115 protein-coding genes and 3 tRNA genes (1 of these 118 cut by a window edge) are annotated in these 112,528 nt (G+C 64.5%); 79 read left to right on the top strand and 39 right to left on the bottom strand.

The annotated features are described in order from the left end of the window. Together AC1DIO_RS15545 and AC1DIO_RS15550 are read left to right on the top strand one after the other, a co-directional pair. Positions 1–435, top strand: a 435-nt coding sequence (locus AC1DIO_RS15545; protein ID WP_476853655.1) for an amino acid ABC transporter ATP-binding protein, incomplete at its 5' end; no start/stop codon positions are given. A 192-nt stretch (positions 436–627) separates the two neighbouring features. Continuing rightward, positions 628–936 carry a hypothetical protein gene (locus AC1DIO_RS15550; protein ID WP_476853656.1) on the top strand — a complete coding sequence of 103 codons (309 nt, stop codon included), beginning with the start codon at positions 628–630 and terminating at the stop codon, positions 934–936. A gap of 72 nt (positions 937–1,008) precedes the next feature. On the opposite strand, the gene AC1DIO_RS15555 is transcribed toward AC1DIO_RS15550, so the two are convergent. Then, the gene (locus AC1DIO_RS15555) at positions 1,009–2,178 is read right to left on the bottom strand and encodes a glycerophosphodiester phosphodiesterase (protein ID WP_476853657.1); all 1,170 of its coding nucleotides are present in this window, start codon (positions 2,176–2,178) and stop codon (positions 1,009–1,011) included. Positions 2,179–2,398: 220 nt separating this feature from the next. Continuing rightward, complete coding sequence (locus AC1DIO_RS15560) at positions 2,399–2,539, bottom strand: hypothetical protein (protein WP_441505483.1); 141 nt, start codon at positions 2,537–2,539, stop codon at positions 2,399–2,401. 412 nt (positions 2,540–2,951) lie between these two features. Here AC1DIO_RS15560 and AC1DIO_RS15565 point away from each other — a divergent pair, with 412 nt between their 5' ends. The 4 genes from AC1DIO_RS15565 to AC1DIO_RS15580 are packed head-to-tail and all read left to right on the top strand — an operon-like array spanning position 2,952 to position 7,366. Further along, on the top strand, positions 2,952–4,250 hold the full coding sequence (locus AC1DIO_RS15565; protein WP_441505484.1) for an RsmB/NOP family class I SAM-dependent RNA methyltransferase: 1,299 nt from the start codon (positions 2,952–2,954) through the stop codon (positions 4,248–4,250). 50 nt (positions 4,251–4,300) lie between these two features. Then, positions 4,301–5,863, top strand: a complete 1,563-nt coding sequence (gene guaA / locus AC1DIO_RS15570; protein ID WP_476853658.1) for a glutamine-hydrolyzing GMP synthase — start codon at positions 4,301–4,303, stop codon at positions 5,861–5,863. Further along, positions 5,860–6,174: a hypothetical protein gene (locus AC1DIO_RS15575; RefSeq protein WP_476853659.1), complete on the top strand. Its 315-nt coding sequence runs from the start codon at positions 5,860–5,862 to the stop codon at positions 6,172–6,174. The genes guaA and AC1DIO_RS15575 overlap by 4 nt, the downstream gene beginning before the upstream one ends. A gap of 40 nt (positions 6,175–6,214) precedes the next feature. After that, the gene (locus tag AC1DIO_RS15580) at positions 6,215–7,366 is read left to right on the top strand and encodes an MFS transporter (RefSeq protein WP_476853660.1); all 1,152 of its coding nucleotides are present in this window, start codon (positions 6,215–6,217) and stop codon (positions 7,364–7,366) included. Positions 7,367–7,742: 376 nt separating this feature from the next. Here the strand turns inward: AC1DIO_RS15580 and AC1DIO_RS15585 are convergent, their stop codons facing one another. The 4 genes from AC1DIO_RS15585 to AC1DIO_RS15600 all read right to left on the bottom strand — a co-directional run bounded on the left by AC1DIO_RS15585 (position 7,743) and on the right by AC1DIO_RS15600 (position 11,098). Then, positions 7,743–8,993, bottom strand: a complete 1,251-nt coding sequence (locus AC1DIO_RS15585; RefSeq protein ID WP_476853661.1) for an RNA polymerase sigma factor — start codon at positions 8,991–8,993, stop codon at positions 7,743–7,745. Then, positions 8,993–9,346 carry a YciI family protein gene (locus AC1DIO_RS15590; protein ID WP_476769066.1) on the bottom strand — a complete coding sequence of 118 codons (354 nt, stop codon included), beginning with the start codon at positions 9,344–9,346 and terminating at the stop codon, positions 8,993–8,995. The genes AC1DIO_RS15585 and AC1DIO_RS15590 overlap by 1 nt, the downstream gene beginning before the upstream one ends. A 36-nt stretch (positions 9,347–9,382) precedes the next feature. Further along, positions 9,383–9,781: an MAPEG family protein gene (locus AC1DIO_RS15595; protein WP_441491904.1), complete on the bottom strand. Its 399-nt coding sequence runs from the start codon at positions 9,779–9,781 to the stop codon at positions 9,383–9,385. 327 nt (positions 9,782–10,108) lie between these two features. Then, on the bottom strand, positions 10,109–11,098 hold the full coding sequence (locus AC1DIO_RS15600) for a zinc-dependent alcohol dehydrogenase family protein (protein ID WP_476775425.1): 990 nt from the start codon (positions 11,096–11,098) through the stop codon (positions 10,109–10,111). 105 nt (positions 11,099–11,203) lie between these two features. Here AC1DIO_RS15600 and AC1DIO_RS15605 point away from each other — a divergent pair, with 105 nt between their 5' ends. Further along, a complete protein-coding gene (locus AC1DIO_RS15605; protein WP_441491902.1) occupies positions 11,204–12,103 on the top strand; it encodes a LysR family transcriptional regulator in 900 nt (299 codons plus the stop codon). A 102-nt stretch (positions 12,104–12,205) separates the two neighbouring features. Here AC1DIO_RS15605 and AC1DIO_RS15610 read toward each other — a convergent pair whose 3' ends face one another. After that, positions 12,206–13,129: a PLP-dependent cysteine synthase family protein gene (locus AC1DIO_RS15610; RefSeq protein ID WP_476775424.1), complete on the bottom strand. Its 924-nt coding sequence runs from the start codon at positions 13,127–13,129 to the stop codon at positions 12,206–12,208. 1 nt (position 13,130) lies between these two features. Next, a complete protein-coding gene (locus AC1DIO_RS15615; RefSeq protein WP_441491900.1) occupies positions 13,131–13,493 on the bottom strand; it encodes a DUF488 domain-containing protein in 363 nt (120 codons plus the stop codon). 87 nt (positions 13,494–13,580) lie between these two features. Here AC1DIO_RS15615 and AC1DIO_RS15620 point away from each other — a divergent pair, with 87 nt between their 5' ends. Then, on the top strand, positions 13,581–14,063 hold the full coding sequence (locus tag AC1DIO_RS15620) for a MarR family winged helix-turn-helix transcriptional regulator (protein ID WP_441491899.1): 483 nt from the start codon (positions 13,581–13,583) through the stop codon (positions 14,061–14,063). Positions 14,064–14,244: 181 nt separating this feature from the next. Then, entirely contained in the window at positions 14,245–14,877 is a 633-nt protein-coding gene (locus tag AC1DIO_RS15625) for a 2'-5' RNA ligase family protein (RefSeq protein ID WP_441491898.1), read from the top strand. On the opposite strand, the gene AC1DIO_RS15630 is transcribed toward AC1DIO_RS15625, so the two are convergent. Continuing rightward, positions 14,869–15,528 carry a helix-turn-helix transcriptional regulator gene (locus tag AC1DIO_RS15630; RefSeq protein WP_476853662.1) on the bottom strand — a complete coding sequence of 220 codons (660 nt, stop codon included), beginning with the start codon at positions 15,526–15,528 and terminating at the stop codon, positions 14,869–14,871. The genes AC1DIO_RS15625 and AC1DIO_RS15630 overlap by 9 nt on opposite strands. Before the next feature lie 83 nt (positions 15,529–15,611). Here AC1DIO_RS15630 and AC1DIO_RS15635 point away from each other — a divergent pair, with 83 nt between their 5' ends. Genes AC1DIO_RS15635 through AC1DIO_RS15645 form a run of 3 tightly spaced genes read left to right on the top strand, consistent with a single transcriptional unit; the run spans position 15,612 to position 17,035 of the window. Continuing rightward, positions 15,612–16,208: a superoxide dismutase gene (locus AC1DIO_RS15635; RefSeq protein WP_441505488.1), complete on the top strand. Its 597-nt coding sequence runs from the start codon at positions 15,612–15,614 to the stop codon at positions 16,206–16,208. A 7-nt stretch (positions 16,209–16,215) separates the two neighbouring features. Further along, on the top strand, positions 16,216–16,551 hold the full coding sequence (locus AC1DIO_RS15640; RefSeq protein WP_441491895.1) for a tetratricopeptide repeat protein: 336 nt from the start codon (positions 16,216–16,218) through the stop codon (positions 16,549–16,551). Continuing rightward, complete coding sequence (locus AC1DIO_RS15645; RefSeq protein ID WP_441491894.1) at positions 16,544–17,035, top strand: DUF2165 family protein; 492 nt, start codon at positions 16,544–16,546, stop codon at positions 17,033–17,035. The genes AC1DIO_RS15640 and AC1DIO_RS15645 overlap by 8 nt, the downstream gene beginning before the upstream one ends. A gap of 36 nt (positions 17,036–17,071) precedes the next feature. Here AC1DIO_RS15645 and AC1DIO_RS15650 read toward each other — a convergent pair whose 3' ends face one another. Further along, complete coding sequence (locus AC1DIO_RS15650; RefSeq protein WP_441491893.1) at positions 17,072–18,106, bottom strand: aldo/keto reductase; 1,035 nt, start codon at positions 18,104–18,106, stop codon at positions 17,072–17,074. 55 nt (positions 18,107–18,161) lie between these two features. Then, on the bottom strand, positions 18,162–19,343 hold the full coding sequence (locus tag AC1DIO_RS15655; protein WP_441505489.1) for an MFS transporter: 1,182 nt from the start codon (positions 19,341–19,343) through the stop codon (positions 18,162–18,164). A gap of 104 nt (positions 19,344–19,447) precedes the next feature. On the opposite strand from AC1DIO_RS15655, the gene AC1DIO_RS15660 reads away from it, so the two are divergent. The 4 genes from AC1DIO_RS15660 (at position 19,448) to AC1DIO_RS15675 (ending at position 22,807) form a co-directional block, all read left to right on the top strand. Further along, positions 19,448–20,353, top strand: coding sequence for a LysR family transcriptional regulator (locus AC1DIO_RS15660; RefSeq protein ID WP_476853663.1), 906 nt, complete (start codon positions 19,448–19,450; stop codon positions 20,351–20,353). A gap of 48 nt (positions 20,354–20,401) precedes the next feature. Beyond that, entirely contained in the window at positions 20,402–20,752 is a 351-nt protein-coding gene (locus tag AC1DIO_RS15665) for an ArsC family reductase (RefSeq protein WP_441505491.1), read from the top strand. Positions 20,753–20,850: 98 nt separating this feature from the next. Beyond that, entirely contained in the window at positions 20,851–21,975 is a 1,125-nt protein-coding gene (tgt, locus tag AC1DIO_RS15670; protein WP_441505492.1) for a tRNA guanosine(34) transglycosylase Tgt, read from the top strand. 34 nt (positions 21,976–22,009) lie between these two features. Further along, on the top strand, positions 22,010–22,807 hold the full coding sequence (locus AC1DIO_RS15675) for a hypothetical protein (RefSeq protein WP_441505493.1): 798 nt from the start codon (positions 22,010–22,012) through the stop codon (positions 22,805–22,807). Here AC1DIO_RS15675 and AC1DIO_RS15680 read toward each other — a convergent pair. Further along, on the bottom strand, positions 22,712–23,710 hold the full coding sequence (locus AC1DIO_RS15680) for a DMT family transporter (RefSeq protein ID WP_441505494.1): 999 nt from the start codon (positions 23,708–23,710) through the stop codon (positions 22,712–22,714). The genes AC1DIO_RS15675 and AC1DIO_RS15680 overlap by 96 nt on opposite strands. Before the next feature lie 167 nt (positions 23,711–23,877). Here AC1DIO_RS15680 and AC1DIO_RS15685 point away from each other — a divergent pair, with 167 nt between their 5' ends. Next, entirely contained in the window at positions 23,878–24,549 is a 672-nt protein-coding gene (locus tag AC1DIO_RS15685; RefSeq protein ID WP_441505495.1) for a hypothetical protein, read from the top strand. A gap of 18 nt (positions 24,550–24,567) precedes the next feature. Here AC1DIO_RS15685 and eno read toward each other — a convergent pair whose 3' ends face one another. Further along, entirely contained in the window at positions 24,568–25,851 is a 1,284-nt protein-coding gene (eno, locus tag AC1DIO_RS15690; protein WP_069880643.1) for a phosphopyruvate hydratase, read from the bottom strand. A 143-nt stretch (positions 25,852–25,994) separates the two neighbouring features. On the opposite strand from eno, the gene queF reads away from it, so the two are divergent. After that, positions 25,995–26,450 (top strand): preQ(1) synthase, encoded by a 456-nt coding sequence (gene queF / locus AC1DIO_RS15695; protein ID WP_441505496.1) that lies wholly within the window; start codon positions 25,995–25,997, stop codon positions 26,448–26,450. A 2-nt stretch (positions 26,451–26,452) separates the two neighbouring features. Here queF and AC1DIO_RS15700 read toward each other — a convergent pair whose 3' ends face one another. The 3 genes from AC1DIO_RS15700 to AC1DIO_RS15710 all read right to left on the bottom strand — a co-directional run bounded on the left by AC1DIO_RS15700 (position 26,453) and on the right by AC1DIO_RS15710 (position 30,020). After that, positions 26,453–27,655 carry an MFS transporter gene (locus tag AC1DIO_RS15700; protein ID WP_441505497.1) on the bottom strand — a complete coding sequence of 401 codons (1,203 nt, stop codon included), beginning with the start codon at positions 27,653–27,655 and terminating at the stop codon, positions 26,453–26,455. Between the two features lie 7 nt (positions 27,656–27,662). Then, complete coding sequence (kdsA, locus tag AC1DIO_RS15705; protein WP_441505498.1) at positions 27,663–28,523, bottom strand: 3-deoxy-8-phosphooctulonate synthase; 861 nt, start codon at positions 28,521–28,523, stop codon at positions 27,663–27,665. A gap of 72 nt (positions 28,524–28,595) precedes the next feature. Next, positions 28,596–30,020, bottom strand: a complete 1,425-nt coding sequence (locus AC1DIO_RS15710; RefSeq protein ID WP_476853664.1) for a multicopper oxidase family protein — start codon at positions 30,018–30,020, stop codon at positions 28,596–28,598. A gap of 227 nt (positions 30,021–30,247) precedes the next feature. On the opposite strand from AC1DIO_RS15710, the gene AC1DIO_RS15715 reads away from it, so the two are divergent. The 6 genes from AC1DIO_RS15715 (at position 30,248) to AC1DIO_RS15740 (ending at position 38,243) form a co-directional block, all read left to right on the top strand. Then, positions 30,248–30,332: transfer RNA gene (locus AC1DIO_RS15715), tRNA-Leu, on the top strand. A 91-nt stretch (positions 30,333–30,423) separates the two neighbouring features. Next, entirely contained in the window at positions 30,424–31,875 is a 1,452-nt protein-coding gene (gene tig / locus AC1DIO_RS15720; RefSeq protein ID WP_441491881.1) for a trigger factor, read from the top strand. Positions 31,876–32,022: 147 nt separating this feature from the next. Beyond that, positions 32,023–32,649: an ATP-dependent Clp protease proteolytic subunit gene (locus AC1DIO_RS15725; protein ID WP_441480223.1), complete on the top strand. Its 627-nt coding sequence runs from the start codon at positions 32,023–32,025 to the stop codon at positions 32,647–32,649. 339 nt (positions 32,650–32,988) lie between these two features. Next, positions 32,989–34,257: an ATP-dependent Clp protease ATP-binding subunit ClpX gene (gene clpX, locus AC1DIO_RS15730; protein ID WP_476853665.1), complete on the top strand. Its 1,269-nt coding sequence runs from the start codon at positions 32,989–32,991 to the stop codon at positions 34,255–34,257. Positions 34,258–34,548: 291 nt separating this feature from the next. After that, positions 34,549–36,978, top strand: coding sequence for an endopeptidase La (gene lon, locus AC1DIO_RS15735; RefSeq protein WP_069880649.1), 2,430 nt, complete (start codon positions 34,549–34,551; stop codon positions 36,976–36,978). 176 nt (positions 36,979–37,154) lie between these two features. Beyond that, on the top strand, positions 37,155–38,243 hold the full coding sequence (locus tag AC1DIO_RS15740; RefSeq protein WP_476853666.1) for a MerR family transcriptional regulator: 1,089 nt from the start codon (positions 37,155–37,157) through the stop codon (positions 38,241–38,243). Between the two features lie 245 nt (positions 38,244–38,488). On the opposite strand, the gene AC1DIO_RS15745 is transcribed toward AC1DIO_RS15740, so the two are convergent. The 4 genes from AC1DIO_RS15745 to AC1DIO_RS15760 all read right to left on the bottom strand — a co-directional run bounded on the left by AC1DIO_RS15745 (position 38,489) and on the right by AC1DIO_RS15760 (position 41,017). Then, positions 38,489–38,565, bottom strand: a tRNA-Asp gene (locus AC1DIO_RS15745). A gap of 1,277 nt (positions 38,566–39,842) precedes the next feature. Next, positions 39,843–39,918 (bottom strand) — tRNA-Val (locus AC1DIO_RS15750). 81 nt (positions 39,919–39,999) lie between these two features. Then, positions 40,000–40,629: a YcbK family protein gene (locus AC1DIO_RS15755; RefSeq protein ID WP_441505501.1), complete on the bottom strand. Its 630-nt coding sequence runs from the start codon at positions 40,627–40,629 to the stop codon at positions 40,000–40,002. Between the two features lie 64 nt (positions 40,630–40,693). After that, a complete protein-coding gene (locus AC1DIO_RS15760) occupies positions 40,694–41,017 on the bottom strand; it encodes an HdeA/HdeB family chaperone (protein WP_441505502.1) in 324 nt (107 codons plus the stop codon). A 243-nt stretch (positions 41,018–41,260) separates the two neighbouring features. Between AC1DIO_RS15760 and AC1DIO_RS15765 the strand changes: the two genes are divergently transcribed. The 29 genes from AC1DIO_RS15765 (at position 41,261) to AC1DIO_RS15905 (ending at position 67,637) form a co-directional block, all read left to right on the top strand. Continuing rightward, entirely contained in the window at positions 41,261–41,641 is a 381-nt protein-coding gene (locus tag AC1DIO_RS15765; RefSeq protein ID WP_069882720.1) for an NADH-quinone oxidoreductase subunit A, read from the top strand. A 65-nt stretch (positions 41,642–41,706) separates the two neighbouring features. Further along, positions 41,707–42,291 (top strand): NuoB/complex I 20 kDa subunit family protein, encoded by a 585-nt coding sequence (locus tag AC1DIO_RS15770; RefSeq protein ID WP_476853667.1) that lies wholly within the window; start codon positions 41,707–41,709, stop codon positions 42,289–42,291. A gap of 68 nt (positions 42,292–42,359) precedes the next feature. After that, positions 42,360–42,965 carry an NADH-quinone oxidoreductase subunit C gene (locus tag AC1DIO_RS15775; protein ID WP_441505503.1) on the top strand — a complete coding sequence of 202 codons (606 nt, stop codon included), beginning with the start codon at positions 42,360–42,362 and terminating at the stop codon, positions 42,963–42,965. A 5-nt stretch (positions 42,966–42,970) separates the two neighbouring features. Continuing rightward, positions 42,971–43,405 carry a GFA family protein gene (locus AC1DIO_RS15780; RefSeq protein ID WP_441491875.1) on the top strand — a complete coding sequence of 145 codons (435 nt, stop codon included), beginning with the start codon at positions 42,971–42,973 and terminating at the stop codon, positions 43,403–43,405. A gap of 2 nt (positions 43,406–43,407) precedes the next feature. Then, positions 43,408–44,598 carry an NADH-quinone oxidoreductase subunit D gene (locus AC1DIO_RS15785; RefSeq protein WP_476853668.1) on the top strand — a complete coding sequence of 397 codons (1,191 nt, stop codon included), beginning with the start codon at positions 43,408–43,410 and terminating at the stop codon, positions 44,596–44,598. Continuing rightward, positions 44,598–45,542: an NADH-quinone oxidoreductase subunit NuoE gene (gene nuoE / locus AC1DIO_RS15790; RefSeq protein WP_476853669.1), complete on the top strand. Its 945-nt coding sequence runs from the start codon at positions 44,598–44,600 to the stop codon at positions 45,540–45,542. The genes AC1DIO_RS15785 and nuoE overlap by 1 nt, the downstream gene beginning before the upstream one ends. 8 nt (positions 45,543–45,550) lie before the next feature. Continuing rightward, complete coding sequence (gene nuoF / locus AC1DIO_RS15795) at positions 45,551–46,855, top strand: NADH-quinone oxidoreductase subunit NuoF (RefSeq protein ID WP_113518448.1); 1,305 nt, start codon at positions 45,551–45,553, stop codon at positions 46,853–46,855. Positions 46,856–46,859: 4 nt separating this feature from the next. Next, positions 46,860–48,923, top strand: a complete 2,064-nt coding sequence (nuoG, locus tag AC1DIO_RS15800; protein WP_441505505.1) for an NADH-quinone oxidoreductase subunit NuoG — start codon at positions 46,860–46,862, stop codon at positions 48,921–48,923. 6 nt (positions 48,924–48,929) lie between these two features. Continuing rightward, positions 48,930–49,949: an NADH-quinone oxidoreductase subunit NuoH gene (gene nuoH, locus AC1DIO_RS15805; protein ID WP_476853670.1), complete on the top strand. Its 1,020-nt coding sequence runs from the start codon at positions 48,930–48,932 to the stop codon at positions 49,947–49,949. After that, entirely contained in the window at positions 49,949–50,191 is a 243-nt protein-coding gene (locus tag AC1DIO_RS15810) for a hypothetical protein (protein WP_441505506.1), read from the top strand. The genes nuoH and AC1DIO_RS15810 overlap by 1 nt, the downstream gene beginning before the upstream one ends. A gap of 22 nt (positions 50,192–50,213) precedes the next feature. Then, positions 50,214–50,702, top strand: a complete 489-nt coding sequence (nuoI, locus tag AC1DIO_RS15815; RefSeq protein ID WP_043236790.1) for an NADH-quinone oxidoreductase subunit NuoI — start codon at positions 50,214–50,216, stop codon at positions 50,700–50,702. Between the two features lie 181 nt (positions 50,703–50,883). Beyond that, positions 50,884–51,507, top strand: a complete 624-nt coding sequence (locus AC1DIO_RS15820; RefSeq protein WP_113518452.1) for an NADH-quinone oxidoreductase subunit J — start codon at positions 50,884–50,886, stop codon at positions 51,505–51,507. Continuing rightward, on the top strand, positions 51,504–51,812 hold the full coding sequence (gene nuoK / locus AC1DIO_RS15825) for an NADH-quinone oxidoreductase subunit NuoK (protein WP_476853707.1): 309 nt from the start codon (positions 51,504–51,506) through the stop codon (positions 51,810–51,812). Before AC1DIO_RS15820 ends, nuoK begins: the two co-directional genes overlap by 4 nt. A 27-nt stretch (positions 51,813–51,839) precedes the next feature. Continuing rightward, positions 51,840–53,891 carry an NADH-quinone oxidoreductase subunit L gene (gene nuoL, locus AC1DIO_RS15830; protein WP_476853671.1) on the top strand — a complete coding sequence of 684 codons (2,052 nt, stop codon included), beginning with the start codon at positions 51,840–51,842 and terminating at the stop codon, positions 53,889–53,891. Between the two features lie 4 nt (positions 53,892–53,895). Then, positions 53,896–55,407 carry an NADH-quinone oxidoreductase subunit M gene (locus tag AC1DIO_RS15835; protein ID WP_476853672.1) on the top strand — a complete coding sequence of 504 codons (1,512 nt, stop codon included), beginning with the start codon at positions 53,896–53,898 and terminating at the stop codon, positions 55,405–55,407. A 12-nt stretch (positions 55,408–55,419) separates the two neighbouring features. Next, positions 55,420–56,847 (top strand): NADH-quinone oxidoreductase subunit NuoN, encoded by a 1,428-nt coding sequence (gene nuoN / locus AC1DIO_RS15840; protein ID WP_441505509.1) that lies wholly within the window; start codon positions 55,420–55,422, stop codon positions 56,845–56,847. 13 nt (positions 56,848–56,860) lie between these two features. Continuing rightward, a complete protein-coding gene (locus tag AC1DIO_RS15845) occupies positions 56,861–57,619 on the top strand; it encodes a biotin--[acetyl-CoA-carboxylase] ligase (protein WP_441505510.1) in 759 nt (252 codons plus the stop codon). 111 nt (positions 57,620–57,730) lie between these two features. Then, positions 57,731–59,401 carry a ribonuclease J gene (locus tag AC1DIO_RS15850; RefSeq protein ID WP_476853673.1) on the top strand — a complete coding sequence of 557 codons (1,671 nt, stop codon included), beginning with the start codon at positions 57,731–57,733 and terminating at the stop codon, positions 59,399–59,401. A gap of 110 nt (positions 59,402–59,511) precedes the next feature. Then, positions 59,512–59,916: a methylmalonyl-CoA epimerase gene (mce, locus tag AC1DIO_RS15855; RefSeq protein ID WP_476770135.1), complete on the top strand. Its 405-nt coding sequence runs from the start codon at positions 59,512–59,514 to the stop codon at positions 59,914–59,916. 34 nt (positions 59,917–59,950) lie between these two features. Next, positions 59,951–60,328 (top strand): RidA family protein, encoded by a 378-nt coding sequence (locus AC1DIO_RS15860; RefSeq protein WP_476770136.1) that lies wholly within the window; start codon positions 59,951–59,953, stop codon positions 60,326–60,328. A 102-nt stretch (positions 60,329–60,430) separates the two neighbouring features. Further along, the gene (locus AC1DIO_RS15865) at positions 60,431–60,661 is read left to right on the top strand and encodes a DUF1467 family protein (RefSeq protein ID WP_069880671.1); all 231 of its coding nucleotides are present in this window, start codon (positions 60,431–60,433) and stop codon (positions 60,659–60,661) included. Positions 60,662–61,042: 381 nt separating this feature from the next. Further along, the gene (locus tag AC1DIO_RS15870; protein ID WP_441491865.1) at positions 61,043–61,594 is read left to right on the top strand and encodes a peptidylprolyl isomerase; all 552 of its coding nucleotides are present in this window, start codon (positions 61,043–61,045) and stop codon (positions 61,592–61,594) included. Positions 61,595–61,612: 18 nt separating this feature from the next. Further along, the gene (locus tag AC1DIO_RS15875; protein ID WP_441491864.1) at positions 61,613–62,242 is read left to right on the top strand and encodes a hypothetical protein; all 630 of its coding nucleotides are present in this window, start codon (positions 61,613–61,615) and stop codon (positions 62,240–62,242) included. Then, on the top strand, positions 62,242–62,712 hold the full coding sequence (locus AC1DIO_RS15880) for a peptidylprolyl isomerase (RefSeq protein WP_441491863.1): 471 nt from the start codon (positions 62,242–62,244) through the stop codon (positions 62,710–62,712). Before AC1DIO_RS15875 ends, AC1DIO_RS15880 begins: the two co-directional genes overlap by 1 nt. A gap of 131 nt (positions 62,713–62,843) precedes the next feature. Further along, positions 62,844–63,950: a tRNA preQ1(34) S-adenosylmethionine ribosyltransferase-isomerase QueA gene (gene queA / locus AC1DIO_RS15885; protein ID WP_441505512.1), complete on the top strand. Its 1,107-nt coding sequence runs from the start codon at positions 62,844–62,846 to the stop codon at positions 63,948–63,950. A 62-nt stretch (positions 63,951–64,012) separates the two neighbouring features. Then, positions 64,013–64,675: a tetratricopeptide repeat protein gene (locus AC1DIO_RS15890; RefSeq protein WP_441505513.1), complete on the top strand. Its 663-nt coding sequence runs from the start codon at positions 64,013–64,015 to the stop codon at positions 64,673–64,675. A gap of 45 nt (positions 64,676–64,720) precedes the next feature. Next, complete coding sequence (gene der / locus AC1DIO_RS15895; protein ID WP_441491860.1) at positions 64,721–66,112, top strand: ribosome biogenesis GTPase Der; 1,392 nt, start codon at positions 64,721–64,723, stop codon at positions 66,110–66,112. Beyond that, a complete protein-coding gene (locus tag AC1DIO_RS15900) occupies positions 66,109–67,206 on the top strand; it encodes an NAD(P)/FAD-dependent oxidoreductase (protein WP_441505514.1) in 1,098 nt (365 codons plus the stop codon). The genes der and AC1DIO_RS15900 overlap by 4 nt, the downstream gene beginning before the upstream one ends. A gap of 17 nt (positions 67,207–67,223) precedes the next feature. Then, the gene (locus AC1DIO_RS15905; protein ID WP_476770024.1) at positions 67,224–67,637 is read left to right on the top strand and encodes an NUDIX hydrolase; all 414 of its coding nucleotides are present in this window, start codon (positions 67,224–67,226) and stop codon (positions 67,635–67,637) included. Between the two features lie 112 nt (positions 67,638–67,749). Here AC1DIO_RS15905 and AC1DIO_RS15910 read toward each other — a convergent pair whose 3' ends face one another. The 10 genes from AC1DIO_RS15910 to rpsF form a co-directional block, all read right to left on the bottom strand. Then, entirely contained in the window at positions 67,750–68,493 is a 744-nt protein-coding gene (locus AC1DIO_RS15910; RefSeq protein WP_441491857.1) for an SDR family NAD(P)-dependent oxidoreductase, read from the bottom strand. Between the two features lie 12 nt (positions 68,494–68,505). Further along, entirely contained in the window at positions 68,506–69,978 is a 1,473-nt protein-coding gene (purF, locus tag AC1DIO_RS15915) for an amidophosphoribosyltransferase (protein ID WP_476775416.1), read from the bottom strand. 42 nt (positions 69,979–70,020) lie between these two features. Next, the gene (locus tag AC1DIO_RS15920) at positions 70,021–70,704 is read right to left on the bottom strand and encodes a CvpA family protein (RefSeq protein ID WP_441505517.1); all 684 of its coding nucleotides are present in this window, start codon (positions 70,702–70,704) and stop codon (positions 70,021–70,023) included. 107 nt (positions 70,705–70,811) lie between these two features. Next, complete coding sequence (radA, locus tag AC1DIO_RS15925; RefSeq protein ID WP_441491854.1) at positions 70,812–72,209, bottom strand: DNA repair protein RadA; 1,398 nt, start codon at positions 72,207–72,209, stop codon at positions 70,812–70,814. Between the two features lie 6 nt (positions 72,210–72,215). Beyond that, on the bottom strand, positions 72,216–73,349 hold the full coding sequence (gene alr, locus AC1DIO_RS15930) for an alanine racemase (RefSeq protein ID WP_476770022.1): 1,134 nt from the start codon (positions 73,347–73,349) through the stop codon (positions 72,216–72,218). Further along, complete coding sequence (locus AC1DIO_RS15935) at positions 73,346–74,833, bottom strand: replicative DNA helicase (RefSeq protein ID WP_069880684.1); 1,488 nt, start codon at positions 74,831–74,833, stop codon at positions 73,346–73,348. Before AC1DIO_RS15935 ends, alr begins: the two co-directional genes overlap by 4 nt. Before the next feature lie 166 nt (positions 74,834–74,999). After that, positions 75,000–75,566, bottom strand: coding sequence for a 50S ribosomal protein L9 (rplI, locus tag AC1DIO_RS15940; protein WP_441491852.1), 567 nt, complete (start codon positions 75,564–75,566; stop codon positions 75,000–75,002). A gap of 26 nt (positions 75,567–75,592) precedes the next feature. Then, on the bottom strand, positions 75,593–76,540 hold the full coding sequence (locus AC1DIO_RS15945) for a DUF2232 domain-containing protein (protein ID WP_441505519.1): 948 nt from the start codon (positions 76,538–76,540) through the stop codon (positions 75,593–75,595). 141 nt (positions 76,541–76,681) lie between these two features. Next, entirely contained in the window at positions 76,682–76,927 is a 246-nt protein-coding gene (rpsR, locus tag AC1DIO_RS15950) for a 30S ribosomal protein S18 (RefSeq protein WP_038367644.1), read from the bottom strand. A 3-nt stretch (positions 76,928–76,930) separates the two neighbouring features. Continuing rightward, positions 76,931–77,383: a 30S ribosomal protein S6 gene (gene rpsF, locus AC1DIO_RS15955; protein WP_113518472.1), complete on the bottom strand. Its 453-nt coding sequence runs from the start codon at positions 77,381–77,383 to the stop codon at positions 76,931–76,933. Between the two features lie 324 nt (positions 77,384–77,707). Between rpsF and fabD the strand changes: the two genes are divergently transcribed. The 4 genes from fabD to fabF all read left to right on the top strand — a co-directional run bounded on the left by fabD (position 77,708) and on the right by fabF (position 81,229). Then, a complete protein-coding gene (fabD, locus tag AC1DIO_RS15960; RefSeq protein WP_476853674.1) occupies positions 77,708–78,652 on the top strand; it encodes an ACP S-malonyltransferase in 945 nt (314 codons plus the stop codon). Positions 78,653–78,690: 38 nt separating this feature from the next. Beyond that, positions 78,691–79,428: a 3-oxoacyl-[acyl-carrier-protein] reductase gene (fabG, locus tag AC1DIO_RS15965; RefSeq protein ID WP_476775414.1), complete on the top strand. Its 738-nt coding sequence runs from the start codon at positions 78,691–78,693 to the stop codon at positions 79,426–79,428. Positions 79,429–79,684: 256 nt separating this feature from the next. Beyond that, positions 79,685–79,918 carry an acyl carrier protein gene (locus AC1DIO_RS15970; RefSeq protein WP_043236751.1) on the top strand — a complete coding sequence of 78 codons (234 nt, stop codon included), beginning with the start codon at positions 79,685–79,687 and terminating at the stop codon, positions 79,916–79,918. Positions 79,919–79,963: 45 nt separating this feature from the next. Next, the gene (gene fabF, locus AC1DIO_RS15975; RefSeq protein WP_441491919.1) at positions 79,964–81,229 is read left to right on the top strand and encodes a beta-ketoacyl-ACP synthase II; all 1,266 of its coding nucleotides are present in this window, start codon (positions 79,964–79,966) and stop codon (positions 81,227–81,229) included. Between the two features lie 44 nt (positions 81,230–81,273). Here the strand turns inward: fabF and AC1DIO_RS15980 are convergent, their stop codons facing one another. Beyond that, positions 81,274–81,504 (bottom strand): hypothetical protein, encoded by a 231-nt coding sequence (locus tag AC1DIO_RS15980; RefSeq protein ID WP_441491848.1) that lies wholly within the window; start codon positions 81,502–81,504, stop codon positions 81,274–81,276. Here AC1DIO_RS15980 and mltG point away from each other — a divergent pair. From mltG to gmk, 3 genes are all read left to right on the top strand, one after another. Beyond that, positions 81,497–82,729: an endolytic transglycosylase MltG gene (gene mltG / locus AC1DIO_RS15985; protein ID WP_441505521.1), complete on the top strand. Its 1,233-nt coding sequence runs from the start codon at positions 81,497–81,499 to the stop codon at positions 82,727–82,729. The genes AC1DIO_RS15980 and mltG overlap by 8 nt on opposite strands. Before the next feature lie 184 nt (positions 82,730–82,913). Then, positions 82,914–83,795 carry a YicC/YloC family endoribonuclease gene (locus AC1DIO_RS15990; protein ID WP_476853675.1) on the top strand — a complete coding sequence of 294 codons (882 nt, stop codon included), beginning with the start codon at positions 82,914–82,916 and terminating at the stop codon, positions 83,793–83,795. A gap of 6 nt (positions 83,796–83,801) precedes the next feature. After that, entirely contained in the window at positions 83,802–84,449 is a 648-nt protein-coding gene (gene gmk, locus AC1DIO_RS15995) for a guanylate kinase (RefSeq protein ID WP_476775412.1), read from the top strand. A 9-nt stretch (positions 84,450–84,458) separates the two neighbouring features. Here gmk and rsmA read toward each other — a convergent pair whose 3' ends face one another. Genes rsmA through lptF form a run of 5 tightly spaced genes read right to left on the bottom strand, consistent with a single transcriptional unit; the run spans position 84,459 to position 91,223 of the window. Next, the gene (rsmA, locus tag AC1DIO_RS16000; RefSeq protein WP_441505523.1) at positions 84,459–85,313 is read right to left on the bottom strand and encodes a 16S rRNA (adenine(1518)-N(6)/adenine(1519)-N(6))-dimethyltransferase RsmA; all 855 of its coding nucleotides are present in this window, start codon (positions 85,311–85,313) and stop codon (positions 84,459–84,461) included. Next, complete coding sequence (pdxA, locus tag AC1DIO_RS16005; protein ID WP_476853676.1) at positions 85,310–86,326, bottom strand: 4-hydroxythreonine-4-phosphate dehydrogenase PdxA; 1,017 nt, start codon at positions 86,324–86,326, stop codon at positions 85,310–85,312. Before pdxA ends, rsmA begins: the two co-directional genes overlap by 4 nt. A gap of 49 nt (positions 86,327–86,375) precedes the next feature. Next, the gene (locus AC1DIO_RS16010; RefSeq protein WP_441491843.1) at positions 86,376–88,883 is read right to left on the bottom strand and encodes an LPS-assembly protein LptD; all 2,508 of its coding nucleotides are present in this window, start codon (positions 88,881–88,883) and stop codon (positions 86,376–86,378) included. Positions 88,884–88,941: 58 nt separating this feature from the next. Beyond that, positions 88,942–90,030 (bottom strand): LPS export ABC transporter permease LptG, encoded by a 1,089-nt coding sequence (gene lptG / locus AC1DIO_RS16015; protein WP_476853677.1) that lies wholly within the window; start codon positions 90,028–90,030, stop codon positions 88,942–88,944. Next, complete coding sequence (lptF, locus tag AC1DIO_RS16020) at positions 90,030–91,223, bottom strand: LPS export ABC transporter permease LptF (RefSeq protein WP_476853678.1); 1,194 nt, start codon at positions 91,221–91,223, stop codon at positions 90,030–90,032. Before lptF ends, lptG begins: the two co-directional genes overlap by 1 nt. A gap of 162 nt (positions 91,224–91,385) precedes the next feature. Between lptF and AC1DIO_RS16025 the strand changes: the two genes are divergently transcribed. The 3 genes from AC1DIO_RS16025 (at position 91,386) to AC1DIO_RS16035 (ending at position 93,780) form a co-directional block, all read left to right on the top strand. Continuing rightward, a complete protein-coding gene (locus AC1DIO_RS16025; protein WP_476853708.1) occupies positions 91,386–92,879 on the top strand; it encodes a leucyl aminopeptidase in 1,494 nt (497 codons plus the stop codon). 47 nt (positions 92,880–92,926) lie between these two features. Next, a complete protein-coding gene (locus AC1DIO_RS16030; RefSeq protein ID WP_441505525.1) occupies positions 92,927–93,379 on the top strand; it encodes a DNA polymerase III subunit chi in 453 nt (150 codons plus the stop codon). A 134-nt stretch (positions 93,380–93,513) separates the two neighbouring features. Beyond that, positions 93,514–93,780: a hypothetical protein gene (locus AC1DIO_RS16035; RefSeq protein ID WP_441505526.1), complete on the top strand. Its 267-nt coding sequence runs from the start codon at positions 93,514–93,516 to the stop codon at positions 93,778–93,780. A gap of 150 nt (positions 93,781–93,930) precedes the next feature. On the opposite strand, the gene AC1DIO_RS16040 is transcribed toward AC1DIO_RS16035, so the two are convergent. Next, positions 93,931–95,805: an ABC-F family ATP-binding cassette domain-containing protein gene (locus tag AC1DIO_RS16040; protein ID WP_476853679.1), complete on the bottom strand. Its 1,875-nt coding sequence runs from the start codon at positions 95,803–95,805 to the stop codon at positions 93,931–93,933. A gap of 165 nt (positions 95,806–95,970) precedes the next feature. On the opposite strand from AC1DIO_RS16040, the gene AC1DIO_RS16045 reads away from it, so the two are divergent. The 5 genes from AC1DIO_RS16045 to AC1DIO_RS16065 all read left to right on the top strand — a co-directional run bounded on the left by AC1DIO_RS16045 (position 95,971) and on the right by AC1DIO_RS16065 (position 100,246). Then, entirely contained in the window at positions 95,971–96,159 is a 189-nt protein-coding gene (locus tag AC1DIO_RS16045; RefSeq protein ID WP_441505527.1) for a hypothetical protein, read from the top strand. Between the two features lie 54 nt (positions 96,160–96,213). Further along, the gene (gene coaD / locus AC1DIO_RS16050) at positions 96,214–96,714 is read left to right on the top strand and encodes a pantetheine-phosphate adenylyltransferase (protein ID WP_476853680.1); all 501 of its coding nucleotides are present in this window, start codon (positions 96,214–96,216) and stop codon (positions 96,712–96,714) included. 152 nt (positions 96,715–96,866) lie between these two features. Next, positions 96,867–98,198, top strand: a complete 1,332-nt coding sequence (gene proS / locus AC1DIO_RS16055) for a proline--tRNA ligase (RefSeq protein WP_476853681.1) — start codon at positions 96,867–96,869, stop codon at positions 98,196–98,198. A 37-nt stretch (positions 98,199–98,235) separates the two neighbouring features. Then, positions 98,236–99,537, top strand: a complete 1,302-nt coding sequence (locus tag AC1DIO_RS16060; protein WP_476775410.1) for a lipoprotein-releasing ABC transporter permease subunit — start codon at positions 98,236–98,238, stop codon at positions 99,535–99,537. Between the two features lie 19 nt (positions 99,538–99,556). Then, positions 99,557–100,246, top strand: a complete 690-nt coding sequence (locus tag AC1DIO_RS16065) for an ABC transporter ATP-binding protein (protein ID WP_069880703.1) — start codon at positions 99,557–99,559, stop codon at positions 100,244–100,246. 27 nt (positions 100,247–100,273) lie between these two features. Here AC1DIO_RS16065 and AC1DIO_RS16070 read toward each other — a convergent pair whose 3' ends face one another. Next, positions 100,274–101,248, bottom strand: a complete 975-nt coding sequence (locus AC1DIO_RS16070) for a DMT family transporter (protein ID WP_441491833.1) — start codon at positions 101,246–101,248, stop codon at positions 100,274–100,276. A 407-nt stretch (positions 101,249–101,655) separates the two neighbouring features. Here AC1DIO_RS16070 and dnaE point away from each other — a divergent pair, with 407 nt between their 5' ends. The 10 genes from dnaE (at position 101,656) to pyrH (ending at position 111,505) form a co-directional block, all read left to right on the top strand. Next, on the top strand, positions 101,656–105,129 hold the full coding sequence (dnaE, locus tag AC1DIO_RS16075) for a DNA polymerase III subunit alpha (RefSeq protein ID WP_476853682.1): 3,474 nt from the start codon (positions 101,656–101,658) through the stop codon (positions 105,127–105,129). A gap of 17 nt (positions 105,130–105,146) precedes the next feature. After that, entirely contained in the window at positions 105,147–105,761 is a 615-nt protein-coding gene (pncA, locus tag AC1DIO_RS16080; RefSeq protein ID WP_441505532.1) for a bifunctional nicotinamidase/pyrazinamidase, read from the top strand. A gap of 9 nt (positions 105,762–105,770) precedes the next feature. Beyond that, positions 105,771–106,463 carry a helix-turn-helix transcriptional regulator gene (locus AC1DIO_RS16085; RefSeq protein ID WP_441505533.1) on the top strand — a complete coding sequence of 231 codons (693 nt, stop codon included), beginning with the start codon at positions 105,771–105,773 and terminating at the stop codon, positions 106,461–106,463. A 69-nt stretch (positions 106,464–106,532) separates the two neighbouring features. After that, positions 106,533–106,904: a VOC family protein gene (locus tag AC1DIO_RS16090; RefSeq protein WP_441491830.1), complete on the top strand. Its 372-nt coding sequence runs from the start codon at positions 106,533–106,535 to the stop codon at positions 106,902–106,904. A 10-nt stretch (positions 106,905–106,914) separates the two neighbouring features. After that, the gene (locus tag AC1DIO_RS16095; protein WP_441505534.1) at positions 106,915–107,232 is read left to right on the top strand and encodes an EVE domain-containing protein; all 318 of its coding nucleotides are present in this window, start codon (positions 106,915–106,917) and stop codon (positions 107,230–107,232) included. 344 nt (positions 107,233–107,576) lie between these two features. Then, the gene (locus AC1DIO_RS16100) at positions 107,577–107,972 is read left to right on the top strand and encodes a pore-forming ESAT-6 family protein (RefSeq protein ID WP_441491828.1); all 396 of its coding nucleotides are present in this window, start codon (positions 107,577–107,579) and stop codon (positions 107,970–107,972) included. Positions 107,973–108,071: 99 nt separating this feature from the next. Then, entirely contained in the window at positions 108,072–108,398 is a 327-nt protein-coding gene (locus AC1DIO_RS16105; RefSeq protein ID WP_441491827.1) for an MmcQ/YjbR family DNA-binding protein, read from the top strand. Positions 108,399–108,559: 161 nt separating this feature from the next. Next, positions 108,560–109,564, top strand: a complete 1,005-nt coding sequence (locus AC1DIO_RS16110; RefSeq protein WP_476853683.1) for a 30S ribosomal protein S2 — start codon at positions 108,560–108,562, stop codon at positions 109,562–109,564. Positions 109,565–109,767: 203 nt separating this feature from the next. Then, a complete protein-coding gene (gene tsf, locus AC1DIO_RS16115) occupies positions 109,768–110,691 on the top strand; it encodes a translation elongation factor Ts (RefSeq protein ID WP_113518499.1) in 924 nt (307 codons plus the stop codon). A gap of 106 nt (positions 110,692–110,797) precedes the next feature. Next, on the top strand, positions 110,798–111,505 hold the full coding sequence (gene pyrH, locus AC1DIO_RS16120) for a UMP kinase (RefSeq protein WP_476853684.1): 708 nt from the start codon (positions 110,798–110,800) through the stop codon (positions 111,503–111,505). 28 nt (positions 111,506–111,533) lie between these two features. On the opposite strand, the gene AC1DIO_RS16125 is transcribed toward pyrH, so the two are convergent. Further along, positions 111,534–111,947: a VOC family protein gene (locus tag AC1DIO_RS16125; RefSeq protein WP_476770096.1), complete on the bottom strand. Its 414-nt coding sequence runs from the start codon at positions 111,945–111,947 to the stop codon at positions 111,534–111,536. 250 nt (positions 111,948–112,197) lie between these two features. Here AC1DIO_RS16125 and frr point away from each other — a divergent pair, with 250 nt between their 5' ends. Further along, a protein-coding gene (gene frr / locus AC1DIO_RS16130) for a ribosome recycling factor (protein ID WP_476853685.1) crosses the window boundary here: on the top strand, positions 112,198–112,528 show its 5' portion. 233 nt of this gene lie beyond the right edge of the window; the window shows 331 of its 564 coding nt (coding positions 1–331); the start codon lies at positions 112,198–112,200; its stop codon lies beyond the right edge, outside the window.

Consider the following 112,528-nt stretch of genomic DNA (forward strand, 5'->3'; position numbering starts at 1 on the left):
TCGCCCCTCGCCCCGATCTGGGTGCGCAAGATGCCGAAGAAGGATGCCKAGGAGATCGGCATGCACTATCTCAAGCGCGTGAAGATCCCGGAGCAGGCGCTGAAATATCCGGGCCAGCTCTCKGGCGGCCAGCAGCAGCGCGTCGCGATCGCGCGCTCGCTCTGCATGAGCCCGAAGATCATGCTGTTCGACGAGCCGACCTCGGCGCTCGACCCCGAGATGGTCAAGGAGGTGCTCGACACCATGGTGAGCCTGGCCGAGGAGGGCATGACCATGCTCTGCGTCACCCATGAGATGGGCTTTGCGCGCCAGGTCGCCGACCGCGTCATCTTCATGGATGCCGGCCAGGTCGTTGAGATGAACGAGCCCAACGAGTTCTTCAAGAACCCGCAGCACGAACGCACCAAGCTCTTCCTCAGCCAGATCCTGCACTGAGGCCGGGCAAGACTTGAACCATGCGGCGCGCCGAACCCTCGGCGCGCCGCAACTGCGTCAAGGTTAGAGCGAGGACCGAGCGTCGTCTGCCATAGTGGACGCTGCCATGGCGATTGATCCAACAGGCATAGATAGAGATAGCCCCCCGTATCTCTCCACTATCGGCGCGATCAAATTCCGGAACAATTCGGGATGTACCCCGTTCTTGCCTGCAGAATGGAGGAACGCATCATKAGATTCATCATTCCGACGATGACTGCTGTCCTGCTTGCGACGAGCGGCGCCTATGCCCAGTCGATCAACATTGGACCGGGCGGCGTCTCGGTCGATCCACGCTCGCCGCGCGAGCGCGCCATCGACCGCGAAATCCGCCGCGAAGAGCGCATGCGCGATCGCGCCCGCTGGGAGCGCAGCAGCTGGCGCGGCGATTGCCGCACCGTGAGGACCATCGAGGAAACGCCGCGTGGCGAGATCAGGCGGACGACGCGGGTCTGCGATTGATCTCCCGCTGAAATGTGCAAGAGAAAGCCCGCCCTGGTGATCCGGGGCGGGCTGCTGATCGTTGGGGCTGGCTTATTTGGCGTCGCGGGCCTTCACGGCGGCATCGGGGAAGTCCGAGAACAGCCCGTCGATGCCGAGATCGAAGAAGGCCTTGTACTCGGCAGCGGGATCGCTCTTGAAATTCGAGGTTAGCCGCTTCGGCTCGCTGCGGAACGTCCAGGTATGGACGAAGAGTCCGGCCGCATGCGCGTCCTTGACGACATTGGTCGGCGCGATCAGCACCCGATCCTGCTCGTCGATCTTGCCGTCGCCGTTCAGATCCTTCGGCTTGCCGTCCTCGCCGATCGTCTGCTTGCCGGCGAGGATATAGGGCTTCCACGGTCCGACGCCGTCGGCATAGGTCTTGATCTCCTTCAGCCCGTCGGCCGTGACCAGGTCCTTGAAGGTGCGCTTGTCGCCGGTGACGACGAAATCGTAGGGCTTGTCGAAGGGCGCGGCCAGCACGATGCCGCCATCCTTGTCGACGTCATCGGCATCGACGAGCTGGACGAGGCGCAGTTGCGTCTTGCCGCGCAGATATTTGAGATTGGCCGTCTCGAAGCTCTGGATGATCACGGGCGAGGACTTTTCGGTCCAGCCGGCCGCCTTCAACTGATCGAGCAGGCGGTCCTCGAGCGGCAGCCCGATCGCGGCATGAAAGATCGGGTGCTTGGTCTCGGGATAGATGCCGATGGTGCGGCCGGTCCGGGTGCTTTCGGCCTTGGCGAGATCGATGATCTCCTGCAGCGTCGGGATCGGGAACTTGCCATTATGCGACTGGTCGCGATCGGGCATCGCCTGCTTGGCGCGCAGCGTCTTGATCTCCGCGAGGGTGAAATCCCCGGCGAACCAGTCATTGGTGTCGACACCGTCGACCTTCCTGACAGTCTTGCGAGCAGCGAATTCCGGTCGCTCCGAAACGTCCGTGGTGCCGCTCAGCATCGGCTCGTGCCGTGCGACGAGTACGCCGTCCTTGGTCGCGACAAGATCCGGCTCGATGAAATCGGCGCCCTGTTCGATCGCCAGCTTGTAGGATTCGAGCGTGTGCTCGGGCCTGTGGCCGCTGGCGCCGCGGTGACCGACGATGAGGGGCTTCTTCCCATCGAGGGTCGGCACGGGGTGGGCGAAGGCGGGCGATGTGGCAGCAACGCCGCCGCAGGCAAGGGCGGCCAGCAACGTGGCCGAAAGTAGCGTCTGTTTCATCGGATCTGTTCCCTGATCGCGGCAAGAGCGCGCGACCATGATCAGACGATATGACAGCTCCGTGAAGTGGTCTTGTGCCGCAAGGACAACTTTGTGGCGAGGCGCGGGGGCGCTGCCCGTCCGGTCTGTATCGTGGCGCGTCCTGACGGACGACGATCGAGAGGCCCGGCAGAAGCGTCGCCCGGCCAAGCCAGAGCGACGCTTGTGATCGGCTGCGGGCTCAGCGCTTGTTTTCGAGCGTCGTCTTGGCGTCGAGGCGCTTCTGCGGGGGCGGCGTCAGGTCTGGCGGCGCTGTTGTGGCGCAGGCCGTGAGGGCCAGGGCAAGAAGACCGGCAAGCGTGATTCGGCAAAAGCGCTGCATGGCGTGGTTTCCACTTGATCGGAGCGATCGCCCCCGGTGTGCCGCTGACGACGACGCTTCGTCAAGCAGACGGCTTCACATGGTAATACGTCGATTTTCAAGCTGGACGCAGCAAGCGCAACCAGCCTCGGTTGCCGGATCATCCTGCGATGAGGACCGTAAGCCCGGGAAGCCCGGCTCGCCATGCGGATTGCGGCATTCGGGGAGAGTGCCGCAAGATCGGCCGGAGTGGTGGCCCGGTCATGAGCGCCCGTGAGCGGCGGAGCAGAACGTCTGCTCAACCGGGACGGAATGTCCGGGACATGCCTTCGCCTCAAGTATCCGGTCGAGACGTTGTTGCCCCTGCCTCGTCTATATGACACCACAGCGCCGAGATTATGCCGCACACGCCGGCACCAGACGGAACGACGCAATGACCCCTGCCGCCCGCATCAGCGCCGCCATCGAGGTGCTGGACGATATCATACAGCGTCGCCGGCCGGCATCCGACGCCCTGAAGGATTGGGGTCTGTCGCGGCGCTTTGCCGGGTCGAAGGATCGTGCCGCAATTGCGACCCTGGTCTATGACGCGCTCCGCCGCCGCTCCTCCTCGGCCTTCGCCATGGGCGAGGAGACCTCGCGCGCGATGGTTCTCGGCATGCTCGCCGGCCTGCGCGAACTCCGGATGGAAGAGATCGCCGAACTGTGCTCGGGCGAGAACCACGCGCCCGCGCCGCTGACGCGCGAGGAGGCGACCCGGCTGATCACCTTCGATCTCGACGACGCACCGGGCTGGGTCCGCGCCGATGTGCCTGAGTGGCTTTGGCCTGCTTTCTCAGCGAGCTTTGGCGAGCAGGCCGTGTCGGAAGGCGCCGCACTGGCCGATCGTGCGCCGATCGATATCCGCGTCAATCGCCTTAAGTCGAATCAGGCCAAAGTGTTGGCGGAACTCGCTCATCTTGGAGCGGAGGCGGGGGCATGGTCCCCTGATGCGATCCGCTTCCTGCCGGGGGCGGATGGGCGCGGCCCTTCGCTGCAGAGCGAGCCGAGCTTCTTCGAGGGCGCCTTCGAGATCCAGGACGAGGGCTCGCAGCTCGTCTCGCTACTGGCCGGCGCCAAGCACGGCGAGACCGTGGTCGACCTCTGCGCCGGCGCCGGAGGCAAGACGTTGGCTCTCGCTGCCCAGATGCAGAATCAGGGTCGCCTGTTCGCGACCGATCTCGATAGCCGTCGTCTGGCGCCACTGCATGAGCGTCTGGCGCGCTCGGGCGCCAGTATCGTCCAGATCCGCGTCCCGCGCAGCCGCGGCCATGAATCCCTCAGCGAAGTCATTGGCGAGGCCGATCTCGTCCTGGTCGATGCGCCCTGCACCGGTTCCGGCACCTGGCGGCGTAATCCCGACGCAAAATGGCGCGTCAGACCGGGCGCGCTCGCCGAGCGGATCAAGGACCAGGCCGAGGTGCTGGCGCGCGCAGCCCGCCTGGTGAAACCCGGCGGTCGTATTGCCTATGTCACCTGCTCGGTGCTTCCGGATGAGAATGACGGGGCCGTTTCAGGGTTCCTGCAGCGCCACCCCGGCTTCACCCTCGTGCCGAGCCAGGAGATCCTGTCGTCGAGGGAAGGCGACTTTGCTTTGCTCGCGCGGTTCTCGACCGCGCTTGGCCTGCAATTGTCGCCGCAGCGCACCGGGACGGACGGATTCTATCTGGCTTGCGTCAGGCGCGAGGCCTGAGGCGCGCTTGCGCCGTTGCGCCTGCGCGCGTGATGGCGTAACCGGGCGCGATGACGAGCAAGCCCCACGACTCCATCCTCATCATCGATTTCGGTAGCCAGGTCACGCAGCTGATCGCGCGTCGCGTACGCGAGATCGGCGTCTATTGCGAGATCGCGCCGTTCCAGTCGGCCTCCGAGGCCTTTCAGCGGATGAAGCCGAAGGGTGTCATCTTTTCCGGCGGGCCGGCCTCGGTGCCGGATGAAAATTCGCCGCGTGCGCCCCAGGAAGTCTTCTCGGCGGGCCTGCCGCTTCTCGGCATCTGCTATGGTCAGCAGACCATGGCGCATCAGCTCGGCGGCAAGGTCGAGGGCGGGCATGCGGCCGAGTTCGGCCGCGCCGATGTCGAGATCGTCGCGCCCTCGGCACTGTTCAGKGAGGTCTGGAACCAGGGCGGCCGCTTTCCGGTGTGGATGAGCCATGGCGACCGCGTCACGCAGTTGCCGGCTGGTTTTTCGGTCAAGGCGACCTCGGAGAACGCGCCCTTTGCGGTGGCGAGCGACGAGGAGCGGCGTTTCTATTCGACCATGTTCCATCCGGAGGTGGTGCATACGCCGGACGGCGCCAAGCTGCTGCGCAACTTCGTCGTCGATATCTGCGGCTGCGTCCCGGATTGGAGCATGTCCGCCTATCGCTCCGAGACCATCGCCAAGATCCGTGCGCAGGTCGGCAAGGGCAGGGTGATCTGCGGGCTTTCCGGCGGCGTCGATTCCGCCGTTGCCGCCGTGCTGATCCACGAGGCCATCGGTGACCAGCTCACCTGCGTCTTCGTCGATCACGGCCTGATGCGGATGAACGAGGCGGAAGAGGTCGTGCGCCTGTTCCGCGACAGCTACAATATCCCGCTCGTGCATGTGGAGGCTGAGGAACTCTTCCTCGCCGAGCTCGCCAAATGCGGCTCCGATCCGGAGGCCAAGCGCAAGACCATCGGCCGCCTCTTCATCGAGGTCTTCGACGAGGAAGCGCGCAAGCTCGGCGGTGCCGATTTCCTGGCGCAGGGCACGCTCTATCCCGACGTGATCGAGAGCGTCTCCTTCTCCGGCGGGCCCTCGGTGACGATCAAGTCGCACCACAATGTCGGCGGATTGCCCGAGCGCATGAAGATGAAGCTCGTCGAGCCGCTGCGCGAGCTGTTCAAGGACGAGGTCCGCGTGCTGGGCCGGGAGCTTGGCCTGCCCGAGGCCTTCGTCGGCCGCCATCCCTTCCCGGGGCCGGGCCTCGCCATTCGCTGCCCCGGCGAGATCACCAAGGAAAAGCTCGACATCCTGCGCAAGGCCGACGCGATCTACCTCGAGGAGATCCGCAAGGCCGGTCTCTACGACGTGATCTGGCAGGCTTTTGCCGTGCTGCTGCCGGTGCGCACCGTCGGCGTGATGGGTGACCACCGAACCTACGACCATGTCTGCGCGTTGCGTGCCGTCACCTCGGTGGACGGCATGACGGCCGATTTCTATCCCTACGACATGGCCTTCCTCGGCCGCACCGCGACTCGTATCATCAACGAGGTCAAGGGCATCAACCGGGTCGTCTACGACGTGACGTCGAAGCCGCCCGGTACGATCGAGTGGGAGTGATTCAGACCCGCTCGAATGTCGCGCTGAGGGTCTTTCCCGGCCTCGAACATCACAATCTGCGCCGGCTCTTCCATGCCGGCATCTGCGTTCCGGTCAACTCCGGTGATCCAACGTATTTTAGAGGTCACGTAAGCGAAAATCTCATCCCCTCGGCCGAGGGATTGGGCCGGACCGCAGAGGAGCAATTGACCCTGGCAGACAACGGCCTCAGGGCCGCGTTCGTCGATGAGGACAGGCGTAAAACGAACCGGAAGGTCATCAAKGGCAGGAGTCCACTGGGTCTTGCAGCGGTCTCCTACAATGAGACCTGAAAATACAGATTCTCCGCTCCGCATCTGGCTTGCGGTAATCGTGCTCGGCATCGCCTCGTTCACAATGGTCACGACCGAGTTCGCGCCGATCGGGCTGCTGTCCCAGATCGCCCTGGATCTGGGGCGAGATCAGGCCTCGGTCGGGCTCACGGTGACGCTCTATGCCTGGATCGGCGCCGCGAGCGGCCTGTTGTCGGTCGTTCTGCTCCAGAAGTTTCCTCGCAAGCCATTGCTCATCGTCTTGATGCTCATTCTTTCCGCGACCAATCTTGCGGCGATGATTTCCCACAGCTTCGACGGGTTGTTGCTGGCACGCGCGGTGGGCGCTGTCGTTCACGGTTTCTTCTGGGCCATGGCTGCTGCGGTCGCGTCACAGATTGCACCGTCCCACCGTATGGGTGTTGCAACCGCAATCATATTCGGCGGGATCTCGATGGCGACCGTTGTCGGCGTGCCGCTCGCGGACCTCGTCGGTCAGGCGAGTGGATGGCGTGCAGCGTTTGGCTCAATTGGCGCAGTCGGGCTGCTTACCTCGGTCCTGATGATCGCAGTTCTTCCCAAAATGCAGCCCGGATCGCCGGCAGGATGGAGAGAGCTTGGATCGGTGTTCCGCAGACATGACCTGCTGGGGATCTATGCTGTAACGGCATTCATGGCGGCGGCGAATTTCGCAGCGTACACTTTTATCGAACCATTCCTCGGAGAAATTCCGGATCTTCCCCAGGTCATGATCGGTGTGTTGCTGTTCGGCTTTGGGGCAGCAGGATTCCTTGGGAACATCCTGACCGGCTTTCTCATCGACCGCTTCATGAAGTCCATCATCACTGCAGGGCTGTTTGCCTTGTGCCTGGCGCTTGTTGGCCTTGGATGGTTCGGTCCTCAGCTGGGAACAGGTTGGGTCTTCGTCTTGCTCGTCATCTGGGGCGCCGCCATCGCGGCGCTGTTCGCGGGCCTGCAGACCTGGATCCTGCGCGCGGCCGGTTCGACAGTCATGTCCGCTGCCGCGATACACTCGGCGGTCATCAATTCGGCCATCGGCTTCGGAGCCATCCTCGGCGCCCGGATATTGACTGTATCCGGCGTATCCGGAGTGATGCTGGCCGCCGGAATGGTCGTCATTGTCCCGCTTCTGATCATCCTGTTGCAAGCGGCTCCCCAGGCTGGCCCGAAGGAAAGGGGGAGCGTTGCTTGATGGTTGAGGCTGCAGTCAGACGCCGGCAGGCTTCTCAAGAATACTGAGACGGGTTCGGCAACGGTCCGGTGATCTTGCCTTTGAAATCAGGACCCCAACTTTTTGACAGTCCTGATGTCGGAGTTTTTGCGGTTACAGATTAGATTTGCGAGAAATGTCCATTGGTTATTCGTTGTTCAAACAATCGAGTGGAGTGAGGGCGAGCGGCGGCAGCAGGCCAGCACCCACCGCTCGCGGGTATGCGAGTATGTGCATGCGACAACGACCTTTGATCGCCGATAGCGCTCCTCAGATTGTCGAGGCCATGGCTTTGACCAACTCCTGAGGGGCTCCTTCACCGCCGGATTTGGGATCAGATTGACCGCCAGTGCGGTCCCTAAGATGTCTCTGCCGCGTGCCGGGCGACCTKATCCCGGCGGCACCTGAGAAAGACCGCGTCCGATGGACTGGACGCAAGGCCGATGGCGCGATCAAAGGCCGCAAGCGCGGCGTCGGTCGGGCCCGAGCGGGACAGCAATTCGGCACGTGCCGCATGAAACGGCTGATAGGCCGAGAGCGCTGAGGCAAGCAACTCAAGAGCGTGCAAGCCTGCTTGGAGTGCGCCAGCTTCCGCCAATGCCACGGCGCGGTTCAACCGGACGACCGGCGTCGGTTCGATCCGCAACAGGCTATCATAGAGCAGGACGAACTGCGGCCAGTCGGGCGGCTCCGCCTGGACATGCAAGGCGGCAATCGCCGCCTTGATCTGAAAGGCCCCCGGCGCGCGTCGCGCCACTGCACGATCGAGCAAGGCCAGCCCTTCGGCAATCCGGGCGCCATCCCAAAGCCTACGGTCCTGCACTGCAAGTGGGACGCTGGTTCCGCCGGCATCGAGCCGTGCCGCGCGGCGGGCTTCGGTGATCAGCATCAGCGCCAGCAGTCCCTCGATTTCGGCCTGGTCCGGACGCAGGCCATTCAACATGCGCGCAAGATAGATGGCCTCTTCACCCAAAGGACTGGCGTGAGATTCGTCCGTGCCCGAATAGGCCTGGTTGAAAATGAGATAGACGACGGTCAGGACGGATTGCAGCCGCTCTGCCCAGGCTTCCGGTCCGGGTACGGCATAGGGAATGCCGGCGGCGAGTATCTTTGCCCGTGCCCGCGAGAGGCGCTGGCCCATGGTGGTTTCGTTGTCGAGGAAAGCAGCGGCAACGTCGGCCGTGCTCAATCCGCCCAGGGTGCGAAGCGTCAGTGCGACCCGGGTCGTGGGCTCCAGCGCCGGATGGCAGCAGGTGAAGATCAGCCGCAGGCGTTCGTCGGCAATATCCTCGGTCGTCGTCTCGGCTGCTTCGGCTAGGGAAAGCCGGGCGATCTCGCCAGCCTTGCGGTCCTCACGGGCCGACTTGCGCAAGCGATCGATCGCCTTGCGCAGCGCGACCTTCAAGAGCCAGCCCTGAGGCGAGGCAGGCAGCCCCGTCCTTCCCCAATGCACCACCGCCGAGGCCAGGGCGTCTTGCAGCGCGTCCTCGGCAAGCTGAAAATTCTTCAGCTGAACAATCAGCGCAGACAGAAGCCGCCCCCGATCCATCCGCACCATATTCTCGATGGCGCAGGAAACCGATCGGGGATCGGGGGCGGCCTCCGACATCAGGCGTCGTAGTCCATCACGGGCCGCACTTCGATCGTCCCATAGGCCGCCGACGGGATCATCGCTGCGAAGTGCAGGGCGGCATCCAGGTCGGGAACCTCGAAAATATAGTACCCGCCGAGGCGTTCCTTGGTCTCGGCAAAGGGGCCATCCATCGTCTCCACCTTGCCTCCGCGAATCCTCAGACTCGTGGCGGTCTCGACATCCTTCAGGCCTTCGCCCGCCACATAAGCGCCCGCCGCCTTCAGGGTTTCGTTGAAGTCGAAATACCCCTTCATCATCACCTCGAATTCAGGCGTGCCATAGGCTGGCTCGAGGGACGGGTCACTATAGATCAGCGCCATGTACTGCATGTCAGGTCTCCGGTGTTGGGCAGGTTCGGGGAGGTGTCAGGGGCGAGAGCCAAGCGCCGCGAGGGCGAGGGCCGCGGTCAGCGTCAGTGTCGCAAGGATGCAGGCGGAGTTACCCGCGATCCGCAGGGGATGGGTGGGGGCATTGGCGCGCAGTCCGATGGGGTGCAAAATCCGCCCGATGACGACCAGCAGCCCGGCGGCATGGAGCCAGAGCGGGCCGGCGCCCTGGCCCTCGGCCAGCACCATCAGGATGAGGATCATCGGCACCCATTCGACGAAATTGCCATGCCGGCGGATGCGTTCGTGCAGATTGGCATTGCCTGCATCTCCGATGGAGACGCTCAATGCCGAGCGGGTTTTGGTGACGCCGATCCACAGGGCCAGAAAGATCACGGCCAGGGGGATCGCATAGAGCGAGGTAATCGGAAAAATCATCAGGTTGGGCCATTCAGCTTGGTTTCGATGCCCCAAGAACGCTGCCCAATCCCGGATTTCGACATCCAGGCAAAAAATTTCAAACGAGCATGCCGGGTGGCATCCGCTAGGGTAAATTGGCCGCCTGGGCCAGTGGTATGAAATTCTATGAAGAATTACTCTGATGGAAAAGGGTGAAGTCGTTCGTATGATATTACATTTCGATACTGTGCCTCACAGCGGATAAATATAGCCTGAAATTCATTCGATCGCCCAATGCGGATAGACTTCGCGGTGAAGTCCGGTCCTTGGAGGCGCCGCGCCTCCGGCGGGAGAACGCACGAGCGATCAGATCGTCACGACGATCTTGCCGAATTGTTCGTTCGACTCCAGGAACCGGTGCGCCTCGACGATCTGGTCGAACGGAAAGATCCTGGCGATGGTCGGCTGAAGCGATCCGGACGCCAGCCCGTCGAGGATGAACGCCTTGGCCGCCTCGAGCCGCGCGGGATCACTGAGGATCTCGTGTACGAGGTAGCCGCGGAGCGTCAGCGTCTTGCTGAGGACGGCGAAGAGCGGGAAGGGGGGCGGTTCAGGGCTCAAACCGCCATATTCGATGAGAATGCCACCCCGCGACATCGCGGCCGTCAGCGGGCCGAATATCGGGCCGCCGATCGGATCGAGCACGACGCGTACACCATTCCGGCCAGCGATGTCCGACAGCCGCGCTTCCAGATCTTCCTCGGCCGAAGCGACGACATGGGTCGCGCCAAAGGCGAGCAGGGCCTGCTTTTTGCCTGAGGTGCGCGTGACCGCGATCGTGGTCGCGCCCACCGTCTTGGCAATCTGGAGCGCGGCAAGTCCAACGCTGCTTGATGCAGCCGTGATGACGACAAAGTCCTCCCTGCGGAGCTTGGCGATGTCGATAAGCGCCCCATAGGCGGTGAGGTACTGCATCCAGAAGGCGGCAGCCGCTTCGAAACTGAGCGATGGCGGATGCTTCACGACGAGTTCGGCTGGAAACGTGGCAAGCTCGCCATAGGCGGGCCAGCGCACCATCGACACGGGTGGCACCACGCTGGCGGCGTCGCCAAGTACCAACCCTTCCACATCGTCGCCGACGGCTTCAATGATGCCTGCTGCCTCAAGGCCGAGACCGGACGGCAAAGTCGGTGTCTCGATATAGGTGCCGGCGCGCAGCAACGCCTCGGCGCGGTTCAGCCCGAGCGCCTTGACCCGGATCTGCACCTCGCCTCGGCCGGGAGCCGGAACCGTCACGGTCTCGATGCGCAAGACCTCCGGACCACCATGCTCATGAAAGCGAACGACGCGTGCCATTGGCTGTAACTCCAAATTATTTGAACGGAATAAGCTATGCGTTCGGGCCGTGCCGCGGATAAATGGCTGAATCGGAAGATCAGTCAAAACTATGGGTTCTGAAAGATGGATCGCCTTACGAGCATGGCCGTGTTCGTCAAAGCCGTTGACTTGGGCTCGTTCGCGGCTGCCGCCGAGGCTCTCGATCTGTCGGGGCCGATGGTCGGCAAGCATGTCCGCTTCCTGGAAGAGCGGCTGGGCGTGCGCCTCATCAACCGCACCACGCGCCGCCAGAGCCTGACGGATTTCGGGCGCACCTATTTCGATCGCTGCCGCGTCGTTCTGGCCGAAGCCGAGGCTGCAGATGCGCTCGCTGCCGACCAGCTTTCAGAACCGCGCGGAAAGCTGCGTGTCACCATGCCTGCGCTCCTCGGCCGATGCTGCGTTGCGCCCATCCTGCTGGAGCTCGCGCGGCGCCATCCCGCGCTGGAGCTTGATCTGTCGTTCAGCGACCGCATCGTCGATCTTGCCGAAGGGAACTACGATCTCGCCATCCGGACAGGCGAGCTGGCGAACAAGACAGGCGTGATCGCGCGACGCATCGCTCGTCACCGGATGCTCGTCTGCGCGTCGCCGTCCTATCTCGAGACACACGGCCGGCCCGGTCAGATCGAGGAGATCGGTCGGCATCACGCCATCATCTACAGCCGGCCGGGCTGGATTCACCCGTGGCTGTTCGCGCGCGAGGGCCAGCCACCGGTGGAGGTTGCGCCGGTCGGCCGGTTGCGGCTCGACGACCTTGATGCCGTGGCCGATGCCGCAGCTTCCGGCCTGGGCCTTGCCTGGCTGCCATCTTGGCTGATTCAGGAGCGCATTCAGGCAGGCAAGCTTGTGCCGTTGTTGCTGAATGAGCCGGGATATGTGTTCGACAACTACGCGCTATGGCTGCAGACGCCTCACCTGCCGCGCAAGGTACGTCTCGCCGTCGATGCGCTGGCATCGGCGCTGCCCAGGCTCATGGCCTGAAATGCAGGGCATAGGGCGTCGCGACGACTTCAAGGCGCTTTCGGCCGCCCATTCCATCCCCACCGGACAAGAACGGAGTGTCGTGCGTCGGCCGGCAGCGCCTCAGTGCTTGCTGAGATATTTCATACCGGTATCGCACATCACGGTGACGATGGTCGCGCCGGGGCCGAACTGCTCGGCGAGGCGTAGCGCTGCGACGACATTGGCTCCCGTCGACGTTCCCGCGAAGAGGCCTTCCTCTCGGGCGAGGCGGCGGGCCATGGTGGCAGCCTCCTCGGTCGAAACCAGATCAATCCGGTCGGCGATGTCCTTCTCCCAGAGCGGCACGACATAGCCGGCGCCGATCCCGTCGATCTTGTGGGCTCCGGTCGCGCCGCCCGACAGCACCGGGGATTCGGCGGGCTCCACGGCCGCAATTGCGATCGCGGCATTGTGCCGGCGCAGCGCCTCGCCGGTTCCGCGGAGCGAGGCGGCGGTGCCGACGCTCTGGACGAAGCCGTCGATCCTGCCCTTCGTCTGCGCCCAGACTTCGTCAGCCATCCGGTGATAGGCCGCCATCTGGTCGCGGTTCTTCATCTGGTCGGTCCAGAAACTGCCGGTCTCGGCGGCAAGGACCCGTGCGGCTTCGATCATGTCGCGGGTGAGCTTCTCGGTCATGCGGCCGCTCTCACTGGGAATGATCTGAAGCTGGGCGCCCAGCAGTTTCATATGCTCGAGCTTCTCTCGCGCGAACGCGTCCGAGGTCACGATATGCAGCGGGTAACCCTTCACGGCACAGACCAGCGAGAGGGAGACGCCCGTGCTTCCGCCGGTATATTCGACGACGGAACCTCCCGGCTTCAGGCGGCCGTCCGCTTCGGCGGCCTCGACCATCGCCAGCGCCATGCGGTCCTTCATGCTCCCCGTCGGGTTTTCGCTTTCCAGCTTCAGCAGGATCCGGGCGCCGTTTGCCGGTGCGATCCGCCGCAGCGCGAGGAGGGTGGTGTTGCCGACGAGGTCCAGGATGGTTCGGTCCGGGTGGTTCATCTCAGGCGCCCTGCTGTTCGAGCCAGATCTTGAGCGCAACCGCATTGTTCCGCTCTTCGTCACGCGCCGCGTAGAGCAGGGTCACCGGACCTTCGCGCAGATGCCGGAAAAGCTCCCTGGTGGCCGCTTGCGCCGCTTCGCTCGTCAATTCGTCCGCATAGGCCGCGCGGAACGCATCCCAATCATCCGGCTTGCCGTGAAACTGCTTCCGCAGGGCATTGCTCGGCGCGATCTCCTTGAGCCAGAGGTCGATATGCGCCTTGTCCCTGGAGATGCCGCGCGGCCAAAGCCGGTCGACCAGGATGCGCTTGCCGTCATTGGCGGCCCGGTGGTCGTAGACGCGCTTCAGGACGAATGAGGCCATTGGACGTCTGCCACGTGGGGAACGAGGCGCCCGGATCGCGCGACGCCCATTTCCATGCATCTACATGTATTGTAGATGCATATAACCATGAGAGCTGGGAAGCAATCGCAAGGCAGCCTGCGACGCGAGGCTCGCGCCCTGGTCGACGCTTGCCCGGCCTGGAATGCCCGGCTGGCGGCGCGACGCATTTCGCTGTTCATCGATCGGGACATGGCGGCCCTTGGCCTTACCGCGGCGCAAGCCGGGCTGATGGCGCAGATCGCGACCATCGGCGACGATACGCTCGGCGCACTCGCTCAGCGGACCGGGCTCGAGCAATCCACGCTGTCGCGCAATCTGCGTACGCTGGAACGCGAGGGGCTGATCGAGATCGCGGTGGTGGAGGCAGACTTGCGGCGTCGTGCAGTGTGGCTGACCGAAGCCGGCGTACGGCGGTTACAGGAGGCCCTGCCGGTCTGGCGTCAGGCCCAAGCCCGTCTCGCGCAGATCCTGAGGCCTGGACTGGCGCGCGAGCTCGCAGACCACAGCGAGGCGCTGAACGAGGCGAAGCCCGGATCACGATTGCCTTGAAAGCTCCAAAATCTCTTGGTCGAGTGCGCGCCCTGGTCCCCCTCCGGCGAGCATCGGGCGCTGAGGTCGGTCGCGCTGCGATTGGAGGGCCTGGCTAGCGGGCAGCAGGACAAGCGTATCGGATTTCGTGCTGCGGTAGCGGTCGGGCGTCTTGCCGGACAGGTCGAGAGCGAGGTGCGAGATGACACCTGTCGACGCGTGTGATCTGTCGTTTCCGGATCTCAGTCTTCCGCAGAACCTTCGCGGCCCCCCGCGGGCAGGCAATCGCGAAAGCGTCGCAATCTTCTTCGCGCTCCTGCCGGAGCCGGACACAGCGAGCTACATTTCCCATCTCGCCGGCGACCTTCGCGCCGAGTTCAAGCTGCACGGTCGGCTGCGCCCGCCGAGCCTGCTCCATGTCTCGCTCAACAAGGTCGGCAATTTCATCGAATTGCCGAGGGAAATCATCGCCGCAGCGCTGGAAGCCGGCCGAATGGTCGAGGCCCATCAGTTCGCCGTGAGCCTTGACCGGTTCCTCAGTTTCAGCGGCGGTGAACCTCACGCCCTTGTCCTGTGCTGCGGGGAGGATCTCGCCGCGCTTTCGACACTGCGCCGCAACATCGATCGAGCGCTCAAGAGGGTCGGGCTGAAACCGGGTGGTCAGGCAGGTTCGACGCCCCATGTGACCATATTATACGACCGCGAACTCGTACCTCCCATGGGGCTCGAGCGGCCGATCGGCTGGGTTGCCCGCGACTTTGTCCTGATCGAGAGTTTCCAGGGACAAGGCCGATACGAGATTCTGGGGCGCTGGCCGCTGCACCCGCTATGTTGAAGGTCGAATGCGGTAAGCGCAGCGCCGCGCGCCATGAAGGATGTGTTCCTCTCGTTCGACCGAACAGCCCGGTCCGAGCGCGTCTCTGAAGATCGCGAGTTCGGCGCGGCAAAACCCCTGGCAAATCGACGCCGCGGCGCAGATCGGACAGTGGTTCTCGATCAGAAGCCAGCCATCGTCCGATCGCTGCCATTCGGCCATATAGCCTTCGCGGCTCCGGATCTCGGTGAGCGCCGCAATGCGGGCCTCCAGCCCTTCGGCGCCCGCCATGGCTGCCTGATAGGCGGTTCGCATCTCGGTTTCGCGGGCGTTGATCAAACGGTCGAGCGCGTCTGCCCCCAGGAGTTCGCGCACGGACCGCAACAGGCTGACCGTGAGCTCCGCATGGCTGTCGGGGAAGCGCGCCTGACCCTTGTCGGTCAAACGCCAGAACTGGGTTGGGCGGCCGACACCTCGGGACACGGTCTCGGTTTCGACAAGGGCTTCGGTCGCGAGCTTCGCGAGTTGCTGCCGCGCGTTCTCGCCCGTGGTGCCAAGCGCCCTTCCCAGATCAGCCGCGGTCTGTGCGCCGCGTGTCTTCAGCAGGTTCAGCAGCCGGTCAGCCGGCGGACGGGGCAGTGATGATGCATTTTCCAAGTCGTAGCTTGACATATTTCAGGAGCGCCAATATTCCAAGTCAATACTTGTTTTATAGAGCTTGCAGCAACCCGCTGCAAGCTGCGCTGGAGATGACGATGCCCTTCACGGTTCCGAGCCTGCCTTACGCCCTCGATGCGTTGGCGCCCGTCATGTCGGCAGAGACGCTGGACCTGCATCACGGCAAGCACCATCAAGCTTACGTCACCAAGCTCACCGAGCTTGTTCCGGGCTCGGCCTTCGAAGGTTTGAGCCTTGAGGAGATCATTCGCGGCTCCTTCGAAAGACCGGGCGCAGAGGCGATCTTCAACAATGCCGGCCAGCACTGGAACCACAATTTCTTCTGGCCCTCGCTAAGGCCCGATGCCGGCGGCATGCCCGGCAGGCTGGAAGCCCGGCTGAAGGGCGACTTCGGAACGATCGATGCCTTCAAGGCCGAGTTCGTGAAGCAGGGCCTTGCCCAGTTCGGTTCCGGCTGGGTCTGGCTGGTGCAGACGCGGGAAGGGCGTCTTGCCGTCACCAAATCAGCCAACGCGATCAACCCGCTGGTCCATGACCAGACGCCGCTGCTCGGCTGCGATGTCTGGGAGCATTCCTATTATGTCGACTATCGCAACCGCCGTGCCGATTACCTCCAGGCCTTCGTCGATCATCTCGTCGACTGGGATGTGGTCGCGTCGCGCTTGCCGGCCTGAGCCGATGATGGGACTCGCTGAGCGGCTCTCGGCGCGGCTCGCGGCTGGCGCCGAGAGCCACATCCTCCGCTTCGCCCTTGGCGCGGCCTGCCTGAAGAGCGGCGACGGCCCGGCCGCGATCGTACACCTCGAGCGCGCGGTCGCGCTTGATCCTGATTATTCGGCGGCATGGGCGCTGCTTGGCCGCGCCCGGTTGCTGGCGGGGCGGACGGAAGCGGCGTGCACAGCGTGGCAGCGTGGAATTTCGGCGGCCGAGCGGCGAGGCGACATTCAGTCCGCCCGGCAGATGCAGGTCCTCCTCAAACGCGCTTCAAAACCTGCCGGAGACGTGGATCGTGCCTGATCTGCCCTCAGCGATCCTGCTGTTCAAGACGATGCTGGTCTGCGGTCTTTCGCTCTGGTCGGCGATCACGGTCCTGAACAATATTGGCGACTTCCGTGGGGCGGCCGGCGCCATTGCGCGAACATTGGCGATGACGCCACTCAGGGAGGAGCCCGCGATCCCGACGCCGCTGCTCCGGCGGGCGCTGCGCTGCGATCACTGGTCTGTTCTCGCGCTTGCCGCAATCCTCGCGATGCAGGCCCTTGCGACAGCGCTGCTCGGCCTTGGTGGGTTTGAGTTGATCCGTGCCTGCCTGACTGCCGCGGCTCCGGCGCGGGGCATCTGGTTCTCGACTGCGGGGCTGGGCGTGATGGCGCTGGTCTGGCTGTCGATGATGAGCGGCGGGCTCTGGTTTGGCTACTGGATCCGTCAGGGCGAACTTCAGCTGACGCAGATCGCCCTGCTCACCATGACCGTTGTGGCTGCGCTGGCAGTCAATGCCTGACGCCGCTCGGGCGTCAGGCTGGCTTGTCCTGCTGTCTCAGACGATGGGCGGGTTGAGCCGCGCAAACCCCGCCTGACGGCGATAGGGAAAATAGGGATAAGGCGCGGTCACGCTGCTTGCTGCATCCAGCCGTGCGATCTGCTCTGCAGTCAGCGACCAGCCGACCGCTCCGAGATTCTGCCGGAGCTGCTCCTCGTTGCGGGCGCCGATGATGACGCTCGACACGGTCGGGCGCTGAAGCAGCCAGTTGATCGCGATTTGCGGTACCGATCGGCCGGTCTCCTTGGCGACCTCGTCGAGCGCATCGACCACCGCATAGAGCCTGTGATCGTCGACCGGCGGACCGAACTCGGCGGTCTGGTGCAGGCGGCTTCCCTCCGGCAGCGGCTGGCCGCGGCGCAGCCTACCGGTGAGGCGGCCCCAGCCGAGCGGGCTCCAGACCAATGCGCCCACGCCCTGGTCGCGCCCGAGCGGCATCAGTTCCCATTCGTAGTCACGCCCGACCAGCGAGTAATAGACCTGATGCGCGACATAGCGCGGGTAGCCATGCCTCTCCGCGAGTGCGAGCGACTTCATCAGCTCCCAGCCGGCAAAGTTGGAGACGCCGACATAGCGGAGCTTGCCGGCGCGCACGAGGTCACTGAGCGTCGACAGGACCTCCTCGATCGGCGTATGGGCATCGAAGGCGTGGAGCTGCAACAGGTCGATATGCTCGGTGCCGAGCCGGCGGAGCGCATCTTCGACCGCCTTGATCAGGCGCGGGCGCGACGATCCGGCATCGTTTGGTCCATCGCCCATCGGAAGGCTGGTCTTGGTCGAGATCAGCACCTCGTTGCGGCGCCCCTTGATCGCCTCGCCCAGCACCTCCTCGGACGCTCCGTTGGAATAGACATCGGCGGTGTCGAACAGGGTGAGACCGGCCTCAAGGCAGATGTCGACCAGTCGCCGGGCTTCTCTGGCGTCGGTGGTGCCCCAGGCGCCGAAGAGCGGACCCTGGCCACCGAAGGTTCCGGCGCCGAAGCTGAGGGCGGGGACCTTGAGGCCGGATGCTCCGAGATTACGATAGTCCATGATGGCTCTCCTTGGTGGTGTGATGGAGCAGATAAGTCTGGTTGGATGAAATCGCTCAGCAGCCACTCAGGGCCGGTGCCGTGACCGCGGCTTTGCGATCGAGGCGCAGGCTCCAGAGGGCGACCACGAGGCCGCCGATCGGCATCAGCGCTGCGACGAGGGGGACGGCCGTCAGGCCGGGCCCATGGTCGATCACCGCGCCGCCCGCCCAGGCGCCGAGCGCATTGCCGAGATTGAAGGCGGCGATGTTGAGGCTGGAGGCGAGGCTCTGGCCAGCCCCGGAAGCCTTCTCCAGCACCCAGATCTGAAGGGGAGGGACGGTGGCGAAGCCGGCGGCGCCGAGCAGCCCGACGAAGATGGTGGCTGCGATGCCGTCGTGAATGGCGAAGGTCATCAGCCCGAGCACCAGCGCCAGGACGAGCATGCTGCCGATCACCGTCGGGACCAGGTAACGGTCGGCCAGCCGCCCGCCGATCAGGTTGCCGATGATCAACCCACCCCCGAAGACGAGCATGACCGGTGAGACCAGGCTATCGCCGAGCCCGGTCACCTTGGTCAGGATTGGCGCGATATAGGTGAAGACCGCGAAGACGCCGGCAAAGCCGAGGACAGTCGTCAGCAGGCCGAGCAGTAAGGGGCGTTGCGCCATCGCCTTCAAATCGGTGCGCCAGTCGCTCGCCTCCGGTGCCGCCTTATCCTTCGGCACGAAGGCCGCGATGATGGCGAGCGCGACGATGCCGACGAGCGTCACAGCCCAGAAGGTKGCGCGCCAGCCGAGCTGCTGCCCGAGCCAGGTGCCGAACGGCACACCGAGGATATTGGCGATCGTCAGGCCGGTGAACATGATCGCGATGGCAGAGGCCTTGCGCTCCTGCGGCACCAGGCCGGTGGCGACGACCGAGCCGACGCCAAAGAAGGTGCCATGCGCGAAGGCGGTGAGGATGCGCGCTGCCATCAGCAGTCCGTAGTCCGGAGCCAGAGCGCAGGCGGCGTTGCCGAGCGTGAAGATGACCATGAGGGCGAGCAGCACGGTTTTGCGCGGCCAGCGCGCGGTGAAGGCTGTCATCAGCGGCGCCCCCACGACGACGCCCAGCGCATAGCCGGAGATCAGCAGGCCGGCCGAAGCGATCGAGACGCCGAGATCGGCGCTGACCTCGATCAGGAGTCCCATGATGACGAATTCGGTGACGCCGATGCCGAAGGCGCCGGCGGTGAGAGCATAGAGTGCAATGGGCATGGTGGTTGTCCGCAAGACGGGAGGATGTCTCGCGGCAAGATGGCGCGCTGCAGCATCGTGCGTTAGACTGCCGCAAGGAATATCATTTGTGAGATGAATTCATCATGGCGCGTTTGGAGATCAACCGCTCCGGCGAGATGGAGGTCTTTGCCCGGGTCGTCGAGCTCGGCGGCTTCTCGGCGGCGGCCCGTGCCTTCCGGATGACGCCTTCGGCCGTCAGCAAGCTCGTCGCCCGGCTGGAGAGCCGCCTTGGCACGAGACTGGTCAACCGCTCGACGCGCAAGCTCCAGCTCACGCCCGAAGGCGGCATCTTTTATGAGCGCAGCATCCGTGTCCTGGCCGACCTGGACGAGGCGGAGCGTAGCGCCTCCTCCAGCGAGAGCCCGGCGGGCCGCATTCGCCTCAATACCAACGCCTCCTACGGCACGCATATTCTCGCGCCGGTCGTGCCGGAATTCCTGGCGCGCTACCCGGGCGTGACGCTCAACCTCGTGCAGACCGATGCCATCATCGACCTCATGGAAGAGCGTACCGATGTCGCGGTCAGGGCCGGTCCGCTGAAGAGCTCCAATCTCATCGCCCGCAAGCTCGGCGCGACCCGCATGACGATCGTCGCGGCGCCGATCTATCTGGAGCGGTTCGGCGAGCCGAAGAGTGTCGCGGAACTCGACGGCCATAACCGTATCGGCCTCTGCTACGCCCGCACCATAGAAGGCTGGCCGCTGCTCGATGGCGGTCAAGCCGTCACCGTCCCGATCGTCRGCAGCACGCAGACCAGCGATGGCGAGGCATTGCGGCATCTGGCTGTCGCGGGGGTGGGGCTCGCGCGGCTGGCGACCTTCACCGTGCGCGAGGATATTCGGGCCGGAAGACTGCGGCCGGTTCTGGAGGAGAGCAATCCGGGCGATCTCGAGGAGGTGCACGCCGTCTATCTCGGGCAGGGCGGACCTCTGCCGGCGCGTATCCGGGCGTTGCTCGATTTTCTGGGGGAGAAGGCGCGCGTCGGTTGAGCCTGGCCCAATCCCTGCCTAGACCAAGGCGTTCAGGCAGAGGGCGACATGGCGATCACGATTTACGGCATCAAGAACTGCGACACGATGAAGAAGGCCCGAACCTGGCTGGACGAGCACGGGGTCGCCTATCGCTTCCATGACTACAAGGCCGTTGGCGTGGCGCGCGCCAGTCTCGAGGCATGGTGCGCGGAACATGGCTGGGAAACGATCCTGAACCGCGCCGGCACCACGTTTCGGGCGTTGGCCGATACCGACAAGCAGGGGCTCGACACTGGCAAGGCAATTTCCTTGATGCTGGCGCAGCCCTCCCTGGTCAAGCGGCCGGTGCTCGACCTTGGCTCGCGGACATTGGTCGGTTTCAAGCCGGCGCTCTACGAGGCGGCCTTCCCGCGCTGATCCAGGACCATGGCCATGCCGGGCTCGGCCGTGCCGTCACGGTGGGCCGGCGTGCGCTGCACTTCCGTTGTCGCTGCGGCTGCGCTACCTCGCTGCGCATGACAACCGATTTCAGCTTCCATCTGCTCGGTCGGGACGGCGCTGCCCGTACCGGCGAGATCCGCATGCCACGCGGCGTAATCCGCACCCCGGCCTTCATGCCGGTCGGCACAGCCGCGACCGTGAAGGGAATGTATCCCGAGCAGGTCAAGGCGCTCGGCGCCGATGTGGTGCTCGGCAATACCTATCACCTGATGCTGCGCCCCGGCGCGGAGCGCATCGCGGGTCTTGGCGGCCTGCACAGTTTCATGAACTGGCAGCACCCGATCCTCACCGATTCCGGCGGGTTCCAGGTGATGTCGCTCTCCCAGCTTCGGAAGCTGACCGAGGAGGGCGTGACCTTCCAGTCGCATATCGACGGCTCGCGCCACATGCTCTCGCCCGAGCGCTCGGTCGAGATCCAGAACCTGCTCGGCTCCGACATCGTCATGCAGCTCGACGAATGCGTCTCGCTGCCATGCGAGGATATCGTCGCCGAGAAGGCGATGCGCCTGTCGCTGCGCTGGGCCGAACGCTGCAAGACGGCCTTCGGCAATCCCGCGGGCAGGGCGCTCTTCGGCATCGTCCAGGGCGGTTCCGTGCCGTCCCTGCGTGTCGAGAGTGCCAGGTCGCTCGTCGACATGGACCTCAAGGGCTATGCGATCGGCGGCCTTGCGGTCGGCGAGCCGCAGGACGTGATGCTCGCGATGATCGAGACGGTAGAGCCGCATCTGCCGCAGGAGCGCCCGCGCTACCTGATGGGCGTCGGCACTCCCGACGATATCGTCGAGTCGGTGAGCCGCGGCATCGACATGTTCGACTGCGTGATGCCGACCCGTGCCGGGCGCCATGGCCAGATCTTCACCCGCTTCGGCCGGATGAACCTGCGCAATGCCAAGCACGCCGACGATCCCCGGCCGATCGACGCGCAGTCGAGCTGCCAGGCTGCCAACGGCTATGCGCGCGCCTATCTGCACCATCTCGTCAAGGCCGACGAGATGCTCGGCAAGATGCTGCTGACCTGGGTCAATCTCGCCTACTATCAGGATCTGATGGCCGGGCTGCGCGCTGCGATCGCGGCCGGAACGCTGGTCGATTTCATCGCGGAGACCAAGGAAGGCTGGGCGAAGGGCGAGCCGGCATGATCGCGATTGCGACAGCCAAGTCCCGGCTGGAGCGATGATCGACCCCTGGCTCGGCATGCTGCTGCTCAAGATGGCGACCGCGGCAGCGATCGTCGTCGGTTGCTCGCTGCTGGCCGAGCGGACCGGTCCGCTCGTTGCGGCCCTGATCGCGACGCTGCCGATTTCGGCCGGGCCGGTCTATGTCTTTCTGGCGCTCGACCACGACCCGGCCTTCATCGCCGCCGGTGCGCTCGGCAGCATGGCTGCCAATCTCTCAAATGCCGGTCTGGCGCTGGTCTATGTCCTGCTCGCCCAGCGCCTCGGCATGGTGGCGAGCCTCGTGACGGGGCTGGCGACGTGGTTCACGATTGCCATCGTGCTGCGGCAGCTCACGCCGCCGGTCATGGTTATGGCTGCACTGACTGTGGCGGTCTTTGCCGGCCTTCACATGCTCTTCAGGCCGTATCTGGCGGCGCGGCCGGCGGCGCCTCCCGGGCGGCCCTGGTACGCGATCCCGCTGCGCGCCGCTTGCGTCGCCGGGCTGGCGGGGACGGTGACGACCATCAGCGCACGCGTCGGCCCGGGTTGGTCCGGCGTGCTGGCGGCTTTTCCCATCGTTCTGTCGAGCCTCATCGCGATGCTACAGCCGCGCATTGGTGGCCCCGCGACGGCGGCCGTCATCGCCAACTGCGCGCTCGGCCTTCTCGGATTCGGCCTTGCGCTTGGCCTTGTTCACCTGACGGCGGTGCCGCTCGGCTCATGGCCGGCGCTCGGCCTCGGGCTTCTGCTTTGCGTCGGCTGGAATCTGGGCCTGATGACTATTGCCCGTCGCACGCGTCGGGCGGCGCCATGACGCGATGAATAGGCCGCCAATGATCAGGATGAAGCCCACCACCTGAAGCGGGCCCGGGATCTCGCCCAGGATCGGGATGGCGAGCAGGGTGCCCGTCACCGGGATCAAAGGGGGAAAACGCCCGACGACGGAGGCGCCGAGCACATGTGCCGCCCAGCCCCAGATCCACAGGCCGATGATGACGTTGAGCACGCCCTGGTTGAGCGCATGCGCGACGAGCACCCACCACGGCGCGACATCGAAGCCGCGGAAATAGAACAGGAAGTAGAACGGCAGATAGGCCATCGACAGGACCGAGACGATCGCCGCCGCCTTTAGCCCGTTCACCTTCCAGAGCTGGATCAGCAGCGGGTAGAAGCCCCAGAGCAGCCCGACGCCGAGAAAGCAGAGATCGCCGCGCAAGGTGCCGGCCGTCGAAGCGGTGCTGCCGGCTATGCCGAGGCAGGCCAGGCCTGCGAGAACTCCGATGACGCCGATGATCAGGTTCCGCGTCAGCATGGCGCCAAACAGCACGACACTTCCTGCGATGCCGATCAGCGTCACCGTTCCAGGGCCGATGGTGGCGCCATGAGCCGCCGGGGCTAGCGTCAGCCCGGTCAGCATCAGATAGGTCATCGGAAAGCCGCTGGTGATCGCGAGCCAGATTCCGCGCCGCCAGGTCACGCCGCCGCATGTCGCCAAGCCCCCATCCCTGAGGAAGATTGGCAACAGCAGAAGACCAGCGGTCGTGAAGCGCAGGGCTAGCAGATCGTGCTGGCTCAGTCCGTTGAGCACGGCGTGGCGGCTGATCACGAAGTTCGAGCCGAAGATCAGCACGCTGCACAGCATGCCGATGACGGCGAGACGCCAGCGCAGCCGTACTGCCTTTTGATCCATCAGCGAAGCGTCGGCGATCTTGTCCATGCTTCGATTAATCCCGCATCGCACAATCGCGATATGCCCGATGCTGCATGGCGCGCCCGCACCCGTCGCGGGATGGGAAATCTGTCGAGGGCCGCAATTGCTCCCCGGCTGCGCCATTTTGTCGCCGTGTCCGGCCTCTTCTCTCGAGGCGACCAAGGGATGAACTCATGAACGACGATACGACGAAGATGGCGATCGGCCGGGTTCTGCGCAGCTTCGGCGGCCAGGTCGCGGTTTCGGTCACGGCCTCCGTGGCTGCCGCCGGAGTTCTGGCCTTTCTTCAGATCCAGTCCGGAGCTGCCCATCGCGCGACCATGGCTGAGCAGATCGTCCGGGCGTCGCAGCCTGATGCCGAGCTTGCAAATGCCTCGGAAGCGCCCGTGAGCAAGTTCCTGGAGCGGCATCGCGATCAGATGAGCGCCGGCAATGCGGAGTCCGTCTCGCCCACCAGGGCCTTGGCTGTGCCGGCGACGTTGCTGATGCCGATGGCGACAGCCTGGGCGCTGCCAGCCGGCACGACACCCGCCTTGGCTCGCTTTGAACCGCAACGTAGCAGCGCGCCCGTCACTGCGGCGGCGCACACGGTCCCGCGCGAGCGGAGCAAGCCAAGCGTCGCGGCAGCGCAGCCTTTGCCGATTTCGCCACCGCTGCAACTGGCGGCCTCCGCGGGGGACGCCACGACGGCCGTCGCTTCAACGCGCGGGCCAAGCCTGCTGGGACTGGAACTGCCAGACGGCGTTACGCGGGCCGGCCGCGCGCTGGGCGGCCTCGCCGATCGGGTCGGTGCCGCCGGGACCTGGACGGTCTCGACGGCAAGCCAGCTCCTGCCGAGTTGGTGAGAGCAGGCGCCTTCAGCTTCAGGCCAGCGCCTTCAGCGCCGAGCGGCCGGCATAGATCGCCTGGGCGCCGAGTTCTTCCTCGATGCGCAGCAGCTGGTTGTACTTCGCGGTACGGTCGGAGCGGGCAAGCGAGCCCGTCTTGATCTGCCCGCAATTGGTGGCGACAGCGAGATCGGCGATCGTTGCGTCCTCGGTCTCGCCCGAGCGGTGCGACATCACCGCGGTGTAGCCGGCGCGCTGCGCCATCTCGACGGCGGCAAGCGTCTCGGTCAGCGAGCCGATCTGGTTGACCTTCACCAGGATCGAGTTCGCGGTCTTGCTCTTGATGCCCTGCGACAAGCGGGTGACGTTGGTGACGAAGAGATCGTCGCCCACGAGCTGGCACTTGCTGCCGACGAGATCGGTCAGAGCCTTCCAGCCCTCCCAGTCATCCTCGGCCATGCCGTCCTCGATCGAGACGATCGGGTAGTTGCCGACGAGCTTGGCGAGGTATTTGGCCTGCGCCTTCGGATCGCGGGTTTTGCGTTCGCCTTCATAGACGTAGGAGCCGTCCTTGAAGAACTCCGTCGCGGCGCAGTCGAGTGCCAGCGCGATGTCTTCGCCCGGCCGGTAGCCGGCCTTCTCGACCGCCTGCATGACGAAATCGAGCGCAGCCTCGGCCGATTTCAGGTTCGGCGCGAAGCCGCCCTCGTCGCCGACATTGGTGTTGTGGCCGGCGTCGTGCAGAGCCTTCTTCAGCGTGTGGAAGACCTCGGCGCCCATGCGCAGGGCTTCCGCGAAGGAAGGCGCGCCGACCGGCATGATCATGAATTCCTGGAAGTCGATCGGGTTGTCGGCATGGGCGCCGCCATTGACGATGTTCATCATCGGCACGGGCAGGACGCGGGCGGAGGTGCCGCCGACATAGCGATAGAGCGGCAGGCCCGAGCATTCGGCTGCGGCCTTGGCGACGGCGAGCGAGACGCCGAGAATGGCGTTGGCGCCGAGCTTCTTCTTGTTCGGCGTTCCGTCGAGATCAATCATGGTCTGGTCGATCGCGGCCTGGTCCTCGGCATCCATGGCGACGAGGGCTTCGGCGATCGTGGTGTTGACGATTTCGACGGCCTTCAGCACGCCCTTGCCGAGATAGCGGCTCTTGTCGCCGTCACGCAGCTCTACGGCTTCATGCGCGCCCGTCGAGGCGCCGGAGGGGACCGCGGCGCGGCCCATCGAGCCATCCTCGAGCACGACGTCGACCTCGACGGTCGGATTGCCACGGCTGTCGAGGATCTGGCGGCCGATGATGTCGATGATCGCGGTCATGGGAGGCTCCGGTGCGAGGCGAAACGGAAGGATGCCGCGCTTCTAGCCAAGCGCAGGCGTAACGGAAAGAGGCGTCGCGGCGATTGGCCGGTGGCGCGGGCGCGCCCGAGGCTCTAGAAGGCCGCCTTCAAGGAGCCATGACCATGACGATCGACGCCTCGACCCTGCAACTGGGCCATGCCAGTGCACTGCCGCAATCTCCCGAGGAGGCCCGCCTCGACCGTGTGCCCAATCCGCATGCCGGCACGAATTATCTCGCGCGCTTCACATGCCCGGAATTCACCTCGATCTGCCCGGTGACCGGCCAACCCGATTTCGGCATCCTGGTCATCGATTATCTGCCCGGCCAATGGCTGGTCGAATCGAAGTCGCTGAAGCTCTATCTCGGGTCGTTCCGCAACCACGGAGCCTTCCACGAGGATTGCACCGTCAATATCGGCAAAACACTGGTCGAGCTGCTCGAGCCGGAATGGTTCCGCATCGGCGGCTATTGGTACCCGCGCGGCGGCATCCCGATCGATGTGTTCTGGCAGACCGGCGAGCCGCCGAAGGGGCTCTGGCTGCCCGATCAGGGCGTCGCTCCTTACCGCGGCCGCTGAGTTCAGGTCCGCGAGCCTGCCAGCGGCAGGATGCGCGGCGTCACGATGCCAAGCAGGCCGATCCCTGCCGCAAAGAGCAGGATCGCGCCTGTCGTGCCGAGCAGATGCAGCGCGATGCCCATGGCGACGGGGCCGATCGCATGGCCAAGGAACAGCGCGCAGGCGAAGAGCGAGACGGCCGAGCCGCGCGCTGTCGGAGCGAGCTCGGTCGCCTGAGCCTGGAAGGTGCCGTGCATCAGGAAGAAGCCGAACCCGTTCAGGGTGAACAGGCCAACCGCGCTCCACCAGGGTAAGAAGGGCAGCGAGAACAGCACATAGCCCGTCGCCATCAGGAGCCCGCCGGTGACCGTCATGCGGGCCGGTCCGAGGCGCTCGACCAGGATGCGGGTCAGGATCCCGTAGATGATGCCGCCAAGCCCGGTTCCGGCGATCACCAGCCCGGCCAGCGAGGGGCCGATCCCTGAGCGCTCCTGCAGGATCGCCGCGACATAGGGCGGCATGCCGAAGATCAGGCTGCCCTCGGTGATGACGATCGCATAGAGCAGCTTGCTGCGCGGGTTGGCGAAGACGGATCTGTAATTCGCCAGCGCGCCCGCAAAGCTGAGCGGCAGCCGTGCCGCGTCCGGGCGCGGCTTCAGCACGACGATGACCAGAAGCGCTGCAGCCGCCGCCATGGCAGCGGCCATCACGAAGACACTGCGCCAGCCGAAATGCTCCGCGATGACGCCCGAGCAGGCGGCCCCGGCCATTTGCCCGACGATCATCAGGACAAGGAAGCGTCCGAGCAGTACCTGCCGCTCGGCCATTGGCGCGCGGTCGCCGATCGCGGCCATGGCGATGGGGATGACGCCGCCGGCAACGATGCCCGTACTCGCCCGGATCACCGTCAGTACGTCGAAGGACAGGGAGAAGGCGGCAGCCATCGAGAGCAGGGCAAGCAAGCCGAGGCAGACACTGATCGTCCGCAGCTTGCCGACCGAATCCGCGATCGGGCCCAGGAAGGGCTGACCGACCGCGTAGGCAAAGGAGAACGCAGTTGCCATGGCGGCGATCTGCGCAATCGTCCGGCCGAACTCAGCTGCCAGTGTCGGCACCAGCGGATCGAGGATCCGCATGGTGAAGGTCGATGCGAAGCCGCAGGCCCCGAGGACCAGGATCAGCGGGCGCAGCGAGGCGGGCTTGGTTGCGGTAACGGGCTTGTCCATACGCGCCTTAAACCGGCGCGCGCCTCGCCTTGGCAAGCCGATCAAAGCCTTGCAGCTCTGCGATCAGCGCAGGGAAGTCCGCGAGCGGCACCATGTTGGGGCCGTCCGACGGCGCATTGTCGGGGTCGGGATGGGTCTCGATGAAGAGGCCGGCGACGCCGACCGCGACCGCGGCCCGCGACAGCACGGGCACGAATTCGCGCTGACCGCCTGTGGAGGCGCCCTTGCCGCCCGGCTGCTGGACGGAATGCGTTGCGTCGAAGATCACCGGTGCCCCGATGCCGTCGGCCATGATCGGCAGCGACCGCATGTCGGTGACAAGCGTGTTGTAGCCGAAGGACGCTCCGCGCTCGGTGACCATGACATTCGGATTGCCACTCTCGGTGATCTTGGCCGCGACGTTGACCATGTCCCAGGGGGCCAGGAACTGGCCCTTCTTGACGTTGACGACGCGCCCGGTCTGTGCGGCTGCAACCAGCAGATCGGTCTGACGGCACAGGAAGGCAGGAATCTGCAGGACGTCGACGACCTCGGCCACGGCGGCGCATTGCCCGGCCTCGTGCACATCGGTCAGGACCGGCAGGCCGGTGCGTTCGCGGATCTCGGCGAAGACGGGCAGGGCGGCCTCGAGGCCCATGCCGCGCTGCCCCTTGACGCTGGTCCGGTTCGCCTTGTCGAAGGAGGTCTTGAAGACCAGTCCGATCTCAAGTCTTGCCGCTATCTCCTTGAGCGCAAGCGCGATTTCTAGCGCGTGCTCGCGGCTTTCCATCTGACAGGGGCCGGCGATCAGGGCAAGCGGCAGGGCGTTGCCGAAGCGGACCGGCCTCGCGAGGTCGGCGCCGATCGTGACGATGGCGTTGGCGGACATGGCGGCTCCAATGCGGTTGCTGGTGGCGGGCTTAGGTCGCTCGTCCGGCTGAGGTCAAGCCGGGGCCGCAGCTCAGGTCACCTCGAACCAGGTCCAGAGACCGAGATCGAAGCGCTCCAGCACGGTCGACGAAATCAGCCAGCGGCCAGGATTGTCGGCGATGAAGGCGATGTGCAGCCGCCGCCCTTCGGGGATCTGGACGGTATCGAGGAAATAGGGCTCCCAGCCGTCGTCGAGCGGATGCAGCAGGCGAAAACTATGGCCGTGGACATGGAACGGCTGCAGGAAAGCAGTGCGATTATCGATCGCGATCACCACCGGCGCGCCGCGCCTGACGCTGAAGAGGGGCTTGGCATCAGGCGTGCMGACTGCACCGTTAATCGCCCAGGGCCGGGCGAGATCGAGGCCGGAGAGGTCCAGTTTGCTGTCGGCGGTGACCTTGGCTCCGCCGGTCACGACGACTTCGCTACGCTTGGCGTCCTGCAGTCGCACGGCGAGCGGCAAGGCCGGATTCGGCTTGAGCGCAGCGACCTCGCCTGCCGCCGCCTGCCTTGCTCCCTCCGCGACGAAGCGCAGCAGAGGAACGCCCGAGCCGGTMAGCGCCGTGACCATTGCTGTGGCCCCCGCTTCGTCCGGCATGTCGAAGACGAGATCGTAGCGCGTGCCGGGGGCGAAGGGCAGCTGAGCGCGCACGGGTTCGAAATTATCGGTCGGCTGGCTGTCGACGGCCATGACGAAGGGCTTGATGCCGTCGAAACGCAGCCGCGTGATCCGGGCATTGCAGGCATTGGCGAGGCGCAACCGAACGCGTGCCCCCGGGAGCACCGCGATGCGCTGCGGCGGCGCCTTGCCATTGACGGTGATCCAGTTACCGAGCCGGCCGGCGGCGGCTCCTTCGGGCCCCTTCGCGTCAAAGGCCTGGATCGATTGGTCGTCGCCCAGCAGCCAGTCGGTCACCACCACCGGCAGGTCGAGATCGACGCGTGGCGGCTCAGTCTCCTCAACGATGAGCAGGCCGGCCAGGCCGCGTCCTGCCGGCTCGGACGAGGCGCCGACGAGGAGAGGGCGATACAGGAAGAAGCCCGAATCGGGCGGCGTCAGCCGGTATTCGAAGCTGGCTCCCGGCGCGATCGGCTGCTGGCTGAAGCCTCCGACGCCATCCATCTCGGACGATCCGCGCAGGCCATGCCAATGCAGGCTCAGCGGTCTCGTCGTTCGGTTCTCCAGCCGGAGCCGCAGCGTCTGTCCCAGCTTGATCCGCAATACGGGCCCAGGCGTTTCACCGTCGACGGCCCAGACTTCGCTCTCCGGGGCCGGAGGCGGCCGCAGGCGTGTCTTCGCCGGGCCGGCAACGAGGTTCCGGTTCGGCAGCGCGGCTGAATCGGCGTTCTCCGTCCGGGACTTCACTGGGGTGGTGGCCGGCAAGGATTGTGCGCCCGCCTCGCCCAGGACTGCACAGGCGCCCAGTCCCGCCAGCACGATGCGCCGTGTCGGCATGGTCGCCTGGCAACTGTGAGAAGGAGGACGGCGAGCGCTTCTGTCGGTCATGGCAAGCGGCATAATCCGTGGCGCGCGATCTGGCGAGAGGCCGGTATGGCGCCCCTGATTCAACGGCTTCGCAGAACCGTCGCATTTTTTTGCTGCATGCCGCGCCTGAAATGCGTATAGCACCGCGGCCCAACGATGGCGGCGCTGCGTTTGCTCGCGCGCAGCGCATCGGGTCGGCGGGCGTGGCGGAATTGGTAGACGCACTGGATTTAGGTTCCAGCGGCGAAAGTCGTGGGGGTTCGAGTCCCTCCGCCCGCACCAGACTTGGCCGGATTTCTCAAGCGCGGCGGCGGGCAACCCGACGGCGCGCGTTTGGATTTTTGAATTAACGAGCAGTTGGCGGAACGAAACAATGAACGTGACCGAAACCCTGTCCCAGGGCCTCAAGCGCGAATTCCAGGTGGTGCTGAACGCTGCCGACCTCAAGACCAGGCTCGATGATGGCCTGCAGGGCCTGCAGGGCAAGGCGCGTATCAACGGTTTCCGCCCCGGCAAGGTACCGGTCGCGCATCTGCGCCGGCTCTATGGCCGTTCGGTCATGGCCGATGTGCTGCAGAATGCAGTCAACGAGGCCAACCAGAAGATCGTCGCGGATAACGGCCTGAAGCTCGCTTTCGAGCCGCAGATCCGGTTCCCGGAGAACAAGGACGAGATCGAGGCCGCGATGGAGGCCAAGGGCGACCTCGCCTTCACGGTCGCGCTCGAGGTCCTGCCGAAGATCGAACTCGCCGACATCTCCGACGTTTCCCTGGTCAAGCCGGTGGCGGAAGTGCCTGAGAGCGAAGTCGATGCCGCGCTCGAGCGCATGGCGTCGCAGAACCGCAGCTTCACCTCGAAGGGTGCGAAGGCCAAGGCCGAGAAGGGCGATCGCCTGATGATCTCCTTCGTCGGCACGCTCGAGGGCGAACCCTTCGACGGCGGCACCGGCGAGGGCATTCCGCTCGATCTCGGCGCGGGGCAGTTCATCCCGGGCTTCGAGGATCAGCTCGAGGGCGCCAAGACCGGCGAGAAGCGCACCGTCAAGGTGACGTTCCCGGAGAACTACACCGCGACCCACCTTGCCGGTAAGCCGGCCGAGTTCGAGGTCACCGTCGACGACGTGCAGGGTCCCGACGCCCTCAAGATCGACGACGAGCTCGCCAAGGGCTTCGGCATGGAGTCGCTCGATGCGCTCAAGAGCGCCGTTCGCGAGCAGATCGGCCGTGATTTCGGCGCCCAGTCGCGCCGCAAGATCAAGAAGAGCCTGCTCGACGCGCTTGATGGCAAGTACACGTTCGAGCTGCCGCCGACCCTGGTCGAGCAGGAGTTCGCTGCCGTCTGGAGCCAGGTCGAGGCCGACATGAAGGACGCGAAGAAGACCTTCGCGGACGAGAACACCACAGAGGACGAGGCTCGCGCCGAGTACCGCCGGATCGCCGAGCGCCGGGTGCGCCTGGGCCTCGTGCTTGCCGAAATCGGTGAGCAGGCCAAGGTTCAGATCTCGGATGACGAGGTCACCCAGGCCCTGGTCGAGCGAGTCCGTCAATTCCCCGGCCAGGAGAAGCAGGTCTGGGAGTTCTACCAGAAGAACCCGCAGGCTCTCGCGGAGATCCGCGCCCCGATCTTCGAGGAGAAGGTCGTCGACCATCTGCTCAGTCAGGTGAAGGTCGAGGACCAGACGGTCAGCCGCGAGGCGCTCTACGCCGATGAGGACGCCACCGAGGAGGCCGGTGAGGCCAAGCCGAAGAAGGCAGCCGCCAAGAAGGCCAAGAAGTCCGAGGCCAAGGCGGACGACGCTGCCAAGGCCGACGACGCTTCGGCCTGAGACTTTCGGAAACCTTGATTCAAGATTGGCGCCGCCCGGCAATGGCCAGGGCGGCGCTTCCCTTTTCAGCCACGATCTGCGTGCTTATGTGGATGGTATTCACGAAATCCGCTGATTCCCGGCGACCGCGACCCCAAGGACAGACCCATGCTGCGCGATCCGATCGAGACCTACAACAATCTCGTCCCGATGGTGGTCGAGCAGTCGAGCCGCGGTGAGCGCGCCTTCGACATCTACTCGCGCCTGCTGCGGGAACGCATCATCTTCCTGACCGGCCCGGTCGAGGATTTCTCCGCCTCGCTGATCGTGGCGCAGCTGCTGTTTCTCGAGGCCGAGAATCCGAAGAAGGAAATTTCCTTCTACATCAACTCGCCGGGCGGCGTGGTCACGTCGGGCCTGTCGATCTATGATACGATGCAATTCATCCGCTGCCCGGTCACGACATTGTGCGTCGGGCAGGCGGCCTCGATGGGCTCGCTGTTGCTGACCGCGGGCGCCAAGGACATGCGCTTCGCGCTGCCGAATGCGCGCATCATGGTGCACCAGCCCTCCGGCGGCTTTCAGGGCCAGGTCACCGATATCCTGATCCACGCGCGCGAGGTCGAGAACCTCAAGCGCCGGCTGAATGAGATCTATGTCAGGCATACCGGCCGCAACTACGACGAGGTCGAGGCTGCGCTCGAGCGCGACAACTTCATGACCGCCGAGGCGGCCCGTGATTTCGGCCTGATCGACAAGGTCATTGATCGGCGTCCGGAAGACGCCGCGGCCTGATCGGGCCGGAATGGAGAACCGGGCAGGGGCCGAAACACGCCTTGGGCGTTTCGGCCCCCGTCTGGTGTCGGCTGCGACGAGCCGCCCCGCTATCTGTGGGTTGGCTTGATCAGCCGGGCGTCCCATATTGATTTGGAAAGCGGCCCCATGCTTGCATGGGGACTCGGGTGAGCGGACAGGCGCAGCTGGTGTCCGGTTTTGGGTCAGGTTTTCAGGTCGGATGTCTCGACCTGACGCGTTAACCTAATAATCGCGAACTGAGCGGCCTATTATGACGGAGAGACGACGCCCGCATCCGCTTCGGCTGGTGTGGACCGACTCCGGAAATGGAGATGAACGATGAGTAAGGTCAGCAGCGGCGATTCGAAGAGCACGCTCTACTGCTCCTTCTGCGGCAAGAGCCAGCACGAGGTTCGCAAGCTGATTGCGGGACCGACCGTGTTCATCTGCGACGAGTGCGTCGAGCTCTGCATGGACATCATCCGCGAGGAATCCAAATCCGCGCTGGTGAAGTCGAAGGACGGCGTCCCGACCCCGCGCGAGATCCGCAAGGTGCTGGATGACTATGTCATCGGCCAGGACCACGCCAAGAAGGTGCTCTCGGTCGCGGTTCACAACCACTACAAGCGGCTTTCGCACGCGACGAAGCACAACGACGTCGAGCTGGCGAAGTCGAACATCCTGCTGATCGGGCCGACCGGTTCGGGCAAGACGCTGCTCGCGCAGACTCTCGCCCGCATCCTTGATGTGCCCTTCACGATGGCGGATGCGACGACGCTGACCGAGGCGGGCTATGTCGGCGAGGATGTCGAGAACATCATCCTGAAGCTGCTCCAGGCCTCCGACTACAATGTCGAGCGGGCACAGCGCGGCATCGTCTATATCGACGAGATCGACAAGATCAGCCGCAAGTMAGACAATCCCTCGATCACCCGCGACGTCTCGGGCGAGGGCGTCCAGCAGGCGCTGCTCAAGATCATGGAAGGCACGGTCGCCTCCGTGCCGCCGCAGGGCGGGCGCAAGCATCCCCAGCAGGAATTMCTGCAGGTCGACACCACCAACATCCTGTTCATCTGCGGCGGTGCCTTCGCCGGGCTGGACAAGATMATCTCCAGCCGTGGCAAGGGCACCTCGATCGGCTTCGGCGCGATTGTGAAGGCTCCGGACGACCGCCGTACCGGCGCGATCTTCCGTGAGGTCGAGCCCGAGGATCTGCTGAAATTTGGCCTGATCCCGGAATTCGTCGGCCGTCTGCCGGTTCTGGCGACGCTCGAGGATCTCGACGAGGCGGCGCTGAAGACGATCCTGACCGAACCGAAGAACGCGCTGGTGAAGCAGTATCAGCGCCTCTTCGAGATGGAGGATACCGAGCTCACCTTCACCGATGAGGCCGTCAGCCTGATCGCGCGCAAGGCGATCGAGCGCAAGACCGGTGCACGCGGCCTGCGTTCGATCATGGAGAGCATCCTGCTCGAGACCATGTACGAACTGCCAGGGCTGGAAGGCGTCGAGCAGGTCGTGATCGGGCCGGAGGCTGTCGAGAACAAGTCGCGTCCGCTCTTCATCTATGCGGAACGCGAGGAAGAAACGAAGTCGGCCTCGGCCTGAGCTCCGCTGAATTTGGCCATTTCGGGAACGCGCGCCTGTTGGCGCGCGTTTTGCGTTCGAGAGGCGGTTGCCTTGCCGGAACGCTCCTTGCGACAAAGCAACGTTGGAAGACGTCTTCGGCTTGCTTGAAAGCCGGCACAGAAGCCTCCACTTTAGGTGCACCTGCGAGAGTCGCGCGCCTTCTAAGGGCGGGGCCCGCGGGGGCGGTCAGGCGAATGGTCGTCTTGCCGCTTACGTCCGATCGTTCCGCCCATCAGGGGGTTCGCCGGGCGCAACTGCAAAGGATAAGTCATGACTGGCTCGGCGCCCCGCGCTCCTTTCGTTCCCGGCGAGACCGGCACCTATCCGGTTCTCCCCCTGCGCGACATCGTCGTTTTCCCGCATATGATCGTCCCGCTCTTCGTCGGGCGCGAGAAGTCCATTCGCGCCCTTGAGGAAGTGGTCAAGACCGACGGCCTGATCCTGCTTGCGACGCAGAAGAACGCCGGCGATGACGATCCGGCGACCAAGGACATTTATGAGATCGGCACGCTTGCCCGCGTGCTTCAGTTGCTGAAGCTGCCCGACTCCACCGTCAAGGTGTTGGTCGAGGGCGTCGGCCGCGCCAAGGCGACGTCCTATGTCGCCGAGGAAGCCTTCTATCAGGCTGATGCGATCGGGCTCTCCGAGGAAGAAGGCAAGAAGGTCGAGGTCGAGGCGCTCGGCCGCTCTGTCGTCAGCGAGTTCGAGAGCTATGTGAAGCTCAACAAGAAGATCTCGCCCGAGATCGTCGCCGCCGTCTCGCAGATCGACGAGCCCTCCAAGCTTGCCGACACGGTTGCCTCGCACCTGGCCGTCAAGATCGCCGACCGTCAGGCCGTGCTCGAGATCGTCAATGTTGCGCACCGGCTGGAGAAGGTGCTCTCGCTGATGGAAAGCGAGATGTCGGTTCTGCAGGTCGAGAAGCGCATCCGCTCGCGCGTCAAGCGCCAGATGGAGAAGACCCAGCGCGAGTACTATCTCAACGAGCAGATGAAGGCGATCCAGAAGGAGCTTGGCGACGGCGAGGAAGGCCGCGACGAGCTGGCCGAACTGGAAGAGCGCATCGTCAACACCAAGCTCTCCAAGGAAGCCCGCGACAAGGCGATGGCGGAGATGAAGAAGCTTCGCCAGATGTCGCCGATGTCGGCCGAGGCGACGGTGGTCCGCAACTATCTCGACTGGATGCTCGGCATTCCGTGGGGCAAGAAGTCGAAGATCAAGAAGGACCTCGCCGTCGCCCAGCAGGTGCTCGACGACGATCACTACGGTCTCGACAAGGTCAAGGACCGCATCGTCGAATATCTCGCCGTGCAGCAGCGCGCCAACCGGCTCGCCGGCCCGATCCTGTGCCTCGTCGGCCCTCCGGGTGTCGGCAAGACCTCGCTCGGCAAGTCGATCGCCAAGGCGACCGGCCGCGAGTTCGTGCGCATGTCGCTCGGCGGCGTGCGTGACGAGGCCGAGATCCGTGGCCACCGGCGCACCTATATCGGTTCGATGCCCGGCAAGATCATCCAGTCGATGAAGAAGGCGAAGACCGCCAATCCGCTCATCCTGCTCGATGAGATCGACAAGATGGGTCAGGACTTCCGTGGCGATCCCTCGGCGGCCCTGCTCGAGGTGCTTGATCCCGAGCAGAACGCCGCCTTCAACGACCACTATCTGGAGGTCGACTACGACCTCTCGAACGTCATGTTTGTGACCACGGCCAACACGCTGAACATTCCGCCGGCCCTTCTGGACCGCATGGAGGTGATCCGCATCGCTGGCTACACCGAGGAAGAAAAGGTCGAGATCTCTCGTCGTCACCTGATCCCGGAGACGATCAAGAAGCACGGCCTTGAATCCAAGGAATGGTCGATCGATGACGAGGCCCTGATGACGCTGATCCGGCGCTATACGCGCGAGGCCGGCGTCCGCAACCTCGAGCGCGAGCTTTCCAACACCGTGCGCAAGGCGGTGAAGGACATCATCCTGACCAAGAAGAAGAAGGTCGCGATCACCCCGACCGTGCTCGAGGACTATCTCGGCCCGCCGCGTTACCGCTATGGCGAAGCCGAGACCGAGGATCAGGTTGGTGTCGTCACGGGTCTTGCCTGGACGGAGGTCGGCGGCGAACTGCTGACGATCGAAGGCGTCATGATGCCCGGTCGGGGCAAGATGACCGTCACAGGCAATCTGCGGGACGTGATGAAGGAATCGATCTCGGCAGCGGCATCCTATGTCCGCTCGCGCGCCATCGATTTCGGTATCGAGCCGCCACTCTTCGAGCGGCGCGACATCCACGTCCACGTTCCCGAGGGGGCGACCCCGAAGGACGGTCCGTCGGCCGGTATCGCCATGGCGACTGCGATCGTCTCGGTGCTGACCGGCATTCCGACCCGTCGTGATCTTGCCATGACCGGCGAAGTCACGCTGCGGGGCAGGGTGCTGCCGATCGGCGGCCTCAAGGAGAAGCTCCTGGCTGCGCTGAGAGGCGGCATCAAGAAGGTGCTGATCCCCGAGGACAACGCCAAGGATCTGATCGACCTGCCGAAGTCGGTGAAGAGCGGCCTGGAGATCGTGCCGGTCGCACGCATGGAGCAGGTGCTCCAGCACGCGCTGATTCGCCAGCCGGTGCCGATCGTCTGGGAGGAGGACCTCTCGGCGGTTCGCCCCAAGGCGGCCGAGGATGACGCTTCGGGCGGACTCGTCGCCCACTGACGCGGTCATCCCGCACGACACACGAGTGACCAGAAGGCCGGCAGCATCGCTGCCGGCCTTTCTCGTTTCCGGATGGCTATCGTGATTGCGCTGGGCTCCGCTCGACCACCGTTCGCCGAAGAAGGCGCTTGAGCCGGTCCCTGGGTCATAGCTTACGCCGGGGGCGAGGAGCAGAGATGAGCAACCGATCCGACAGAAACAACCTGCTGGCCGCCCAGGAATGCGCCGAGCGCATTGGCCTGACGGCGCGTGCGCTACGCCTCTACGAGAAGCGCGGCCTGATCAAGCCGCGCCGCAGCGAGAAGGGGTGGCGGCTCTACGGCGCCGACGAGATCGCCCGCCTGCATGAAGTCCTTGCGCTGAAGCAGCTCGGGCTCAGCCTGGCACGCATCACCGCGCTGCTGCAGGGCAAGGCGGTCGATCTCGATCGCATCCTGACGCTGCAGCAAGCCGCCCTGCGGGAGCAGCACAGCCGTACCGAGCGTGGGCTGTCCCTGGTCGGGGCGGCGCKGGCGAAGCTGTCGACCGGCGGCTCATTGTCGACCGACGAACTGATCAAGCTGGCGAAGGAGGCCACGATGAGTGAAACGCAGACCGACGAAGTCGCCTGGCGGCGCTATGAGCAAGCGCGGCCGCGCTCCGCTATCACGATCGATCCGGCCCTGCTCGACGGCTATGTCGGGGACTACCGGCTCACCTCCGGGCTGATCCTGTCGATCAGCCGTAGAGGCGATGCGCTTCTTCTGGAATCGTCGGGGCAGATGCCCGTGGAACTCTTTGCCGAGAGCGCCACGAAGTTCTTTCTGAAGTTTCCAGCAGCGCAGGTCAGCTTTGTTCCCGGTCCTGGCGGGCGCGCCGAGGCCCTGGTCCTCCATCAGGATGGTCACGAATCGATGGCCGAGCGCATTAGCGCGGACGAGGCCCGGAGGATCGCAGAGGCGCTGGGCCGCAGGGTCCAGTCCAACCTCCCGCATCCCGACAGCGAGACGACACTGCGCCGCGTCATCGAGGAGCATCAGGCTGGACATCGCTATGTCGAGAAGATGAGCCCGGAGCTGGCTGTGGCCGTCGAGGAGCAGTTCTCCCTGGTGAGCGCTGCGTTGCTGGCCAAGGGGGCTCTGGAGGCGCTGCGCTTCAACGGCGTCGGACAGAGTGGGGTCGATGTCTATGAGGCGCGCTTCGCCGCGCCCGGCGTGCTGGAATGCGGAATCGGCTGGACTGACGACGGCGTGATTCACACCCTGTGGCTGCGACCAGTGCCATAGGCGCGAGAGCGTCTTCCGATTCGAAGCGAGAATCGACGGCGCGTGCTGACGGCGAATCTGCAGCGCCTGCGGCGGTCACTTCGACGCATCAAGCAGGTCGTGACGGAGCGCTCGAAACCGTGCTTGGACCACACCGAAAACAATGAGAGGCAAAGGCGGGAGGAGCAGTCATCCCGGGGCCCAACATCATCCAAAAACCGCTTGTAACGGTGGATGCGAATTTTCATCTATCTGCTTGAGATAAATGGCGCGGGCGACGGGGCTCGAACCCGCGACCTCCGGCGTGACAGGCCGGCACTCTAACCAACTGAGCTACGCCCGCGCTGGGCGGCTAAGGCGTCTTGGCCTCAGCGAGGTTGGGATTAGGGTGCCGGGCCGGCGGTGTCAAGCGCGAGGTGCCGGCAAAATTCATCTTCCCCAAATTCCAAACCGTCGGGTGCGCCGGCAGGCGCAAGCCGCTGACTTTTGCAGTGCAAAACGAGACACAAGTCGCCTCAAACTCGATTTCATCGGCACTTTCGGCTGCTCGCATGATCCGTCGCGCGCCGTGAAAGCTCGAACCGGGCAGAGGCCCAGAACCCCTAAAAAGGGCCGGGGACCGGTCCAAAGATGGATTCGGCGGGCTCCTCAGCCGAAGCACCTCAGCCGAGTTATCAACAGGCCGGTTCGGCCGACAACTTTCGAACACGCTCGCAACGGCCACCCCCATTGGAGAGGGCGGCTTCATGGCATCGCGGAGCGGCGAGCCGGCTCCATTGCCGGCTTTTTGTTCGCACATGAATCCGCTTGCCGGCCGAAATCTGCTCATGCTTACCTGTGGTTAACCAACAGTCCCGGGCGGGGGCGAAACGATGACGGACGCGACGCGCATTCGACAATTGCGAGCGGAACTCTGCCTCCGGCTTGAGGCGCATGGCGTCGCAGATCCGCGGGCAGCGCAGATGATCGACCCGATCGGGATGGTAACCAGCTGGCCGCCGGGTGAGCCTGTGGAGCAGGCTGGCGACCACCCGGCGCTGCTCCGTTCAGAGGCTCGCGACGCTCACATACTGGGCTGTCTCGATGGCGCGATCCGTCAGATCTCCCGGCGATKATCGGTGCGGGGCGACACGATCGGAAAACTGCTCGAACAGCTGAGCGAAACGACGGGGCACGGTCCAGGGGAGGCGCCAGCAGCTCTCATCTCCCCGGCCCTGGACTGGTCGGATTGTGCGGATGGCAGCGAGCGTGGCTGTTGATCCTCGTCTTGCTGCTGCTGTGGGTGGCTCCCTGGATCATCGTGCACGTCACGAGAACGGCGTCCCTGTGAACGGCTCGGCGACCTCTGCGGCGTTATCCGCGCGCACAGGATGACGACACTTCACGGCCGGTGCCTTGCAAAAGGGTCAAAGGGCCGTCGCATGTACGGTGCAATCAACCACCCAGCCGATCGAGCGTGCAGAACAGGGCTATGGGCAGGATCGACACCCGTTGCCGCGACAGCCTGAACGAATTCCTGGGGGCGGCAATCGCGGACGGAATGGGGCTAGATGAGCACACCGGCCGCGCGCTCTGCCGGAAGCAGGGCGGGAACTGGCCTGAATTCATGGTGCTGGGCGCTGGTGGGCGGTGACGGGCTCGAACCGCCGACCCTCTCGGTGTAAACGAGATGCTCTACCAACTGAGCTAACCGCCCCTCCGAGTTGCGGTTTAAGGCTTCATCGCCGCGCCTTCAAGCCTTGAGAGCGGGGGAAGCCAGGATAAGGCCTCACCAGTCTCACCAGGGCCGGCGTGGTCCGGTGTCGATGTGGATAAGTCCGTTCCAATAGACCTTGTGGCCGCCGACCTCCGGCAGCGAGCGGGCATAGTCGAGCACGACGCGCGGCCGCACGCCGGGTACGCGGAAATCCATGGCCTCACAGCGCTTATGATAGGAGCCGCGCCGGGCGCGCCAGGGCGGCCGCCAGGTCGAGGTCACCTTCACGGCTCCGTACTTGTCGGCAATCTTGCCGAGAATCGATTTGAGCAATTGCGGCAGGCAGGCGGTCGAGGTGCCGGGGTCAGTCGAGATGCCCGGCCGGTCCGGTTTTTCGTCCGGATCGAAGGCCGGCTCCGCTCCGGCCTTCTGGCCGGGTGTCAGCTTCGGCCATTCCGGGCCTTCATCTTCATCGGGCTCCGTGACGGCAGGCGAATTCGGGGCCGGCGGAGAATCGGCCTGCTCGGCGACTGGCACGGGAGTAAGAACCGGGGCGGCCGGGGGAGGGACCACGATGGCAGGCATCGCCGCCTTTGCCGGCAGGTCCAGATCGAAGGGCCGTCCGGGCGGGAGCGGCGCCAGCATCATCTGGCCGTCCTCTGCGCCGGCGTGAGATGCCGACAAGGCGAAGACGATCGCGAGCAGCGGCAACGGGAACCTGAGCGGCAGAGGCGATCCGATATTTCCTGTAGGCAAGGGCTTAGGCAAAGGCATCTCAGGGGGTGGGCGCTGGCAGGAAGACGGCGCGTGTCTCGGCGCCGAGGAGCGGAAGCTGCGGCGTCTTTGCGCAGAGCGAGAGAAGTTCGGCAGGCGCCGCGGTGACCTTCTCGACGTCGAGCAACGGACGCTGCGCACCGCCGGCATAATAGCCGGCGAGCCACAGCACGAGCTGACTCTGGTCGTTGCTGATCATGGCGCTGAACTCGGCGCAGGTCGCGCGGGCGAGATCGATACTCTCGGCATGTGTTGCGCCGGCGGGGGCGAGCAAGCTCCCGGCCAGAGTCGCGAGCGCCGCGATACGGTGGAGTGGTCGGACCATGCGTCTCGCTCCTGGGGCGGCTGATTCCCGCAATAAAGCCGATTCGTAACCATCTTGTCGCGGCGTGCGCCTGCTACTTGGTGCGAGCTATCGGTTTTGCGGTAAAAATTGCGTGCAATGCGTCTGGTTCATTGCCGTGGCGCGGTTGTGCGACGCGGCGAACCCTTGCGTGATTCTAGAGTAGGGGCTAATCGACTGCCGATGCGTGTGCCGCGGGTCTGGGCCCGCGAAGCGAGGTTGTCCATGCAAGCATTACCTGTACCGTCCTTGCTGAGCGACTACCTGCCGCTGGCCATCTTCATCGGCGTTTCCATGGTCATCGGTCTTGCGCTGCTGATCGCACCGTTCGCCGTCGCGTATTCAAAACCGGACGCTGAAAAGCTCTCCGCCTATGAGTGCGGTTTCAACGCGTTCGATGACGCGCGCATGAAGTTCGATGTCCGCTTCTATCTGGTCTCGATCCTGTTCATCATCTTCGATCTCGAGGTCGCCTTCCTGTTTCCCTGGGCGGTCGCGTTCGGCGATCTCGGCTGGTATGGTTTTTGGTCAATGATGATCTTTTTGGGCGTCCTGACCGTCGGATTCGTCTACGAATGGCGCAAGGGCGCGTTGGAGTGGGACTAACCGCCGGCTCGCGAGGCGCCGCCTCGGTGTTGATCTGACGGTAACGGGTTCACAAGGGTAGTTTCATGGCAATCACAGCGATCGACCGCGGCGATCCGCTCGTCGCGCCCGCGCCCCGGGGGCTGCTCGGCCCGGACGGGAAGCCGGTGGGTGCGCGCGATCCCTTCTTCGTCGAGATCAACAACGAACTCGCGGACAAGGGTTTCCTCGTCACGGCGACCGACGACCTGATCAACTGGTCGCGTACCGGATCGCTGATGTGGATGACCTTCGGCCTCGCCTGTTGCGCCGTCGAGATGATGCAGCTGTCGATGCCGCGCTATGACGTCGAGCKCTTCGGCTTCGCGCCACGCGCGTCCCCGCGCCAGTCCGACGTGATGATCGTTGCCGGAACGCTGACCAACAAGATGGCTCCGGCGCTGCGCAAGGTCTATGACCAGATGCCCGAGCCGCGCTACGTCATCTCGATGGGCTCCTGCGCCAATGGCGGCGGCTATTACCACTATAGCTACTCGGTGGTGCGCGGCTGCGACCGCATCGTGCCGATCGACATCTATGTGCCCGGCTGCCCCCCGACTGCGGAAGCGCTGCTCTATGGCGTGCTGCTACTGCAGAAGAAGATTCGGCGTACCGGCACGATCGAACGCTAACGCCCCCGCACCCTGGCGGGGATTGCTCCGGTCGTGACGATGCGAGCGGCGAAAAGGTTGAGGTTGAGATGAGCGAAGAGCTCGTGACACTCGGTGAAGAGATCAAGGCTGCGCTGCCCGGCGCGGTCGTGAACGCTGTCGTCGCCTTCGATGAGCTGACGGTCGAGGCCGAGGCTGCGTCGATCGTCCAGGTCATGGCGACGCTTCGCGACGATCCGCGCTTTCGCTTCGTGAACTTCACCGATATCGCCGGCGCCGATTATCCCGCACGCGAGAAGCGCTTCGACGTCGTCTATCATCTGCTGTCGCCGCGCCATAACCGGCGTATCCGCGTCAAGGTGCAGACCGACGAGGCGATCCCGGTTCCGTCGATCATCGATGTCTTCCCGGCCGCGAACTGGTACGAGCGCGAGGCCTATGACTTCTATGGAATCCTGTTCTCGGGGCACCCGGATCTGCGTCGAATCCTCACCGATTACGGGTTCGAGGGCTATCCGCTGCGCAAGGACTTCCCGCTGACCGGCTTCGTCGAGGTTCGCTATGACGACGAGCAGAAGCGGGTCGTCTACGAACCCGTGAAGCTCAGCCAGGAATTCAGGAATTTCGACTTTTTGAGTCCCTGGGAAGGCACGGATTACGTGCTGCCAGGTGACGAGAAGGCGAAGGGAGCCTGAACGCGATGGCTGCTGCCGACAAATCCCTGTCCGGAGGCTGTCTCTGCGGTGCGGTCCGCTTTGCGGCCGTGCCGGAGAAGCTGGAAATGGATGTCTGCCATTGCGGCATGTGCCGGAAATGGAGCGGCGGCACCTTCATGGCCGTGCCATGCACCGGGGTCACGGTAGACGATGACGCGTCGCTCAGCGTGTATCCGTCGTCCGACTGGGGCGAGCGCGTGTTCTGCAGGACCTGCGGCTCCAGCCTGTTCTGGCGGCTGCGCGGCGGAGAGGGGCATGTCGCCGTCTCCTTGCAGAGCTTCGACGACCTTTCGCCCTTTGCCTTCACCGAAGAAATCTTCATCGACGAGAAGCCAGCGCTCTATGCCTTTGCAGGAGAGCGGCCGCGCAAGACCGGCGCGCAGGTCGTCGCCGAATTCGCCGCGAAACAGGCGGGCTGAGAATGACCGAGCACAACATCCGCAATTTCTCGATCAATTTCGGGCCGCAGCACCCGGCGGCACACGGCGTGCTGCGCCTCGTGTTGGAGCTCGACGGTGAGATCGTCGAGCGCGTCGATCCGCATATCGGCTTGCTGCATCGCGGCACCGAGAAGCTGATCGAAGCCAAGACCTATCTGCAGGCGCTGCCCTATTTCGACCGGCTCTACTATGTCGCGCCGATGAACCAGGAGCATGCCTATTCGCTCGCGGTCGAGAAGCTGATGGGGGTGACCGTGCCGCGGCGCGGCCAGCTCATCCGCGTGCTCTATTCCGAGATCGGCCGCATCCTCTCGCATATCCTCAACGTCACCACGCAGGCGATGGACGTCGGTGCGCTGACGCCGCCGCTCTGGGGCTTCGAGGAACGCGAGAAGCTGATGATCTTCTATGAGCGGGCCTGTGGCGCGCGCATGCATGCGGCCTATGTCCGGCCGGGCGGCGTTCACCAGGACCTGCCGCCCTCGCTGATCCACGATATCGCCGAATGGTGCGACCCCTTCCTCAAGGTCTGCGACGACCTCGAAGGACTGCTCACCGACAATCGCATCTTCAAGCAGCGCAATGTCGATATCGGCGTCGTCGATCTCGACACCTGCTGGAAATGGGGCTTCTCGGGCGTGATGGTGCGCGGCTCCGGCGCCGCCTGGGACCTGCGCAAGAGCCAGCCTTACGAATGCTATGAGGAGATGGAATTCGACATCCCCATCGGCAAGAACGGCGACTGCTACGACCGCTACTGCATCCGCATGGAAGAGATGCGCCAATCCGTGCGCATCATGAAGCAGTGCTGCGAGAAGCTGCTGGCTGCCGATGGTGGCGGCCCGGTCTCCTCGCTGGACGGCAAGATGGTGCCGCCGAAGCGCGGCGAGATGAAGCGCTCGATGGAAGCGCTCATCCATCATTTCAAGCTCTACACCGAGGGCTACAAGGTCCCCGAAGGCGAGGTCTATGCCGCCGTCGAAGCGCCAAAGGGCGAGTTCGGCGTCTATCTCGTCTCCGACGGAACCAACAAGCCCTATCGCTGCAAGATCAAGGCTCCGGGCTTCGCCCATCTCCAGGCCATGGATTTCATGTGCCGCAAGCACATGCTGGCGGACGTCTCCGCAATCCTCGGCTCTCTCGACATCGTTTTTGGTGAGGTGGACCGCTAATGTCCGTCCGTCGTCTCGCGCCCGATCACGTTCAACCCGCGTCCTTCGCCTTCACTGCGGCGAACGAGAACTGGGCTGATCAGCAGATCGCCAAATATCCGGAAGGCCGGCAGGCTTCCGCCGTGATTCCGCTGTTGTGGAAGGCCCAGGAACAGCATCACGGCTGGGTTCCGCGCGCCGCGATCGAGGCCGTGGCGAAGAAGCTCGCGATGGCACCGATGCGCGTGCTGGAGATCGCGACCTTCTACACCATGTTCAATCTGCAGCCGGTCGGAGCCCATTTCATCCAGCTCTGCGGCACGACCCCTTGCGCGCTGCGCGGAGCCGAGGCGCTGAAGAAGGTCTGCGAGGACGTCATCGGCCCGCAATCGACCGTATCTGCCGATGGCAAGCTGTCCTGGCTCGAGGTCGAATGCCTCGGCGCCTGCTGCAACGCCCCGATGGCGCAGGTCAATTTCGACTATTACGAAGACCTGACGCCCGAGAATTTCCGCGCGCTCCTCGACGATCTGCGACATGATCGGCCGACGAAGCCCGGCCCGCAGATCGACCGCTCCTGCTCGGAACCGGTCGGCGGTGGCGAAACGCTGAAGGATCCGGGCCTTTATGACGGCTCCGTGATCGGGGCCGGCAACTGGCAGGCTCGCGTCACCGAACAGCGCAAGGCAGCGGCCGAGGCTGCAGCTGCCACGGCTGCGGCGGAGGCAGCGGCCAAGGCGGCTGAGGCGACGCCGGCAGCGGTTGCGACCAAGCTTGCTACCGAGACGGCGGCTCCCGCCCGTCCGAAGCCTTCTTCCCCGGCCCAGCCTGCGGGCTCCGCGCAGGACACACCGGCAGCCGGCKGCAAGGTCGACAAGGACGCCGTTGCTGAATCTGCGAAGCCGGCCGATGCGCCGGCGCGCCGTACGCGCGCTGCCAAGCCCAGCGACAAGCCGAAAGAGTGAGGCGAGACATGCTCGCAGATCGCGACCGCATCTTTACGAACCTCTACGGCCGGCACGACCTGTCGCTGAAGGGCGCCATGGCGCGTGGCGCCTGGGACGGCACCAAGTTCCTGCTCGAGCAGGGGCGCGACTGGATCATCGACGAGATGAAGCGCTCGGGCCTGCGCGGGCGCGGCGGCGCCGGCTTCCCGACCGGACTCAAGTGGTCGTTCATGCCGAAGCAGAACGACGGGCGTCCGCATTACCTCGTCGTCAATGCCGACGAATCGGAGCCCGGCACCTGCAAGGACCGCGAGATCATGCGCAACGACCCGCATACGCTGGTCGAAGGCTGCCTGATCGCTTCCTTCGCGATGGGCGCGCATGCGGCCTACATCTATATTCGCGGTGAGTATGTCCGTGAGCGCGAGGCGTTGCAGCGCGCCGTCGACGAGGCCTATGCGGCAAACCTCATCGGCAAGAACAACAAGCACGGCTATCCATTTGATCTCTATGTGCATCACGGCGCCGGCGCCTATATCTGCGGCGAAGAGACGGCGCTGCTGGAGAGTCTCGAAGGCAAGAAGGGCATGCCGCGGCTGAAGCCGCCATTCCCGGCCAATGTCGGCCTCTATGGCTGCCCGACCACCGTCAACAACGTCGAGTCGATTGCGGTGGCGCCGACCATCCTGCGCCGCGGCGCGAGCTGGTTCTCCTCGCTCGGCAATCCAAACAATGTCGGCACCAAGCTGTTCTGCGTCTCGGGCCATGTGAACAAGCCCTGCAACGTCGAAGAGGTGATGGGCATCCCGTTCCGCGAGCTGATCGACCGCCATTGCGGCGGCATCCGCGGCGGCTGGGACAATCTGCTCGCTGTCATCCCCGGCGGCTCTTCCGTGCGCATGGTGCCCGCCGAGCAGATCATCGACACGCCGATGGATTTCGATTCGCTCTCGAAGCTGCGCTCGGGCCTTGGCACCGCCGCGGTGATCGTCATGGACAAGTCGACCGATATCGTCCGCGCCATTGCCCGCATCAGCTATTTCTACAAGCATGAGAGCTGCGGCCAGTGCACGCCGTGCCGCGAGGGCACGGGCTGGATGTGGCGCGTGCTCAACCGCATGGCCGAGGGCAGGGCGCAGAAACGCGAGATCGACATGCTGCTGGACGTCACCAAGCAGGTCGAAGGCCACACGATCTGCGCGCTCGGCGATGCCGCGGCCTGGCCGATCCAGGGGCTGATCGCGCATTTCCGTCACGAGATCGAAAAGCGCATCGACGATTATGCCGCCAATCCGCATTCCGAGCCGGCGCGGCTGATGGCGGCGGAGTAAGACCATGACCAAACTCGTCATCGACGGCATCGAGGTCGACGTCCCGGCCGATTACACCGTGCTCCAGGCCTGCGAGGCTGCCGGCGCCGAGGTGCCGCGCTTCTGCTTCCATGAGCGCCTCTCGATCGCCGGCAATTGCCGCATGTGCCTCGTCGAGGTGAAGGGCGGGCCGCCGAAGCCCCAGGCCTCCTGCGCCATCGGCGTGCGCGACCTGCGCCCCGGCCCGAATGGCGAGCCGCCGGTCGTCTCGACCAAGTCGCCGATGGTCAAGAAGGCGCGCGAAGGGGTGATGGAGTTCCTGCTCATCAACCACCCGCTCGACTGCCCGATCTGCGACCAGGGCGGCGAATGCGACCTGCAGGACCAGGCGATGGCCTATGGCGTGGACAATTCCCGCTATGCCGAGAACAAGCGTGCGGTCGAGGACAAGTATATCGGCCCGTTGGTGAAGACGACGATGACGCGCTGCATCCACTGCACGCGCTGTGTCCGCTTTACCACCGAAGTCGCCGGCGGCACCGATCTCGGCGCCATTGGCCGCGGCGAGGACATGGAGATCACGACCTATCTCGAACAGGCGATGGGTTCGGAACTCCAGGGCAACATCGTCGATCTTTGCCCGGTCGGCGCGCTGACCTCGCGGCCCTACCAGAACAAGGCCCGACCCTGGGAGCTGACCAAGACCGAATCCGTCGACGTGATGGATGCGGTCGGCTCGGCCATCCGGGTCGATTCCCGCGGCCGCGAGGTGATGCGCATCCTGCCGCGCGTCAACGAGGCGGTGAACGAGGAGTGGATTTCCGACAAGACCCGCCATGTCGTCGACGGCCTGCGCACGCAGCGTCTCGACCGGCCCTATATCCGGCAGAACGGCGCGCTGAAGCCTGCAAGCTGGAATGAGGCCTTTGCGCTGATCGCGGACCGGCTGAACGCGACCGGGCCTGAGCGCGTTGGCGCGATCGTCGGCGACCTTGCCGCGGTCGAGGAGGTTTTCGCGCTGAAGAGCCTGATGGTCGCGCTTGGCGTCGGCAATATCGACAGCCGCCAGGATGGGACGAAGCTGCATCCCAAGCATGGTCGCGCCAGCTACCTCCTCAATGCCGGCATCGCCGGGATCGAGGATGCAACCTCGCTGCTGATCATCGGCGCCAATCCGCGCAGGGAAGCGCCGATCCTCAACGCCCGCATCCGCAAGCGCTGGCTGCGCGGTGACTTCAAGGTCTCGCTGATCGGCGAACAGGCCGATCTGACCTACGCCCATGACTATCTCGGCGCTGGTCCCGAGACCCTCGCCGATCTCGTCAAGCGCGCTCCGGCTGCCGGCGACAAGCCGATGGTTCTGGTCGGGCAGGGCGCTCTCGCCCGCGCGGACGGCGACGCGATCCTCTCGCTCGCCGCCAAGGCGGCACAGGTGCTGGGCGCGGTCAAGGACGGCTGGAACGGCTTCGGCGTGCTGCACACCGCAGCCGCCCGCGTCGGTGCGCTCGATCTCGGCTTCGTGCCGGGCGAGGGTGCACTCGATGTCGCCGGCATGGTTTCGCCCGGCGCACTCGATGTGCTGTTCCTGCTCGGCGCCGACGAGGTCGAAGTCCCGGCCGGGGCTTTCGTGATCTATCAGGGTACCCATGGCGACCGTGGCGCGCATCGCGCTGATGTCATCCTCCCGGGCGCCACCTATACCGAGAAGTCCGGCACCTATGCCAACACCGAGGGCAGGGTGCAGATGACCGATCGTGCCACTTTCCCGCCGGGCGATGCCCGCGAGGATTGGGCGATCCTGCGGGCGCTCTCCGGTGTGCTCGGCAAGACCTTGCCCTTCGACTCGCTCGCGGCGCTGCGCCAGGCACTCTACGCTGCCCATCCCCATTTCGCCGGGCTCGATACGCTTCCGGCGGCTGACGCCTCTTCGCTTGGCGCCCTTGCGGGACTTGGCGGCAAGACCGACAAGGCTGGCTTCGCCTCGCCGGTCGCTGATTTCTACCAGACCAACCCTATCGCGCGTGCCTCGGCCGTGATGGCGGAATGCTCGGCGCTGGCCTCCGGCCGGATGCGGCAGGCGGCGGAGTAAGGCCAGATGAACTGGGATATCGTCCTCGATCTCGCGATCATTCTCGGCAAGAGCCTGCTGCTGCTGGTTTGCCTGCTCGTCTTCATCGCCTTCATCCTGCTGGCGGACCGCAAGATCTGGGCGGCGGTGCAGCTTCGGCGCGGCCCGAACGTGGTCGGGCCGTTCGGCCTGTTCCAGAGTTTCGCCGACCTGCTGAAATTCGTCTTCAAGGAGCCGATCGTCCCGTCGAGCTCCAACAAGGGCGTCTTCCTGCTCGCCCCGCTGGTCTCCTGCGTGCTCTCGCTCGCGGCCTGGGCGGTCATCCCGGTCGCGGATGGCTGGGCGATCGCCGACATCAATGTCGGCATCCTCTACATCTTCGCGATCTCGTCGCTCGGCGTCTATGGCGTGATCATGGGCGGCTGGGCCTCGAACTCGAAATACCCGTTCCTCGGCGCCCTGCGCTCAGCGGCCCAGATGGTCTCCTACGAAGTCTCGATCGGCTTCGTCATCATCACCGTCCTGCTCTGCGTCGGCTCGCTGAACCTGTCAGCCATCGTGGAGGCGCAGAACACGAGCTGGGGCATGCTGCGCTGGTTCTTCCTGCCGCTGTTCCCGATGTTCGTGGTCTTCTTCATCTCGGCCCTGGCCGAGACGAACCGGCCGCCCTTCGATCTGCCGGAAGCGGAGTCCGAGCTCGTCGCCGGCTTCATGGTCGAGTACTCCTCGACGCCGTATCTGCTGTTCATGCTCGGCGAATACGTGGCGATCATGACCATGTGCTCGCTGACCACGATCCTGTTCCTCGGGGGGTGGCTGCCGCCGTTCCCGATCGCGCCCTTCACCTGGCTGCCCGGCGTGTTCTGGTTCGCGCTCAAAATCTGCCTGGTGTTCTTCATGTTMGCCATGGTGAAGGCCTTCGTGCCGCGCTACCGCTATGACCAGCTGATGCGCCTCGGTTGGAAGGTGTTCCTGCCGATCTCCCTGGTCTCGGTGGTGGTCGTGGCGGCAGTGCTGCAGATCACTGGCTGGGGGCCGGTGCGCTGATGGAATTATCCGCTGCGGGGCTGATCGGCGCTGCCGTCGGTCTGGTCCTGGGGTGGGTGGACTACAAGGTCGTCGGAGATCTCGTCGAGCGCGCGCTGCGCCGGACGGACACCTCGACGACACGCGAGGAGAAGGACGATTACGAACGGCGCATCAGGCTGTTCAGGATCGTCTTTCTGATCGGCACCATGGGGTTCTTCCCCATTCTGGGTTACCTGCTCGGCCGTCTGCTGTTCGGTTGAGTTTGTGAAGAGGATGAGAGCGATGTCACTCGCGCAAGCCGCCAAAGGGCTGCTTCTCAAGGAGTTCGTTTCGGCGTTCTTCCTGTCGATGCGCTATTTCTTCAAGCCGAAGGCGACGCTCAACTATCCCTTCGAGAAGGGCGTGCTTTCGCCGCGCTTCCGCGGCGAGCATGCGTTGCGCCGTTATCCCAATGGCGAGGAGCGCTGCATTGCCTGCAAGCTCTGCGAGGCGATCTGCCCGGCCCAGGCCATCACGATCGAGGCCGGTCCGCGACGCAATGACGGCACGCGTCGCACCACGCGCTACGACATCGACATGACGAAGTGCATCTATTGCGGCTTCTGTCAGGAAGCCTGCCCGGTGGACGCCATCGTCGAGGGGCCGAACTTCGAATTCGCGACCGAAACCCGCGAAGAACTGTTCTACGACAAGGCAAAACTGCTGGCGAACGGTGATCGCTGGGAGCGCGAGATCGCGCGCAACATCGCGATGGATGCGCCGTATCGCTGAGGCGGTGAAGACCTCCGCGGCTCCGGGCATCCGGGGCAGCGGGCAGGGATGACGAGGGATGGGGAGCGTCGCGCGGTTGTCGCGTCCGGCGGGCCTCTCTATAGACGCTCAAAACTGTGCCTGACTCGCTCGGGCACGCTTGAAACGAGGGCCGCCCGCAAGGGCGGAAGGGCTGACCGAGATGAACGCCGCAGCGGCATTCTTCTATCTGTTCTCTGGCATCACCGTCGCTTCGGCGTTCATGGTGGTGTCGTCGCGCAACCCCGTTCATTCGGTGCTGTTCCTGATCCTGGCCTTCGTCAATGCGGCTGGCCTGTTCCTGCTGCTCGGGGCCGAGTTCCTCGCGATGCTGCTGGTCGTCGTCTATGTCGGCGCGGTCGCGGTGCTCTTCCTCTTCGTGGTGATGATGCTCGACGTCGACTTCGCCGAGTTCCGCCAGGGCTTCCTGAACTACCTGCCGGTCGGGGCGCTGGTCGGGCTGATCTTCCTGGTCGAACTGCTGCTGGTGGTTGGCGCCTGGGTGATCGATCCGAAGATCGTCAGCACGCCCGTCGCCGCGATCCCGGCCAATATCAGCAACACCGAGGCGCTCGGCCAGGTGCTTTACACCCAGTATGTCTATTACTTCCAGGCGGCCGGTCTGGTGCTGCTCGTMGCCATGATCGGCGCGATCGTCCTGACGCTGCGCGACCGTCCCGGCGTCAAGCGCCAGAATGTCGTCGCCCAGAACGCCCGCACCAAGGAAACCGCGATGGAAGTGCGCAAGGTGCCCTCGCGCGCCGGCCTGCCTGAGGAGACCGTCTGATGATCGGCCTGGGACATTATCTCGCGGTCGGCGCGATCCTGTTCACGCTTGGCGTGCTCGGTATCTTCATCAACCGCAAGAACGTCATCGTCATCCTGATGTCGATCGAGCTCATCCTGCTCGCGGTCAACATCAACTTCGTGGCCTTCTCGTCGTTCATGAACGATCTCGTCGGCCAGGTCTTTGCGCTCCTGGTGTTGACTGTCGCGGCGGCGGAAGCCGCGATCGGCCTCGCCATTCTTGTCGTCTACTTCCGAAATCGCGGCACGATCKCGGTGGAAGACATCAACATGATGAAAGGCTGAGCGCGCCTGCGCGCCCTGCTAGCTGCCATGTATCACGCGATCGTCTTCCTCCCGCTCCTCGGCTTCCTGATCGCCGGCCTCTTCGGCCGGCTGATCGGATCACGCGCCTCGGAGATCGTCACCACCTCGCTGCTGATGGTCTCGGCCGTCCTGTCCTGGATCGCCTTCTTCAATGTCGGCTTCGGCGCGGGCACCACGCGCATCCAGGTGGCGACCTGGCTCGCATCCGCCGATCTGCGCGTCGACTGGGCTTTCCGCGTCGACACGCTGACAGCGGTCATGCTGGTCGTCGTCAACACCGTCTCCTCGCTCGTGCACCTCTACTCGATCGGCTACATGCACGAGGATCCGCACCGGCCGCGCTTCTTCGCCTATCTCTCGCTCTTCACCTTCGCCATGCTGATGCTGGTGACGGCGGACAACCTGGTCCAGATGTTCTTCGGTTGGGAAGGCGTCGGTCTCGCCTCCTATCTGCTGATCGGCTTCTGGTACCAGAAGCCCTCGGCGAACGCGGCTGCGATCAAGGCTTTCGTCGTCAACCGCGTCGGCGATTTCGGTTTCCTCCTCGGCCTCGCCCTGGTCTTCGTGCTGTTCGGCTCGGTCACCTTCGACAGCATCTTCCCGAAGGCGGGCGAACTGACCGGCCAGACMTTCCGGTTCCTCGGCTATGAGTGGAACGCGCTGACCCTGACCTGCCTGCTGCTGTTCATGGGCGCGATGGGCAAGTCGGCGCAGTTCCTGCTCCACACCTGGCTGCCTGACGCCATGGAAGGCCCGACTCCGGTCTCGGCACTGATTCATGCCGCGACCATGGTCACCGCCGGCGTCTTCATGGTGGCGCGCCTGTCGCCGATCTTCGAATATGCGCCGGTCGCAATGACCGTCGTCGTCGTCATCGGCGCAACCACCGCCTTTTTCGCGGCGACCGTCGGTCTGGTGCAGAACGACATCAAGCGCGTGATCGCCTATTCGACCTGCTCGCAGCTCGGCTACATGTTTGTCGCGCTGGGCGTCGGAGCGTATTCCGCCGGTATCTTCCACCTCTTCACCCACGCCTTCTTCAAGGCGCTGCTGTTCCTCGGGGCCGGCTCGGTCATCCACGCGATGCACCATGAGCAGGACATGCGCCGCATGGGTGGGCTGCGGAAATACATTCCCTTCACCGCGGCCGCGATGACGATCGGCACGCTGGCGCTGACCGGTTTCGGCATTCCCGGCACCATGTTCGGCTTCGCGGGCTTCTTCTCGAAGGACGCGATCATCGAGAGCGCCTTTGCGGCCAAGCATGGCTTCGCCACCGACTACGCCTTCGTGCTGCTGGTCGTGGCTGCCTGCTTCACCTCGTTCTACTCCTGGCGCCTGTATTTCATGACCTTCGAGGGGCGTCCACGCTGGGCCGACCACGGCCATGACGCGCATGGTCATGACGATCACGCTCATGCCGCGCACGCGCATGGTCACGATGACCATGCCCATGTCGGACATGGCCATGACGGTCACGGCKATCACGCGCACCAGCCGCATGAGAGCCCGCTCAGCATGCTCGTGCCGCTTGCGGTGCTCGCGCTCGGTGCCGTTGCCGCGGGCTTCGTCTTCAAGGAAGCCTTCATCGGCCACGACTACGAGCATTTCTGGAAGGCCTCGCTGTTCACCGGCAAGGACAACCACATCCTGCATGCGATGCACGAGGTTCCCGGCTGGGTCGTGGCCTCGCCCTTTATAGCGATGGTGCTCGGCTTCGTCGGCGCGCTCTACTGCTACGTGCTGCGCCCGGACGTGCCAGGCAAGCTCGCGAAGGCGAACCCTGTCCTGTACCGCTTCCTGCTCAACAAGTGGTATTTCGACGAGATCTACGACTTCCTGTTCGTTCGCCCGGCGAAATGGCTCGGCCGCTTCCTCTGGAAGAAGGGCGACGGCTTCATCATCGACGGTTTCGGCCCCGATGGCGTCTCGGCTCGGGTGGTCGATGTCACGAACCGCGTCGTCCGGCTGCAGACCGGTTTTGTCTATCACTATGCCTTCGCCATGCTGATCGGCGTCGCGGGCCTGGTGACCTGGTATTTGCTGACTCGCGGGTGAGATGATGTTCGGTTTCGGTATCCTCACCGGTCTACTCCTCCTGCCGCTGGTTGGCGCCGCCTTCATCCTGGCGCAGCGCGGCGACGAGGCTTCGGTCAGCTCCAACGCTCGCTATGTCGCGTTGGCGACGACGATCGCGACCTTCTTCCTGGCTTGCGTCGCCTGGGGCCGGTTCGACTCGGCCAATCCGGCCTTCCAGCTGGTGGAGACCCATGGCTGGGTCTCGGATGCGATCAGGTTCAAGCTCGGCGTCGACGGTTTCTCATTCCCGTTCGTGGTGCTGACCGCCTTCCTGATGCCGTTCTGCATCCTCGCGTCCTGGACGTCGGTCGAGAAGCGGGTTCGCGAATACATGGTCGCGTTCCTGATCCTCGAGACGCTGATGATCGGTGTCTTCGTCGCGCTCGACCTCGTGCTGTTCTACGTCTTCTTCGAAGCCGGCCTGATCCCGATGTTCCTGATCATCGGCATCTGGGGCGGCAAGCGCCGCGTCTACGCGTCCTACAAGTTCTTCCTCTACACGCTGCTCGGCTCGGTGCTGATGCTGCTCGCGCTGATGGCGATGTACTGGAATGCCGGTACCACCGACATCCCGACGCTGCTTGCGCATAAGTTCCCGGTCTCGATGCAGCCCTGGCTCTGGCTCGCCTTCTTCGCATCCTTCGCCGTGAAGATGCCGATGTGGCCGGTCCATACTTGGCTGCCTGACGCCCACGTGGAAGCACCGACCGCGGGCTCCGTCATCCTGGCGGCGATCCTGCTGAAGATGGGCGGCTACGGCTTCATCCGTTTCTCGATCCCGATGTTCCCAGAAGCCTCAGCGATGTTTGCKCCGCTGGTCTTCGCGCTMTCCGTCATCGCCATCATCTACACCTCGCTGGTGGCGCTGATGCAGGAGGACATCAAGAAGCTGATCGCCTACTCGTCCGTCGCCCATATGGGTTTCGTCACCATGGGCCTCTTCACCCTGACGCCGCAGGGCATTCAGGGTGCGATGTTCCAGATGGTCAGCCACGGGCTGGTCTCCGGCGCACTCTTCCTTTGCGTCGGCGTGATCTATGATCGCATGCATACCCGCGAGATCGCCGCCTATGGCGGGCTGGTCAACCGGATGCCGCGTTACGCCGTCGCCTTCATGGTCTTCACCATGGCCAATGTCGGGCTGCCCGGCACGGCCGGCTTMGTCGGTGAGTTCCTGACCATCTTGGGGGCCTTCAAGGCCAATCCCTGGGTCGCGTTCTTTGCAGCTTTCGGCGTCATCCTCTCGGCCGGCTATGCGCTCTGGCTCTATCGCCGCGTCGTGTTCGGCGAACTGGTGAAGCCCGAGCTCAAGAGCATCACCGATCTCAACACCCGCGAGGTCGTCATCCTCGCTCCGCTGATGCTGCTGACGATCTGGTACGGCATTGCGCCGGGTACCATCCTCGACGCCTTTGCTGCGCCGACCGAAGCCCTCATCAAGAATTATCAGGCCGCACTCACCGCCGCGAAAACGGCGATGCTGGTCGTACAGTAAGGTTTGGCAGCAATGACCTTGCCCGCCCTCGGCCCAGCTCTGCCGGAAATCACCCTCGCCATCGGCGCGATCGCCATGGTGCTCTACGGCGCCATCCGCGGCGAGGGCGCGACCCGTACGCTCGAAGCCTTCGGACTTGCCTTGCTCGCGCTAGCGCTCGTGATGGTGCTCTCGGGCACCGGCAAGGCGGTGACCTTCAACGGCGGCTTCGTCGCTGACGGTTTCGCGCGCTTCATGAAGGCACTGACCCTGATCGGTGCCGGCGCGGCGATCGTGCTCGCAGGCGATTTCATGCGCCGCGACGGCTCGATGCGTTTCGAGTTCCCCGTGCTGGTCGTGCTCGCCACGATCGGCATGATGATGATGATCTCGGCCAGCGACCTGATCGGCCTTTATATCGGTCTCGAGCTGCAGAGCCTTGCGCTCTATGTCGTCGCCGCCTTCGACCGCGACAATACCAGGTCGACCGAAGCGGGCCTGAAGTACTTTGTCCTCGGCGCGCTGTCCTCGGGCATGCTGCTCTATGGCAGCTCGCTGGTCTATGGCTTCACCGGCACCGTGACCTATTCCGGCATCGCCCAGGCCGTCCACGGCGAGCATATCAGCCTCGGGCTGATCTTCGGCATCGTCTTCGTCGCCGCCGGCCTTGCCTTCAAGATCTCGGCCGTGCCCTTCCACATGTGGACACCGGACGTCTATGAGGGTGCGCCGACGCCGGTCGCCGCCTTCTTCGCGACTGCGCCCAAGATGGCTGCGATGGCGATGATGGTTCGCATCTTCGTCGGGGCGTTCCCGGGCGCGCTGCATGAGTGGCAGCAGATCATTATCTTCATGTCGATCGCCTCGATGGCGCTCGGCGCCTTCGCTGCCATCGGCCAGCGCAACATCAAGCGCCTGCTCGCCTATTCCTCGATCGCCAATATGGGCTATGCGCTGGTTGGCCTTGCGACAGGAACGGCAGCGGGCGTCCAGGGCGTGATGACCTATATGGCGATCTATCTCGCCACGACGCTTGCCGCTTTTGCCTGCGTTCTGCTGATGCGCCGCAACGGCAAGCCGGTCGAAGACATCTCCGAGCTTGCCGGGCTCTCGCGTACCAATCCCTGGATGGCTTTCGCGCTGGCGATGATGATGTTCTCGCTCGCCGGCATTCCGCCGCTGGCCGGTTTCTGGGCGAAGTTCTACGTTTTCTATGCCGCGATCGATGCCAAGCTCTACGCACTTGCCGTGATCGGCGTGGTGACCAGCGTGGTCGGCGCCTACTACTACCTGCGCGTCATCAAGGTGATGTATTTCGACGAGGCGAAGCCGGCCTTCGAGAAGGGGGACATCGGCGTGCGCGGCGTGCTGCTGGTCTCGACTCTGTTCGTGCTGATGCTCTCGTTCGTGCCGGCCCCGCTGTTCGACTCGGCTGCTGCTGCCGCCAAGTCGCTGTTCTAAGGGGGCGGGCGGCGTGCTCGGCGAGGCGGCACGCGCCGCCGGCTACCGGCTGATCGTGCGGGACGCGGTAGGCTCGACCATGGAAGAGGCGCGTCGCGCCTCCGACCAGGGCGACCCTGGCTTACTCTGGATCGTGGCTCGCAGCCAAAGCGCCGGGCGTGGCCGTCATGGCCGCAACTGGGGCTCACCGCCCGGAAATCTCTACGCCAGCCTCTTGCTCGTGCAGCCCTGCGAACCTGCGCTGGCGCCGCAGCTCGGGTTTGTTGCCGGCCTCGCCTTGCATGACGCCGCAGCCAGGGTGACCGGCCTCTCTGCTCCGCGCCTTGTTTTGAAATGGCCCAACGACCTGCTGATCGACCGCGCCAAGACGGCGGGGCTGCTGCTCGAAGGCGAGAGCCGGGCAGGGCGCTTTGCGGTCACCATCGGCATGGGCGTCAATGTCGCCAGCCGACCGGACGATACCCCTTATCCCGCGACCTTCCTGAAGGCCGAAGACCAGGCTGCGAGTATCGAGGCTCTGCTGGCCGCGCTCAGCGACGCCTGGGTTGCCCGCTTCAATGCCTGGTCATTGCCGGGCGGCTTTGGCCCGGCCCGGGCGGCCTGGCTCGAACGTGCAGCATTCCTCGGCGAGACCATCACCCTGCGCCTGGCGGAGGGGCCGCTGAGCGGTCGCTTCCTTGGCCTCGATGCTTCGGGTCGGCTCGAGCTCGATGTCGCAGGCGCGCGACATCTGGTTGACGCAGGCGATCTCTATTTCGGCCCTCCCGGCTGAACGGCTACGCCTGTCCCAGAGCGGCTCCTGTCGCGCTTCCACGGCCTTCATGCTAGGCCTTGCCACTCATCCGGCGCGCTCTGCGCCCTGCCTTTTGCCTTAGGATTTCCCGTGACCCGTTCCAGCKACCAACTCGTCTTCGTTCCCCTCGGCGGCCTAGGCGAGATCGGTATGAATGCGGCACTCTATGGCTTCGGGCCTGAAGGGCGGCGCAAATGGATCCTGGTTGATTGCGGCCTGTCATTTGCCGGTCCCGATGTTCCGGGCGTCGACATCGTCCTCCCCGACCTGCGCTACATCATCGAGGAGCGGGCCAATCTGCTTGGCATCGTGATCACCCACGCGCATGAGGATCATATTGGCGCGCTCGCGGCGCTGTGGCCCTCCCTGCGCGCGCCCGTCTACTGCACACAGTTCGCGGCCGGGCTGCTTGCCACGCGGCGGCTGGGCGAGCCCGGCGCTCCGAAGGTGCCGATCAACGTCGTCGCCCAGGGCGGACATGTTACGCTGGGGCCCTTCGAGATCGAGTTCGTGCCGGTGGCGCATTCCATTCCGGAATCCTGCGCGCTGGCGATCCGTACTCCGGTCGGCCTCGTCGTTCATACCGGCGACTGGAAGATCGACCCGACGCCGCAGGTCGGCCTGCCAACCGACGAGAAGCGACTGCGCGAGCTCGGCGACGAGGGCGTGCTCGCCCTGATCTGCGACTCGACCAACGTTATGCGTGACGGCATCAGCCCGAGCGAGGCGGACGTCGCAGCCAAGCTGAAGGAACTGGTCGCTTCCGCGCCCGGCCGAGTCGCCGTCACGACATTCGCCTCGAATGTGGCCCGGCTGCGGGCCGTCGCCGAAGCTGCCATGGCCGGTCATCGCGATGTCGTCGTGGTCGGCCGTGCGATGGACCGTGTCATCGATGTCGCGCGCGAATGCGGCTATCTCGACGGCATTCCGGCATTCCGCTCCGTCGAGCACTATGGCTACCTGCCGCGCGACAAGGTTGTGGCGCTGCTCACCGGCAGTCAGGGTGAGCCGCGCGCCGCGCTCTCGCGCATTGCGTCCGACGATCATCCCGAGATCGCCCTGTCGCCAGGCGACCGTGTGATCTTCTCGTCCCGCACCATTCCGGGCAATGAGAAGGCGGTCGGCAACATCCTGAATGCACTGGCACGGGACAATATCGAGATCATCACGGACCGCACGCATCTCGTCCATGTCTCGGGCCATCCGCGCCGCGAGGAAATGGCCCGGCTCTATGGCTGGCTCCGACCGAAGATCGCCATTCCCGCCCATGGAGAGGATCTGCATCTGAGCGAGCACGCGGCCTTCGCACGCGGGCTCGGCGTCAAGAACGTCGTTCGTGCCGGCAATGGCGACATCATCGCCATTACGGCCGATGGCGCCGGCAAGATCGATGAAGCACCCCATGGCCGGCTCTATCAGGACGGGGCTCTCCTGGTGAATGCCATGGAGAAGACGATCCAGGAGCGCCGCCGGCTCTCCTTTGCCGGCATGATTTCGGTCGCGGTTGCGGTTGACGACAAGGGCGGTATCGCCGGCGAGCCAGAGATTGCCGTGCTGGGCCTGCCGCCGGCCGCGCGCGACGGCACGCCCTTCGACGAACTGGTCGCCGATGCGGTCTCCGACCTGCTCGACAACATCCCCAAGGCGCGTCGCCGCGATCCTGAAGCGCTGCGCAACGCGCTGGAGCGTGGCCTGCGTAGCACCGTCAACGAGGAATGGGGCAAGAAGCCGCTGGTGCATGCGCTGGTGATCGAAGTCTAAGATATCGGCCCGAAAACTGGATTGCGGTTTTCGGGCCGATGCCAGCGCGGAAGGCTAGATCATCGGCAGTATGGACGGCGGTGTTCTCGCCGGATGCAAGGGAGCTCTGAATGATTGGTCGCCTCAACCATGTCGCCATCGCCGTAAAGGACCTTGCGGCCTCGAGTGCGCTCTATCGCGATACGCTCGGTGCACGCGTCTCCCAGCCGCTGCCGCAGCCTGAGCACGGCGTCACGGTCGTCTTCGTCGAGCTGCCCAACACCAAGATCGAGTTGCTCGAGCCCCTTGGAGCGGATTCGCCTGTCGCGAAATTTCTCGAGCGGAATGTCGATGGCGGCATTCATCACATCTGCTACGAGGTCGACGACATCCTGGCTGCGCGGGACCGGCTGAAGGCAACGGGCGCGCGCGTGCTCGGTTCCGGTGAGCCGCGCATCGGCGCCCATGGCAAGCCAGTCCTGTTCCTGCACCCCAAGGATTTCTGCGGAACGCTTGTCGAACTGGAACAGGCCTGAGATCCGACGGCGCGAAACAAGCGGGAGACGATTGATGATCGAGTTCTTCGGTGAGCCCGAAGCGGGCTCGCCACGCCCGTTCAGTGCGGCGACGCGGGCAGCGGGGCTTATCTTTGTCTCCGGACATTCGGCTCCGCATGATCCTGCGAACGGCATCCACCGCGGTGCGACACCGGTCGATGAGGTTCGCAATGCGCTGGGGCGGATCAGCGAGATTCTGACGGAAGCGGGCAGCAGCCTCGACCGTGTCGTGCAGATGACGATGCTGATCACCGACCCATCCGACTACGTCGCCTGCAATGCTGAATATGTGAAGCATTTCCCCGGCGGCCTGCCGGCGCGCCATACCGCGCGCTTCGGCGTGCCCACGGAAGCGCGCGTCGCATTCTCCTGCGTCGCCTTGGTCGGATAGGCTTTCGCGTGGATTGCGAGGGGCTGCGGCAGCGAGGAGCCTTGCCGCAATCCCGCTGGCTTGCCATGAGATGACCGCCTCCGCCCGAGAAAGGATCAGGCCATGACCATTGCTGGCGGTCTCGCCGTTTATTTCGTGATCTGGTGGACGGTTCTGTTCGTGACCCTGCCGTTCGGGGTCCGCAGTCAGGCGGAGGACGGGGAGGTCGTTCAGGGCACCGAGCCAGGCGCGCCCGTGCTTCCGGGCCTCGCCAAGAAGGCGCTGATCACAACGATCCTGGCCGGAATCATCTTCGTGTTCGTCTGGTATATCTGGTCGGCCTACGATCTTTGATCGGCCGCGGACGGTAACGCCAAAAACAAAGGGCAAGGCCGAAGCCTTGCCCTGGAGTCTGTTTTTTCCGCAGTAACGGCGCACATCTGGTTGCGTGCGACTCATATACTAGGCGGGCGTTTGTTCCTCCCGAGACCTGGTCCGCGGCGCTCAAGGTTTCCCCGAGCGAGCCCAGCGCCAGATGAGTATCCGATTGTGACAGGGCTGTCACCCATTTAGGCAGCGCTAGCCTGATCTTTTTGCAAGTTAAATGAAGTTTGCTCTTGTGCAGTGCAGCATGCTCCAGATGTGGCGGCTCAACGCCTTGTTCCCGTCAAAGGATGCCGTTACGACGCCGGTGATGATCGGCCGGATCCTCCGGCAACGACGGAGATGCTTCACATGCTGCGCAGTTCTCTCGCCATTCTCGCCCTTGCTGCGTCGCTCGGCTGCGCTCAGGCGCAAGCGCCGGCCTCCGATCCCAACAATACGGTCGTGCTCGAGACCAAGGACGGCAACATCACGATTCGTCTTCGTCCCGATCTGGCGCCCAAGCATGTCGAGCAGATCAAGGCGCTGACCAAGCGTGGCTTCTATGATGGTATCGTCTTCCATCGCGTCATCGACGGCTTCATGGCCCAGACCGGCGACCCCACCGGCACCGGCACGGGCAAGTCAGACCTGCCTAATCTCCCGGCTGAATTCAGCCCCACGCCCTACAAGGTCGGCTCGGTCGGCATGGCGCGTTCCGCCTCGCCCGATTCCGCCAATTCCCAGTTCTTCATCTGCTACGAAGGCTGCGGTTCGCTGACGGGGCAGTACACGCTGTTCGGCGAAGTAGTGTCCGGCATGGATGTGGCGCGCAAGATCAAGAAGGGCAGCTCGGCCAATAATGGCCAGGTCAGCGGCCCCGACAAGATCGTGCGCATGCGTCTTCAGTCCGACGCGAAATAGCAACGAGCGGCTACCTGCATGTCGCGTGTCCTGCCCCTGTTCGTCGCCGGCTTGTCGATCGTCATGGTCGGCGCTGGCGCGGCACAGGACACACGCGACCTGGGATTGCCACCGCCCTCCGGCTCGCAGAACCCGGTTCTGCCTCCGCCTTCCGGCTCGCAGAATCCCGTGCTGCCCCCACCGACGGGGCAGCGCTACCTGCCGGGGATCGGCGGGCCGTTCGGGGAACACGCGCCACGCCGCGCCATTCCAAGCCTGCCGCCTCCTGTCGATTCGGGGCTGAGCGGTTCGGTCTCGCCAGTGACGCGGAGCTTTGAAGGCGACGCCGTCGATCGCGTTTCGGAGCTCGGTCCAGCGTTTCGACGCTGCTGGAATCCGCCTGCGATGACCGGCTCCAGCGACAGCGCCATGGCGACTGTCCGCTTCAGCCTGCGGCGCGACGGCACCATCTTTGGCCAGCCGCGCGTCACCTGGGAAACGCGCCGCACCGACCCCGATCTGCGGGAACGGTTCACCGCCTCCGTGATCGACGCCATCCGAAACTGCGCACCTGTGAGGTTGTCGCCGCGCTTCGGAGCGAGTATCGCGGGGCGACCCTTCACCATTCGCTTCCACGGCCGTGCGCCGTCCAATGAAAGGCCGATCTGATGTCGCTCGATCCCGAGAACACCCTCGTCATGGAAACCACAAAGGGCCGCGTTGTCATCAAGCTGCGCCCCGACCTCGCCCCTGCCCATGTCGAGCGCCTGAAGACGCTGGCGCGCCAGGGCTTCTATGACGGCATCGTCTTCCACCGCGTCATTGATGGCTTCATGGCGCAGGTCGGCTGCCCGCATGGCACCGGCACCGGCGGCTCCGACCTGCCGGACCTGAAGGCCGAGTTCAACGCCGAGCCGCATGTTCGGGGCATCTGCTCGATGGCCCGTTCGCAGAACCCGAACTCGGCCAACAGCCAGTTCTTCATCGTCTTCGACGACGCCCGCTTCCTCGACAAGCAGTACACGGTCTGGGGGCAGGTCGTTGAAGGCATGGAGAATGTCGACAACATCAAGCGGGGCGAGCCGGTGCGTGAGCCGGACTCCATCGTCTCGATGAAGGTGATGGCCGACGCGGCCTGATATCGCCACGGGCCCCGTTCGAACGGGGCCTGAGTTCAGATGAGCCCTCATCCCGGCAGCGCCGCAGGCGCGTCCCGACGGATGGGGGCTCATCTTGTTCTGGTTCGCAGTTTTGTGAGGCGGATTCGATCGTGGATGTCGAACTTTTCGACTTCGACCTGCCGGAAGAACGTATCGCGCTGAGGCCCGTCAGCCCACGCGATGCTGCGCGGATGCTCGTGGTGCGGCCGGATGCAGCCGAACCATTCGAGGATCGCGGCGTTCGCGAACTCGCCAGCCTGCTTCAACCCGGCGACGCGCTCGTCCTCAACGATACGCGCGTGATCCCGTCCCGGCTCTACGGCCGGCGCGTCAGGGGAGAGGCCTCGGCGCGCGTCGAGATCATGCTGCACAAGCGCGAAGCATCCGACCGATGGCTCGCGTTTGCCAGGCCGGCCAAGAAGCTCGCTCTCGGCGAGACGGTCGTGTTCGGCTCGGATGCGGCATCGAATGCGTGCGAGCTCGGCGCGCTGCATGCCGAGGTCGTCGGAAAGGGCGAGGGCGGCGAGGTCGAGTTGCGCTTTGCCTGGTCCGGTCCGGTGCTCGATGAAGCGATCGCGCGGCTGGGTGAGTTGCCGCTCCCGCCCTATATCGCGGGCAAGCGGCCGACCGATCTGGCCGATGCCCACGACTATCAGACGGTTCACGCCCGTATGGATGGAGCCGTGGCCGCCCCGACCGCCGGTCTCCACTTCACGCCGGAGCTGTTTGCAGCCCTCGACGCGCACGGCGTTTCCCGCCATTTCGTGACGCTTCATGTCGGCGCGGGCACGTTCCTCCCGGTCAAGGCCGAGGATACGCGCGAACACCGCATGCATGCCGAATGGGGTAGCGTGAGCACTGAGACCGCAGCAGCGCTGAACCAGGTCAAGGCAAGGGGAGGCCGCATCGTTGCCGTTGGGACCACGGCCCTGCGGCTGCTCGAGAGCGCTGCCGGTGAGAACGGGGTCGTCGCGCCATTCTCCGGTGATACGGCCATCTTCATCACGCCAGGCTATCGCTTCCGGGCCGTCGATATCCTGATGACGAACTTTCACCTGCCGCGCTCGACACTGTTCATGCTGGTCTCGGCTTTCTGCGGGCTCGACCTCATGAAACAGGCCTATGCCCATGCGATCGCGGAGAAATATCGGTTCTATTCCTATGGTGACGGCAGTTTGCTGTTCAGGGCTGAACCCACCACGCCACGCCACGCTTGATCCGGCTCGCAATCGGCCAGCGAAAATGCTACCCGGCAGGGTGAAGAGGATTGTGACACCCTATGGCCGATATTTTTCGTGAGATCGACGAGGAGGTCCGGCGCGACAAGGCGGCGGCGCTCTGGAAGAAATATGGCAACCTGCTGATCGGTTTGGCCGTGGCTGCTGTCGTGGCCGTCGCAGCCTGGCAGGTCTGGCTGTATCGCGAGCAGCAGGCTTCGCAGGCCGTGGGTGCGCGGCTGGAAGAGGCGCTGAGGGCTTCGCGCGACAATCGCGGCGCCGAGGCGGAGTCGATCCTCGTTGACCTCGCGGCCAACGCGCCGGCGGGATACCGCCAGATCGCGCGGTTCCGCCTGGCTGCCGAAACCGGCAAGCGCGACGCTGCCGCGGGCGCAACGGCCTTCGACGCACTGGCGAATGACAGCTCTCTCGATCAGCTCTATCGCGATCTTGCCCGGCTTCGTGCCGGGATGTTGCGCGTCGATCTTGCGCCCTATGCCGAGACCCGCGCCGCGCTTGAGCCGCTCGCGTCTCCGCAGGGCGTCTGGCGCCATTCGGCCCGTGAGTTTCTCGGCATTGCCGCCCTCAAGGCCAATCTGTTCGAGGATGCCGGCCGCTGGTTCGATGCCATCGTGACCGATCCGCAATCGCCGCAGGTGCTGCGCCAGCGTACCGATCTCTATCTTGCGCTGGTGCGCGGCGGCGCCGTCGAGACCAAGAATTGACCCGACGCGCCGATCCCGGCGCGTAACAGGACGAATTTGAACACCATGACCGCGACCGTCGCCATCATCGGCCGGCCGAATGTCGGCAAATCGACGCTCTTCAACCGGCTCGTGGGCAAGAAGCTCGCTCTGGTCGATGACCGGCCGGGCGTGACCCGCGACCGGCGCGAAGGTGATGCCTCACTCGGCCATCTGCGCTTCCGCATCATCGATACCGCCGGACTCGAGGAGGCCGACAAGGACTCCCTTGCGGGCCGCATGCGCGCTCAGACCGAGACCGCGATCGCTCAGGCCGACGTGATCCTTTTCATGATCGATGCGCGGCTTGGCCTGACGCCGATGGACCAACCCTTCGCGGATCTGGTGCGCCGTTCTGGAAAGCCTGTGATCCTGCTCGCCAACAAGGCGGAAGGGAACAAGGGCAAGGACGGCACATTCGAGGCCTATGCGCTCGGGCTCGGCGACCCCGTTCCGTTCTCGGCCGAACATGGCGAAGGCACCGCGGATCTGCTCGAAGCGCTCGTGCCATTCATTGCCGACGAGCCAGACGAAGACGAGGACGATCAAGCCTGGGCCGAAGCTCCCGCCGCGGATCTCGATGAAGACAGCGACCCCAACAAGCCGCTGCGCGTCACCATTATCGGCCGCCCCAATGCCGGCAAGTCGACGCTGGTCAACCGGATGATTGGCGAAGACCGGCTGCTGACGGGACCGGAAGCCGGGATMACCCGAGACACCATCTCGGTTGACTGGGAGTGGCGCAGCCGCCCGGTCAAGCTCTTCGACACGGCGGGCATGCGCAAGCGCGCCCGCATCGAGGAGAAGCTCGAAAAGCTCTCGGTCGCCGATGCGCTTCGGGCCATTCGGTTCGCCGAAGTCGTCGTCGTCCTGCTCGATTCGACCATTCCCTTCGAGAAACAGGACCTGACGCTGGTCGACCTGACCGAGCGCGAAGGCCGGTCGGTTGTCATCGGGCTGAACAAGTGGGATCTCGTTGCCGACAAGCAAGGCCTGCTGGCCGAGCTCAAGGAGAAGGCGAACCATTTGCTGGCGCAGGTGCGCGGCGTGCAGATCGTTCCGCTGTCAGGTCTGGCGGGCGAGGGTATCGACCGGCTGATGCAGGCTGTCTTCGCCAGCTATGACGTCTGGAATCGCCGCGTCTCCACGGCGCGGATCAACCGCTGGCTCGAAGGCGTGCTCTCGGCTCACCCGCCTCCGGCCGTCGCCGGACGCCGCATCAAGATCCGCTATATGACGCAGGCAAAGGCGCGCCCGCCGACTTTCGCGCTGTTCGGCAACCAGCTCGACCATTTGCCGGTGTCCTATACGCGCTATCTCGTCAACAATCTGCGCGAGGCATTCGAGCTGCCGGGCACACCGATCCGCCTGCATACGCGCGGCGGTGACAATCCCTACGATCGCAACAAGCGCAAGTGAAGGTCACCGTCGTCGGCGCGGGCATTGGCGGCCTTGCGACGGCCTGGGCTCTCAGCGGACGTGGCCATGACGTAACGCTGCTCGAGCAGGCGCCGGTGATTCCCAATCCCTACGCCGCCTCGGGCGACCAGCATCGCATCATCCGTCGCGCCTATGGCAGTGCCGATGGCTATGCCCGCACCATCCCGGAGGCCTTCGCGGCATGGGACGAGATGTGGGCTGATCTCGGCCGGTCCCACCTCGCCAATTGCGGCGTTCTCGGCGTCTCGCTGCAGGAGGGCGACGAGGGCGAGCAGTATCGCGACGGGCTCGACCGGACGTCACAGCCTTATACGCTGCATGCGCCTGCCGAAGCCGCGACGCGCTGGCCCTTTCTCGATGCGGCAAGCCTCCGCTACGCCTATTTCAGTGCCGACGGCGGCGCTCTCTTTCCGGCACGGATTGCGGCGGATCTGCTCCGACTTCTGGCGGAACGCGGCGTCGCGATTCAGGCCAATGCGCGTGTTTCTGCCGTGGAGCCGGATGCCGGCGTCGCCATCCTTGACGATGGGGCGCGGATTGCTGCCGACCAGGTCGTGGTGACGGCTGGGGCCTGGGTGCTGCGCCTGTTCCCGGAACTCGGCGATGCGCTGAAGACCTACCGCACTGCGGTCGTCTATCTCGATCCGCCCGGGGATCTCCGTGACGCCTGGCAGCGTGCGCCTGCCATGGTCAGCGTCGGTGGCGACAGACACGGTTACATCCTGCCGCCGGTGGACGGGACCGAACTGAAGCTGGGCGCAGGAATCCATCGCCGCCCGAGAGAGCCCGACGAGGAGCGCGAGCCTCGTCCCGGGGAGGGCGAGCAGATCCGCGACTATTTTGCCCCGCCGCTCGCTCGGCTCGATGAGTATCGCGTCAAGCGTACCGCGACCTGCGCCTATACCTTCACCGAGGATGGCACATTCTTCGCGCGCCGGATTGGCAAGGCGCTCGCGGTCTCCGCATGTTCGGGGCATGGCTACAAATTTGGCGCCGCGGTCGGTCGACGGGTCGCGACTGCTCTGGAGAGCGGAGACGACGCCGCATTGTTCCGCTGGTTGCGGGCGGAGTAGGCCAGATGGAGGGGCGGATGCTCGAGACGGTCAGCGCCCTGTTCGTCAGCCCGGAAAACAAGGTTCTGCTCGGCTTGAGGGCATCCTGGAAGCGCGCATGGGCCGATCACTGGGATGCGATCGGTGGCCGGGTCGAACCGGGGGAAGGCCTCCAGGAAGCGCTTCTGCGCGAATGCCGTGAGGAAGTTGGCCTTGTCCCGACACGGTATCAGCTGGTGCTGTCGGAGCCGGAGCGCTTTCCGGAGCGCAATGGCGAGGCGCTGCACCACATCTACGTCGTGCATGCCTGGGCGGGCGGGGACGCGGTCAACCTCTGCGACGAGCATGTCGAGATACGCTGGTTTACGCTCGACGAGATGGCGGCGCTGCCAAACCTCACCATCCCCGATCTGATCACGCTGGCGCGTGCGGCGCCGCGCGCGGGAGACTGATTGCTCTCGAGCAGGGCATCAGACCGAAAAGTGGAATCCACCTCTCGGGGAAAATCCGATGCTGCCTAAAGAGAGGGATCGCCACTTTGCGCCCCCCAGGACGCGCGCCAATTTAGGCCGGCATTTGCGGGCTCAGTACCTTGCCCTGCGGAAAATCGAAAATCTTGCCGGTCTCCGCCCAATCGGGCGAGGCCAGGCGTACGAGATGCGGAGCGAGGTCTTCCGGGGTCTTCAGCGTCAGCGGATCCTCGCCCGGCATCGCTTCTTCCCGCATGCGGGTGCGCAGGGGGCCGGGGTTGACGATCATCACCTTGAGCGGGGTCGTCACGGTCTCGGCTGCATAGGTGCGCGCCATGGCCTCGACGGCCGCCTTCGAGATCGAGTACGGGCCCCAATAGGCCAGGCACTTATGCGCCGCACCTGACGACATCACGATGACCCGGCCCGAATCCGAGGCCTGCAGGGCCGGTTCGACCGATTTGATCAGGCGCCAGTTGGCCGTGACATTGGTTTCGAACACCTTGGCCCATTCCTTCGGCGAGGCATGGGTGAGCGGGGTCAGGGGGCCGAGGATGCCGGCATTGGCGAGCAGGATGTCGAGTTTGCCCCAGCGCTGCAGCAGAGCGGGGCCAAGCTTCTCGATCGCAGCCGCATCGCCGAGGTCGACAGGAACCAGCGTCGCACTGCCGCCAATGCCCTGAATCTCATCATCGAGTTCTTCAAGCGCGCCGGAGGTTCGCGCCAGAGCAACGACATGGGCGCCGGCATTGGCGAAGGCGAGGGCTGCGGCGCGGCCAATACCGCGCGACGCGCCAGTGACGAGCGCGACGCGCCCTGCGAGAGGCTTGGTCATCATAGACTCTTGTGATCAGCCGGCTTCGGCCAAGAGGGACAATTCCTGCTTGGCGCTCTCGCCGATGACGTCGGTCAGCGAGGTCGGGTAGTCGCCGGTGAAGCAATGGTCGGTGAATTGCGGCCGGGCGGGATCGCGCCGTTCATGCCCCATGGCGCGGTAAAGACCGTCGACCGAGAGAAAGGCGAGCGAATCCGCGCCGACGAACTGGCGCATCTCCTCAAGGGTATGCGTTGCCGCCAGCAGCTTCTCGCGGTCGGGCGTGTCGATGCCGTAGTAGTCGGGATGGGTGATCGGCGGCGACGAGATGCGGAAATGCACCTCGCGCGCTCCAGCCTCGCGCATCATCTTGACGATCTTGAACGAGGTCGTACCGCGCACGATCGAGTCGTCGACCAGAACGATACTCTTGCCCTCGACCACGCTGCGGTTGGCCGAATGCTTCAGCCGCACGCCGAGTTCGCGGACCTTCTGGGTCGGCTCGATGAAGGTGCGCCCGACATAATGGTTGCGGATAATGCCGAGCTCGAAGGGAACGCCGCTTGCCTGGGCAAAGCCCAGCGCCGCCGGCACGCCCGAATCCGGTACGGGCACGATCACATCGGCATTTGCCGGCGCTTCCGAGGCCAGCTGCGCGCCCATGCGCTTGCGACGTTCATAGATGCTCTGGCCCTTCACGATCGAGTCCGGCCGGGCGAAGTAGATATACTCGAAGATGCAGGGGCGTTCCGCAACCGGCGGGAAGGGCTTGTGGCTCTCGATGCCGTCCTCGGAGATGACGACGACTTCGCCGTTCTCGACCTCACGGACGAACTTGGCGCCGATGATGTCGAGCGCACAGGTCTCGGAGGTCAGGATCGGTGCCCCGTCGAGCTCGCCGAGCACGAGCGGGCGGATGCCCAACGGATCGCGAGCGCCAATCAACTTCTTGTTGGTGATGCCGACGAAGGCATAAGCGCCCTCGATCTGGCGGATGGCATCGACAAAACGATCGATGAAGCGGGTCTTGCGGCTGCGGGCGACAAGATGGAGCAGCACCTCCGTATCGGAGGTCGACTGATAGATCGCACCGTCACGGACAAGGTTGCGGCGCAGCGTCAGGCCGTTGGTGAGGTTGCCGTTATGCGCAACGGCAAAGCCGCCGCCATGCAGCTCGGCGAAGAGCGGCTGGACGTTTCGGAGGATCGTTTCCCCCGTTGTCGAATAGCGCACATGACCGATCGCCTGCGCGCCCTGGAGATTGTCGATGACCGAGGCTTCCGAAAACGCATCGCCGACAAGGCCGAGACGCCGCTCCGAATGGAAGCGCCTGCCGTCGAAGGTCACGATACCAGCCGCTTCCTGGCCACGATGCTGGAGAGCATGCAGGCCGAGCGCGGTCAGCGCGGCGGCATCGGCATGACCGAAGATGCCGAAGACGCCGCATTCCTCGCGCAGCCGGTCGGCATAGGGATCGAAGGCGTCGTGGGTCTCGGGTTGAGACGTCATTACGGGCTCCATACGCTGTAACACGGCTGCGTTACGCTCCAATTACGGACGAGTTTGGGCAGGCGTTCCCGGGCGGGTGCCTTCGATCGCACGCTGTAGCGCCTGGCGGTCGTTGGCGTTCGGCACTTCAGTGCGGCGCTGCGGGTCAGCGGTCGGGCTCGCCGGTGGGCGCGGCTCCTCGGCCGGCGCCTCGGCGGGCTCTTCGCCGGTCTTGGGCTTCAGCAGCTTCTTGACGAAGTCAGAATTGATGTCCTGCGGCAGCATCGTCAAAAGCGAGCGGCCGGTCTCTTCGAGGATCGGCTTGGCCTTGGCGTCCTTTGCCCAGGTCGGGAGATTCTTGTCGCCCATCAGCGCGGTGAAGAACACGTAACCGATCACCGCCAGCAGCAGCCCGCGGGCGGCGCCGAAGACAAAGCCGAGCGTCCGGTCGAGCGCGCCGATACGCGAGTCGAGGACGAAATCGGAAATCCGGGCAGTCACGAGCGACACGATGATCAAGGTTACCAGGAACAGGGCCGCGATCACGGCGACCAACGCGATGGTCTGGTTCGGGATATGTTGCTGCGCCAGCGGCAGGAGCTGGGGATGAAACACCCAAGCCACCACAGCTGCCGTCGCCCAGGACGCGATAGCCAACACTTCTCGTGTCAGCCCGCGCACAGCGGCCAGCAACGCCGAGATCAGAACCACGCCGATGACGACGAGATCGAGGATTGTGACAGGCATGTAGGAAGCCGCTTCTCTAGCATCTAGGGGTGGCCCGCAAGAAATGGGCTGGCCGCAACGATTTTGCTATACGCGTTCGAAGGGGTTCCGTCACCCTTGGGGGCGGTTCATTTCACATCCCTGCGAGGAGCGCGAGCCGCGATATCGGCGACGAGCTCCGCAACATGCCCGAAACGGCGCAGTCCCAGCCCGCTGCCATCGCCGAAATCTGCTCCACCTGCGGGAAAGAGTGCAGCCTCGAAGCCGAGCTTGGCAGCCTCGCGCAAGCGGGCAGCCGTGACGGAAACCGGACGAATCGCCCCCGACAGTGCGATCTCGCCAAAATAAACGCCTTCGGCCGGCAGAATCGCTCCGGTMAGCGAGGAGATCAGCGAGGCGGCAACCGCCAGATCCGCGGCCGGCTCGTTGACCCGCAGGCCGCCGGCTACGTTGAGATAGACATCATGCTGGCCGAGCCTTAGGCCGCCATGGGTTTCGAGCACGGCAAGCACCATCGCGAGACGGCTGTTCTCCCAGCCGACGACAGCGCGCCGCGGCGTGCCAAGTGAGGTCGGCGAGACCAGCGCCTGGATCTCGACCAGCACCGGCCGCGTGCCCTCAACTCCGGCGAAGACCGCGGCCCCAGGGGCGGCCTGATCCCGGCCCGCCAGGAAAAGGGCCGATGGATTGGTGACTTCCGACAATCCCTTGCCGGTCATCTCGAAGACGCCGATCTCGTCAGTTGCTCCGAAGCGGTTCTTCTGCCCGCGCAGGACGCGGAAGGCATGTGCGCCTTCGCCCTCGAAGGAGAGAACGGCGTCGACCATATGCTCGACCACACGCGGCCCGGCGATCTGACCGTCCTTAGTGACATGGCCTACGAGGATCAGGCAGGCGCCGCTGGTCTTGGCATAGCGGATCAATGCCTGGGCCGAGCCTCGTACCTGCGTCACTGTGCCCGGCGCGCTTTCAACCTCGCCCGACCACATGGTCTGGATCGAATCGATCACGACGAGGGCCGGACGCTGACCCTGATTGAGGGTGGCGACGATGTCCTCGACATTGGTTTCTGCAGCGAGGTCGACCGGCGCATCGGCGAGGCCCATGCGTTCGGCCCGCAGGCGGACCTGCCCGGTCGATTCTTCGCCCGAGACATAGACGACGCGATGGCCGCCATTGGCGAGCGCCGCACAAGCCTGCATCAGCAGGGTCGATTTGCCGATGCCGGGATCGCCGCCGATCAACAGCACAGAGCCGGGCACGAAACCGCCACCGGTGACGCGGTCGAGCTCACCGATGCCGGCGACAATGCGGGGAGCATCCTGTGTCTCGCCTTTGAGCGTCTCGAGCGCAAAGACACGGCCCCGCGCGCGGCCGTTCGACGAGCCGCGTCCGCCCGGCACCGGCGCAGCCTGCGCTTCCTCGCTGAGCGACGACCATGTGCCGCAGGCGTCGCATTTGCCCTGCCAGCGATGATAGACTGCGCCGCAGGCTTGGCAGGTATAGGTTGGACCGCGTTTCGCCATTCGGCACTAGAGCCCGACATAGCGGCGCGCATAGCGCCCGCCCAGCCCGGTCAGGATCTCGTAGCCGATGGTCTTGGCTCCAGCGCCCACCGTCTCGATGTCGAGCGGCCCGCCGATCAGCGTCACCGGCGCGCCCCGCACGGCGGCAGCGGCAGGCGCATCCGTGACATCGATGATGATCAGGTCCATCGAAACCGTGCCGACGAAGGGGCAGGTAACGCCGCCAACGATCGCCGAACCGCCGGTGCTGCTATCCGTCCAGCTCGCATTGCGCGGGTAGCCATCGGCATAGCCGAGGCAGATCGTGGCGAGCTTGCGCGGCCCCGGTGCGGTCCAGCGGCCGTTATAGCCCACCTGCGTGCCGGCCTGGACCTCGCGCAGTTGGAGAATGCGTGCCTCCAGCCCGATGACAGGCTGCATCGGGTTCGGCTGGTTCGGCGTCGGGTTGCCGCCATAGAGTGCGTAGCCCGGCCGGGTGAGCTGATAGGATGGGACATCCTTGAGGAAATGACCCGAAGAGTTCTTCAGCGAGGCGGGAATGCCGGGGAAGGCGGCTGCAATATCGGCGAAGGCTGCGGCCTGTCGCGCGTTGGCTGGATCGGCCTCATCCTCGGATGAGGCGAAATGCGACATCACAAGACCGATGCCTGCGGCCGTGATCGTGCCTGAGCGCTCACGCGCGAGGTTCAAGCCTTCGCCGGCCCAGAGCCCGAGCCGGTTCATCGCGGTGTCGACATGCAGTGCCGCCGACCTGACCGCGGCTCCGCCCTGGCGGAAAGCGGCCCATTCGAGCAGTTCTTCATGCGAACCGAGCACCGGTGACAGGCCGTGCAGGGCAAAGTGGCCGCAGGTTTCCGGCAAGAGGCCGTTCAGCACATAGATCGCCGCGTCCGGATCCACGGCTCGTGCCCGAATGCCCTCGGACAGATGGGCGACGAAGAACGTCCGGCAGCCGGCCTTGGCGAGAGCTGTGACCGCTGGCTCGATGCCGATGCCATAGGCGTCGGCCTTGACCACGGCGCTGGTCTCGGCCCCGCTGGCACGCTGTCCGAGCGCACGCCAATTCGCTACCAGCGCCCCGAGATCGATCGTCAGTGTCGCGCCGGCCATGCCGGCATCCGGGGTATCGAAGGCGGTCATATCTGTTCCGGCAAATGGGCTTCTTCGGCGCGGTCGGAGAAGCGTGTGACGTCGGCATCGAACTGCAGGGCGATGGTGCCGGTCGGGCCGTGACGCTGTTTGCCGATGATCAACTCGGCGAGACCATGGGCCACCTCCATCTCGTTGAGCCAGGTCGCATGTTCCGGCGTGCCGGCACGCGGTTCCTTGCCCTTGAGGTAATATTCCTCGCGATAGACGAACATCACGACGTCAGCGTCCTGCTCGATCGAGCCCGATTCGCGCAGGTCCGAGAGCTGGGGCCGCTTGTCGTCGCGGTTCTCGACCTGGCGCGAGAGCTGCGAGAGCGCGATGATCGGTACCGAGAGTTCCTTGGCCAGCGCCTTCAGGCTGGTCGTGATCTCGGTCAGTTCCTGCACGCGGTTCTCGCCCTTCTTGGCCGAGCCCGAGAGCAGCTGGAGGTAGTCGATGAAGAGAGCATCGAGCCCCTTCTGGCGCTTCAGCCGTCGCGCGCGCGCCATCAGTTGGGCGATCGAGAGGCCACCGGTCTGGTCGATATAGAGCGGCAGTTTCTCGATCTGGTTTGCGACATCGGCCAGCCGCGCGAAATCGCCTTCGGAGATGCGGCCCTGCCTGATCTTGTATGACGAGATGCCCGATTGTTCGGCGACGATACGGGTCGCGAGCTGGTCGGCCGACATTTCGAGTGAGAAGAAGGCGACGATACCGCCGTCGACGGATTTGAGCGAACCGTCATCCTGTCGCTCGCCGCGCCAGGCCTTGGCGATGTTGAACGCGATATTGGTCGCAAGCGAGGTCTTGCCCATGGCCGGGCGACCGGCCAGCACGATCAGGTCCGAGCGCTGCAGGCCGCCCATGCGCGCGTCGAGATCGCGGAGGCCGGACGAGATGCCTGAGAGACCGCCGGCGCGCTGGTAGGCGCTCGCCGCCATGTCGATCGCGAGGCGAAGCGCGCCATCGAATTTCTGGAACCCGCCCTCGTAGCGGCCCTTCTCGGCCAGTTCATAGAGCCGACGCTCGGCTTCCTCGATCTGCTCGCGAGGCGCCATCTCGACCGGTGCGTCATAGGCGACGTTGACCAGATCCTCACCGACGCCAATGAGCAGGCGCCGGATGGCGAGTTCGTAGATGGTGCGCCCGTAATCCTGCGCGTTGATGATGGTCGTGGCCTCGGCCGCGAGGCGCGCGAGATATTGCGAGGCCGTGATGCCGCCAAGATCGATCTCGGCGAGAAATGTCTTCAACGTGATCGGCGTCGCGATCTTGCCCGCTCGGATCAAACTCGCGGTCAACTCGAAGATGCGCTGGTGGATCGGCTCGAAGAAATGGTCCTGCAGCAGGAAGTCCGAGACGCGGTAGAACGCGTCGTTATTGACCAGGATTGCACCCAGCAGCGCCTGCTCAGCCTCGATATTATGGGGCTGGACGCGATACTCCGCCTCTTGACTGTCGAGACGGGCAACGAGGGCGGTGGCAGTGGCCATGATCTGCGGGCAAGCTCGGCTGAGATGAGTCGGATAAAATGTACTCTAGCACCCTGACGCCCGATGCCAGCAGGCAATGCGGCTTCCTCCCGATCTTCACACCCCTCCAACGAAAAGGGCGCCGTGTTGCCACGGCGCCCTTGACTCATGGTTAGACGAGGTCGTCTCAGCGATCGTCGTTGTCGCCGGCCTCGGCCAGTGCCGCGCCGACCTCGAGACCGAGATCGTCGAGATCGAACTCCTCGCGAGCCGTGACGTTCTCACCGCGGACCTGGCGCTCGGCCTCTTCAGCGGAACGGGCGATGTTGATGGTGACGGTGACCGAAACCTCAGGATGCAGCACGACCGGAACGGTGTGCAGACCGAGCGTCTTGATCGGCGCGTTCAGGGTGATCTGGCTACGGTCGACGCTGAAGCCGTCCGCGGTCAGGGCCTCGGCGATGTCGCGGGTCGAGACCGAACCGTAGAGCACGCCGGACTCGCCCGACTGACGCAGCATCACGACCGAGTGGCCGTTCAGCGTCTCGGCGACCGAATCGGCCTCCTTCTTGAGCTCGAGATTGCGGGTCTCGAGCTGGGCGCGCTGCGTCTCGAAGCGCTTCCTGTTCTCTTCGGTGGCGCGCAGCGCCTTGCCGCGGGGCAGCAGGAAATTACGGCCGAAGCCGTCACGCACGCGGACGACTTCGCCCATCTGGCCGAGCTTGGCGACGCGTTCGAGCAGGATCACTTCCATTGGTCTTCTCCTTCTTGTGTTTGATGTCAGGCGTTAGGCATGGGTGGAACGGTGGGTGGGGCCTTTCGGCGCCCCAGCAGAGAATCGACGATGCCGGCAAGCGACAGCAGCGGTGTCAGCAGGGCCTGCATGATGACGAGCGCGAGATAGACCGAGATCAGCGCCGGCCCGCGCCAGGCTTTGCCGCGCGTCAGATCGTGGATGGTGGCCAGCCCGCTGAACATGAAGGCAGCGAGGAGTGCGCCGGTCATCGCAGCTCCGGCGACGCCGATGAAACCGCCGAGCGTGCCTATCGCCATTGCCAGGCCAAGCAGGATCAGCGCCTGGCGGGGAACCGTCGTTGCCGGAATGAAAGGCCACGGGCGCGGCAGCCGGCCGGAGACCTGCACTGCCTTGGCCGCAAGCCAGAGATTGGCGACGATCGTCGTGACGAAGGACGCGCCGATCCCGACGGGGACCGCGGGCGCGAGCGTCAGCGCAAGCTCGGAAACCTTCACATCTGCTGGCAAGGCGATGAGGCGGCTGCGCACCATCTCGGAGAGCAGGTTCTCGATGACGCGTGCGATCACCGTGCGATAGGTGTCGTAGTCCGTGGTCATCACGAGAGCGCTGCCAACGGTTGTCAGCGCGGCTATTGCGGCGATCCAGACCAGAAGATGACCGAGCGGATACCACTCGGCACCGCCCGTGCCGTCATGACGGGCAAGAAGCGCGAGGTAGGCAATCCACCAGGCTGGCAGCGCGACGATCAGCGCATAATTCAGCCCGGCGGCAAAGCTGAGCGCGATCATGCCGGCGATCGCGCCGGCTGCGGTCGCAACAAGCCCGGCGCGATGATTCCAGCCGAGTGCCGCGATGAAGATCGGAAGAGGGGCTGCGGAATACAGCAGAATAGCCAGCGGCGATCCGGTGATCACCACTGCGAAAAGAAGGGCCGAGACAAGGCCCGCACCGATGCCGACGATCGGAAGCATTCTTCGTCCTGCTGTCCCGCTGCTCGAAAATGGCAGGGTGAGAGGCATCTTGCCTCAACATACCCGGCGGGATTTCACCGCTGGGCGACTAGGGGTTCGGCCATCGCCGGTGCAAGGCACCGGCGATGGGTCGCAATCCGCTTAGCGGATGACGTAGGGCAGCAGGCCCAGGAAGCGGGCGCGCTTGATCGCCTGGGCGAGCTCACGCTGCTTCTTGGCCGAAACGGCCGTGATACGCGACGGCACGATCTTGCCGCGCTCGGAGATGTAGCGCGAAAGCAGGCGCACATCCTTGTAGTCGATCTTCGGAGCGCCTTCGCCCGAGAACGGGCAGGACTTGCGGCGGCGGAAGAAGGGGCGGCGGGCGCCGGCGGAAGCGGTCGACATGGCTTAGGCCTCCGTGCCGGTGGTTTCGGTGGTCTCGTCTTCGCGACGCGGACGGTCACGGCGCGGGCCGCGATCGAAACGGTCGCCGCCACGCTCGAAGCGGTCACCGCCGCGCTCGCCGCGGTCGTCACGATCGCGCTTCTGCAGCATGGCCGACTGGCCTTCCTCGAGCTCCTCGACGCGGATCGTCAGGAAGCGCAGGACGTCTTCGTTGATGCGCATCTGGCGCTCCATCTCCAGCACGGCGGCGGAGGGAGCGTCGATGTTCAGCAGCGAGTAATGAGCCTTGCGGTTCTTGCGGATGCGATACCCGAGCGACTTCACGCCCCAGTACTCGGTCTTGGTGACCGAGCCGCCATTCGCCTCGATGATGCCCTTGAACTGTTCGACAAGAGCTTCGACTTGCTGCGCGCTGACATCCTGCCGCGCGAGCAGCACATGCTCGTACAATGCCATTATGGCCTTCCTTTGTTTTACCCTGTTTCGCTCGGCGCGGAGCCCTCCGAGCCCTGGATAAGGCCCGACAGGATTTCATCGAAGGCGGAGACACGGGATGGCGGTTCGAGAGCCGAACCTGCGGATGCTTGATAAGCGCCCGCCATCCGTTCAGCCTCCGGCCGAACAAACAGGAGGCGGCTGATACAGCGTCGTGGCCATTTCCGCAAGCCAAATCACTGCACAGGTGGCCGCGAATTCTCCAGCAAAGCTTGACTTGGCCTCCCAAGCAATGTGAGAGCGCCGTCGCGATGACTAATTTATGAACATCGGGATTTTCTCAGCATGACAACCGCGTTCATCTTTCCCGGCCAGGGCTCTCAGGCCGTCGGCATGGGCAAGACCTTGGCCGACGCCTTTCCGGTGGCCAGGGCAGTCTTTGCCGAGGTCGACGACGCCCTGTCGCAGAAGCTTTCGGCGATCATGTGGGAGGGTCCTGCCGAGGAGTTGACGCTGACCGCCAATGCTCAGCCTGCCCTGATGGCTGTGAGTCTTGCCGTGATCCGCGTCCTTGAGGCGGAGGCGGGCCTGTCGCTGCAGCGCGATGCGGCCTTCGTGGCCGGCCACTCGCTCGGCGAGTATTCTGCGCTGGCGGCTGCCGGCAGCTTCTCGATTGCGGATGCTGCGCGCTTGTTGCGGATTCGCGGCGACGCCATGCAGAAGGCTGTGCCGGCAGGCGAGGGGGCGATGGCAGCGCTGCTCGGGGTCGAGCTCGAACAGGCGCGCGAGATTGCCAGGGATGCAGCGCAAGGCGAGGCCTGCGAAGCTGCCAATGACAATGGTGGCGGACAGGTCGTTCTCTCCGGCAGCAAGGCGGCGATCGAGCGGGCTATTGCGCTCTCCGGGCAGCGCGGCGTCAAGCGCGCCCTGCCACTACCGGTATCAGCGCCCTTCCATTGCGCGCTGATGCAACCTGCCGCCGATGCTATGCGCGAGGCCCTGGCAAGGGTCGCTCTGGCGGCGCCGGTTGTTCCGGTGATGGCCAATGTCGGAGCTGCTCCGCTGAGCGACCCGGATGCGATCCGCGCGTCGCTGGTGGCGCAGGTGACGGGAACCGTGCGCTGGCGCGAATGCGTGCAGGCTATGGCCGATGCCGGCGTGACCCGTTTCGTCGAGGCAGGCAGCGGTAAGGTGCTGGCCGGCTTGGTCAAGCGTATCGCAGCCGGCACGAGTGCGGTTTCGCTCGGCGCCGCCGACGATATCCGCAATTACAGTGCCCAGAACGGGTGAGCCGGCAGGATGCCGGGTCGATATAAAGAGGAGGCAGCATGTTTGACCTGACGGGGAAGAAAGCCCTGGTCACCGGCGCGACCGGAGGGCTGGGCGGCGCGATCGCCCGCACGCTCCACGGCCTCGGTGCCAGCGTCGCTCTGTCCGGCACGCGGGTCGAGGCGCTCGAGGCTCTCGCAGCCGAGTTTGGCGAGCGCGTCGTGATTGCGCCCTGCAACCTGTCGGACAAGGATTCGGTCGAGGCGCTMGTCCCGACTGCTGAGGAGAAGCTCGGGGGGCTCGATATCCTCGTCAACAATGCTGGCGTGACGCGCGACAATCTTTTCCTCCGCCTCAAGGACGAGGACTGGGACAGCGTGATCGCCGTCAATCTGACCGCAGCATTCCGGCTGTCGCGGGCGGCCGTGAAGACGATGATGCGCCGCCGCTATGGCCGCATCGTTTCGATCGGTTCGGTCGTCGGCGTCACCGGCAATCCCGGGCAGGGCAATTACGCCGCCTCGAAAGCCGGGCTGATCGGGATGTCCAAGGCGCTGGCGGCGGAAGTCGCCAGCCGCAACATCACGGTGAATGTCGTTGCACCGGGCTTCATCGAGTCGCCGATGACGCAGGCGCTCAACGACAAGCAGCGCGAAGGCATCCTCGCCGACGTGCCGATGGGCCGATTGGGTGTGGGTGACGATGTTGCTGCAGCTGTCGCTTATCTCGCCAGCAACGAGGCCGCTTACGTGACCGGGCAGACGCTTCACGTCAACGGTGGAATGGCAATGATTTGAAGGTCTTGAGAAGGTTCTTTGTAACCTTCCCAGATCGGTTTGCGGCTCTCGTCAGCTATCGACGAGTGTGTTAACTAGCGCCGTCGCGCTGCAGCGCGCGTGCTCGGGGGGACTTGACGCGAACCCTGTTGTTGCGTTTGTGCAGCCTTAAGAGTTCCGCCCCGGCGGCATTCCGGAAGGGGTGCCGGGTGGCGGGAGCGGTTCCCTACACGCATCGCGATCCAGCGATGCGTTTCAAGCTTTGAGGAAAAGATCCATGAGCGATGTCGCCGAGCGCGTGAAGAAGATCGTGATCGAGCATCTCGGCGTCGAACCCGAGAAGGTCGTCGAAGGCGCCAACTTCATTGAAGATCTGGGTGCCGACAGCCTCGATACGGTCGAGCTCGTGATGGCTTTCGAGGAAGAGTTCGGCGTCGAGATTCCGGACGATGCTGCCGAGACGATCGTCACGGTCGGCGACGCCGTCAAGTTCCTCTCGAAGAGCGCCTGATCGGCCTCTGGCCGTTACTGCATCATGAGCCCACGCAGCTACACCATGCGACGTGTCGTGGTGACCGGGCTTGGCATGGTGACGCCGCTTGCATGCGGCGTCGAGCCGACCTGGTCACGTCTGATCTCCGGCGCCAGCGGCGCCGGTCCGATCACGAGCTTCGACGCGAGCGACCTTCCCGCCCAGATCGCCTGCAATATTTCGCGCGGCGATGGTTCCGACGGCACCTTCAATCCTGACGATTGGATGGAGCCGAAGGAACAGCGGAAGGTCGATGATTTCATCGTCTTCGCAATGGCGGCTGCGACGCAGGCGCTCAATGATGCCGGGTGGAAACCCGAAAGCTACGAGGACCAGATCGCGACCGGTGTCGCGATCGGGTCCGGCATTGGTGGGCTCGGCGGCATCTATGAAGCGTCGATCCTGCTCAAGGAGCGCGGCCCGCGCCGCCTCTCGCCTTTCTTCATTCCCGGCCGGTTGAGCAATCTCGCCGCCGGCTATGTTTCGATCACGCACGGCCTCAAGGGGCCGAATCACGCAGTGGTCACGGCTTGCTCGACCGGCGCTCATGCCATTGGCGATGCCTCGCGGATGATCGCTCTCGGCGATGCCAAGGTGATGGTCGCGGGTGGCACCGAATCGGCGATCAACCGCATCGGCATTGCCGGGTTCTGCGCGTGTCGCGCGCTGTCCACTGGCTTCAACGACACGCCTGAGAAAGCCTCGCGTCCCTATGACAAGGATCGCGACGGCTTCGTCATGGGCGAGGGGGCAGGGGTCGTCGTTCTCGAGGATCTCGAGCATGCCAAGGCGCGCGGTGCGCGCATCTATGCCGAAATCGTCGGGTACGGCATGTCGGGTGATGCTTATCATATCACCTCGCCGGCCGAGGATGGCGACGGTGCCTATCGTTGCATGTCGGCGGCGCTCGATCGTGCCGGGGTCACGGCGGGTGATCTCGACTACATCAACGCGCATGGCACCTCGACCCAGCTCGGCGACGAAATCGAGCTGCGGGCAGTCGAGCGGCTGCTCGCCAACGCTCCGCGGAAGCCCGCCATGTCCTCGACCAAGTCGGCGACGGGACACCTGCTCGGCGCGGCAGGCGCGATCGAGGCGATCTTCACGGTCCTCGCGATTCGCGACCAGATCGCACCGCCGACGATCAATCTCGACAACCCATCCGTCGAGACCGATCTGGACCTGGTGCCGAATGTCGCGAAGAAGCGCAGCATCGAGATCGCTCTCTCCAATTCCTTCGGGTTTGGCGGGACGAACGCCTCGCTGGTGATCCGGCGTTTCGTCGACTGACGCACCGGCCGATGAGGCTCAGCGCGCTTTCGCCATAATTTCTGCTAGTCTGTCACCGGATTTCGGGACAGGCTCGAAATGCGTCGCATCGCCAGGGCATTGCGGCGAACCTCACGACACCAGAACGCGAGCGCCAGCACTGTGAACACTTCGCCCCGCGTCGCCCCGAAGAGCCCGAGCGAGGCGTTGAAGCCGGTGGCGCCGCCTGCTCCGCCGCCGAAGGCGCGTCGCAGGAGGCGCAATCCCTTCATCGGCATGCTCAGCGGGTTGTTCACGACTGCGCTCGTCTTGGCCGGCGTCGTCGGTGCTGGAATCGCTGTGGTCGGCAGCCAGGGTAAGGCGCCAGGGCCGCTCGCGAGCGACCGTGTGCTGATCATTCCCAAAGAAAGCGGCCTCACCGAAATTGCCGAGCTCCTTCAGCGCGAGGGATTGATCGAGCATCCCTGGACCTTCAAGGTTTCGGCGCTGATCTCCGGCAATTGGACCAAGCTCAAGGCGGGTGAGTATCTGTTCAAGGCTCGCGCCAGCCAGCAGGACATTCTCGACATCATTGCCGAGGGCAAGGCGGTCGAGCATTCGATCACCGTGCCGGAAGGTCTGACCAGCGAACAGATCATCGCGCGGTTGCGCGACAATGATCTCCTCACGGGCGACGTCATTCAGGTGCCTCGCGAGGGGACCATCCTGCCCGACACTTTCAAGTTTCCACGCGGGTTCACACGGCAGGCGATCGTCGACCGGATGACGCGCGATCAACGCCGTATCCTCAACGATGTCTGGAGTCGCCGCCCTGCCGACCTGCCGATCAAGACGCCGCAGGAGTTGGTGATCCTGGCTTCGATCGTCGAGAAGGAAACCGGCCGCGCCGACGAGCGCCCACGCGTTGCCGGTGTCTTCATCAACCGTCTGAACCGCAAGATGAAGCTGCAATCCGACCCGACGATCGTCTACGGGCTMGTCGGCGGCAAGGGCACGCTCGGCCGCGCGATCCAGCGTAACGAGATTACCCAGGCGACGCCCTACAATACCTATGTCATCGACGGACTGCCGCCGGGCCCGATCGCCAACCCGGGCCGTGCCGCAATGGAGGCCGTGGTCAACCATTCCAGGACCAAGGAGCTCTACTTCGTGGCTGATGGCAGTGGTGGGCACGCCTTCGCCGAGACCTTGGAGCAGCATAACCGCAATGTCGCCCGCTGGCGGCAGGTCGAGTCGCAGCGGCGCGAGGCTGGCAAGCCCTCGCCGGATTCGAATGTCGACAAGGTGGAACCGCCGCCCTCGCCGGATAATCGCACCGAAGCGCCTGGGGCCTCGCGAGCGGCCGATGCGACGTCCGGGGACAGCGAGACGGTGGGGGGCAGCCGGCGTGCGTCGGCGGATGGTCCGGCGGGAACGCGCGCGCGCGCCTTCGATGCGTCGGAAGGGACGAACCGCGATCCGCTGCTGAACCGAAGCTACGATCTCAACTCGTCGAAGCAGGTTCCAGCACTGCGCCCCTGAGCGGCTCTGGCGAGTATGGGCAGTCACGCCCGATTTCTCCCCATCTTCGCGCTTCTATGTGTGCAGCGCGACTTGCGAGCGGTGTTTCGCCTCACTACGGTCCCGCCGCATCAGATACAGCGTCGAGCGGTGATCCTGCGCATTGTGATCGCACGGTGAGCCGTCGGGGGGAGTTTCAGCGTCCATGGCGATCGAGAGCATGACCGGCTTTGCCCGCGCAGCCGGCACCGCAGGTCTTCATGCCTGGGCATGGGAAATCCGCAGTGTCAATGCGCGCGGCCTCGATGTGCGCGTCCGGGTACCTTCCGGGTTCGAAGCCCTGGCCGAGGCGGCGCGCAAGCGCCTCGGCGCCGCCTTTTCTCGCGGTACATTGCACGTGAATCTCTCGATCAACAGCGATGCCCGGCCGGMGAAGCCTCGTATCAACGAGGCGGTGCTTGCGGGCCTGCTGGAATCCGTCGCGAGGCTGCCCGCCTCCGACAGCATCCGTCCGGCGTCCTTTGACGCGCTGCTTGGGATTCGCGGCGTGGTCGAGATTGCCGACGAGGACGAGGATATCCTGGCGCAGCTCGAGGCCCCCTTGCTTGCTGGCCTGGACGCGGTGGTCCTGGGTCTCAAGGAGGCGCGCTCCGCCGAGGGGAGAGCGCTTGAATCCGTTCTCACAGGCCACCTTGCCAGCATTGGCCGTCTGACCGATGAGGCGGAGCAGCATCCCGGGCGGAGTGTGGAAGCGATCCGCGCACGGCTCGCGACGCAGGTGCAGGCCCTGCTCGATGCCAGCCCGGCACTCGATCCGCAGCGCCTGCATCAGGAGGCCGCGCTGCTAGCGGTCAAAGCCGATATCCGCGAGGAGATCGACCGGCTGCATGCTCATGTTGCCGCGTTGCGGGGCTTGTTCGATCAGGGCGGGCCGATCGGCCGGAAGCTCGACTTTCTTGCGCAGGAATTCGGGCGAGAATCCTCGACGCTTTGCGCCAAGGCCGGTGATGCCGGGTTGTCGCGCATCGGGCTCGAGCTGCGGACGGTCGTCGACCAGATGCGCGAACAGGTTCAGAATGTGGAGTGACGGCTGATGGCCGATCTGGTGCGCCCGGCCCGTCGTGGCCTGATGTTGATCCTGTCCTCTCCCTCGGGAGCGGGCAAATCGACCCTGACGCGAACGCTGTCGCAGAAGGAAACCAATCTCGATCTATCGGTCTCGGTCACGACCCGGCTCAAGCGCCCCTCCGAGATTCATGGCGTCCATTATCACTTCATCGACCGCCCTGCCTTCGAGACGTTGCGCGAGCGCGATGATCTGCTCGAATGGGCCGAGGTCCATGGCAATGGCTACGGGACCCCGCGCAAGCCCGTCGAGGATGCGCTGAAGGCCGGCCGCGATGTGCTCTTCGACATCGACTATCAGGGCACGCAGCAGATCCTCGAAAAGGCGCGCGAGGATGTCGTCGCCATCTTCATCCTGCCGCCGTCCATGGCGGAACTGCGCTCTCGGCTCGTGCGTCGCGCCGAGGATGCGCCTGAGGTCATCGCCAAGCGACTCGACAACGCCCGCGACGAGATCGCTCGTTGGAGCGTCTACGACTACGTCATCATCAATGACGATCTCGGTGCTGCCTATGAATCGGTCCGCGCGATCCTCACCGCCGAACGCCTGAAGCGTTCGCGCGCGATTGGTATGAGTGAATTTGTCGCCGGGCTCCTCAGCGAAGCAATCGCGTAGGGTGCGCCGCTATCCGGCCTTCAGCCCAGCCAGGGCGTTGGCGAGGCGCACGAATCCTGAAACGGGCACTTCCTCTGCGCGCGCCGTTGGCGACAGGCCGGCGGCCTCGATCATCGGCTGCGGATCAGGCGTCACGGCCTTGAGGCTCTGGCGCAGCATTTTCCGGCGCTGGCCGAAAGCAGCCAGCGTGACACGCTCCAGCAATCTCTGTTCGCAGGGCTCCGGCCTCAGTCGCGGCACGAGTTGAACGATAGAGGACGTGATTTTCGGCGGCGGCACGAAAGCGGACCTGGGCACGTCGAACAGGATCTTGGTTTCGCAACGCCAGTTCGCGAGAACGGCCAGCCTGCCATAATCGGCGCGCTGCTCCGGGGTTGCAACGATGCGCTCGGCCACCTCGCGCTGGAACATCAGCGTGAGCGAGTTCCACCAGGAGGGCCAGGGTTCCTGGCTGAGCCAGCCAACGAGCAACGGCGTGCCGATATTATAGGGCAGGTTGGCGATGATCCGGGCGGGCGAGCCGCCAAGATGAGAGGAGAGGTCGACGGCAAGCGCATCGCCGTCAATCACCTCAAGCCGTCCCGGGTAATGTGCGGCGATCTCGGCCAATGCCGGCAGGCAACGTCGATCACGCTCGACCGCGATGACACGTCCAGCCCCGTTAGCGAGCAAAGCACGCGTCAGTCCACCTGGGCCAGGGCCGATCTCGACCACAGTCTCGCCATCGAGTGGCCCGGCGGCGCGGGCGATCCTGCTTGTCAGGTTGAGATCGAACAGGAAGTTCTGGCCCAGCGACTTCTGCGCCATCAGGCCGTGGCGTTCGACCACCTCGCGCAGCGGCGGCAGCGTGTCGATCTGACTCATGGCAGGCGGCTTTCGGAATGGGCCGCCATGCGGGCTGCCAGCCGCAGCGCGGCGCAAAGGCTGTCGGGGCGGGCAATGCCGCGGCCTGCAATGTCGAAGGCCGTTCCGTGATCCGGTGAGGTACGGATGAAGGGCAGGCCAAGTGTCACGTTGACGCCCTCGTCGAAGGCAATCGTCTTGATCGGGATCAGTGCCTGATCGTGATACATCGCCAGTGCCGCATCGTACCCGGCACGGGCGCGGGAATGGAACATCGTGTCGGCAGGATAAGGACCGCTTGCGTCGATTCCCAACGCCTTGAGCTGCGCGACGGCTGGCGCCACCACCGCAGCATCCTCCTCGCCCAGCGCTCCACCTTCTCCCGCATGCGGATTCAGCCCGCTCAGTGCGATCCGTGGCTGCGGAATTCCGAAGCGGGAGGCCAGTTCGCGAGCGACAATTCGCCCCGTCTCGACAATCAGATCCGTCGTCAGCAGCGATGGTACTGCACTGAGCGGCACGTGGATCGTTACCGGAACAACCGCCAKATCTTCGCACCAGAGCATCATCACGGGGTGGGGCGTCCTGCCTCCATCCGCCGCAAGATGCGCCAGATATTCCGTATGGCCGGGATGCCTGAAACCGGCGGCGTAAAGAACGCTTTTGGCAATGGGATTGGTGACCAGCGCGGCCGCATGTCCTTCGCGCACCGCGGCGACGGCGCGATCGATCGCCTCGATAGTCCCCGCAGCCGTGGCCGGATCAGGATGTCCGGATACCACGATCGCGGTCTTCTCAAGCGCAATGACGGGCAGGGCCTGTTCGAAAAGCGCCTCTGCCTCATGCCAGGCGCAGCCAACGATGGGCACATCGAGGCCCAGCCGTCGTGACAGGCTTTCCAAAAGACCGGGGTCGGCAATGCAAGCAAACGGCGGAAGAGCTGCGGGCTCCCGCAGCACCCAGGCTTTCAAGGCCAGCTCAGGGCCGATCCCTGCCGGATCACCTTGCGTGAGAGCGAGCAGTCGCGGTGACACGTTCTTCTCCACCCGCACCGGCTCGCTCGCAGTAATCCTGATTCTACCCTCAGCGAGCGGCGACGCCGTCGCCTGTCGAGCCCTGGCCCAGGTTCTGCGAGTAGCTGATCTCGCCCAAGGTGCGCAGTTCGAGCTTGAACATCACCGTCCGCGTATCCTTCGTGGCGCCGGACTGCCGGTCGGCATAGGACTGCGAATAGGAGATGTCGAACACGGTGCATTCGTCGGTGTAGTTGATGCCGAAGCTCATCGAGGCGGGCTGGAACGGGCCCGTCTTGGGATAGGTGAGTGCCGCAAGGGCTACGGGATCGAGTTGGGCTGCCACGAAGGCATCACGATACCGCTCGCGGTCGAACTTGTACTTGTCGAGGTCGAACAGGACCCCGGCGCGGACGCGCCAGTATTGCGCGATCCCGAGCGAGCCGTTCAGGCCGAGACCCTCGCGCCGCCGCGGAATGCCCAACTCGGGCTGGGGCTCATAGCGGCCATAGGTCACGGAGGTCGATACCACGCCATTGCTGTAGGTGGCGCCTGCATCGATCCGCTGCGCCTCGAACGTCGATTCGTCCAGCCGCGCCGCGCCGGACAGGAAGAAGTTCTTGAACGGCGAGATTTGCGCGCGGGTGACGAAATCGGACCGCGTCGTTTCGAGACCTGAATCCAGGCCGGTATTGACCAGGTCGGCTTGTGCGAAGGAATTGCGCCCGGCGAGATTGAAGGACTGGCCGACAAGGAAATTGGCGTAGGCCTCCTTGCCGAAACGGCCTGTGTAGAGCGCGCCGACATTCGCTCGCGTGCCACCCTCGACCCGATCATAGCCGGAGAACTTGCCGCTCCACTCGAACAGGTTGGTGTCGTCGAAGACGAGGCTTTGCGCATCTTCGTTGGCGACCCGCAAGACATTCGTCTCGTTCGGACGTGCAACGAACTGGGCGACTGGCTCGATGATATGCGTGCCCCACGAGGTCTTGGCCACGAAGGGGTAGCGGTACATCAGGCCGACCGCCGGCATGACGCGCCCGAAGACATCGTCGGATGTGTTGAAGATCGAGGAAACGTTGGCGTTGGAAAAGCCGGTCGTCGACGGATTGACCGAGAAGATATCCGCGCGAACCGACGCATACGGCGTCCAGACCTGGCCGAGCGAATCGATGAAATTGCGCCGCCAGGACACTTCCGCTGTTGCGCGCGCCACCGAACCGCCGATGCCGCGCACCAGGCACTGGTCTTTCTGGTAGACCGCGCAGCCATCATAGAGCGGGTTCGGCGTCGTGATCAGGAAGTTCTTCTGGGCCGGAATCTGCTGGAAGGCAGCGGCGTCCCGCGTGAGGCTTGTGACGTTCACATTGAACGCCAGTTCACCGCCAATGACGTCCGGCTTGTGCACCCGCTTGTTGTAGTCGAATACCGGCAGGACGAGCGGCTGCTGCTTCTGCCAATCGGACGACGTCAGGGGTTGGAAATAATAGCCACGCAGGTCGAACCAGGCATTCGGGCTCTGGCCGTTGAGATAGCCCGTAGAGATCGATTCCTGCAGGTAGGTCGTCGAGCTGATGCTCTCGCTTCGGATGCGATAGTTCTTCCAGAACCAGCGGTCCGTCGACATCGCGACGTCCCAGCCGTAGGTCCAGCGCGGATTCAAATAGAATTTGCCAGTGGTTTCCAGCGAGCCGCGGAAATCGCTGTCGCGCGCGCCGTACGGCGTCGGCTGGAACGCATCCGGCTCCGCCTGGAAGATGCCGGCTGCACGGATGTTATAGGACCCGTTGACGAGCCGGTGACGCCACTCGGCCTGGCCAAGGAATCCCTGCCGCGAGAGATAGGTTGGCGTGACTGTGAGATCGTAGTTCGGGGCGAGGTTGAAGAAATAGGGCAGGCCAACACCGAAGCCGAGCGCGCTGGTGTTGATGAAGGCCGGCGACAGGAAGCCGCTCTTGCGCTTCACCGTCGAGTCCGGGCCCGACATGTACGGGATATAGGCGATCGGAACCCCGGCGAATTCCAGCCGGGACGATTCGTAATAGATCGTCTGCTCGGACTTCTTATGGATAATCCGCGCCGAGCGGACCTGCCAGAGCGGCGGCTTTTCGGGCTTGTCCTTGCAGGGCTCGCAAGCGGTGTAGATGCCCTTCTCAAAGACGAAGGTCTCGCCGTCCGTACGTTCAGCCCGCGGAGCGGTAAACCGCGTCTTGTCCGGGTTCACGACGCGCAGCGAATCAATGAAGCCGTCGCGGAAATCGTCCGTCAGATTGAAGCGGTCGCCGGTGATGACGGTACCGTTCGATTCGGTGATCCGGGCATTGCCGCTGGCGATGACGCGCTTGCTGGCGCGGTCATAGGTGACCTTGTCGGCTTCGATCGTACGGCCCTGATAGAGAATCTGGACGTCGCCGACAGCCGAGACGCTGTTGTTCTTGTTGTCGTAGACCAACTCGCGCGCGTCGACGACCATGCGTTCCTGCGGCTTCGCCGGAGCTTGCGCGAAAGCGCTCCCTCCTGCCGTCAGGCAATAGGCCAAACTCGAGGCGAGGGCGGTCGCCGCGGCAAAACGAGCCATGCGTCTCACGCCAGAGGCCATATGCTCAATCCAAAATTAACCATAGGCACAGTACTAGTTACCCGTCTTCCTGGTGAAGGAGAGCGAGCGCCCCAAGCATCGTCCCCACAACCGCCGGCAACCACGCGGCCACCATGGGATTGACGATCCCTGATGCCCCGAGCTCTTCCGACAGCTGCGTCGCGACATAGAGCACGAACCCGGCCGCCACGCCACCTATCACCAATCTCGTAACACCACCAAATCTGAAAAATCTTAAGGAAACGGATGCCGCCACCAGGATCATGGCAACGAGCAGAAGCGGCCGCGCCTTGAGCGACTGATAGCGCAGCTCGTAGCGCGTGGAATCAAGGCCGGCCTTCTGCGTCCGTTCGATCACTGTCGGCATCGACCAGAACCCAACAGCGTCGGGCGGGGTGAAACTTTGCCGCACCTGGTCGGGCTCCAGAGTCGTCGCGAGCAGATAGGTCGTGTAGCTCTGTGGCTCTTCCGTGGCAGACACGACGCGTGCATCGGTCAATTCCCAATAGCCGCGATGCAGGATCGCTTCCCTTGCCTCCACGCGCTCGTTGAAGCCGCCATTCGCATCGAAGCTAAAGACAGCGACCTGGGAGAGGCCTGACGCGTCCGGCAAGGCTGCCGCAGCGCGAATAATCGCCTGCCCGTCGACGCTGCGCTGGCGAATCCAGATTTCCTGCGCTCCGGACGCCTGGGTACTCCTCGCGAAGAGCCTGGCTTCGAGGGCCGTCGCGCTGCGCTTCAGTTCGGCTGCGAGCGGGTTGTAGATCATGATCGAGACAAAGCCGATCACTGCTGCGACCAATGCGGCCGGCTGCAGGAATTGCCAGGCCGAGACGCCCACGGAGCGGGCCACCACGAGCTCAAGCTTCCGGCTTAGCGTCAGCAGTGCGAACATGCCACCKAACAGCACGGCAAAGGGAAAGATCTGCTCCGCCACCGCAGGCGCGCGAAACAGCGCGAGCCTGATGATTTGYGGCGTCGTCGCGAGCGGCGAATCGCCGGCACGGCGCATCAGCTCGACGAAATCGAGCGTCAGGATCAGAAAGAAGAAGGTGCTGAACACGCTGATGATGGCGCGTGTGAAGCGCTTCGTCAGGTATCGGCCGAAGGTCGAGACAAGCAGCATCAGGCGCGACGCAGGCGAGAGGGCAGGGCGGATAGCGACAGGATGATCGGCTCGAACAGCTTGTTGAGCCGCGGCCTCAGCGACGCGCCAAACATGATAAGGGCCGTAGAGCAGATGATTGTGACCAGGGGCAGAAGGTAGAGCAGGACGACTGCAAAACCCGATCTGACGCTGGCGGTCCACGCGGCGTAGGCGCCGATGCGGACCGCACCGACAATCAAAATCGCTGCCTGGATCGCGACATTGCGGCCCTGACGCGTCGTACGCGCTTCGCCGAGGGCGGCGAAGGCGACGAGCATGAACGCGATCGGGTAKAGCGGCGCCGAAAGACGATTGTGCAGTTCGGCGCGGAACCGCCCGGCCTGCAGCTTGTAATAGGCTTCATTGGGGTCCTGTCGCAGCAAGGCCCAGGTCGTGCGTTCGCGTGGCTTGTAGATCACCCTGTCGCCATTGCCTTCGCCATCGCCGCCTGTCGACTCGCCCGATAGAGCCGACAGGTTGAGCGCGTAGCGCTCGAAGGAGATGATCGAAGTCGACTCCTTGTTCTTGGCTTCGCGCTGGATGGTACCCTTCTCCAGCATCAGGAAGCTGTTGCCGTCCGATTCCACTGTCCGGCCGCGCTCGGCGATGTAGACGGAGKGTTGGCTGGGGTCGCGGCGGTCCTGCATAAAGATGCCGAGCAGCGCGTCACCCGAACGCTCGCGGTAGTGAAACGTCACTCCGGAATCGAGTGAGACGAACTGGCCTTCCTTCACGACATTGGCGACGAAATCGGCCCTGATCAGCGTGATCAGGTCCCGCAACGCCCGGAACCCCGACGGCATGACCGAAATCGCCATCCAGCCGACAAGGAGGGAGGTCGCCAGCGTCAGCACGATGAACGGGCGGGTCAGCCGGTAGGGCGCGACTCCGGCCGCATTCATGACGATCAACTCCGAATCGCCGTTCAGCCGGTTCAGCGTGTAGAGCGTCGACATGAACAGCGCGACCGGTGCGATGCCCGCGATCAGCGCCGGCAACGAAAGCAGTGTCACCGTGAAGAAGATGTAGATGGTCTGGCCCTTGCCGGTGATCAGGTCGACCTCACGCAGGGCCTGCGTCACCCAGATCACGCTGGTCAGCCCGATCAGAAGTACGATCGCTGCGACCGCGGCGATCTTCAGGATGTAGCGGTCGAGACGGAGAAGACGCACGCGTTAGCTTCCGGTGAAACCGAGGGCAGTTCGAGGCTCCCCTTGGACGGTTCGCCAAACACTCCCTATGGTATAGCCACGATCATKGCGCAAACGGGAATCGTTCGCATCATGTTCACGACCTTCCTGAAGAGCCCTATTCCCGCCAATTGTGAGCAGCTTATGTCGCAGCGCCTGAAGCTTGAGGTCAAAGCCCTGAACACCATCGGCGGGCAGGACCTCGTCATTTTCGTGTCGGACAAGCTGACCCCGGCGAAGCTTGCCGAGGATTGGCTCGGAGAGGGCGCTMATGCACTGCTCGCCAGGGCTGCGGCAGCCGACAAGTTCAAGGGCAAGGTGTTTTCCGGGATGACGTTGCTGGCGCCGGACGGGGCCGGGTATGAGCGGCTGGTCGTCATCGGGGTCGGACCTGATGCAGATCACGATAAGCTCGATTTCGCCAAGCTTGGCGGGGCTGTTGCGGGCAAGCTTGGCAGTGGCCGCTCGGCCGATGTGATCATCGCTCTGCCTGACGTTGAAATCAGTGCCGAGCAAGCAGCCGCGGTCGCTCTCGGGTTGCGGCTCCGGGCCTATGTCTTCGACCGTTACAAAACCAAGACCCGCGAAGCCGACGATGCCGATCCGATCACCGTGACGCTGCGCACCCCCGACCCTGCCGCTCTCAAGAAGGCCCTCAAGGCCTGCGAAGCTGTCGCCGGCGGCGTCGAGATTGCTCGCGATCTCGTGAACGAGCCGCCGAATGTGCTCTATCCCGAAGAATTCGCCGAACGCGCCGCCAAACTTGAGAAGCTTGGTGTCGAGGTCGAGATTCTCGATGAGAAGCAACTCAAGAAGATCGGCATGCGGGCCTTGCTTGGCGTTGGCCAGGGGTCGCGCCGGGAGAGCCGCGTCGTCGTCATGCGCTGGAATGGCGCCAAACCCGGAGTTCGGCCCGTCGCCTTCGTCGGCAAGGGCGTCACGTTCGACACTGGCGGCATCTCGCTGAAGCCGGGCGCCGGGATGGAGGACATGAAGGGGGACATGGCCGGAGCCGCCTGCGTCACCGGACTGATGCATGCGCTCGCAGCGCGCAAGGCCAAGGTCAATGCGATTGGCGTGATTGGGCTGGTCGAGAACATGCCGGATGGCAACGCCCAACGCCCCGGTGACATCGTCACCTCGCTTTCAGGGCAGACCATCGAGATCATCAATACCGACGCAGAGGGGCGGCTCGTCCTCGCCGATGTGCTCTGGTACACGCAGGACAAGTACAAGCCGCGCTTCATGATCAACCTGGCAACCCTGACAGGAGCGATTTTGGTAGCGCTCGCGCAGGAGAATGCCGGGCTGTTCTCGAATGATGACGAGTTGTGCGAGCGACTGGCAGTCGCTGGCAAGGCCACCGGCGAAACCGTCTGGCGCATGCCGCTTGGCGCAGCCTACGACAAGATGATCGATTCAAAGTTCGCGGACATGAAGAACTCGGCCGGGCGTTATGGCGGTTCGATCACTGCTGCGCAGTTCCTGCAGCGGCATGTCAATGAAACGCCCTGGGCGCATCTCGACATCGCCGGCACCGGCATGGGCTCGCCAAACAGCGAGACCAATCGCTCCTGGGGCTCGGGCTGGGGCGTGCGCCTCCTCGACCGGCTCGTCGCGAATCATTACGAGTCCTGATTCACTCGAAACATTGTTTCGCAATGCTCTGATAAGAAAGGGCTTTCATGACGGAAGTCCTGTTCTTCCATCTTCAGTCGCGTCCGCTGGAGCAGGTTCTCCCGACCATCCTCGATCGGGCGCTGTCGCGCGGCCAGAAGGTGGTCATCGAGGTCTCCAGTTCCGAGCGGGCGAGCGTGCTGGACGATCATCTGTGGACCTACGCGGATGACAGCTTCCTGCCGCATGTCATGGCGAGCGAGCCGGATGCACCGACCAATCCGGTCGTGCTGACGACACAGGCCCATAATCCCAACGCGGCCCAGGTTAGAATCTGCGCTGACGGCATCCGTATTCCCGACGCATTGCAGGACTACGAGCGCGTCGTCCTCATCTTCGACGGCGACGACCCCGACGCGCTTGCGGCTGCGCGCGAGGATTGGAAGGCAGTTCGCGCCACAGGCGCGACGGCCAGCTACTGGCAGCAGGACGAAACCGGTCGCTGGGAGAAAAAAGCGTGAGAGTGCCTGTTCTGTTCGTGTGCGCTGTGGCTCTGGGCGGATGTTCCGTCGATATTGGCGGTTTCTCCTTCACTCAGGATTCCAGCGGTACGCGAACCAGCAGCGCTTCAGCCCGCGCATCCACTCAGGAAGCCATGCTGACCGCCGATGGCGGTTGCGAGGCGGAGGTTTCGCTCGATCCGTCGACGCGTCCACTGCCAAGGGAGATCGCGCTGGGCGTGACCGAATGCGAACTCGTGAAATTGAAGGGGGGCCGGCCGACCGATGTCCTCATCGGTGAGAGCGGCAAGGGCCAGCGCGAGGTGCAGGTGCTCTATTCCGAGCCCGGCGGCCGCGAGATCTATATGTTCACCGACAACCGCCTCAGCCGAATCGTAAAGCCGGGACAAGGGGAGGGCTGAAGCATCGGCCCGAACAGTGGATTGCGGTGTTCGAGCAAGCCGATTCCACCACAGGAGCTTAGATCATCGGACCGGATACGCKATCCGATCGGATGATCTACGCATCGGACGATAGTTCGGATTTCGCCCGAGCCTATCGTCTGGGCCGCTTCAGGCGTTCTCGAGTTCCTCGCTCAGTCCGAGCCATTCTTCCTCCGCGGCCGTCAGTGCCTCCGACAATTCCGCACGCTGGCGCGAGAGCTGCAGGGCTTTTTCCGGATCGCGGGCGAATGCTGCACCGTTGCCTAGCACGCCATCGACCTTCTCGATCAATCCGGTCAGCTTGGCGATCCGTGCCTCGGCCAGGTTGAGCTTCTGACGCAGCGGCCCTTGGGCCACACGCTTGACGGCTGCGCCCTTGCGTTCTTCGGCCTTGCTGTTGGTATTCGCCGTCTCTGCGGGCTTCTCGCGACGGGCTGCCTTGGCGCCTCCGAGGACGAAGGCGCGATAATCCTCCATGTCGCCGTCAAAATTCTTCACCGTGCCGTCGCCGACGAGCCAGAGCCGGTCAGCGCAGGCTTCGATCAGGAAGCGGTCGTGGCTGACCAGGATGACAGCGCCGGGATAGTCGTTGATAGCCTTGACCAAGGCGGTGCGACTGTCGATGTCGAGATGGTTCGTCGGTTCGTCCAGGATGAGCAGATGCGGGCCACCGAAGGCCGCGATTCCGAGCATCAGCCGCGCCTTTTCGCCGCCGGACAGGTTCTTGACCGGTGTATCCGCCTTGCTGGCGGGAAAGCCGATCTGAGCCGCTTTCGAGCGCACCTTGGCTTCCGGCGCATCAGGCATCAGGTCGCGCAGATGCGCGACCGGCGTTTCCTCCATCCGCAGCTCGTCGAGCTGATGMTGGGCGAAATAGGCGGTCTGAAGCTTCGACGAACGTCGCAGATCGCCTGACAGGGGTGGGAGCCGCCCGCCGATCAGCTTGCAGAAGGTCGATTTGCCGTTGCCGTTCGAGCCAAGCAGCGCAATCCGATCGTCCGGCAGCAAAGTGAGGTCGAGCCGCGACAGCACCTTGCGCTCGCCATAGCCGGCGCTGACATCATCCAGCACCACCATGGGTGGCGAGAGCGGCCGCTCCGGCCCCGGAAGGCTGAATGGCTGCACGTCACGGTCGACGATGGTCGCGATCGATTCCATCTTCTCCAGCCGCTTGACGCGCGATTGCGCCTGGCGCGCCTTCGAGGCCTTGGCCTTGAAGCGATCGACGAAGGCCTGGAGATGCTTACGCTCGGCGTCCTGCTTCTCGCGCTGCTTCGCGAGCAGCATCTGCTTCTCGGCACGCTGGCGTTCGAACGAGGAATAGCCGCCGCGATAGATGGTGAGTTTGCCCTGATCGAGATGCAGGATGTGATCGACACAGGTGTCGAGCAGTTCGCGGTCGTGGCTCACCACCAGGACGGTGTGCGGATAGCGCTCCAGATAGTCGTAGAGCCAGAGCGTGCCTTCGAGATCGAGATAATTGGTCGGCTCGTCGAGCAGCAGCAGATCCGGTTCGGCGAAGAGCACGGCAGCGAGAGCAACGCGCATGCGCCAGCCGCCCGAATAATCGGAGCAGGGGCGTTGCTGCGCGGCCTCATCGAAGCCGAGCCCGTGCAGGACGGTCGCTGCCCGGGCCGGGGCGGCATGCGCGCCGATATCGGCGAGCCGGGTCTCGATCTCGGCGATGCGCAGCGGGTCGGTCGCGGTTTCGGCTTCCTTCATCAGGGCCGCGCGCTCGGTGTCGGCTGCGAGCACGACCTCGATCAACGATTCCGGGCCACCGGGGGCTTCTTGGGCGACGCCACCGATCCGCATGCCCCTCGGCACGCTGACCGAACCGCCCTCAGGCGAGAGATCGCCGGTAATGATCCGGAAGAGCGTGGTCTTGCCGGTGCCGTTGCGACCGACGAGGCCGACGCGTGATCCGTCCGGCAGGGCCGCACTGGCCCGGTCCAGGAGCAGCCGTTCGCCGAGCCTGTAGGTGATATCGTTGAGCGTGAGCATGGCGCGGATTTAGGGCCTGGAGCCATGGCAAGCAATGGTTAACGCTGCGGGCTAACGCGATCGAAAGACCAATCATGTTTTTGACATGAAGCAGCCACGGCTCCGCCGGAGCTGCCCTTCAGCCATGGGATTGCGTCTATATCCATGATTCGCAAAGAGAAACCGATGCATCTCAGCCCCCGGCATATGGTTCAGCGGCGCTTCTCCACGACCGCAGCTGCCCTGGCGATCGTCTCTCTGATCCTGGGCAGCGCCGGTGCGCTGAGCGCGCTTCTGGTCGATCGTCGCACCGAGCCGTCCGTGACCTGGCAGTCCGTGCCGCAGCAGGATGCCGGGACGACGTCGTTCAGATAGAGCCGGTTCGCTGCCGCGCTTGCCGCAAGGATGCCCCGAGGGTAACGCTGTCCCATGAGCAGAACCGCTTTCTATCCTGGATCCTTCGACCCGATCACCAATGGCCATGCCGATGTGATCGCTGGTGCTTGCCGGCTATGCGACAGGCTGGTGCTCGCTATTGGGGTCCACCCGGGCAAKGCCCCGATCTTCTCGGCAGACGAGCGCGCTCATCTGCTGCGGGAGGTTGCAAGCCCGATTGCTGCTGCTGCCAAAGTCGCGATCGAAGTCGTGACCTTCGACTATCTCGCCGTTCAGGCGGCCAGGGAGGCAGGTGCGACGATCATGATTCGCGGCCTGCGTGACGCCACCGATTTCGACTACGAAATGCAGCTTTCCGGCATGAACCAGGCCATGGTGCCCGAGTTGCAGACCGTGTTTCTGCCGGCTTCCGCGAGGACGCGCCACATCACTTCGACGCTTGTGCGGCAGATCGCCTCCATGGGGGGCGATGTCTCGGCTTTCGTGCCATCCGCGGTCAGCGGCCAACTCAAGGCGAAGTTCCCGAAGCGCTGACCTAGCGATAGTCGAGAGCCGAGCCGATCGTTTGGCATCTTCCTCCGTATTCTGCGGATTTGCGTTTGCATTTTGCCGGCGGCGATGGTGTCTCTGGGACAACATGACTCGCTGCGCGCTGAGCCGCGTACTGCCCTCGAACGAGTTTTCCGATGCGCCTTTCCCGCTATTTCCTGCCGATCCTGCGTGAYACGCCCAAGGAAGCCGAGATCGTCTCGCATCGCTTGATGCTGCGCGCCGGTATGATCCGCCAGCAATCGGCAGGAATCTACTCGTGGCTGCCACTCGGCCTGCGGGTGCTCAACAAGATCAACGCGGTGGTGCGCGAGGAGCAGAATCGTTCGGGCGCTATCGAGGTTCTGATGCCGACCATTCAGTCGGCCGATCTCTGGCGCGAGAGCGGGCGGTATGACGCCTATGGCAAGGAGATGCTGCGCATCAAGGACCGGCACGACCGCGACATGCTGTACGGGCCGACCAACGAGGAGATGATCACCGACATCTTCCGGTCCTATGTGAAGTCCTACAAGGACCTGCCCCTCAATCTCTACCATATTCAGTGGAAGTTCCGGGATGAGGTCAGGCCGCGCTTTGGCGTGATGCGTGGGCGCGAATTCCTGATGAAGGACGCCTATTCCTTCGATCTCGACCAGGCCGGCGCGCGGCACGCCTATAACCGCATGTTCACCGCCTATCTCAGGACCTTCGCCCGGCTCGGGCTGAAGGCAATCCCGATGCGTGCCGATACGGGCCCGATCGGTGGCGACCTCAGCCACGAGTTCATCGTCCTCGCTTCCACCGGCGAGAGCGAGGTATTCTGCCACAAGGACTATCTCAGCTTCGAGACGCCGAAGGTCKACACCGACTTCGATAGCGTCGACGGATTGCAGGCCATCGTCGACAAATGGACGAGCCTCTACGCTGCGACCGAGGAGATGCACGACAAGGCGGCATTCGACGCGGTTCCCGCCGGCCAGCAACTGTCGGCGCGCGGTATCGAGGTCGGGCATATCTTCTATTTCGGCACGAAGTATTCCGAGCCGATGGGCGCGACGGTGACCGGGCCGGACGGGCAGCAGGTGCCGGTGCATATGGGCTCTTATGGCATCGGCCCGAGCCGTCTCGTCGCAGCGTTGATCGAGGCCGGTCACGACGATGCCGGCATCGTCTGGCCGGACGAGATCGCACCGTTCGACATCGCGGTGCTGAACCTGAAGATCGGTGACGCAGCGACCGACGGCGCCTGCGAGCAACTCTACAGAGCGCTCTCCGCCAAGGGCTATGACACGCTCTATGATGATACAGACGGTCGGCCAGGCGCCAAGTTCGCGACGGCAGACCTGATCGGCGTACCGTGGCAGGTCATCGTCGGGCCTAAGGGCCTGGCTGAGGGCAAGGTGGAAATCAAACGCCGCGCCGGCGGAGAGCGCGAACTCGTCTCGCTCGCGGCTGCGCTGGAACGCTTCCCGGGCCGCTCGGCTTGAGTGGGAGCGGCATGATCGCGGAGCGGAGCAGGCGCCGATGAACGTGGCGGTGGAGTCGATGTCGACCGAAGCAGAGCAGCCCACCGGCACACGCCCCTTTGCGGGTTTCGAATGGCTGCTGGCCGGGCGCTACCTGCGCACGCGTCGGCGCGAAGGCTTTGTTTCGGTCATCGCGGGCTTCTCGTTCCTCGGCATTTTGCTCGGGGTCGCCACGCTGATCATCGTGATGTCGGTGATGAACGGCTTCCGGAAGGAACTCCTGGAGAAGATCGTCGGCGTCAACGGCCACATCTTTGCGACGCCGATTGATCGCCCGCTCGATGACTACGAAGCGGTCGCGGCACGGCTGCGGCAGGTTCCCGGCATCAAGCTCGCAATCCCCTTGGTGGAAGGCCAGGCGCTTGCTTCGTCGCAATACGCCAATGGCGGCGTGCTGGTGCGCGGCATTTCCGAGGCGGATCTGAAGTCGATCCCCTTCATCGGCAACAATATCAAGCGCGGTACGCTCGATGGTTTCGACGCCGCCGCCGGCGTCGCCATTGGCAGTCGGCTTGCCGCGGCGCTCTCGCTGACCGCTGGCGACACGATCACGCTCGTTTCTCCGAAGGGAGCCTCGACCCCGTTCGGAACCGCTCCGCGCATCAAGGCCTATCCGATCCAGGCGGTATTCGAGATAGGCATGACCGAGTTCGATTCCTCGTTTGTCTTCATGCCGCTGGCAGAAGCGCAGGCCTATTTCAACCGCGATGGCGATGTGAACGTCATCGAGGTCTTCATCGACAATCCGGATCGGACCCAGGTCGTGCGCGATGCGATCGAGGCCGACGCGCCACGGCCGCTTGTGCTGTCCGATTGGCGGCAGCGCAACCGTACCTTCTTCAACGCGCTCGAGGTCGAGCGGAACGTCATGTTCATCATTCTCACCCTGATCGTGCTGGTGGCGGCGCTGAACATCGTCTCGGGCCTGATCATGCTGGTGAAGGACAAGACCGAGGACATCGCGATCATGCGCACCATGGGCGCGTCTCGCGGCACTGTGCTGCGCGTCTTCCTGATCACGGGGGCGGCCATCGGCGTGTTCGGTACATTGGCAGGGCTAGGCCTCGGCGTTCTCTTCGCCAACAACATCAAGTCGATCATGGCCACCCTGAATTGGATCACCGGGGCCAATCTCTGGGATCCGACAGTACGCTTCCTGAGCGACATTCCCTCCGTGATCGACTGGCGGGAAGTGGCGAGTGTCGTCGGGATGGCGTTGGCCCTATCGCTGCTGGCGACGCTGTATCCGGCCTGGAAGGCCGCGCGGCTGGACCCGGTCCAAGCCCTGCGGATGGGTTGAGGCAGAAGAACCCGTGGCCATGCAACGCGAAACACCGGCGCTCTTCCTCTCCCAGATCGAGCGCTATTACCCACAGACCGATGCTCCGCTCGAGATCCTGCGCAAGGCGGATTTCGCACTGTGGCCGGGCGAGCTTGTCGCGCTTGTTGCACCGAGCGGTACCGGCAAATCGACGCTCCTCCATGTCGCCGGCCTGCTCGAGAAACCCGATAGCGGCGAGGTCTTCGTCGGCGGAATCGCGACCAGCAAGCTGGACGACAAGGGCCGCACCCGGCTGCGCCGCACCGAGATCGGTTTTGTCTACCAGTTCCACCATCTGCTGCCTGAATTCACGGCGCTCGAGAACGTCATGCTGCCGCAGCGCATTCGCGGCCTGCGGAAGCGGGAAGCCGAGGAGCGGGCKACTGAACTGCTCGCCTTTCTCGGGCTCGGCGAGCGGCTCGACCATCTTCCGGGCGAGCTTTCCGGTGGCGAGCAGCAGCGCGTCGCGATTGGGCGTGCGGTCGCCAATGCGCCCCGTCTGCTCCTCGCGGACGAGCCGACCGGCAATCTCGACCCTCACACCTCGCTGCATGTCTTCAACACGCTGGTCGCCTTGGCCCGGGCTTCGGGTCTCGCGGCCCTGATCGCGACCCATAATCTCGACCTCGCCCGGCGGATGGACCGGCAGGTGACGATTCGGGACGGGCTGGTCGTTCCGCTGCGTTAGCGCGGGCACGGCTTCTCCCGTTGCGCACTACCGGGCGCGCCCGCGCTTTCCGCGAGCTGGCGCCACGACGGCAAGGCCGGCAATCACGATCACGAGAATGCCGATCCAGGTCGCGGTCGATGGCAGATCGTCGAACATCGCGTAACCCAGCGCGGTCGCGCCAAGCAGTTCGAGATAGACGAGCGGCGACAGCGTCGAKACCGGCGCCATTCTGAAGGCGCTGATCGTGAGCAGGTTGCTGACGGCCGAAAGCAGTCCCATCAGGAGGATCAGCAGAATCTCCTCGCGATTGGGCACCGTCCACTGGAACAGGACGATAGGCGTCAGCAACAGGATGCCGAAGACGAGCTGGATGGTCAGTGCCGACAGCGGTGTGCTGCCCTGGGCGGTCGCTCGGGTCATCACAAGGTAGCACGCCATCAGTCCGCCCGACGCCAGCGCGATCAGCGTGCCGGAACTGCCGTCAGCGCCCGGTCTCACGATCAGCATGGCTCCGATGAAGCCTAGAATGACGGCCGCCAGCTTTCGGCGATCAAGCCGCTCGCGCAGGACAATCATGGCCAGCAGGGTCGCGATGATCGGCGCGATGAAGTAGGCACCCAGAGCGTCGGCAAGCGGAATGCGCGCGATTGCGGTGAAATAGAGCGTCATCGCGCCAACGAGGAAGGCGGTGCGCAGAAGCTGCGGCAGGATCTGGTTGCGGCCAATCAGCGGCGCCGGCGCGCGCGCCTGCACATACAGCACGACAGGCAGTACGAAGCCGAGCGCCGCGACATAACGAGCCCAGCTTAGAAAGGCCGGGGAATGCGCTCCGCTGAGATACTTGCCGATCGCATCCGCGCCCGGGATGAACAGCATCGATATGGCCATCAGGACGATGCCCAGCGCGGGGCTACGCGTGCTGCCGGAGGCTGACGCGCGCTCGTCCTGCTGGTTCGCCTCGGCGGGTTCTGAGCGGAGATTGGCGACGGAAGCGCCGGAGGCATCTGAACTTTGGTCCATGCGGCTCTCTAGCAGATTCCGCGGCGCCGACAGCCGTGGACGAGCCTGAATGCGCCGACGGGAAAGCGTACGCGACCTACGYCGAAGGGTTAATCGCCTTCCACCACCATCAAGGGGTTATTAACCTCCATCCAGACGTCCAGAATGGAACTAACGCTGCGCGATTGACGAGAACAAAACAGGAATTATGATGGACATATAGCGAACATCTGGAGGTCAAGATGGTTTTAGCACGTAAGCTGGTCGTCGGAATGGTGGAGCTTGCCTCGCTCGGCCTCTTCCTTGGGATGATCTGGCTCTGGGCGGCGCTGCTCGCCGCTCCTAGCGTCTGAGCCATCCACAGCCGGGCGGAAAGCCTCTCGACTGGACCGGTCGGCCCGCTCCATAAGGGCGGACGAGGTGACCCGATGAGTCGTGAGCAGGGCCGGTCCCGCATTCTGTCCGAGGTGGGTTTCGTCCATCTCCACGTTCATTCGAGCTATTCCCTGCTCGAAGGGGCCATGACGGTCAGCACGCTGGCCAAGCTAGCCACTGCGGACGGCCAGCCCGCTTTGGCCCTGACCGACAGCAACAATCTCTTCGGCGCACTCGAATTCTCCGAGAAGCTCGCTGGTGGCGGCATCCAGCCCATCGTGGGCGTCCAGCTCTCGGTCGATTTCGCCGACGAGGTGGATAGCGGCCGCCGGCCCGTTCAGGCGCAGGCCGTGCCGCACATCGTGCTGCTTGCCATGTCCGAGGCGGGCTACGGCAATCTGATGAAACTCGTCACCGAAGCGTGTCTCGCAAGCGGCGGCGCCGGGCAGCCGATTTCGTCGCTCGAGAAACTGACGGCACATCATGACGGCGTGATCGCGTTGACCGGCGGGCCGGGCGGCCCGATCGACAGTGCGCTGCGTGCCGGGCAGGTAGCCCAGGCTGGCGCTCGCCTGGCAAAGCTCGCCGAAATCTTCGGCGACAGGCTCTATGTCGAGATCCAGCGCCATGGCCGTGATGGCGAGGCTGCCGTCGAGGCGCATCTGCTCAGGCTCGCCTATGATTCCGAACTCGCCATCGTCGCGACCAACGAGCCCTTCTTTGCCAAGGCCGGGGATTTCGAGGCGCATGATGCGCTGCTTGCGGTAGCCGAAGGGCGGCTGGTCTCCGACGGCGAGCGCCGGCGCGTGACGCCAGGGCATTTCTTCGTCACCCGGTCCGAGATGAAGCGCCGCTTCGCCGATCTGCCGGAGGCGCTGGCCGCGACCGTCGAGATCGCGATGCGCTGCACCTGGCGCGTCACGACACGCAAGCCGATCCTGCCGCGTTTCGGCGAGGAGGGGCGCGACGAGGCAGAGGAGCTCGAGGTCCAGGCGCGCGCCGGTCTGGCGGCTCGGCTGTCCAAGCACGGCCCGGCTTCGGGCTATACTGTCGGTGAATACGAGTCGCGGCTTGATTTCGAGCTTTCGATCATCAACCGCATGAAGTTCCCGGGCTACTTTCTCATCGTCTCGGACTTCATCAAATGGGCGAAGGACCAGGGCATCCCGGTCGGGCCGGGACGCGGCTCCGGCGCGGGTTCGCTCGTTGCCTATGCGCTGACCATCACGGACGTCGATCCGCTCCGCTTCGGCCTGCTTTTCGAGCGCTTCCTCAATCCCGACCGCGTCTCGATGCCGGACTTCGACATCGACTTCTGCCAGAACCGACGCGAAGAGGTGATCGACTACGTCAAGCGGCGCTATGGTGAGGAGCGCGTTGCGCAGATCATCACCTTCGGCACGCTGCTGGCGCGTGGTGTGCTGCGCGACGTCGGCCGCGTGCTGGAAATGCCCTATGGCCAGGTCGACAAGCTGACCAAGCTGGTGCCGCAGAACCCGGCGAAGCCGATCTCGCTGCCGGAGGCGATCGCTGGCGAGCCGAAGCTGCAGGCGGCTGCGGACGAAGAGCCGGTTGTGGCCCGCCTGCTCGAAATTGCCCAGAAACTGGAAGGGCTTCACCGCCACGCTTCGACCCACGCCGCAGGCGTGGTGATCGGCGATCGACCGCTCGAGCAACTCGTCGCGCTCTCGGTCGATCCGCGTACCGGTATGCGCGTGACCCAGTTCAACATGAAATGGGTCGAGCAGGCCGGCCTGGTGAAGTTCGACTTCCTCGGCCTCAAGACGCTGACGACGCTGACGACCGCCGTCACGCTGATTGCCCAGCGCGACATCMAGATCGACCTCGCCAAGCTGCCTTTCGACGATCCGAAGAGTTACGAGATGCTGGCGCGCGGCGAGACGGTCGGCGTGTTCCAGGTTGAATCGGCGGGCATGCGCAAGGCCCTGGTCGAGATGAAGGCCGACCGGATCGAGGACCTGATCGCGCTCGTCGCCCTCTACCGGCCGGGTCCGATGGACAACATCCCGACCTATTGCCGCCGCAAGCTCGGCTTGGAGGATCCCACCTATCTCCATCCGAAGCTGGAACCGATCCTGGCCGAAACGCATGGCATCATCGTCTACCAGGAACAGGTGATGCAGGTGGCTCAGGCGCTCTCGGGCTATTCGCTCGGTGAGGCCGATCTGCTGCGTCGCGCCATGGGTAAGAAGATCAAGGCGGAGATGGACGCTCAGCGCGACCGCTTCGTGAAGGGCGCCGTCGAAGGCGGCATGACGAAGAGCATCGCCTCCGAGATCTTCGACCTGCTCGCGAAATTCGCCGACTACGGCTTCAACAAGAGCCATGCCGCCGCCTATGCCGTCGTCGCGTTCCAGACCGCCTATCTCAAGGCGAACTTCCCAGTCGAGTTCCTCGCCGCGTCGATGACGCTCGACATGGGCAACACCGACAAGCTCTCGGAATTCCGGCGCGATGCCGAGCGCCTCGGCATCACGGTCGAGCCGCCGTCGATCAACCGCTCGGGCGTCGAGTTCGACGTGGCCGATGGCGCGATCCGCTACGCGCTCGGCGCGATCAAGGGGGTGGGGCGCACGGCGGTCGAATCCGTCGTCGTGGCGCGTAATTCGGACGGGCCGTTCCGCGATCTCGCCGATTTTGCGCGCCGCATCGACACCAAGCTCGTCAATCGCCGCACGATCGAGGCCCTGATCGCCGCTGGTGCGCTCGATCCGCTGGAGAAGGACCGTGCACGTGCCATGGCGGCGATCGACGGCATGCTGGCGCTCTCCAACCGCACGCGCGAGGCGGCTGCCGGTGGCCAGTCCGAGCTCTTTGGTGGGGGCTCCGTCGCGGAAGCCTTTCGCATCCCGCCGACCGAGCCGTGGGCGCCGGCAGAGCGGCTGCGGCGCGAACATGACGCTGTCGGCTTCTTCCTGTCGGGGCATCCGCTCGACGATTACGAACATGTGTTGAAGCGGCTGCGCGTTCAGCGCTTTGCCGATTTTGCCAAGACGGTCAGGGCAAACGGAACCTCCGTCGCCAAAGTTGCGGTCTCGGTCATCGACAAGTCGGAGCGGCGCACCAAATCCGGCAACAAGATGGGCATCGTCAACCTGTCAGACCCCAGCGGGCAGTTCGAGGCGATCCTGTTCTCGGAAGGACTGCAGCGTTACCGCGATCTGCTGGAGCCGGGCCGGGCGCTGGTGTTGCGCCTCAGCGCGGTACTCGATGGCGAGGATGTGCGACCACGCATCGAGGATGTCGAGGTGCTCGATGATCTGGCCGCTCGCCAGAAACAGGATCTGCTGGTCTACTTGCGCGACGACAGGGCACTGGGCAGCATTGCGGAGCGCATTCGCCCGCGCGAAGGCGCCCGCGCCGAGGGCAAGGTTGCGGTGATCATGATCCTCGATGACGGCGCGCAGGAGGTCGAGATCGAGTTGCCGGGCCGCTACCCGGTCAACCAGCAGATTGCCAACGCGGTACGGGCGGCGCCGGGAGTGGTCAGCGTCGAATTGCGCTGAGAGGCGGAGAGGGCAGCATGACAGCGCTGATTGTCGTCGATGTGCAGAACGATTTCTGCCCGGGCGGCCGTCTCGCCGTTACTGGCGGAGACGAGATCATCCCTCTGGTCAACGCGCTCGGTCTCCGCTTTGAAACGGTGGTCCTGACCCAGGACTGGCATCCGGCGGGGCACTCCTCCTTTGCCTCGCACCATCCTGGCAGGAAGCATTTTGAGAGTGTGGCGATGGCCTATGGCGAGCAGGTGCTTTGGCCTGATCACTGTGTCCAGGGCACGCGAGGCGCGGAGTTTCATCCAGGCCTCGACCTGCCGCATGCCCAAGCCATCATCCGCAAGGGCTATCGATCCGGGATCGACAGCTACTCCGGCTTCTTCGAGGCCGACCGTGTGACACCCACAGGATTGGGGGGCTATCTCAAGGAGCGCGGCATCTCGCGAGTCGCCATTGTCGGGCTCGCGACGGATTTCTGCGTCAACTGGACGGCGCAGGATGCTGCCCGGAGCGGGCTGGAGACCTTTGTTGTCGAGGAGGCCTGCCGCGCCATTGATCTCAATGGCTCGCTGGCCAAGGCCTGGTCCGACATGTCGGCGCTGGGGGTGAGGCGCTTCGCCCCGCAGGAGTTACCAATGTGACGCAGGCAGATGTCGCGCTCGCAACGCCTGCTTGATCTGATCCAGCTGCTGCGGCGCCATCGTCGCCCGGTCTCCGGCCGGCGGCTCGCCGACGAGCTCCGTGTCAGCATACGCACCCTCTACCGCGACATCGTCACCTTGCAGGCGCAAGGCGCGCCGATCGAGGGGGAGCCGGGACTGGGCTATGTTCTCAAGCCGGGTTTCATGCTGCCGCCGCTGATGTTCTCCGAGGACGAGATCGAAGCACTGGTGCTCGGCTCGCGCTGGGTTTCCGACCGGGCTGATGGCCGCCTTGCCCTGGCTGCGCGCGATGCGCTGGCCAAGATCCTCGCCGTCCTGCCGGGGGATCTGCGCGATGATGCCGAGGCGTCCGCCCTGTTGGTCGGCCCCGGTGCCGCGATCATGGCGGAGAGCTTCGATCTCTCGGCCATCCGCAAGGCGATCCGTTCAGAGCGCAAGCTCTCGATCCTCTACCGGGATGGTGCCGGGCAGGCGAGCGAGAGGGTCGTCTGGCCGTTCGCCTTGAGCTTTTTCGACCATGTCCGCGTCGTCGTCGCCTGGTGCGAACTGCGGCAGGATTTCCGGCATTTCCGCACCGACCGCATCTCGCAGGTTCAGCCGCTCGATATCCGCTATCCGCGCCGGCGCCAGGGCTTGCTGAAGGAGTGGCGCGAGCGGGAGGGAGTTCCGCCGCCATCGTGAGCGACACTGCCGGAAATTGGCAGCATCTGCATCTAGGATCTCCTCATCGCCCAACCGGAGACACGACCGATGCAGAACGCCAGTTTCGTCATCCTTTACGTCGACAGCCCGACTGCTAGCTGCCGGTTCTATCGTGCGCTGCTCGGAGCCGAACCGGTTGAAGCCTCTCCGACCTTTGCATTGTTTGCGCTGAAGTCGGGCATCATGCTCGGGCTCTGGTCGCGCCATACGGTCGAGCCGGGAGCGGAAGCGGCCGGTGGCGGCGGAGAACTGGGCATGCCTGTCGGTCACGCCGATCAGGTCGATGCGATCCATAAGGAGTGGAAGGAACGCGGCATCACCATCCTTCAGGAGCCGGTCGATCTCGATTTCGGCCGCACCTTTGTCGCGACCGACCCGGATGGCCATCGCCTGCGTGTTTTCTCTCCGACCGAAGCCTGAGGAGGCGAGCATGACCGGCTATTGGATCGCCGTCGCTTCAGCCGAGCATGTCCGGCTAGGGGTGGCCGGAGGCTTCATGCAGGTTTGCCATGGCAAGACCGGGCCCTTGCGTCGGATTCGAGCCGGTGATGGCGTCGCCTGCTACTCGCCGACTGAAACCTTCGGTGGCGGGGAGAGGCTGCAGGCCTTCACCGCGATCGGCCGAGTCTGCGGCGATGAGCCCTATCCCGCCGATATGGGGGGCGGCTTCGACCGTCCCGGCGCGATGTCGCCTGGCTTGCCGCATCCGAGGCATCGATCAAGCCACTGCTCGACAGGCTGGAATTGACATCCGGGCGGCTGAACTGGGGCTATCTGTTTCGCTTCGGGCTGGTCGCCGTCAGCGCTCATGACTTCACTCTGATCGCTCAGGCTATGTCTGCTCGCGAGTCGGAAACCCTGACAGCTGCGTGACGCCTGGCGCCCGAGCGGCGCCGTCGCAAGGCGGGCGGCTGTCCGGATCCTTGCCAAAAGGGGACGATCGGGAATGCTGCGCTGCGGGGCGACCTCCGGTTGAGTGTACCCTGCCATGACAGTCGCGCGATTGTCTTGACCTGCCCGCAAGGTTAGTCACGACCCTGGGGAAGCGGGGTACGCGTCGATCCGATCTTCATTGCTTGAGGGAAAGCCGTTATGTCGTTTCTTTTGAAGCCCTTTTGCGCAGTTGGCGCACTGGTTTCCGTTCTCTCTGCCGGTCCGGCCTTGGCGCAGAGCCAGGCCGACCAGCTCGCTGTCGTCTATCAATCGGGCCGCAATCAGCTTGGGATCCTGACCTACTGCAACGAGAAGGGTCACATCGGAGCTGATGTGGTCGAGATCCAGAAGAAGATGCTCGGCCTGATCCCGGCTCCTGCCGACAAGAGCGGCGGGGATGCCGCCGAAGCGCAGGGCAAGAAGGGGACGATCGCCATGATGGGCGTCACTCAGGACATCGAGGCCATAGCCAAGGCCCAGAATGCATCGGCCGCGACCTACTGCAAGCAGATTGGCGATGTGGTGAAGCAAGCGGGCGCAGCCCTGCCCAAATAGCCATCCGGGGTCGCGCTCTCGGGTTATGGTCGCCGGTCATGATGAGGCCGGCGAATCCGGCTTCCGGCTGAATTCGTTCTGGCTTGGGAGGTGAGGACGATGCCGACGGGAGATGATCTGCGCCGTCTGGCGCTGGCTCTGGACGGCACGGTCGAGGCTCCGCACTTCGACCGGGTCGCCTTCAAGGTCTCGCGAATCTACGTCACTCTCGCTCCTGACGGTTGCAGCGCGAATTTCGGCTTCTCGCCCGAGGAGCAGGAATTCAGGTGCATGATGGCGCCGGATGCCTTCAGCCCGGTGCCAAATGCCTGGGGCAAGCGGGGTTGGACGACAGCCGATCTCTCCAGGCTGGGCCTGGCTGAACTTGCCGGAGCGCTCGAGGCGGCATGGGCGCATGGCGCGCAAAAGAAGCCACGGCGCCGATGACCTGGTGAGGTGCGAGCCTTGCGTTGCCACGCTTTCCCGTGTAAGGCGCAGGCCATCCCACATGGGGAGCATCGCCTCACTTCCGAGGCGTTCCGGTGACGTGGCAGTCCATGCCTTGTTCATTCGCACCCCAGAGGCTCAACCGGAAGGACGATCGAATCATGGCTCTGCCAGACTTTTCCATGCGCCAGCTGCTCGAAGCCGGCGCGCATTTCGGCCACCAGGCTCACCGCTGGAACCCGAAGATGTCGCCGTATATCTACGGCACCMGCAACAACATCCACATTCTCGACCTGTCGCAGTCGGTGCCGATGCTCTCGCGCGCCCTGCAGGCTGTCAGCGACACCGTGGCCCGTGGCGGCCGCGTCCTGTTCGTCGGCACCAAGCGCCAGGCGCAGGACTCGATCGCCGACGCTGCCAAGAGGTCGGCTCAGTACTACGTGAACTCCCGTTGGCTCGGCGGCATGCTGACCAACTGGAAGACCATCTCGGCCTCGATCCAGCGCCTGCGCAAGGTCGACGAGCTCCTGAATGGCGGCAGCACCGGCCTGACCAAGAAGGAACGCCTGATGCTGGCGCGTGAGCGCGACAAGCTCGAGAAGGCGCTCGGCGGCATCAAGGACATGGGCGGCACGCCCGACATGATCTTCGTGATCGACACCAACAAGGAAGCGCTCGCGATCAAGGAGGCCCAGCGCCTCGGCATCCCGGTCGCCGCCATTGTCGACTCGAACTCGGATCCGGATGGCATCACCTACCCGGTGCCTGCCAATGACGACGCCGGCCGCGCCATCCAGCTCTATTGCGACCTGATCGCCCGTTCGGCCATCGACGGCATCTCGCGCGCCTCGGGCGACCATGGCATCGATCTCGGTGCTGCCGAGGCCCCGATCGTTGAGACGGCGATCATCGAGCCGGCCGCAGACGCTGCCCCGGTGTTCGAGCTGCTTACTGCGCCGCGCGGCGCGCCGGACGACTTCATGAAGCTCTCCGGCATGGGTCCGGAGCTGGTTCAGAAGCTCAATGACGGTGGCCTGTTCCACTTCTGGCAGATCGCTGCGATGTCGCCGGCCGATGTCGTCAAGGTTGATGCCGATCTGAAGCTCGGTGGTCGCATCGAGCGCGACGGCTGGGTTGCCCAGGCGCGCGATCTCGCCGAGGCCTGAGAGCAAACTCAGGGCGGCGCGTCATCGGCGCGTCGCCTCGGCAGCGCAGCAATGCGCGGCAGATGAATGAAGTCACGCCGACGGCCGGTCACGGAGCGTCGGCGTTTTCCCTTCGCGCTATGGCGCGCTCTGAAATCGAAGACCGTGCCGTTGGCCGCCAGCGTCGTTGCGCAGGCCCGGCACATGACAGCAAGGAACGACAGATGGCTGCGATCACCGCCGGCATGGTGAAGGAACTCCGCGACAAGACTGGCGCGGGCATGATGGATTGCAAGACCGCGCTGGCCGCGACCGACGGCAACATCGAGGCCGCCATCGACTGGTTGCGCACCAAGGGCCTCGCCAAGGCCGCGAAGAAGGCCGGCCGCGTTGCCGCCGAGGGCCTGGTCGCCGTGGCCGTGTCCGAGAACCGCGGTGTCGTTGCCGAGGTCAATTCCGAGACCGACTTCGTTGCGCGCAACCTCGAGTTCCAGGCGCTCGCCCGCACGATCGCCGACGTCTCGCTGGAGCGCGGCGGCGACGTCGAGGCACTGCTCGCCCATCACTATCCGGGCGGCGGCACCGTCGCTGACGCCATCGCCAATGCCATCGCCACGATTGGCGAGAACATGACCCTGCGCCGCGTCGCCGAGGTCAAGGTCAGCGCCGGCGTCATTGGCCATTACGTCCACGGCTCGGTCGCCGATGGTCTCGGGAAGATCGGCGTCATCGTCGGTCTCGAGACGACCGGCAAGGGCGAGGAGCTCGCAGCCCTCGGTCGTCAGCTTGCCATGCACGTCGCCGCTACCAATCCGGTCGCGCTCGATCTCGCTTCGGTCGATCCGGCGATCCTGGAGCGCGAGAAGGCGATCCTGGCCGAGAAGAATGCCGGCAAGCCCGCCAACGTGCTCGAGAAGATCACCGAGAGCGGCTTGAAGAGCTACGCCAAGGAATACTGCCTGCTCGAGCAGGCCTATATCCATGACGGCTCGAAGTCCGTCGCCCAGGTGCTGAAGGAAGCCGAGGGCAAGGTCGGTGCTCCGGTCAAGCTGACGGGCTTTGCTCGCTTCGCGCTCGGCGAGGGCATCGAGAAGGAAGAGACCGATTTCGCTGCCGAAGTCGCTGCGGCTGGTGGCACGACGGGCTGAGAAGCCGGTTGATAGGATCTGAAAAAGGCCGCGCTCTGCGCGGCCTTTTTTGTAAGAAGACGATGTTGGTGCCGAATCGCGCCGTCCCAGTCCATGGAGAAAGCCGGTGAGACCCAAACGCGTTCTTGTGAAGCTCTCCGGCGAAGCCCTTGCGGGGAAGGCCGGATCCGGCCTCGACGGTACGACGCTGACTGCGCTCGCCGCCGATATCGCAAAGGCCGCGCATGAAGGTGTCGAGATTGCGATCGTCGTCGGCGGCGGCAATTTCTTTCGCGGCGTCCAGGGCTTGAACAAGGGCCTCGACCGACCAAGCGCCGATTCGATCGGCATGCTCGGCACGGTGATGAACGCTCTTGCGCTAGAGCATGCCATCGAGATCGCCGGCGCCCCGGCCCGCGCCATGTCGGCTGTGCCCATGCCCTCGCTCTGCGAGAGCTACGCTCGCCGGCGCGCGCTCGACCATCTCAGCCACGGCAAGGTCGTCATTCTCGGGGGCGGCACGGGCAATCCCTATTTCACCACCGATACCGGAGCTGCCCTTCGGGCGGCCGAGCTCGACTGCCAGCAATTGCTGAAGGCGACGCAGGTCGATGGCGTCTACACCGCCGATCGGAAGAAGGATCCGAACGCCAAGCGCTATGAGAGCCTGACCCATGCCGAGGCGATCAGGCATGATCTCAAGGTGATGGATACGGCTGCTTTTGCGCTGGCGCGCGACGCCGGGCTGACGATCGTCGTCTTCTCGATCGCCGAAACTGGCGCGCTTGCGGCCGTTCTGCGCGGCGAGGGCAGGGCAACCTACGTGACGCCCTGACCGCCGGATTCCCTCGCGGTTGCAAGGCTCAGTAGTTCGGCCAGATCCCCGGCGTCATCAACTCAAGCAGATGGCCGTCGGGGTCACGGAAATAGAGGCTGTTTCCGCCGCGATCCCAGCTCATCCGGCCCTCGATATCGATTCCATGCTGCTGCAACCGCTCTTCCCAGGCTGTGAGTTCGCTGGTGTCGATCGCGAAGCAGATATGGAGGGGGCCGCTGCCGTCATGCGGTGGAATATTGCCCTTCGCAGATGATTGGGTGAGGAGAGATTGCCCCCGAAGGAAGAGCAGAAGGACACTCTCTCCGCCAACATCATAGGCGAACAGCGTCCTCGTCTTCAGCATCGGCTTCAATCCGAGCTTCGTCTCATAGAACTCCTGCGCGCGATCGAGATCGTCGATGTAGAGCGCAGTTTCAATGATGCGGTTCAGACGGGGCAAGGGGCCTCCTCGTGGTTCGGTTGTGCTCGGCCGTGACGTCTCGACCGAGGCCCGACCTTAAAGCTAGGAAGCGGCGCCCGGTCTTGCCACCGTTCCGGATCACCCGTCCGCCATGCCCGGCCTGCCTCAGGCGTTTTTCCCTTGCAGATTGTCCCGGGAAGGTGCTGTTGGAACATGAAATCCTTGACCCTGAGCGGGGCCGCGGCCATGGTCGCGCCGGTTTTCGATTATCTGCAAGGTCTTGACTAAAATGGCCMAGACGACATTCGACCTCGCCGACGTGAAGCGTCGGATGCAAGGCGCGGTGCAATCCTTCAAAGGCGATCTCGCCTCCCTGCGCACCGGCCGCGCCTCCGCCAACGTTCTCGATCCGATCCAGGTCGAGGCTTATGGTGCACGTACACCCTTGACTCAGCTTGCCACCGTCAGCGTGCCTGAAGCACGCCTGCTCAGTGTCCAGGTCTGGGACCGCAGCATGGTCCAGGCGGTGGAGAAGGCGATCCGCGAATCCGATCTGGGCCTCAACCCCCAGACGGAAGGGCAGGTGCTGCGCATCCGAATTCCGGAGCTGAACGAGCAGC

Source organism: Allobosea sp. 05T439 (assembly GCF_056396005.1).

Bases quoted from the DNA above. Each gene is read 5' to 3' on its own strand.
- AC1DIO_RS15555 (WP_476853657.1), bottom strand. From the start codon at position 2,178: ATGAAACAGACGCTACTTTCGGCCACGTTGCTGGCCGCCCTTGCCTGC.
- AC1DIO_RS15560 (WP_441505483.1), bottom strand. From the start codon at position 2,539: ATGCAGCGCTTTTGCCGAATCACGCTTGCCGGTCTTCTTGCCCTGGCC.
- AC1DIO_RS15565 (WP_441505484.1), top strand. From the start codon at position 2,952: ATGACCCCTGCCGCCCGCATCAGCGCCGCCATCGAGGTGCTGGACGAT.
- AC1DIO_RS15590 (WP_476769066.1), bottom strand. From the start codon at position 9,346: ATGCAGTACATGGCGCTGATCTATAGTGACCCGTCCCTCGAGCCAGCC.
- AC1DIO_RS15595 (WP_441491904.1), bottom strand. From the start codon at position 9,781: ATGATTTTTCCGATTACCTCGCTCTATGCGATCCCCCTGGCCGTGATC.
- AC1DIO_RS15600 (WP_476775425.1), bottom strand. From the start codon at position 11,098: ATGGCACGCGTCGTTCGCTTTCATGAGCATGGTGGTCCGGAGGTCTTG.
- AC1DIO_RS15605 (WP_441491902.1), top strand. From the start codon at position 11,204: ATGGATCGCCTTACGAGCATGGCCGTGTTCGTCAAAGCCGTTGACTTG.
- AC1DIO_RS15610 (WP_476775424.1), bottom strand. From the start codon at position 13,129: ATGAACCACCCGGACCGAACCATCCTGGACCTCGTCGGCAACACCACC.
- AC1DIO_RS15615 (WP_441491900.1), bottom strand. From the start codon at position 13,493: ATGGCCTCATTCGTCCTGAAGCGCGTCTACGACCACCGGGCCGCCAAT.
- AC1DIO_RS15620 (WP_441491899.1), top strand. From the start codon at position 13,581: ATGAGAGCTGGGAAGCAATCGCAAGGCAGCCTGCGACGCGAGGCTCGC.
- AC1DIO_RS15625 (WP_441491898.1), top strand. From the start codon at position 14,245: ATGACACCTGTCGACGCGTGTGATCTGTCGTTTCCGGATCTCAGTCTT.
- AC1DIO_RS15630 (WP_476853662.1), bottom strand. From the start codon at position 15,528: ATGTCAAGCTACGACTTGGAAAATGCATCATCACTGCCCCGTCCGCCG.
- AC1DIO_RS15635 (WP_441505488.1), top strand. From the start codon at position 15,612: ATGCCCTTCACGGTTCCGAGCCTGCCTTACGCCCTCGATGCGTTGGCG.
- AC1DIO_RS15640 (WP_441491895.1), top strand. From the start codon at position 16,216: ATGGGACTCGCTGAGCGGCTCTCGGCGCGGCTCGCGGCTGGCGCCGAG.
- AC1DIO_RS15650 (WP_441491893.1), bottom strand. From the start codon at position 18,106: ATGGACTATCGTAATCTCGGAGCATCCGGCCTCAAGGTCCCCGCCCTC.
- AC1DIO_RS15665 (WP_441505491.1), top strand. From the start codon at position 20,402: ATGGCGATCACGATTTACGGCATCAAGAACTGCGACACGATGAAGAAG.
- tgt (WP_441505492.1), top strand. From the start codon at position 20,851: ATGACAACCGATTTCAGCTTCCATCTGCTCGGTCGGGACGGCGCTGCC.
- AC1DIO_RS15675 (WP_441505493.1), top strand. From the start codon at position 22,010: ATGATCGACCCCTGGCTCGGCATGCTGCTGCTCAAGATGGCGACCGCG.
- AC1DIO_RS15680 (WP_441505494.1), bottom strand. From the start codon at position 23,710: ATGGACAAGATCGCCGACGCTTCGCTGATGGATCAAAAGGCAGTACGG.
- AC1DIO_RS15685 (WP_441505495.1), top strand. From the start codon at position 23,878: ATGAACGACGATACGACGAAGATGGCGATCGGCCGGGTTCTGCGCAGC.
- eno (WP_069880643.1), bottom strand. From the start codon at position 25,851: ATGACCGCGATCATCGACATCATCGGCCGCCAGATCCTCGACAGCCGT.
- queF (WP_441505496.1), top strand. From the start codon at position 25,995: ATGACGATCGACGCCTCGACCCTGCAACTGGGCCATGCCAGTGCACTG.
- AC1DIO_RS15700 (WP_441505497.1), bottom strand. From the start codon at position 27,655: ATGGACAAGCCCGTTACCGCAACCAAGCCCGCCTCGCTGCGCCCGCTG.
- kdsA (WP_441505498.1), bottom strand. From the start codon at position 28,523: ATGTCCGCCAACGCCATCGTCACGATCGGCGCCGACCTCGCGAGGCCG.
- tig (WP_441491881.1), top strand. From the start codon at position 30,424: ATGAACGTGACCGAAACCCTGTCCCAGGGCCTCAAGCGCGAATTCCAG.
- AC1DIO_RS15725 (WP_441480223.1), top strand. From the start codon at position 32,023: ATGCTGCGCGATCCGATCGAGACCTACAACAATCTCGTCCCGATGGTG.
- lon (WP_069880649.1), top strand. From the start codon at position 34,549: ATGACTGGCTCGGCGCCCCGCGCTCCTTTCGTTCCCGGCGAGACCGGC.
- AC1DIO_RS15760 (WP_441505502.1), bottom strand. From the start codon at position 41,017: ATGGTCCGACCACTCCACCGTATCGCGGCGCTCGCGACTCTGGCCGGG.
- AC1DIO_RS15765 (WP_069882720.1), top strand. From the start codon at position 41,261: ATGCAAGCATTACCTGTACCGTCCTTGCTGAGCGACTACCTGCCGCTG.
- AC1DIO_RS15775 (WP_441505503.1), top strand. From the start codon at position 42,360: ATGAGCGAAGAGCTCGTGACACTCGGTGAAGAGATCAAGGCTGCGCTG.
- AC1DIO_RS15780 (WP_441491875.1), top strand. From the start codon at position 42,971: ATGGCTGCTGCCGACAAATCCCTGTCCGGAGGCTGTCTCTGCGGTGCG.
- AC1DIO_RS15785 (WP_476853668.1), top strand. From the start codon at position 43,408: ATGACCGAGCACAACATCCGCAATTTCTCGATCAATTTCGGGCCGCAG.
- nuoF (WP_113518448.1), top strand. From the start codon at position 45,551: ATGCTCGCAGATCGCGACCGCATCTTTACGAACCTCTACGGCCGGCAC.
- nuoG (WP_441505505.1), top strand. From the start codon at position 46,860: ATGACCAAACTCGTCATCGACGGCATCGAGGTCGACGTCCCGGCCGAT.
- AC1DIO_RS15810 (WP_441505506.1), top strand. From the start codon at position 49,949: ATGGAATTATCCGCTGCGGGGCTGATCGGCGCTGCCGTCGGTCTGGTC.
- nuoI (WP_043236790.1), top strand. From the start codon at position 50,214: ATGTCACTCGCGCAAGCCGCCAAAGGGCTGCTTCTCAAGGAGTTCGTT.
- nuoN (WP_441505509.1), top strand. From the start codon at position 55,420: ATGACCTTGCCCGCCCTCGGCCCAGCTCTGCCGGAAATCACCCTCGCC.
- mce (WP_476770135.1), top strand. From the start codon at position 59,512: ATGATTGGTCGCCTCAACCATGTCGCCATCGCCGTAAAGGACCTTGCG.
- AC1DIO_RS15860 (WP_476770136.1), top strand. From the start codon at position 59,951: ATGATCGAGTTCTTCGGTGAGCCCGAAGCGGGCTCGCCACGCCCGTTC.
- AC1DIO_RS15865 (WP_069880671.1), top strand. From the start codon at position 60,431: ATGACCATTGCTGGCGGTCTCGCCGTTTATTTCGTGATCTGGTGGACG.
- AC1DIO_RS15870 (WP_441491865.1), top strand. From the start codon at position 61,043: ATGCTGCGCAGTTCTCTCGCCATTCTCGCCCTTGCTGCGTCGCTCGGC.
- AC1DIO_RS15875 (WP_441491864.1), top strand. From the start codon at position 61,613: ATGTCGCGTGTCCTGCCCCTGTTCGTCGCCGGCTTGTCGATCGTCATG.
- AC1DIO_RS15880 (WP_441491863.1), top strand. From the start codon at position 62,242: ATGTCGCTCGATCCCGAGAACACCCTCGTCATGGAAACCACAAAGGGC.
- AC1DIO_RS15890 (WP_441505513.1), top strand. From the start codon at position 64,013: ATGGCCGATATTTTTCGTGAGATCGACGAGGAGGTCCGGCGCGACAAG.
- AC1DIO_RS15905 (WP_476770024.1), top strand. From the start codon at position 67,224: ATGCTCGAGACGGTCAGCGCCCTGTTCGTCAGCCCGGAAAACAAGGTT.
- AC1DIO_RS15910 (WP_441491857.1), bottom strand. From the start codon at position 68,493: ATGATGACCAAGCCTCTCGCAGGGCGCGTCGCGCTCGTCACTGGCGCG.
- purF (WP_476775416.1), bottom strand. From the start codon at position 69,978: ATGACGTCTCAACCCGAGACCCACGACGCCTTCGATCCCTATGCCGAC.
- AC1DIO_RS15920 (WP_441505517.1), bottom strand. From the start codon at position 70,704: ATGCCTGTCACAATCCTCGATCTCGTCGTCATCGGCGTGGTTCTGATC.
- alr (WP_476770022.1), bottom strand. From the start codon at position 73,349: ATGACCGCCTTCGATACCCCGGATGCCGGCATGGCCGGCGCGACACTG.
- AC1DIO_RS15935 (WP_069880684.1), bottom strand. From the start codon at position 74,833: ATGGCCACTGCCACCGCCCTCGTTGCCCGTCTCGACAGTCAAGAGGCG.
- rplI (WP_441491852.1), bottom strand. From the start codon at position 75,566: ATGGAAGTGATCCTGCTCGAACGCGTCGCCAAGCTCGGCCAGATGGGC.
- AC1DIO_RS15945 (WP_441505519.1), bottom strand. From the start codon at position 76,540: ATGCTTCCGATCGTCGGCATCGGTGCGGGCCTTGTCTCGGCCCTTCTT.
- rpsR (WP_038367644.1), bottom strand. From the start codon at position 76,927: ATGTCGACCGCTTCCGCCGGCGCCCGCCGCCCCTTCTTCCGCCGCCGC.
- rpsF (WP_113518472.1), bottom strand. From the start codon at position 77,383: ATGGCATTGTACGAGCATGTGCTGCTCGCGCGGCAGGATGTCAGCGCG.
- fabD (WP_476853674.1), top strand. From the start codon at position 77,708: ATGACAACCGCGTTCATCTTTCCCGGCCAGGGCTCTCAGGCCGTCGGC.
- AC1DIO_RS15970 (WP_043236751.1), top strand. From the start codon at position 79,685: ATGAGCGATGTCGCCGAGCGCGTGAAGAAGATCGTGATCGAGCATCTC.
- fabF (WP_441491919.1), top strand. From the start codon at position 79,964: ATGCGACGTGTCGTGGTGACCGGGCTTGGCATGGTGACGCCGCTTGCA.
- gmk (WP_476775412.1), top strand. From the start codon at position 83,802: ATGGCCGATCTGGTGCGCCCGGCCCGTCGTGGCCTGATGTTGATCCTG.
- rsmA (WP_441505523.1), bottom strand. From the start codon at position 85,313: ATGAGTCAGATCGACACGCTGCCGCCGCTGCGCGAGGTGGTCGAACGC.
- AC1DIO_RS16010 (WP_441491843.1), bottom strand. From the start codon at position 88,883: ATGGCTCGTTTTGCCGCGGCGACCGCCCTCGCCTCGAGTTTGGCCTAT.
- AC1DIO_RS16030 (WP_441505525.1), top strand. From the start codon at position 92,927: ATGACGGAAGTCCTGTTCTTCCATCTTCAGTCGCGTCCGCTGGAGCAG.
- AC1DIO_RS16035 (WP_441505526.1), top strand. From the start codon at position 93,514: ATGCTGACCGCCGATGGCGGTTGCGAGGCGGAGGTTTCGCTCGATCCG.
- AC1DIO_RS16045 (WP_441505527.1), top strand. From the start codon at position 95,971: ATGCATCTCAGCCCCCGGCATATGGTTCAGCGGCGCTTCTCCACGACC.
- AC1DIO_RS16060 (WP_476775410.1), top strand. From the start codon at position 98,236: ATGAACGTGGCGGTGGAGTCGATGTCGACCGAAGCAGAGCAGCCCACC.
- pncA (WP_441505532.1), top strand. From the start codon at position 105,147: ATGACAGCGCTGATTGTCGTCGATGTGCAGAACGATTTCTGCCCGGGC.
- AC1DIO_RS16085 (WP_441505533.1), top strand. From the start codon at position 105,771: ATGTCGCGCTCGCAACGCCTGCTTGATCTGATCCAGCTGCTGCGGCGC.
- AC1DIO_RS16090 (WP_441491830.1), top strand. From the start codon at position 106,533: ATGCAGAACGCCAGTTTCGTCATCCTTTACGTCGACAGCCCGACTGCT.
- AC1DIO_RS16095 (WP_441505534.1), top strand. From the start codon at position 106,915: ATGACCGGCTATTGGATCGCCGTCGCTTCAGCCGAGCATGTCCGGCTA.
- AC1DIO_RS16100 (WP_441491828.1), top strand. From the start codon at position 107,577: ATGTCGTTTCTTTTGAAGCCCTTTTGCGCAGTTGGCGCACTGGTTTCC.
- AC1DIO_RS16105 (WP_441491827.1), top strand. From the start codon at position 108,072: ATGCCGACGGGAGATGATCTGCGCCGTCTGGCGCTGGCTCTGGACGGC.
- tsf (WP_113518499.1), top strand. From the start codon at position 109,768: ATGGCTGCGATCACCGCCGGCATGGTGAAGGAACTCCGCGACAAGACT.